An 83,480-nucleotide genomic window follows, 5' to 3' on the forward strand; every position below is an offset into this window, starting at 1 on the left:
GCTGAGCGCCCCCGCCGATGGCGGGGGCGCTCAGCCGTGCCGTGCGTTCTCGCGCTTACTTGCCCGCCGCGGCCGAAGCCGCGGGCTGGTCGTGCCGTCGCGGGTCGTTGAGCGCACGGTCGATGACCGTCTGGCTGATGATCTGGCGCTTGCGCCGCTGCGCGGCTGCCCACCGTGCCGTAGGTGTCATGGCGAAACCCCGTTCCGCGGTGACGCTCTCCCCGTGGTCACCGCAACCCCGTAATGCGTTCATGTTCTCAAACGAGGGGCTCGCGGGGATCCGTCTTGGGGATGAATTCGAGGTCAGACCTCGTGCGGAGACCTCCCGGAGATCTTCCGGAGACCTTCCGCGGTGATCATGTGGAACGAGGGACCGGAACCGGCCGTTGGGGGAACCGTGGTGGAGGCATCGAGGGGGCGACATGGCGCTTCGTGACCGTTTCCGGCGCCTCGTCCAGAAGCCCGGCAGCGTCGACCTCGCGCCCTTCCGCGCCGTCGTCGAGGAGGCCGGGCGGCGCGAGGACCGGATCCGGAAGCTGACCGACGCGGAGCTCACCGCCGCGTCCACCCCGGACCTGATCGCCGATCTCGCGGAGTTCTGCGCGGTCGGCCGCGAGGCCGCCCGCCGGGCCCTCGGGGAGCGGCCCTTCGACGTCCAGCTCACCGGCACCCTGGCGCTGCTGTCCGGGCACGTCGCCGAGATGGCCACCGGCGAGGGCAAGACCCTGGCCGGCGCCCTGGCCGCCGCCGGGTACGCGCTGCGCGGCGAATCCGTGCACGTCATGTCGGTCAACGACTACCTCGCCCGCCGCGACGCCGAATGGATGGGACCGCTGTACGCCCTGCTCGGGGTGTCGGCCGCCTGGGTGGGGCAGGCGTCCACGCCGGACGAGCGGCGCGCGGCGTACCGGGCCGGCGTCCTGTACGCGCCCGTCAGCGAGATCGGCTTCGACCTGCTGCGCGACCGGCTCGTCACCGACCCCGCCGACGCCGTCCAGCGGGAGGCGCGCGTCGCGCTGATCGACGAGGCCGACTCGGTGCTGGTGGACGAGGCGATGGTGCCGCTGGTGCTGGCCGGCGCCGCCGACCTCGACCCCGCCGACCCCCGGTACGCCGACCTCGTCCGGCGGCTGCGGCCCGGCCTGCACTACGCCACCGACGAGGAGGGCCGCAACGTCCAGCTGACCGCGGCCGGCGCGCGCGAGGTCGAACGCGTCCTCGGCCTCGACCTGTACGCCCCCGAGAACCTCGCGACGCTGACCGCCGTGAACGTGGCGCTGCACGCGGAGGTGCTGCTGCACCGCGACGTCGACTACATCGTCCGCGACGGCGCGGTGAAGCTGATCAGCGAGTCGCGGGGCCGGGTCGCGCTGCTGCAGCGCTGGCCGGACGGTCTGCAGGCGGCCGTCGAGGCGAAGGAGGAGCTGGAGGCGTCCCCGTCCGGGGAGATCCTCGACTCCATCACCGTGCAGGAGCTGATCGGCGGCTACCCGGTCCGCTGCGGGATGACCGGCACGGCGATGGCGGTCGCCGGGCAGCTCACCGAGTTCTACTCCCTGCAGATCGCCGTCGTCCCGCCGAACCGGCCGTGCGTCCGGGAGGACGAGCCCGACCGCCTCTACGCCACCACCGCCGACAAGGAGGTGGCGGTCGTCGAGGAGATCGTCGCGGCGCACGCCACCGGACGTCCCGTCCTGGTCGGCACCGGCGACGTCGCCGAGTCCGAGCGGCTCGCCCGCCGGCTCGTCCGCGCGGGCGTCGAGCCCGTCGTGCTCAACGCCAAGAACGACGCCGAGGAGGCCGCGATCATCGCCGAGGCGGGCGCGCCCGGCGCGGTCACCGTCTCCACCCAGATGGCCGGGCGCGGCACCGACATCCGGCTGGGCGGCGGTCCGGCCGCGTCCGCCCCCGCGTCCGCCCCCGGCACCGCGCCCGCGGGGCGCGACGGCTCGGGCCACGACGAGGTCACCGCCGCGGGTGGCCTGCTGGTGATCGGCACCGGCCGCTACCACAGCAGCCGGCTGGACGACCAGCTGCGCGGGCGCGCCGGCCGGCAGGGCGACCCGGGCGGATCGGTGTTCTTCACCAGTCTCCAGGACGACCTGGTCACCCGTTTCGCGCCCGACGAGACCTACAAGGGGCCCCTAGGGGACGATGGCCGCGTCGAAGACAAGGGCGCGCACTGGATCGTCGGCCACGCCCAGCGGGTCGCCGAGGGCGTCGATCTCGAGCTGCACCGCAACACCTGGCGGTACAACCAGCTGATCGGCCTGCAGCGCCGCGAGGTCCTCGCCGAGCGGGAAGCGGTCCTGACCGGCGACGCCGCCGACCGGGCCATGGCCGCCGACGCCTCCGCCAGGCACGCCGAGCTCACCGAGATCGCCGGTGCGGACGCCGTCGCGGCGGCGGCCCGGCAGATCGTCCTCTACCAGCTCGACCGGTGCTGGGCCGAGCACCTGGCCTTCCTCGCGGACCTGCGGGAGGGCATCCACCTGCGCTCCCTCGGCCGCGGCCTCGACCCGCTGGTCGAGTTCAACCGGGAGGCCGTCCCGGCGGGCAAGCGCCTCCTCGGCGACGCCCGCCGCCGGTCGGTGGCCGCGTTCGAGGCCCTCACCGCGACCGGGGAAGGCATCGACCTCGACGCGGCCGGCCTCAAGCGGCCGTCCGCGACCTGGACCTACCTCGTCCACGACAACCCGTTCGGCTCCCTGGACGAGCGCGCCCTGCGCGGCCTGATCTCCATGTTCAAGGGCCGCCGCCGCTGACCTGTCAGGGAAGGAGCGCGTCGGCGACGGCGCGGGCCTTGGCGGCGGCGTCGCGGACGCCGCCGACGCTGAAGGCGACGACCGCGCCCTCGTGCAGGATGAGGAGCTGGTCGGCCAGCGTGCCGTCGGCGACCAGGCCGGCGTACAGGTCCCTGACCCAGGCCTTCTGCTCCGCGGCCGCCCCGTGGACGGGGTGCCGGGGGTCGGGCAGCTCGGCGCAGGCGTTCACCATCGAGCAGCCGCGCCCGCCTTCGGTGGACATCCATTCGTCGAGGGCGTCGAACGTCGCGAGGACGCGGTCGCGGGGGTCGGGGACCGCGTCGATCCACCGGGTCACGAAGTCCCGCCAGCGCGCGTCGCGGGCGCGCAGGTAGGCCAGGACGAGCGCCTCCTTGGAGCCGAACCGGTCGTAGACGGTCTTCTTGGTGACCCCGGCCTCGGCCGCGACGAGCTCCATGCCGACCGAGCCGATGCCGCGCTCGTAGAACAGCTCGCCCGCGACCTGGAGCACCCGGCGCGCGGCGGGGGTGAGCGGGCGCCCTCCGGTGGCGGCCGGCATCGGCGGCTCCTTCGACCTGGCTCTTCGTGCTGACGCGGCCAAGTTTACATACCGGTATGGATAGGGGGTAACTATACCGGTATGTATACCTCAGGCACCGCCACTCCGCGCCGCGACGCCCTGCTCGGCGCCGCGATCGGCACCGTGTTCGTCGTGACCTGGAGTTCCGGCTTCATCGGCGCGCAGCTCGGTGCCGGCGCCGCCCCCGCGAGCACGCTGCTGGCCTGGCGATTCATCGTCGGCGGAGGACTGCTCCTCGCCTGGGCCTGCCGGCGCCGCCCCCGCATCCCGCCCCGCGACCTCGCCCTGCACCTCCTCATCGGGGCACTGGGCCAGGGCGGTTACCTCTACGGCGTGTTCGCGGCCGCCGAGCACGGTGTCAGCGCCGGCGTCGACAACCTGATCACCGCGTTGCAGCCGCTGCTCGCCGCCGTCCTCGCCGTGCCCGTGCTCGGCGAGCCCGTCACCCGGCGGCAGCTGGCCGGATTCGCCGCGGGACTCGGCGGCGTCGCGCTCGTGGTCGGCGGCGACCTGCACGGCGGAGCCCCGGCATGGGCCTACGCGCTTCCGCTCGCCGCGACGCTCTGCCTCGTCGGCGCCACCCTCATCGAACGCCGCACCCGGCCGTCCATCGGCCTCGTGGACGCCCTCACCGTGCAGGCCGGGATCAGCGCCCTGCTCTTCACCGCCCTCGCCGGCGCCGGAGGCGACCTGGCCCCGCCGGCGGACCCCGCCTTCTGGACCGCCGTCGCCGTCCTCGTGGGGCTGGCGATGTTCGGCGGCTACGGCCTGTACTGGGTGAACGTCCGGCGCAGCGGCGTCGGCCGCGCCTCCGCCCTGCTCTACCTCACCCCGCCCGCCACCATGCTCGGGGCGTGGGCGATCTTCGGCAGCACGCTCACGCCGCTCTCGCTGGCGGGCGTCCTGGCCTGCGCCGCCGCCGTGGCCGTCGTCCTGCGCGCGCCCGCCGCGCGCGGGCGCGACCGCCGATCTCCCGCGCAGCCCCCGGTCAGGCGCGCAGCCGCAGGCCGCGAGGCGTCGGATGGAAGCCCGCGGACTCCAGCGCGGCGGCGAGCGGCGAGTCGTTGATCGCGGTGCCGTCGGCCCGCTCGACGGTCAGCTTGCCGAGCGCCCCCTCCCGGACCGCCAGGGCGAGCGCGTCGACCGCCGGCCGCAGCACCTCCGGGTCGTCGTCCCAGGTCAGCAGCGTCTTGCCGCCGCGCTCCACGTAGAGCGCGAGGCGCCCGTCGACCAGTACGACCAGCGCGCCCGCCTTGCGTCCCGGCTTGTGGCCGCCGGCCACCTCATCGTCGCGGCCGGGCCAGGGCAGGGCGGCACCGTACGGGTTGGCGGGATCGGCGGAGGCCAGGACCAGCGCGCGGACGTCGGGTTTGCGGGGCGTCTCCCACAGGGCGGCGATGTCGTCCGGCGCGGCGGCGGCCGGGCGCAGCGCGCGGAGCCGGTCGACCGCGCCGGGCAGCGCGAACTGCGCGGCGCCCAGGCCCTCGACGAAGTACCCGCGCCGGCACCGGCCGCTCTCCTCGAACGCGCGCAGCACCGGATACACCGCGGAGAACCCGCCGGGCGTCCGCTCGGCCGCCACCGCGCCGCGGATGACGATGCCGTACCGCTCCAGCAGCGCCTCCGCCAGCGCGTGCGAGCGCAGCGTCGCGGTCGTCTCGCGCGCCGGAAGCGGCCACCAGCGGCCCGCGACCGTGGGCGGGCCCGTCCTGGACGGCAGGACGGGACGGCCGCGCCGGCCCGTCCGCGACCGGTGCGTGGGACGTCCCGAGCCGAGCGCCGCGCGCAGCGGGGCGAGGGTGTCGTTGGTGAGGTGCCCCGCCCAGACCAGGTCCCACACGGCGCTGACGAGGTCGGCGTCGGCGGTGGTGACCTGCGCGTTCACCCGGTCGGAGAGAGTGCGGAAGAACAGCGCGCCACCGCCGTCGAGGGCGTCCAGGACGGCCTGGTGCGCGGGCGTCAGGGTGATCTCGGCGGGCTGCGGCATGAGCAGCGGCGCGGTGTCGGCCAGGTACAGCGCGACCCAGCCGTCGCCGCCGGGCAGCCCGCCCTGGCCCGCCCACACGACCTCGCCGGCGGACGTCAGCTCGTCCAGCATGGCGGGGGAGTAGCCCGCGACCCGCGACGGCAGCACCAGCGACTCCAGCGCCGACGCGGGCACCGCCGCGCCCTGCAACTGCTCGATCGCCTGGACGAGCGCGTCGACGCCGCGCAGCCGCGACCCGCCCGCGATGCCGTGCCAGACCGGCAGGAACCGGCCGAGCGACTCCGGCGGGGACGGCTCCACCTCGGCGCGCAGCCGGGCCAGCGACCGGCGGCGCAGCGTCCGCAGCACCCCGGCGTCGCACCACTCGCCGGTCAGCGGGCCCGCCACGGCCTCGACGGGCAGGAACTCGCCCTCCACGACCCGTCCCGCGCCCGCCAGCCGCCGCAGCGTCTCGGCGACCACGGCGGTGCCGAGCCCGAACCGTGCCGCGGTCTCCCCGGTCCGGAAGGGGCCGTGCGTGCGCGCGTAGCGCGACACCAGGTCGCCGAGCGGGTCGTCCACCGGTTCGAGGAACGCCTCGGGGACGCCCACGGGCAGCGGCGCGCCGAGCGCGTCGCGGAGCCGTCCCGCGTCCTCGATCGCGGCCCACCGCTCCTCGCCGGCGATCCGGACGCGGATCGCCCGCCGCGTCGCCTCCAGCTCCTCCAGCCACCGCGACGCCCACACCAGCACGTCCCGCTCCGGGTGCGGGGCGGCGTCCGGCTCGCCGCCTTGTTCCGCGTCCGTCGTAGCGGCGGTCATCGGGTCGTCGTCGTGGACGGGGCGGTGTGCAAGAGCTCCGGGTTCGCGATCCGGGCCGGTATCGGGCCGCGCGGCGGCGCCGTCGGCGAGACCCGGTTCGACGGCCGCGGCGGCGTCGGGCGCCAAGGTCGTTCTCAGCGCGACCTCGGTGGTCGTCAGCGGGCCGAGCGTGCGCAGCAGGTCGGCGACGCCCTCCAGGTCGCGGGCACGGCGGTCGGGGGCGAGGCGCTGGAGCTCCCGCTCGATGTCGGCGACGGCGTCCGGATCGAGCAGCTCCCGCAGGTCGGCCTGGCCGAGCAGTTCGGCGAGCAGGGCGGAGTCGAGGGCCAGCGCCTGTGCGCGGCGCTCCGCCAGCGGCGAGTCGCCCTCGTACATGAACGCGCCGACGTAGCGGAACAGCAGCGAGCGCGCGTAGGGCGACGGCTCGGGCGTCTCCACCTCGACCATGCGGACCTTGCGGCCCGACAAGTCGCGCATGAGCTGGACGAGGCCCGGCACGTCGAAGACGTCCTGGAGGCACTCGCGCATCGTCTCCAGGGTGATCGGGAACGACGGGTACCTGCTCGCGACCGCGAGCAGCTGCGCGGCGCGCTGGCGCTGCTGCCACAGCGGCATCCGCTTGTCGGGACGACGGCGGGGCAGCAGCAGGGATCGCGCCGCGCATTCGCGGAACCGCGCCGCGAACAGGGCGGAGCCGCCCAGCTCGTCCACCACGACGCGCTCGACGTCGTCGGCGTCGAACACCGCCAGGTCGAGGCTCGGCGGATCGTCCATGTCGGGGATGCGGATCACGATGCCGTCGTCGGCGTGCATGGCCTGCGCGTCGACGCCGTACCGCTCGCGCAGCCGGCCCGCCATCGCGAGCGCCCACGGCGCGTGCACGCGGGCGCCCAGCGGCGAGTGGACGACCATCCGCCAGTCGCCGAGCTCGTCGCGGAACCGCTCGACGACCATCGTCCGGTCGTCGGGGACGTGCCCGGTGGCCTCCCGCTGCTCGCTCAGGTACGAGACGAGGTTGTCGGCGGCCCAGGCGTCGAGGCCGGCGGAGGCGACGCGCTCGCGGGCCTCCTCGGCGGGCAGCGCGGCCAGCTCGCGGGTGAAGGCGCCGAGCGCGCGCCCCAGCTCGGCCGGGCGCCCGAGCGTGTCGCCGTGCCAGAAGGGGAGCTTGCCGGGCTGCCCCGGCGCGGGCGAGACCAGCACGCGGTCGGGGGTGATGTCCTCGATCCGCCACGAGCTGGCGCCCAGCACGAACACGTCGCCCACCCGCGACTCGTAGACCATCTCCTCGTCGAGCTCGCCCACCCGGGAGGACTTCTCGCCGACGAGGAACACCCCGAACAGGCCCCGGTCGGGGATGGTCCCGCCGCTGGTCACGGCGAGGCGCTGCGCGCCGGGGCGGTCGTGCAGGACACCGGTGACGCGGTCCCAGACCAGCCGCGGCCGCAGCTCGCCGAACTCGTCGCTCGGATAGCGCCCGGCGAGCATGTCGAGGGTCGCCTCCAGGGCCGACCGCGGCAGCGTCGCGTAGGGGGCCGCGCGCTTGACGAGGGTCTCCAGATCGTCGACCGTCCACTCGTCCATGGAGACCATCGCGACGATCTGCTGCGCCAGCACGTCCAGCGGGTTGCGGGGGTAGCGCAGCTCCTCGATCGCGCCGCCGCGCATCCGCTCGGCCACCACCGCCGTCTGGACGAGGTCGCCGCGGTACTTGGGGAAGATGACGCCCTTGGACACCGCCCCCACCTGGTGCCCGGCCCGGCCGACCCGCTGCAGGCCGCTCGCGACCGACGGCGGCGACTCCACCTGGACGACCAGGTCGACCGCGCCCATGTCGATGCCCAGCTCCAGGCTGGACGTCGCGACGACCGCGGGGAGGCGGCCCTCCTTGAGGGCGTTCTCGATCCCGGCCCGCTCCTCCTTGGAGACGGACCCGTGGTGCGCGCGGGCGATCTCGGTTACGGCGCCCTTGGCCGCGCCCGCCTGCGCCATCGTCGCCGCGGGGGAGTGGTCCTCCGGCAGCGGCTCCCCGGTGGCGCGCTCGTAGGCGAGTTCGTTCAGGCGCCCGCACAGCCGCTCGGCCAGCCGGCGGGAGTTGGCGAACACCAGCGTCGAGCGGTGCGCCTGGATGAGGTCGAGGAGCCGGTCCTCCACGTGGGGCCAGATGCTGCGCTGGCGCGGATCGGCGGTGCCGGACTCGCCGACGAACTGCCCCACCTCGCCCATGTCCTCGACGGGGACGACGACGTCGAGGTCGAACACCTTGTCCGAGCCCGGCTGCACGACCGACGCGGGCCGCGTCCCGCCGAGGAACGCCGCCACCTCCTCCGCCGGCCGGACGGTCGCCGACAGGCCGATCCGCTGCGCGGGCCGCTCCAGCAGGGCGTCGAGGCGCTCCAGCGACAGCGCCAGGTGCGCGCCGCGCTTGGTGCCCGCCACCGCGTGCACCTCGTCCACGATCACCGTCTCGACGCCGCGCAGCGACTCGCGCGCGCGTGAGGTGAGGATCAGGAACAGCGACTCGGGCGTGGTGATCAGGATGTCGGGCGGTCTGACGGCCAGCCGGCGGCGCTCGTCGGCGGGGGTGTCGCCCGACCGCATCCCGACCCGGACGTCCGGTTCGGGCAGGCCGAGCCGCCGGGCGGCGTGCCGGATGCCGGTGAGCGGTGCGCGCAGGTTGCGCTCGACGTCCACGGCCAGGGCCTTCAGCGGCGAGACGTACAGCACGCGGCAGCGGCGCAGGGGGTCGGCGTCCGGCGCGGGGCCGGCGGCGAGCCGGTCGAGCGACCACAGGAACGCGGCGAGGGTCTTGCCGGACCCGGTCGGCGCCACGACCAGGGTGTCGTCGCCGCCGGCGATCGACTCCCACGCCCCCGCCTGCGCGGGGGTGGGCGCGGCGAACGCCCCCGCGAACCACTCGCGGGTCGCCGGGGAGAAGCGTTCGAGCACGTCACCGCCCATGGCGCCCATACTGCCTCGCGGGTCGGACAGAATGCGACGGCGTGGCGCGCGTCACGTTGTAAGCAAGCGCTTGTATGGGCATGGTCTACCGGTAGGACACTTGCCGTCGAGGAGTCGCGATGCCCTACCTACTGCTCGCCTTCGGGATCCTGTTCGCCCTTCTCGCGGCGAACGCGCAAGCGCCGCCGCGCAACGCCGTCCTGCTGGTGCCGGGCTTCTTCTCCGGCTGGCTCACCATCGAGCTCGCCCCGCACCTGCTCGTCACCGAGGTCGTGGCGCTCACCCTCACCGCCCTCTACGGAGGGCTGGACGGCTGGGCCGGCTGGGTAGGGCTCGTCCTCGGCGCCATGGGCGCGGCCGGCACCGTCGCCATCATCCTCGCGTCCCGCCGCACCGTCGTCACCCTGCGGGAGAGCGGCGCCCCCCTCGACCTCGACCCGGACGGCGCGCCCCGCTTCCCGCTGGCGCCGCTGTTCGTCCCGCCGCTGTGCCTGATCCCGCGCAGGGGCGTGAAGGTGCGGCGCAACATCGTCTACCGCGAGGAAGGCCGGCTCCGCCTGAAACTGGACGTCTACAGCCCGGCGGGGGAGCGCCACGACGACGACGGGCTGAGGCCGGGGCTCATGCAGATCCACGGCGGCGCGTGGGTCATCGGCGACAAGCGCGAACAAGGGCTGTCCCTGCTCAACCACATGGCCGTCCAGGGATGGGTCGGATTCAACGTCAACTACCGCCTCAGCCCGCGCGCCACCTGGCCGGAGCACCTGATCGACCTCAAGCACTTCCTGGGCTGGTACCGCGAGCACGCGCGTGAGTACGGCGCCGATCCCGACTTCCTCTGCGTGACGGGCGGCTCCGCGGGCGGCCACCTCGCCGCGCTGGTGGCGCTCACCGCGAACGTGCCCGAGTTCCAGCCCGGCTTCGAGGACATGGACACCTCCGTACAGGGCGCGGTCCCCTTCTACGGCGTGTACAACCTCATTGACGCCGGGCCGTGGCCGGTTCCCATGGGAGCGACCCGGATCATGGAGAAGATGGTCGTCAAACTGCCGTTCGAGGAGAACCGCGAGGTGTACGCCAAGGCATCGCCCGTCACCTACATCCGCAAGGACGCGCCGCCCTTCTTCGTCATCCACGGGAGCCACGACTCGCTCATCCCCGTGCTGGAGGCGCGCCGCTTCGTCGAACGGCTGCGCGACGTCTCCGAGGCGCCGGTCATCTACGCGGAGATGAAGGGCGGCCAGCACGCCTTCGACGTCTTCCCCTCCTACCGGACGGCCCGCGTCGTCGAAGGCGTCGAACGCTATCTGACCGGCCTGCACCGCCAGTACCGCCAGGGAACCGGCCCCGCCGTCCCGGGCGAGGTCGAGGAGTCCTTGGACGGCCCGCCCGTCGGATAGCGTGGGCGGGTGCGTCTAACAGTCTTCTGGGACCGGATGAACCAGCAGTTCGGCGAGGCCTACGCCCAGAGTGTGGCCAAGGACTACGTCATCGCCGAGCTGGGCGGACGCACCATCGAGCAGGCGTTCGCGGACGGGGAGCCGGTCAAGAAGGTCTGGCAGGCCGTCGTCGCCACCTTCGACGTCCCCTACAGGCTCCAGTAGCGCCCGCCCTACAGAGCGGTAGCGCGCGCCCTACAGAGCGATGCGGTGCGGGACGAAGGACGACGTGTCATCGGTGATGAGCCCCGACGTCTCGCGGATCCCCACTCCCGCCGACTCGTCCTCGACCACCCACGCGCCGAGCACCGGATGCTCCCCGTCGAACTCCGGCAGCGCGCAGAACTCCTGGAAGACGAAGCCCTCCGCGCCGTAGTCGCCCTGGGTGCGCTGCTCGCTGCCGTCCGGCGCGACGATCCGCATGCTGGCGCCCTCACGGCCGAGAAGCGGCTTCTGGACGTAGGAGGTGAGGCCGGAAGGCGTGTTCAGGTACGTCGGCAGCAGGTTGGGGTGCCCGGGGAACAGCTCCCACAGCAGCACCAGCAGCGCCTTGTTCGACAGGACCATCTTCCAGATCGGCTCTATCCACGACGTCGGCGCGCCCGGGATCTCCCGCCCGAACTGTTCCGCGACGATCCACTCCCACGGGTAGAGCTTGCAGAGGGTGCGGATCTCCTGCTCGTCCATGTCGACGAACCGCCGCCGCGCCGGATCCCAGCCGATGTCCTCCATGGCGATCGCCACGCCGGGCAGGCCCGCCTCTTCGGCGGTCTCCTGCATGTAGGCGATCGTCATGACCTCCTCGCCGGTCTCGTCGGCCGTCGTCCAGGCGAAATGCACGGGCCCGCCGTCGAGCCGCGGTACGAGGTCCTTCCAGCGGGCCACCATCTTCTCGTGGATGGAGTTCCACTGGTCGTCGCTCGGATGCACGTCCTGCAGCCAGTACCACTGCACCACGGAACTCTCGACGAGCGCGGTGGGCGTATCGGCGTTGTACTCCAGCAGCTTCGCGGGCCCGTGGCCGTCGTAGCGGAGGTCGAACCGTCCGTACAGGTGCGGGTCGCGCCGCCGCCACGAGTCCTCGATGAGGGGCGCCACCCAGTCGGGTATGCCGAGCACGTGGTAGCGGCCCGTGCTGACGACGTGCTCCACGACCTGTAGGCACATGCCGTGCAGTTCCTCGACGGTGGCCTCGAGTGCCAGCACCTCGTCCATGTCGAACACGTAGTGCACGGACTCGTCCCAGTAGGGGCGGGTCAGGTGCTCGGGATGCGCGGTCCGGTGGAACGCCAGCCCGTGCGCCTCCACCCTCTCCGCCCAGCCGTCCCTCGGCGTCGAACGCATGCGGCGCACGGATCAGCTCCCGCTCTTGCCGCTGCCGCCGAAACCGCCGCGGCTCAGCGTCTTCCCGCTACCGGACTTGATCTTCCCGTCGCTCGGCCGGGACCGGCTGCCGCCCGACACATAGCCATTGGAGCCGCGCTTGCCGCCGTAGTACCAGAAGTACCGGTTGTAGGAGCCGGTGCTTCCGTTGTCGATGTCGTCGACGTCGCAGTACCTGTCGGAGACCACCTTGTAGCCGCCCTTGCCGGACGGCGCGTTGCGGTCGACGCACCGCGCGGTGGTGGAACTGGAGCCGCAGGCGACCAGGGTCAGCGACAGCGCGCTCACCATTCCGACTTTGACGGTGCGGGAACTGAGCCGGCGACCGGCCTCCTGTGGGGGCAAGGGAGAACACGTCCTTCGCAAGCGAGCTGAACAGCGGCCACAGCCTAAGGGGGGCTCAACTTGGGACGGAAGAGGGCATATCCCGGTTCCGTCACAGGCCGGACACGCGCCGTGCCGCGTCAGTCGGGGACGGGCAGGTGCGCGTACAGGTCCATCGCGTCCACCGACGCGGGGAGATCGCTGACCTGGCCGTCGCCGACCTCCACCACGCGCCACTCGCCGTCCGTGCGGCGCGCCAGGTCGGTCGTGATGAAACGGCAGCCGAGCGCGCGCACCGCGTGCGCGACCGCGTCCAGCTCCGGCTCGGGCTCCAGGCCCGGCGTGTCCGGATGCGGCCCCACCAGGGCGGGCTCCCCGTCCACCCACCACACGCGCGCCTCCCCCTCGCCGTCGTAGGACTCGAACTCGCGCACCACCAGGCCGCCGGACAGGTACTCGTCCTGGAGAGCGACCATCTTGGCGGCGACGTCGTGCAACCGCGCCGGATTCTTCACGTCCGGGACGAAGCACGCCTCGTCCCACTCGTGCTTGCACGACTTCACGTAGTCCTTGACCACGCCGGGGCCTCCGCGCAGCGGCCGGACGAGTTCGGCGAGCGTGTTCAGGTCGCCCGGGTCCTGCCCGGGGGAGAGCGGGCGCCACACGCTGTGCGGTGTCAGCCCGGCGAACGTGTCGTGCCAGCCGGGGAGCTCGTGCGCGCGCGTGTAGTCGTCCGGATGCGTCAACAGCACCGTCCCGCGCCGCTTCAGCGCATTGGCCATCGCGGCGTACTCCGCGCCGGTGACCATCCAGCCGCGGTACCAGACGGGGCCCAGGTCCGCGGGCACCGCGCGCACGGCCGCCTCGACGTCCCCGCGCCGCAGCGCGTCATGGTCCAGCAGGACCGTCTCGCCGTAGTGGTCCCGCACGGCCGCGGCCTCGCGGGCGTAATGCGGGTCAACGCGCCGGGGGTGGATCGGATCGACGCAGAAGAGGACGGTGAGCGTCATGATGGGACCCTCCGTGGACGGCTCGCCGGCGCCAGCGTACGGGGTCAGGACCGCGGCGCGCACGGTGATTCCCGCCCGAATCGGCATACCGGGCGATGATCGAACGAGTGTTCGGTAAGCTGGCCCCGGCACGCGTCGTCGTCCACAATCGCGCCCGCGTCTCGAAAAGTGTCGGTGGCCCGCCGTAACGTCGCCTTCGACATCGCAAACAGCGGCCGAGAGCCGACAAGTCACAACGAGAAGGACATCTCACATGGCAGCGAACGACCGGGAGAAGGCTCTCGAGACCGCACTCGCCCAGATCGAGCGGCAGTTCGGCAAGGGCTCCGTCATGCGGATGGGCGAGGAGGCGCGCACACCGGTCGAGGTGATCCCGACCGGCGCCATCGCCCTCGACATCGCGCTCGGCATCGGCGGCCTGCCCCGCGGCCGGGTCGTCGAGGTCTACGGCCCCGAGGGCTCCGGCAAGACCACCGTCGCCCTGCACGCGGTCGCCAGCGTGCAGAAGAAGGGCGGCATCGCCGCGTTCGTCGACGCCGAGCACGCCCTCGACCCCGAGTACGCCAGCAAGCTCGGCGTCGACATCGACGCCCTGCTGGTCTCCCAGCCCGACACCGGCGAGCAGGCGCTGGAGATCACCGACATGCTGATCCGCTCCGGCGCGATCGACGTCGTCGTCATCGACTCCGTCGCCGCGCTCGTCCCCCGCGCCGAGATCGAGGGCGAGATGGGCGACAGCCACGTCGGCCTCCAGGCCCGGCTGATGTCGCAGGCGCTGCGCAAGCTCACCGGCGCGATCAACCAGACCAAGACCACCGCCATCTTCATCAACCAGCTGCGCGAGAAGGTCGGCGTCATGTTCGGCTCGCCGGAGACCACCACCGGCGGCCGCGCGCTGAAGTTCTACGCCTCCGTCCGGCTGGACGTGCGCCGCATCGAGACCCTCAAGGACGGCACCGAGGCCGTCGGCAACCGGGTCCGCGTCAAGGTCGTCAAGAACAAGATGGCCCCGCCGTTCCGGGTCGCCGACTTCGACCTGCTCTACGGCCATGGCATCAGCCGCGAGGGCGGCCTCATCGACCTCGGCGTGGAGCACGGCTTCGTCCGCAAGTCCGGCGCCTGGTACACCTACGACGGCGACCAGCTCGGCCAGGGCAAGGAGAACGCCCGCAACTTCCTCAAGGCCAACCCGGACATGGCCGACGGGATCGAGAAGAAGATCAAGGAGAAGCTCGGCATCGGGGCGAAGGTCGACAAGGAGGCCGAGCCGGCCGCCCCGGCCCCCGCGGCCCCCGTGGACGGCCCCGCCGCCCCGCCGGCCCTGGCCGCCGTCCCCAGCGCCACCGCCCCTGCCCCCGCCGCCGGCCGCGCCGCCGCCGGGAAGAAGACCGCCAAGACGGCCAAGACCACGGGTGATTCCTGACGGCGAATCCCCCGTTCCGGGTGACTCTTGACGAAGAGTGAGCGATGATCTCGTATGCAGGGCGGCGGCGCCCACCCCGCACCAGCAACGCCGGTGCGCGGACCTTCCCCACGGCGCCGCCGTCTTGAATTGCATTGCCCTTGGCGGTCGGGCCCTGGAGGCCCTCCCTTCAACGGGCACTGCGTGCGATCGCTGTGTTGATTGCACCGCCCTTGGCGGTCGGGCCCCGGGGGCCCTCCCTTCAACGGGCACTGCGTGCGATCGCTGCATCGCTCCGACTCGGCCCTGGGGGCCTCGCTGCGCGATCGGATTCTCGCAAGCTCGAATCCGGCTTCGCTCGCGATCGCAACGGTCCAGGTCACCGCGTGGTTGGGCACAAGCCCTGGTGTTGGTGGAGTAACGGGTTCTCGCTTCGGTCGGAGTCGGAGTGGTTCGGGTCGTAGTGAGCGGATGGGGTCCGCTGCTGGTGTGGGGGTGAGGGACGTGGACGAGGGTGTGGGGGCTTCGGGGGGTCGGCGCCGGGGTGGTGCCCGGGGGCGTGGTGAGGGGTCGGCGGGGCGGGTGCCGGACGATCCTGAGAAGGCGGCCCGGGAGGCGTGCCTGCGGTTGCTGGCGTCCTCGCCGCGCACCCGGGCGCAGCTGGCGGACGCCCTGCGGCGCAAGAACATTCCCGACGACGTGGCCGAGGGCGTCCTCGGCCGGTTCACCGACGTCGGCCTGATCGACGACGAGGCGTTCGCCCATGCCTGGGTGGAGTCGCGGCACGCCGGCCGCGGGCTGGCCAGGCGCGCGCTCGCCGCCGAACTGCGCCGCCGCGGCGTCGAGAACGAGACCGTCAACGGCGCGGTGGAGTCCCTCGACGCGGGCCGGGAGGAGCGGACCGCGCGGGCCCTGGTCGACCGCAGGCTGCCCGCCACCAGGGGCGTCGACCCCGCCAAGCGCATGCGCCGCCTCGTCGGCATGCTCGCCCGCAAGGGCTACCCGCCCGGCGTTGCCTACCGGGTCGTCAAGGAGGCCCTCGCCGACGAGGGCACCGACCCCGACGACTTCCCCGACGAGCCGGACGAGTTCGACTGACGGTTCCGGTCGGGCGGCGACACGCCGGGGGAGGCGCGCGGGCCGAGGTTCCGCCGGGCGCTCCCAGCTCCGAGGGGTTCGGTCGCGGGGCAGGTGGCGCGGGGTGCGGGCGGTCAGGGCGGCCGGTAAGGAAGGACTCACGCCGACGTTCGGTTAGTCCGGAATGCCCGTCGTTTGCTTGCTCATTACCTCCATGCCGCTTACCGTTACGGCAGTGAGGAGTTACTCCGCGTCTCGCGGATTGCCATACGACCGAGCACGTTCCAGCAGCTGAGAGGCATACAGGACAGGTTCGTCGACCGGAACCGGCCGGAACGCCCGGGGCGCGTGGTGCGGCCCGGCGGTGCCGTGTACCCGGCCGTCCGCCGGCGCGAGTAAATCCTCGCTAGTCAGGGTCCCGATTTCGGGCGGGCCCGTCGGCGAGGAAGGATCTGCCTCATGGAGAGCGTCCTGCTGGGTGCAGCGCTGCTGGTGACCCTGGTCGCTCTCGTCATCGTCATGCTGTGGCGTCCCGGCGTGCCCGGGAAGGCGGCGGCGGAGATGGCCCGCGCGAAGAGCGAGGCCGACGAGATCCGGTCGCGGGTCGAGCGGGAGGCCCGGGAGGCGCGCGAGAAGGCCGAGGCGCAGGCGGAGCGGATCGCCGCGTCGGCGCGCGCGGAGGCCGAGGAGGAGGCCCGGGCCCTCCGCGCGGACCTGCGGACGGCCAGGGAGGACCTGGAGCGCCGGGAGGCCCGGCTGGCGGAGCGGGAGCAGCGCCTGGACGGCGAGATGCGCCGGCTGCAGGAGTGGGCGGACAGGCTCGCCGAGGCCAAGCGGTCGCTGGAGGCGCGCAAGAAGGAGCTCGCCGGGGCCGAGGAGGAGCGCCGCAAGGTCCTGGAGCGGGCGGCCGGGCTCACCGCGGAGCAGGCCAAGGGCGAGCTGGTCGCGGCGATCGAGAACCAGGCCAAGCGGGAGGCCGTCCCGATCACCCGGGAGATCGAGAACGCAGCGCGGGCGGAGGGCGACAAGCGCGCCCGCAAGATCGTGACGCTGGCGATCCAGCGGGTGGCCAGCGAGCAGACCGCCGAGTCGGTCGTGTCGGTCCTGCACCTGCCGAGCGACGAGATGAAGGGCCGGATCATCGGCCGCGAGGGCCGCAACATCCGCGCGTTCGAGACCACCACCGGCGTGAACCTCATCATCGACGACACGCCGGAGGCGGTGCTGCTGAGCTGCTTCGACCCGGTGCGCCGGGAGGTCGGCCGGCTGACCCTGGAGAAGCTCGTGCTGGACGGGCGGATCCACCCGCAGCGGATCGAGGAGATCTACGAGCGCAGCCGGACCGACGTCGAGCAGCTGTGCGTGCGGGCCGGCGAGGACGCGCTCGTCGAGGTCGGCATCGCGGACATGCATCCGGAGCTGATCGCCCTGCTCGGCCAGCTCCGGTACCGGACGTCCTACGGGCAGAACGTGCTGAAGCACCTCATCGAGTCGGCGCACATCGCCGGGATCATGGCGAGCGAGCTGAAGCTGCCGGCGGAGGTCGCCAAGCGGTGCACGCTGCTGCACGACATCGGCAAGGCGCTCACGCACGAGGTGGAGGGCAGCCACGCGCTCATCGGGGCCGAGATCGCGCGCCGGTACGGCGAGCACGAGGACGTGGTGCACGCCATCGAGGCGCACCACAACGAGGTCGAGGTCCGGACGGTGGAGGCGGTGCTCACCCAGGCGGCGGACGCGGTGAGCGGGAGCCGCCCCGGAGCGCGCAGGGAGTCGCTGGAGGCCTACGTCAAGCGGCTGGAGCGGCTGGAGCAGATCGCCCGCGAGAAGCACGAGGGCGTGGAGAAGGTCTTCGCGATGCAGGCCGGCCGCGAGATCCGCGTCATGGTGAAGCCGGACTCCGTGGACGACATCCAGGCGCAGGTCATCGCGCGCGACATCGCCAAGCAGGTCGAGGACGAGCTGACCTATCCCGGGCAGATCCGCGTCACCGTCGTCCGCGAGTCCAGGGCCATCGAGTTCGCGCGCTGACCGGCGTGTGATCGTTCCCGTTGTGCGGGGGCGCCGGGATCGGTACTTTTGCGCGATGCGCAATCGGTGGATGCGGTGGACGGCCGCGGGCGGCGCCTGCGCCGGCATCGTCGCGGCGGGCGCCGGGACGGTCTGGTACACGGCGGGCGACGCGCGGGGACGCACGGTGGTCGACACGTCCGCCAGCGTGCGGATCAGCGCGGCGGACGCGGGCGACGCGTCCCGCTACTGGACGCCCCAGCGGATGGCCGCGGCGACGCCCGTCGGCCCGAAGAGCGCGAGTGCGACCGGGCGGACGTTCTCCTCGCAGTCGATCGTGCAGTCGAAGGCGTTCGCCGGGGTGCCGACGATCGGCGCGCTGTTCTTCAACAACGGCCAGGGCGACCACTTCTGCACCGCGAGCGTCGTGCAGAGCTCGTCGCAGCGGCTGCTGATCACCGCCGCGCACTGCATACACGGCGGCAAGGGCAAGGCGTACGCGACGAAGGTGGCGTTCGTTCCGAAGTACGACCGCGGGAAGCGCCCCTACGGCACCTGGACGGCCAAGATGCTGCTGGTCGACCAGCGGTGGGTGACCAGCACCGACCCCGACCTGGACTTCGGGTTCATCGCGCTGAACGACCGGAGCGGCAAGACGATCCAGAAGGCGGTCGGCTACAACAAGCTGGCGATCAACCAGGGGACCGGCAAGACGGTGAACGTGGCCGGCTACCCGAAGATCGCGTTCGACCCGCGGGACCGTCCCATCTACTGCCGCACCAAGACGGCGAAGCAGGCCCAGTTCCAGATCCGGATGGACTGCACGGGCTTCTACGGCGGCACGAGCGGCAGCCCGTGGCTGCTGAACTACAGCTACACGACGCAGAAGGGCGACATCAACGGCGTCATTGGCGGCTACCAGGGCGGCGGCAACACGGCCGACCGCTCGTACTCGCCGTACTTCGACAAGGACGTCTACAACCTGCGCGCCGCCGCCGACAAGCGCGCCGTCTGACCTGCGCCACGCGGCCGGCGGACGCGCCGTCCGACCGTTCGCGCCGGGCCGGTGCCGTCCGCCGGTGGCCCGGACGCCGCCGGCGGACGAGCGGACGGCTCAGGCGACCGTCAGGTCGATCGGGTCGACCCCGCGCGGTTGGAAGCCGAGCGTCTGGCCGTAGAACGCCAGCTCCGCCTCCAGGCACGCGATGACGGTGTCGGCGCGGCGGAAGCCGTGCGACTCGCCCTCGAAGGTCAGGTACGCGTACGGCATCTTCTTGGCGGCCAGCGCGACCGCGAACCGCTCGGACTGGTCCGGCGGCACCACCGGGTCGTTGAGGCCCTGGAGGAGCAGCACGGGGCAGGCGGTCCGGTCGGCCCGGTTGAGGGGCGAGCGCTCCTCGTAGGCCCGCTCGAAGCCCGGCAGCGGCCCGATCAGCCCGAACAGGTACTGCGACTCGAAGTCGTGCGTGGCGGCGGCGAAGCTCTGCAGGTCGCTGATCCCGTAGTAGGACGTGGCGGCCTTGAACAGGTCGGTCTGGGTGGCGGCGGCGAGCGTCGTCCAGCCGCCCGCGGAACCGCCGCGGATGGCGAGCCGGTCCGGGTCCGCTATGCCGCCGTCGACGAGCGCCTGGGCGGCGGCGACGGCGTCCTCCACGTCCACCACGCCCCATTGGCGGCGCAGGCGTTCGCGGTAGGCGCGCCCGTAGCCGGTCGACCCGCCGTAGTTGACGTCGATGACGCCGATACCGCGGCTGGTGAAGTAGCACCGTTCCAGGTCGAGGTCCTTGGAGACGCGGCCGGTCGGGCCGCCGTGCACGAACACCACGTAGGGCGGCAGCTCCCCCTCCGGGGCGACGGCCTCCGGGTTGGTCGGCGGGAACACGTAGGCGTGGACGGGACGCCCGAACGGGCCCTCCAGGCGCTCGGTGCGCGGCTTCGACAGGTACGCCACGTCGGGCAGTTCGGCGAGCTCGCGGCGGAGCCCCTCGACGCGGCCCGTGGTGGTGTCCACGCGCACCACCGAGGTCGGCAGGTCGGGACCGCCCGCGATGCCGACGATCGTCGTGCCGTCGGCCGACAGCTGCGGGTGCCAGTCCTCGTAGGGCACCTCCACGTCGACCAGGTCGAGCGTCTCGGGGTCGTAGATGCCGAGCCGCATGTCGCCCTCGCCGTGCAGGACGGCGAGGCGCCCGTCGCCCAGCAGCGCGTACGGCATGCCGCCGAGCTGCCACAGCGCCCCGGTGAACTCCTCCTCGGCCGGGAACTGCGCCTGCGGCGACTCGCCGTGCAGGCCGACCTGGTAGATGTTCCACCAGCCGGGCCAGTCGGAGATGACGTAGAGGGACTCGTCGTCGCGCCACAGCGGCGCGACGGCGGACTCGGTGAGGCCGCCCTTGACGGTGCGGGGCGCGACCGTGGTGCCGTCCTCGATCGCCGCCACGCGCAGCTCCGTCCCGTCCCACGGCATGCGCGGGTGGTTCCACTGCACCCAGGCGAGGTGCCCGCCGCTCGGGGACGGCGCGGGGGACGCGTAGAAGTGCGCGCCGGTGACGAGCTCGCGGATGGCCCCGGCGTCGTCGGCGGCGCTGCCGTCCAGCGGGACGGCGACGATGGCGCGGCGGATCCCGGCGGTGCCGGCCCCGCCCTCGGGCGGCTCCGCGATGTGCCCCTCGCACACGCACCAGATCTCGGTGCCGTCGGGGGACAGCACGTAGTCGGCATAGCGCAGCCCCGCCTGGACGGCCGGTTCCGGCGTCAGCGGGTAGGGCTTGGGGTCGCCCGGGTCCAGCCGGTGGAGCCGCTGGTCCTCGTAGTTGGAGAACACGAGGGAGACGCCGTCGGCGGTGCGGACCGGGAGGTACGAGCGCCCGCCGTACTCGTGCACGCGCGTACGGGCGTCCCAGGGCGCCTGGAGCAGCTCGGTACGGTGACCGCCCTTGAGATGGATGACCGTCGTACGCCCGCCCTCCTCGGGACGGGTCTCCTGCCACCACACGTCATCGCCCACGACGGTGGGAAAACTGAGGCGCAGCCGGGCGCGGGCCACGTCGGCAGCGGAGATGGGGGAAGGCCAGGAGCCGTAGGGGAGGGTCGCACGAGCGGTCATACCAGGAATCGTCCCGCATACGGGGATCGGTTGGGGCCATGACGGGTGCTTTGACTTCGGAAAGATATGTGCCGGTCACGGGTGATCGCCGCCGTCCGCGCCACCCGCGGGGAGGCCCGGCAAAGCGGAGGGCGCCGCCGGGAACCGGCGGCGCCCCACAAGTCGGGCGAAAGCGGTCAGGCCGGAGCGACTCCGGACCCGCCCGCGGTCTGCTCCCTGACCGACATCCCGGGCGCCGGCGGGGCGCCGGTCCCGGCGCCGAGCGTCGTTCCGGAGGTCTTGCGGCTGCGGCGGCTGCGGCGCTCCAGCCACGTCGCGAACCGGCTCACCGTCATGTTGATCGCGATGTAGACGACCGCGATGACGATGCCGGCCTGGATCTTGTTGTTGTGGTAGTTCGCCGGGATGAGGTTGAAGCCCGCGTTGAGCAGCTCGCTGTAGGCGATGATGAACCCGAGCGCGGTGTCCTTGAGCAGGACGACGAGCTGGCTCACGATCGCCGGCATCATCACCCGGATGGCCTGCGGCAGCAGCACCAGCCGCATGACGCCGTTCTTGCGCAGGCCGATGGAGTAGGCGGCCTCCGACTGCCCCTTCGGGATGGACAGCACGCCCGCCCGCACGACCTCCGCCAGCACCGAGCCGTTGTACAGCACCAGGCCGAACACGACCGCGGCGAAGGCCGGCACGATGACGGTCCCGGCGTTGATCTCCACGCCGAACAGCGAGAAGAAGTCGTCCACCAGGACCCGCTGGAAGGTGCCGAACGACGAGTCGGCGATCGACGGGCTGATCTTGTTCGGGACGAAGAACATCAGGAAGATCAGGATCAGCAGCGGGATCGCCCGGAAGAACTCGACCACCGCGCCGGCCGGGATCCGGACCCACCAGTGGTCCGACAGCCGGCCGAGGCCGAACACGATCCCGAACAGCATGGCCAGCACGGCCGCGACCGCCGCCGCCTTCAGCGTGCTGCCGAGGCCCGGAAGGATCATCTCCCGCCAGACCGTCCACTTCAGGAACGGGCTCCACAGCTCGCCCGCGAACTGGCCCCTGTCGTTGAACCGCCAGGCGAGCGCGCCGAAGATCGCCAGCAGCACGACCGCCGAGACGACGGTCAGCAGCCGGTTGCGCGCCCGCGCCCGCGGTCCGGGGGCGTCGAACAGGACCGTCGCTTCCTTGGTCACCGCGCCACCGCCATCCGCTTGGCCAGCCAGCCGAAGAAGAACCCGGTCGGCAGAATCAGGATCATGAAGCCGACGGCCACCCCGATGAACAGCGGGATCGCGCCGCCGGTGAAGGTCGGCGCGTCCAGCAGCGTCTTGCTCACCAGCGCCACCTCGGCGTAGCTCGCCGCCGCCGCCACCGTCGTGTTCTTGATCATGGCGATGAGGATGCTGCCCATCGGCGCGATCACCGAGCGGAACGCCTGCGGCAGGATGATCAGCCGCAGCGACTGGGTGAAGGTCAGCCCGATCGACCGCGCCGCCTCGGCCTGCCCGAGCGGCACCGTGTTGATGCCCGAGCGCAGGGTCTCGCAGACGAACGCGCCGGTGTAGCCCGACAGCCCGAGGACCGCCCACCAGTAGTAGGTCGTCGAGGAGTTCTCCGAGAACGTCAGGTGCAGCGTGTCGTTGAGCCCCTGGGCGCACAGCAGCAGCACCAGGGTCAGCGGCGTGTTGCGGACGACGTTGACGTAGCCCGTGCCGAACGACCGCAGCACCGGCACCGGGGAGACCCGGAAGCTCGCGAGGAGCGTGCCGATGACGAGCGACACGACCGCCGACACCGCGGCCAGGCGGATCGTCGCCCAGAACCCGTCGAGGATCTCGTCGAAGTGGTCGAAGAAGGCGCTGAAGTCAAACATTGCTTAGCTGTTCCATAGCGTTCCAGCCGGTCGAGTCCACGCCGGTGCCTCCCCGGGAGCGCGGCTCCGGGGGAGGCACCGGCCGAGGGGGAGCCTCAGCCTGGGATCAGGCGCAGCCTTCCATCTGGGGGGCGGTCGTGGCGAGCTTCAGACCCGTGCCCGTGAAGTTCTTCTCCAGGTAGGTCTTGGCGCTTCCGTCGGTGTACATCGTCTGGATGGCGGAGTTGACCGCCTCGCAGGTCTCCTTGTCGCCCTTCTTGATCCCGACGCCGTACTTCTCGTCGGTGAAGGGGTCGTTGATGACCTTGAACTGGCCGGGCTGCTGCGCGGCGAAGCCGGCGAGGATCAGGTCGTCGGTGCTCACCGCGTCCAGGGCGCCGCTCTTCAGCTTGCTCACGCAGTCGGAGTAGCTGTTGGCGTCGACCAGCGTGACGCCCTTGATGTTCAGCTTGCCGTCCGGCGGGCCCTCGGTGACGCGGCGGAAGGAGTTGGACCCGGCCGCCCGGCACAGCTTCTTGCCCTTGAGGTCCTGGGCCTTCTTGATGCTGCTGTTCTTGGCCTGCACCATCGTGTCCTGGTGCGCGACGTAGTACGGGCCGCCGAAGGTGATCTGCGACTTGCGCGCGTCGGTGATGGAGTAGGTCGCGACCACCAGGTCCACCTGGCCGCCGCCGAGGAACGACTCGCGGTTGGCGGAGGTCGTCTCCTTGAAGGTGATGCCGCTCTCGGGGACGCCGAGCTTCTGGGCGATGTACCGGGCGACGTCGACGTCGAAGCCGGCGAACGTCCCGTCCGGCTTCTTCAGCCCGAGCGAGGGCTGGTCGAACTTGATGCCGATCGTCAGCTTCTTGTCCTCCTTGGCCTTCTGGACGACCGTCTTCGCCTCGGTCTTCTCCTTGTCGCTGCCGCAGGCCGTCGCGGCCAGCGACAGTGCCAGGCCCGCGCCGATGAGTGCGCCCAAACGCCGTACTCGCATTGCTCGCTACACCTCTGCTTCTCTGCCGGAGCCCCGCGGCTCAGTGCGTGAGGATCTTGGAAAGGAAGTCCTTCGCGCGGTCCGTGCGCGCGTTGGTGAAGAACTCTTCGGGCGTGTTCTCCTCGACGATCTGCCCGTCCGCCATGAACACGACCTTCTGCGCGGCCCGGCGGGCGAAACCCATCTCGTGGGTCACGACGATCATCGTCATGCCCTCCCGGGCCAGGCCGGTCATGACGTCGAGCACCTCGTTGACCATCTCGGGGTCGAGTGCCGAGGTGGGCTCGTCGAAGAGCATCACCTTCGGCCGCATCGCCAGGGAGCGGGCGATCGCGGCGCGCTGCTGCTGTCCGCCGGAGAGCTGGGCGGGGTACTTGGCCGCCTGGTTCGCGATGCCGACGCGCTCGAGGAGCTCCATCGCGTGCTTCTCCGACTCCTGCCTGCCCTGCTTGCGGACCTTCACCGGCCCCAGCGTGACGTTCTCCAGGATCGTCTTGTGGGCGAAGAGGTTGAACGACTGGAACACCATGCCCACGTCCGCGCGGAGGCGCGCCAGGTCCTTGCCCTCCTTGGGCAGCTCTTTGCCGTCGACGAGGATCCGGCCGCCGTCGATGGGCTCCAGCCGGTTGATCGACCGGCACAGGGTCGACTTCCCGCCGCCCGAGGGGCCGATGACGACGACGACCTCACCGCGGTCGACGGTGAGGTTGATGTCCTTGAGCACGTGCAGCTCGCCGAAGTGCTTGTGGACGTGCTCGACGACGACGAGCGGTCCCGTGCCGGTTGCGGCGGCCTGCGTGATGGCGTCCTCCGGCCCTTGCCCCTTGGTCAGGTCGGGCCCGCCTTCGCTGTCCGTCATGCGGTCGGACTTTACGTCATCCCGCAGGACGCGTTGGTTCCGCCGCGGTACCGATCCGATCACGACTGCGCAGTTCGGCGGGTGGATCGGGCGCCGCGGCGTGATCGTCCGTGCCCGGCGCGCACCCTCCGGCGCGTACGCTTGGGGACTGTCATGAGTGCGCCTTTGGAGACGAGCCCCCGCACGTACGAGATCCGTACCTACGGGTGCCAGATGAACGTCCACGACTCCGAGCGGCTGTCCGGGCTGCTGGAGGCGGCCGGCTACGTGCGCGCGGCCGAAGCGGAGCCCGACGTGGTGGTGTTCAACACCTGCGCGGTGCGGGAGAACGCCGACAACCGGCTCTACGGCAACCTCGGCCATCTGCGGCCCGTCAAGGACGGCCATCCGGGCATGCAGATCGCCGTGGGCGGCTGCCTGGCGCAGAAGGACCGCGACACCATCGTCAAGCGCGCCCCCTGGGTGGACGTGGTGTTCGGCACCCACAACATCGGGGCGCTGCCCGCGCTGCTGGAGCGGTCGCGGGTGCTGAGCGAGGCGCAGGTCGAGATCGAAGAGTCGCTGGTGACCTTCCCCTCGACGCTGCCGACGCGCCGCGAGTCCCCGTACGCCGCCTGGGTGTCGATCTCCGTCGGCTGCAACAACACGTGCACGTTCTGCATCGTCCCGTCGCTGCGCGGCAAGGAGAAGGACCGCCGCCCCGGGGAGATCCTCGCCGAGATCGAGGCGCTGGTGGGCGAGGGCGTCCTGGAGATCACGCTGCTGGGGCAGAACGTCAACGCCTACGGCTCGGGGTTCGGTGCGCTGTCCGCCGCGCCGGACGAGGTGCGCGCGATGACCGCCGACGGTTCCTCCGCGTTCGCGGGCCTGCTCCGCGCGTGCGGGAACGTGGACGGCCTGGAGCGGGTCCGGTTCACCTCACCGCACCCCAAGGACTTCACCGACGACGTGATCGCGGCGATGGCGGAGACCCCGAACGTCATGCCGTCGCTGCACATGCCGCTGCAGTCCGGGGCGGACGCGGTGCTGCGGGCGATGCGCCGGTCGTACCGGCAGGAGCGCTACCTCGGCATCATCGAGAAGGTGCGCGCCGCCATCCCGGACGCGGCGATCACCACCGACATCATCGTGGGGTTCCCGGGCGAGACCGAGGCGGACTTCGAGCAGACCCTGCACGTGGTGCGCGAGGCGCGGTTCTCCTCGGCGTTCACGTTCCAGTACTCCAAGCGCCCGGGGACGCCCGCCGCCACCATGGACGGGCAGCTGCCCAAGGAGGTCGTGCAGGAGCGGTACGAGCGGCTCGTCGCCCTCCAGGAGGAGATCTCCTGGTCGGAGAACAAGAAGCAGCTCGGCCGCACCCTGGAGGTCCTCGTGGCCGAGGGCGAGGGCCGCAAGGACGAGGAGACCCGCCGCCTGTCGGGCCGCGCGTCCGACAACCGCCTGGTCCACTTCCAGGCGCCGGACGAGCCCGTCCGCCCCGGCGACATGGTCACCGTCGAGGTGACCTATGCGGCGCCCCATCACCTGGTGGCGGACAAGCCCGTCCAGAACGTCCGCCGTACGCGGGCGGGCGACGCGTGGGAGGCGCGCCGGGCCGAGGGGCCGAAGGGCGTCTCGCTGGGCATGCCGACGATCGGCCGCCCGGCACAGGGCCAGGCAGCCGCGCCGGGCTGCGCCGTCCAGGCCACGACGCCGGCATGATCGCTGGGGACGCGGAGCGCCGGGCCGGGGTCGTGGGAGCACAGTGCTGATCGTGGAAGCCCCATGCTGATCGTGGGAGCACAGTGCTGATCTCGGCGGCGGTGTGCCCGCATCCGCCGATCCTGGTGCCCGCCCTGGCGGCGGGGGCCGCGGCGGAGCTGGACGGGCTGCGCGCCGCATGCGACGAAGCCGTCCGCCGGCTCGGCGAGAGCGGCGCCGATGCCCTGATCGTGGTGGGCGGGGCCGCGGAGACGCGCGCCTATGGCGCCGGCGCCTACGCGACCCTGCGCCCGTACGGCCTCGACTGGACGCGCCCCGCCGACCCGGCGGACGGGTACGGCGGCGAGGCGCTGCCGCTGTCCCTCACCATCGGGTACTGGCTGCTCGAACGGCACGGTCTCGCCGCGGACGCGCGCTACCGGTCCATCGCGTTCGACGCGGACCCGGACGACTGCCTGCGGCTGGGCGCCGAGCTTGCCGGTTCGGCGGAGCGCGTCGCGCTGCTGGTGATGGGCGACGGGTCCGCGTGCCGGACGGAGAAGGCGCCCGGCTATCTCGACGAGCGGGCGCAACCTTACGACGAGCGTGTCGCATGCGCGCTCGGCAAAGGCGACGCCGCCGCCCTCGCCGCTCTGGAGCCCGGCGTGTCGCGGGAGCTCCAGGCGGCCGGGCGAGCGGCGTGGCAGGTGCTCGCGGGCGCTGCCACGGCCGCGGCACCGTCCGGTTTCACGGCCTCGCTACTGGCCGACGACGCGCCCTACGGGGTCGGTTACTTCGTTGCGAGCTGGTCGAGGAGTGACCGCACGGCGGTCTAGTGGGGCTTGTTGGCGCCCGGCATACCGCCGCCGGCACCGCCCTCGTTACCGCGCTCGTTGCCGCGGTCGATGTAGTCGCCCGCCTTGTCCTGGACCTTGTCGACCTTGTCGGCGTACTTGCCGCCGGTCTTCTGGTCGAACATGTCCCCGGCCTTCTCCACGCCCGACCTCGCCTGGTCGGGGTGCTGGCCCAGCATCTCCTTGACCTTGTCCATGAAAGACATATCGCGTTCCCTCCGGATCCCTCAAGGTCGTCGGCCCCCGCCGCCTGCGGCCGGAGCCCGTACGTGCGGGGCCATACCCACTCTGTTGCCACAATTGCAGTCGTGACCTCTCCAGATGTGATCGCGGTCGTGGGGGCGACGGCCGCCGGCAAGTCCGACCTCGCCGTCGAACTGGCGCTCCGCCTCGGCGGGGAGGCCGTCAACGCCGACTCGATGCAGCTCTACCGCGGCATGGACATCGGCACGGCGAAGCTGACGCCGGCCGAGATGCGCGGGGTCCCGCACCACCTGCTGGACGTCTGGGACGTCACCGAGACGGCGAGCGTGGCCGAATACCAGCGGCTCAGCGCCGACGCGGTCGCGGCGGTCCGCGCGCGCGGGCACGTCCCCGTGCTGGTCGGGGGATCCGGGCTCTACGTGCGCGCCGCGCTGGACCGGCTGGAGTTCCCCGGGACGGACCCGGCCGTCCGGGCGCGCCTGGAGGACGAACTGGAGCGGGAGGGGCCGGCCGTCCTGCACGCCCGGCTCCGCGACCTGGACCCGGCGGCGGCCGACGCGATCCTGCCGAGCAACGGGCGCCGCATCGTCCGCGCACTGGAGGTCATCGAGATCTCCGGCCGTCCGTTCACCGCCACCCTGCCGGAGCACATCTACCGCTACGACGCGGTGGTGCAGATCGGGTTGAGCGTGCCGCGCGAGAAGCTGGACGAACGGATCGCGCTGCGCGTGCAACGCATGTGGGACGCCGGGCTGGTGGACGAGGTCCGCGCGCTGGAGAAGCGGGGGCTGCGGGACGGCCTGACGGCCGGCCGCGCCCTCGGCTATGCCCAGGTGCTCCGATACCTGGCCGGGGAGTGGACGGAGGAGCGCGCCAAGGAGGAGACGATCCGGACGACGCGGCGTTTCGCGCGCCGCCAGGAGTCGTGGTTCCGCCGGGACCCCCGCGTCCACTGGCTTCCCCACGACGCCCCCGACCTGGTGGAGCAGGCACTCGCCCTGGTCGGATGAGGTGTCGGCCCCAGGCCATACGATCGAGGGATGCGGTTTGTTAAGGGGCATGGCACCGAGAACGACTTCGTGATCCTGCCCGACCCGGACGGCGCGCTGGATCTCACGGCGGAGGCGGTGGTGCGGCTGTGCGACCGCCGCGCCGGCATAGGCGCGGACGGGATTCTCCGGGTCGTCCGTACGAAGGCGATGGACCTCAGCGATGCCGATGGGCCCGGCGGCGCCGAAGGGCTCGAAGGCGCGGAGTGGTACATGGACTACCGCAACGCCGACGGCAGCATCGCCGAGATGTGCGGCAACGGCGTCCGAGTGTTCGCCCGCTACCTCGTCGACTCCGGTCTCGCCGCCCCGGGGGAGTGGGACATCGCCACGCGCGGCGGTCTCAAGCGCGTGACGCTCGGGCCGTCCGGTGACGTGAGCGTCGACATGGGCACGCCCGTACCGCTCGGTCCCGGCGAGGCGTCGCTCGCGGGCGCCGTGTTCCGCGGCGAACGCGTCTCCATGGGGAACCCGCACCTCGCGTGCCGTGTGGACCGTCCCGTCGCCGCCCTGGACCTGTCGCGCGCCCCGGAGTTCGATCCCCAGGCGTTCCCGGACGGGGTGAACGTCGAGTTCTACCGGCCCGTGGGGGACCGTCACCTGGAGATGCGCGTGTACGAGCGCGGATCCGGCGAGACGCGCTCCTGCGGCACCGGGACCGTGGCCGCGGCCGTGGCGGCGGCCGCCGGCACGACCGGGCCCGGCGAGTGGACCGTGGACGTCCTCGGCGGGCGGCTGACCGTCACGCTCGACGGCGGGACCAGCCACCTGAGGGGCCCGGCGGTCCTGGTCGCCGAGGGCGAGACCCGGCCGGGCTGGATCTAGCCGAGTCCGCCCCGACCAGGGCAGACGGCGCGTCCGGCGCGGTCCCGGATCGATCGGGACAAGTGTCCCTCTGCAACGGGACCGCGCGCCGCATAACTTCTCTCTTGCACACCCTCTGGTGAATGGCCCGTATGGACCGGGATGGGAGCCCCGGCGCCGTACGGAGCCCGAGGGCCGGTGGCGACCTTCTTGGCGGGGGGCGGTCACCGGCCCTCCCACCCGGGAGGCCCGCGGAGCCGCAGTCGGCCGCCGGATCCTGGAAGATCCCCTCAGTTCCGGGCGCCGTTGACGGGCAGCCGGGCGCGGACGAGCGTGCCGCCCTTGGGCCCCGGCCCCACCGTGCAGGAACCGCCGAGTTCGGCCGCGCGCTCGCGCATGGACGACATGCCGATGCCGGAACGCAGCCGCGGGGGAAGCCCCACGCCGTCGTCGTCGACGGTCACGTGCAGATCGCCGTTCAGGTACAGCCGCACCACCGCCGACTCCGCCCTGGCATGCCGGTGCACGTTCGTCAGGGCCTCCTGGACGATCCGGTACGCGGCCACCTCGGCGGCGGCGGGGAGCCGCTCCAGGTCGCCTTCGACGTGGACGTCCACGCGGGGCCCGTCGCCGGTCGCCACGACGCCGCCGAGCGCCTGGATCGCGCCGGCGAGCCCCAGGTCGTCCAGGGCGGGGGGACGCAGCCCGTACACCAGTTCGCGGATGTCGCCGATGGTGCGGCCCATCATCGTCCGCAGGTTCTCCAGCAGCGCGTCGGCGGCCTCGGGGTCGGTCTTCATGGTGATGCGCGCGGCGTCCACCGTCATGGCGAGGCTGGCGAGCGTCGGCCCGAGCCCGTCGTGCAGGTCGCGGCGGAGCCGGCGCCGCTCCTCCTCGCGGGTCCGCAGGATGCGCTCGCGGGAGCGCTGCACGTCCGCGGTCAGCCGGGCGGCGTTCGCCAGCTCGGCCAGGTTGCGGGCCAGGATGCCCGACATCCGGGCGTCCGGCGGCCGGGCGACGCCGAACAGCAGCCGGCCCACCGGCTCGCCGTGCCACACCAGCGGGATGAGCTGCGGGCGGTTCCCGAGCACGCCGTCCTCCGCCGAGACCGTCCGGCCCTCGCGGTCCAGGACCTCGATCACGACGCCGGTGGCGTGCAGCGCGGAGCGGGCCACCTCCGCGGCGGTCGCGAGCGCGGCGGCCGGGTCGGCGGCGGTCTGCAGCCGCCGGTTCAGCCGGTCGGCGATCCGGTAGGGGTCGCGCTCGCCGTGGATCAGGCCGTCCACGGCGCGCTGCAGCCGCCGCCGGACGGGCTCGAACACCGCGCCGGCCGCGACGGCGCCGGCGAGGCCCGCGAGCATGCCGTAGCCGTGCGCGAGCAGGCTGGCCGCGCCGACCAGCGCGAAGTACACGCCGGTGATCACCACGACCAGCCCGGCGTAGACCAGCGTCCGGCTCACCACGAGGTCGATGTCGTACAGCCGGTAGCGGCGGATGGCGATCGCGATGCAGATCGGCACGGCGGCGATGCTGAGATCGCGCAGCGGGTCGCCGATCGCGCTGTTCTCCCCGACGTAGATGACGGCCTGGGCGAGGACGCCGGGGTAGACGACCCAGGCGATCTGCCGCCGTACGTCCGGCGGCGACCGGACGAACCGGACCACCAGCGACAGCAGCCCCCCGGCCAGCGTCCCGAGGATCAGCACGCTGATCGGGACCGGGATGTCCTCGAACGGGTACACCGAGACGCCGTTGTGGAACCGCCGGACGCCCGGATCGACCGTCAGGTGCACGCACACGACCACGGGCACGAGGCAGGCCAGCCACAGCACGGGCCGGAACCAGCGCGACACGACCCGCCCGTCCGGGAAGATGAGCGGCAGGACGAGCGTGAGCGCGTAGGTGTCGACGGCCCACAGCCACGTGCTGAGCCACTTGAGGAAGCCGGCCCCGGCCCAGCCGTGCTGCGCGAACCACGGCGCGAGATTGAGCACCAGGACGTACACCGCCGCGGTGAACCCGGAGCCGAGCATCAGCCAGCCGACCCGCAGCCCGGCCCGCTGCCGCAGCAGCAGGGCGGCCACCGGGGTCCAGAACAGGGCGATGACGATCTCCGGATGCCACCAGACCAGCCGCACCCCGGCGGGGAGGAAGGCGCCGAGGATCAGCGACGCGGTGACGGCGAGCACGGCCGCCAGGGCGAGCGGGACCGCCGCGCGTGCCGCGGGCCCGCGGCCGTGCTCGACGGTCTCCATGTGAGCTCCCCCGATTCAAAAGTAATGGAATGGTAAAACGTCCAGCTTCTTGTCCTGCACACATAGGGCGTCCGCCTCAGGACAGGCGCGTCCGGGGGAGCCGGCGCCGCGCTCGCCGCGGCGCGTGCCGTGATGGTAGCCGCGGAACCGGGCGTTGAGTACGGATGTCCCAGTTCAGGGCATTCCGGAGCGGGACCATGACCGGCGGCGCGGGAAGTTCCGGCGCGCACCGGCTTCCGGCGCGCACCGGCTTCCGGCGCGCACCGGCATCCGGTGGCGGTCCGGTAACGGAAACGGGAACCATCGGCGTTTCTCCCGCGCGCTACGTGATCGATCCATAGCATTCTGTGATCGATTCATGCGGCGGGAGGAGGGACATGGCGGCGTTCCTGCTGCGCCGGCTCGCGAACTACGCGGTGCTGGTCGTGGCGGCCACGAGCCTGGCCTACCTGCTCGCCGCGGCCGCCCTCGACCCGCGGTCCAACTTCGACGGCCGCGCGCCCCGCCCGCCCGAGTCCGTCATCGACGCGCGGCTCAGTGAGCTCAACCTGAACGACCGGACGCCGGTGGCGGACCGGTACGGCAGATGGGCGGCGGGCATCCTGCACGGCGACTTCGGGCGCACGTGGGAGGGCCGTCCCGTCGGCACGGAGCTGTGGCGGCGGCTGGGGGTGAGCCTGCGGCTGCTGTTCGCGGGCGCTTGCCTGGGCTCGGTGCTGGGCATCCTGCTCGGCGCCTGTGCGGCGATACGGCACGGGCGTGCGGCCGACCGGTTCATCACGTTCGGGTCCTACCTGCTCCTGGCCGTCCCAGTGTTCGTGTTGGCGGTGCTGTTGCAGATCGTCGCCGCCAAGGCCAACGACGCGACGGGGATGCACGTGTTCGCGTGGGTGGGCGAGAGCACCCCGGGAGCGGCGTCCGGGCCGTTCGGCGCGCTCGGCGGCTTCGCCGACCGGATACGGCATCTGATGCTTCCGACCGTCACCATCGCGCTCACACAGTTCGCGCTGTACAGCCGATACCAGCGCAGCCTGATGATGGACGTCCTGCACGCCGATTACGTGCGCACGGCGCGGGCGAAAGGGCTGCGGCACCGCAGCGCTCTCCTGCGGCACGGGCTGCGCACCGCGCTGATCCCGATGACGACGTACTTCGCCTACTCGTTCGGGTTCCTGCTGCTGGGCGGCATGTTCTGCGAGCAGGTCTTCGGCTGGCACGGTATGGGCGAATGGCTGGTCGAGGCGATCTCGCGCGGCGACGTCAACGTGGTCGCGGCGATCTGCTGCCTGGCGGCGTGCGGGGTCCTGTCCGCCGGGCTGATCTCGGACGTCGTGCAAGGGATGCTCGACCCCCGCGTCCGTACCGGGGCGGTGGCGTGACCGCTGGACTGGCGGCGCGCACGGCGCCCGAGCGCCCCGTCCCCGTGCCGCCTCCCGTCGAACCGGCGCGGTTGCCGCGGCGCCTGGTCCGCAACAAGCGGGCGGTCGCGGGGCTGGTCCTGCTCGCCGTGCTGTGCGCGGTCGCCTTCGCGGGACCGCTGCTGTCGCCGTGGGGATGGAACGACACCGACTTCACCGCGTTCCGGCAGGGCCCGTCGGCGCGGCACTGGCTCGGCACCACGCAGAGCGGCCGGGACGTCCTCGCCCTCACCCTGCGCGGTACGCGGCGGTCGCTGGTCATCGGCATGGCCGTGGCGGTCCTGTCGACGGGGCTCGCCGCGCTGGTCGGCATGGTCGCCGGGTTCGCGGGCGGCTGGCTCGACCGGATCCTGATGTGGGGGACCGACCTGCTCTTGGTGCTGCCGTCGTTCCTGGTCATCGCCGTGCTGGCGCCGGCGCTCGGCGGCGGCGCGGCGGCGCTGGTGCCGCTGCTGGCGGGGTTCCTCTGGATGATCACCGCGCGGGCGGTGCGGGGCATGACGGCCTCGCTGCGCGAGCGCGAGTACGTGCTGGCCGCCCGGTTCCTCGGCGCGGGCCCGGCCCGCGTGATCGGCCGGCATGTCCTGCCGCAGCTGGCGTCGCTGCTGGTCGTGGACGCGGGCGTGAACGTCAGCGTCGCCGTCGTCGCCGAGAGCGGGCTGTCGCTGCTCGGCTTCGGCGTGCGGCCGCCGGACGTCTCGCTGGGCATGCTGATCGCCGCCGGGCAGGGCACCGCGACCGCCCGGCCGTGGCCGTTCGCGGCGGCCGCGGCGATGCTCGTCCTGATCGTCCTGGCAATCAACCTGCTGGGGGACGGGCTCCGCGACGTCCTGGACCCGGCGCCCCGGCAACGGCGGAGCGGGCGGTGACGGTGCTCGCGGTACGGGACCTGACGGTCCGGTACGCGCCGGATGTGCACGCGGTCCGCGGGCTGGGCTTCGAGGTCGGCGCGGGAGAAGTGCTCGGCGTCGTCGGGGAGTCGGGGTCGGGCAAGACCGCCCTGGCACTGGCGATCATGGGTCTGCTGCCGCCGTCCGCGCGGGCCACCGGGTCGGTCCGGTTGCGCGGCGACGAGCTGCTGGGACGGTCCGACGCCGAACTGTCGCGCGTGCGCGGCAAGGACCTGGCGATGGTGTTCCAGGACCCGCTGTCCGCGCTGACGCCCGTCCACCCGGTCGGCGACCAGATCGCGGAGGCCATCCGGGTCCACGCGGGCGCCACCCGCGCCGCGGCGCGGGCCCGGGCCGTCGAGCTGCTCGACCTCGTCGGCATCCCCGGTGCGGCGCGGAGGGCGCGCGCCTACCCGCACGAGTTCTCCGGCGGGATGCGGCAGCGCGTCATGATCGCCATGGCGATCGCCAACGACCCGGTCGCGATCGTCGCGGACGAGCCGACGACGGCGCTGGACGTCACCGTGCAGGCGCAGGTCCTGGACGTGCTGAGGACCGCGCAGCAGGCCACCGGGGCCGCGATCGTGCTGATCACCCACGACCTCGGCGTCGTCGCCGGGTTCGCCGACCGGATCATGGTGATGTACGCGGGCCGGGCGGTGGAGTCCGGGCCGGTGGAGGAGGTCTACCGGCGCCCGCGGATGCCGTACACGATCGGGCTGCTGCAGTCGCTGCCGCGGTTGGGGACCGCGGCGGGCGCCCGTCCGGTGGCGATCGAGGGCGGGCCGCACGGCGCGTCCGCAGGGGACGGCGGGTGCGCGTTCCTGCCCCGCTGCCCCGTCGCGGCGGACGCGTGCGGCGAGCGGGAACCCGACCCGGTGCCGGTCGGGCCGGCCGGGCACACCGCCGCCTGCGTCAACACCGCGGCGACGGCCGGGCCCGGCGAGGTCTTCCCGCTGCCCGACGCCGTGCCGCCGCCCGCGCGCCCGCCCCGGTGCGAGCGTCCCGTCGTCCTGGAGGTCGACGCCCTGGTCCGCCACCACCCGCTGTACCGGGGCACGCTGTTCAGGCGGCGGGTGGGGGCGGTGCACGCCGTGGACGGCATCGGGTTCGACGTCCGCGAAGCCGAAACGCTCGCGCTCGTGGGCGAGTCGGGGTGCGGCAAGACGACGGCCCTGATGGAGATCCTGCGGCTGGCCCGCCCGCAGGGCGGACGCGTCGCCGTGCTGGGGGAGGACACCGCCGCCCTGCGCGCGGCCCGCCGCAAGGCGCTGCGGCGCGACGTCCAGGTGGTCTTCCAGGACCCTTTCACCTCCCTCGACCCCCGGATGCGCGTCGCGGACATCATCGCCGAGCCGCTCGCCGCGCACGGCGTGCGCGCGCCCGCCGGCCGCGTCCGGGAACTGCTCGACCTGGTCGGGCTGGACCCGGCCCATGCCGCGCGGTACCCGCACGGCCTGTCGGGCGGCCAGCGGCAGCGCGTCGGCATCGCCAGGGCGCTCGCGCTGGAGCCGCGGCTCCTGTTGCTGGACGAGCCCGTCGCCGCGTTGGACGTGTCCGTGCAGGCCGGCGTCATCGACCTGCTCGAAGGGCTGCGCGACCGGCTCGGCATCGCCTACCTGTTCGTGGCGCACGACCTGGCGGTCGTCCACCGCATCGCCGACCGCGTCGCCGTCATGTACATGGGGCGCATCGTGGAGATCGGTTCCGTCGGCGACGTCTACGGACGGCCCGCCCACCCGTACACACGCGCGCTGCTGGACGCGGTGCCGCTGCCGGATCCGCGTCTGGAACGGCGCCGCCGCCGCGTCCCGCTGCACGGGGACCCGCCCGACCCCGCGGCACCGCCCGCGGGCTGCCGCTTCCGTTCGCGCTGCCCCCGCTACGCGGCGCTGGCGGAACCGGACGCCCGCCGCTGCGAAGAGCAAGACCCCATGCCCCGTCCCATGGGCGCCGACCGGGACGGTGACCGGTGGGCCGCCTGCCACCACCCCCTCATCGAACCCCTCGTCGAAACCGGAGCCGGCTTGTGAACCGCCTGCTGGGCGCACTTCTCCTCCTCGTCGTCACCGCGGCCCTCGGCGGTTGCGGCGGTCCGGGGCCGGGGGAGGCGACGACCCGCGCGTCCGGGCGGCTGCCCGCCTCGGACGTGAACCCGACGCCCCGCGACCACGTCCGCAACGGCGGCACGCTGCGCTGGCCCCTGCCGGAGTTCCCCGCGCAGTGGAACTTCAACGACGTCAACGGGACCAAGGGATCGGTCGAGCAGGTGATCCAGGGCCTGCTGCCCCACCTGATGCGCGCCGACGACAAGGCCGTGCCGCATCCGGTGCCGGAATACCTCCGCTCGGCCGAGTTGCGGCGGCGCGGAAACGGCCAGGTCGTCACCTACCGGCTCAACCCCGGCGCGCGCTGGTCCGACGGCCGGCCCATCGGATATCGCGACTTCGCCGCGCAGGCGCACGCGCTGTCCGGCCGCGATCCGCGCTACGAGGTCTCCACCGTCACCGGTTACCGGCAGATTCAGAGCGTCGAGCAGGGAACCGACCCCCACACCGTCAAGGTGACCTTCGGGTGGACGTACGCGGACTGGCGGAGCCTGTTCAGCCCGCTCTATCCGGCCGCGGCCTACTCGACGCCCGCCGCGTTCAACACCGGATGGGTCGACCGTATGCCGGTCACCGCAGGCCCGTTCGAGCTGCAGAAGATCGACCAGACGGCCAAGACGGTCACGGTGGTGCGCGATCCGGCCTGGTGGGGACCGCCCGCCAAGCTCGACCGGATCGTCTACCGGGCGATGGACACCAGCGCGATGCCCGGCGCGTTCGCCAGCAACGAGATCGACCTCATGGACATCGGCCTGGACGCGGGCGCGCTGCACCGCGCGCAGGCCGTTCCCGGCGCCGTCGTGCGCAGGGCGGGCGGCCCCGACTGGCGGCACTTCACCTTCAACGCGGCGGCCCCGCCCCTGTCCGACCCACGCGTCCGGCGCGCCGTCATGCTGGGCATCGACCGGCGCGCCATAGCCCGATCCGACCTGTCCGGCCTGGACGTGCCGATCCAGACGCTCGGCAACCACTTCTACGTCAACACCCAGGACGGCTACCAGGACAACTCCGCGGAGCTGGGCGGCTACGACCCGGCCGCCGCGCGGCGGCTCCTGGACCAGGCCGGCTGGGCCCGGCACGGGAACCACCGCGAAAAGGACGGCCGGACGCTCGCGCTACGGTTCGTCATCCCCGCAGGAGTGCCGAGCAGCGAGCAGGAAGGCGAACTGACGCGCGCGCTGCTGGAACGCATCGGCGTCCGGGTGGACATCGACGCCGTCCCCGCCGACGACGTGTTCGACCACTACGTCACCCCCGGGAACTTCGACATCGTCCCCTTCTCATGGCTCGGCACCTCGTTCCCCGTGTCGCCCATGAAGGCGGTGTTCGCGCGTCCGCGCGGAGACGGCGTCCAGCAGAACTACGCGCGCACGGGAACGTCCGCCATCGACGCGGCGATGGACCGCGCGATCGCGGAGATCGACCCTGCGAGGATTCACGTCCTTGTGAACGAGGCGGACCGGCTCATCTGGCGGCAGGCGACCGTCCTGCCCCTGTACCAGCGCCCCCAGCTCGTCGCGGTCCGCGGGGATCTGGCCAACATGGGCGCCCGCGGCTTCTACGAGCCCGCCTACCAGGACATCGGCTTCACGAGCCCCGGCTGACTACGGGAAGGCGATCTCGACGCCCTTGCGGTCGCTGGTGTACCGGGCGTTCCACACGTACATCTTCAGCTCGCCGGCGGACAGGCCGTCGGCGACCGGCAGATCGGTCGCGATGCGCACCAGGTAGGAGGCGCCCGCAGGGATCATCTGGTCGCCGCCGTCGTCGACCGGCGCCTTCGATCCGCCGAGCCTGGCGGTGACCTCGCTGTGGTTGGGGAGGGTGCACAGGTCGTCGGGGATGCCCGGCTGCGGCATGCAGCGGCCCTGCGCGTCCGCGGGGACCTGCGACTTGGGCATGAACAGGTCGGCGGGGAAGTCCAGCAGGACCGGCCTGCGCTGGCTGTTGGTGAGGACGTAGTCGGCGTAGGCGTACGTCGTCCCGGACGGCGGCGCCTGCGTGGCGCCGAGCGGCTGCCGGTCCGTCCCGGCCTTCACCGCGGCCAGGCTGTAGCCGTACCCCTCCGGGGTGGTGAAGTTGACGGGCGGCCCCGTCTTCGGCGCCGGCGCGGCGCTGTGCGCGCCCGTCTCGCCCTGGCTGGCGAGCGACGGGCGGCCGGTGTTCCCGCCGCCGTCGCCGTCCGGCCGGAAATAGACGATCCCGGCGGCCACGGCGGCGATCCCGACGACGCCCGTGAGGGCGCCGGCGAGGCCGAGCCGGCCCGCGCCGCTCTTCCTTCTTCGGCGATGTGAGTGGTAGCTGTTCGACACTTCTCCCGTGCTCCCTCTGGCCGCACCGGGCCCAGTAAGCGCGTCCTGCCTGCAGGGGCCAGACACGATACAGGACGGCCGGATCAGCGGCGGCCGGCCCGCCCTTGACAGGGAAGCGGCGGAACCACCTGGTCAGGGCGTTACGAAGTGCGTCCGACAAGGGCGTCGCGGCCGAGCCCCCGCAGCGAGGCGTCCAGTACCTGCGCGGTGTGCGCGACCGCGATGTCCGCGCCGCGGCGCCGCAGCGCGGTGGCGATCTGCATGGAGCAGCCGGGGTTGGCGGCGACCAGTAGTTCGGCCCCGGTGGCGCCGACGTTCACCGCCTTCCGGTCGCCCAATTCGGAGGCCGCCTCCGGCTGGAGCAGGTTGTAGGTGCCGGCGGACCCGCAGCACAGGTCGGGCTCGGCGACCTCCAGGACCGTCAGCTCCGGGATCCCGCTCAGCAGCGCGCGCGGCTGGGCGCGGACGCCCTGCGCGTGGGACAGGTGGCAGGCGTCGTGGTAGGCGAGGGTGACCGGAAGTGGCCTGCGTTCCGCGCGGGGCCCGAGTTCCACCAGGAACTCGGCGAGATCGCGGGTCCGGGCCGACAGCGCCTCCGCGCGCGCCGCCCACGCCGGGTCGTCCGCGAGCAGCGCCCGGTACTCCTTCATCGCCGAGCCGCAGCCGGCCGAGTTCACCACGATGACGTCGGCGGACTCGAAGGTCTCGACCGTCCGCCGGGCGAAGGCGCGCGCCTCGTCCTCGCGGCCGGAGTGCAGGGACAGGGCCCCGCAGCACCCCTGCTGCTGGGGGATCACCACGTCGCAGCCCTCCATCGCCAGGACGCGCGCGGTGGCGGTGTTGACGCCGGGGAAGAACTCGCCCTGCACGCAGCCCGTCAGCATGCCGACCGTGGCGCGACGCTCCCCGCGCGCGGCGACGAACTCCGGCAGCCGCGGCGCCTTGCCCAGCGGCGGCGCGAGGCGTTCCATGGCCGCGACGGACGGCGAGATGCGCTCCAGCAGCCCGCTGCGCCGGACGAGGCGGTCGAGACCCGACTTCTGGTAGGCGAGCAGCGGCCCGCGCAGGGCGCGCAGCCGACGCCGGTACGGGAACAGCCGGAAGATCGCCTCCCGGATGGCCCGCTCCTTCAGCGAACGGGGATGCTCCCGCTCCACCTCGGCACGGGTCACCTCGATGAGACGGTCGTACTGCACGCCGGACGGGCAGGCCGTCACGCACGCCATGCACCCGAGGCACTGGTCGAAGTGCTGCACCATCGGGGCGTTCAGGGGCGCGCCCTCCAGGTGCTGCTGCATGAGGTGGATGCGGCCGCGCGGGGAGTCCATCTCCTCGCCCCACAGCACGTAGGTGGGACACGTCGGCAGGCAGAACCCGCAGTGCACGCAGTCGCCGAGGAGTTTCGGGAGGTCGTCCTGGGCGCTCATCAGATACCTCCCACGAAGCGGCCGGGGGACAGCCGGTGATCAGGGTCGAACTGGTCCTTGACGCGGCGCATCAGCGCCAGGGCCGGAACAGGCCCCCACAGATCGATCTCGCTGCGCACGTCCTGTGGCGCGTAGCGGACGACGGCGCCGCCCTTGTGGCGGCCCAGAACGTCGCGTAGCGCGCTGAGGGCTCCGGCCACCTCTTCGGAGCCCATGCCGGACGGCAGGCCGATATGTCCATGTCCGCTGCCGCTCCAGGTCATCGCGACGCCGTTCCGCATGCCGTTGACGACACCGATCAGGTCGCTGAGCGAAGGCGGTGGAGCGGTGACGTCGATGAGGGTCGTGCCGTCGGGATAGGCGCCCCACCCGTCCGGTGCGTTCTCCGTGACGTCGGTCTTGCCGCCGAGAAGTCCTACGAGTTGCCCCGCGCGCGCGGTGACACCTTCCGGTACGCCTTCCAGCAGCGCCGCGATCGTCCCTGGGGAGATGTACTCAAGGGCGCTGGGCGCCACGGGCGAGTGCAGGACGGCCTGGACGGCGTCGTGCGCCTCTTGCGGGCCGTCCACCCGGCATGTCACCCAGGCGGTCGCGGTGGGCACCGGGTGGAGGCGGAACGTCGCGTCCACGATGAGGCCGAGCGTGCCGTACGAGCCGGAGAACAGCCGGCCCAGGTCGTACCCGGCGACGTTCTTGACGACCTTCCCGCCGGAACGCGCGACCTTCCCGTCCGCCCGGACGACCGTGAGGCCGATGACGAGGTTGCGCGGCGTCCCGTACAGCGTGCGGAGCGGGCCGGCGGCCCCGGCGGCGATCGTCCCGCCGACCGTCGAACCGGGCAGCGGAACGTCCAGCGAGAGCCGCTGCCCCTTCTCCGCGAGCCTCTCCGCCAGCGTTTCGAGGGGCAGCCCTGCCTCCGCCTTGGCGACCAGGTCCCCTGAGGCGTGCTCGACCAGCTTGTCCAGGCGGTGGGTGTCGACCAGCAGGTCGCAGCGTTCGGGGGGCGTTCCCCAGTCCAGCCGTGTCTCGGCGCCGCGAGGGACGACGGACAGGCCCTTCTCGGCGGCGACGCGCATCACCTCGGCGGCCTCCGCAACGGACGCGGGGGCGGCCACCATGGCGGGCTGTACGCCCAGCACGCCTTCCTCGGGCTCGCCCGTACGGACGTCGTCGCAGACCTTGGCCAGGGCGTCCAACGGCTGCATCAGAAGATGTCCGCCTTTCCCTCGTACGGGTGCGGGCCCTTGCGCACGCCCGGGACCTCCCCGCACAGCCGCGGCGTGGGGAAGACCTTGCCCGGATTGCACAACCCAGCGGGATCGAACCCGCAGCGGACCATCTGCATCGTGTCCAGATCGGTGTCGGTGAACATGCGCGGCATGTAGCGGGACTTGTCGACGCCCACGCCGTGCTCGCCCGTGATGGACCCGCCGTGCTCGATGCACAGGTCCAGGATCGCGCCCGACACCTCCTCGGCGCGCTCGGCGGCGCCCGGCTCGGAGTCGTCGAACAGCACCAGCGGATGCAGGTTGCCGTCACCGGCGTGGAACACGTTCGCGACCCGCACGCCCGACTCGGCCGACAGCGCGTCGATCCGCGCCAGCACCTGGGGCAGCGCCGTGCGCGGGATGACGCCGTCCTGCACCAGGTAGGCGGGGCTGATCCGGCCGACCGCGGCGAACGCCGACTTGCGGCCCTTCCAGATCAGCGCACGCTCCGCGTCGTCGGCGGCGATCCGGATCTCGAACGCGCCCGCGTCCCGGCACAGCCGCTCCACCTCGGCGAACTGCGCCGCGACCTCCGCGTCCGGGCCGTCCAGCTCCACGATCAGCACCGCGCCCGCGCCCGGCGGGTACTCGCAGCGCACCGCCGCCTCCGCCGCCTCGATGGACAGCGCGTCCATCATCTCGATCGCCGCCGGCACCACCCCGGCGCCGATGATCGCCGACACCGCGGTGCCGCCCGCCTCGATCGAGCCGAACGCCGCCAGCAGCGTCTGCACGGTCTCCGGCACCCGCGTCAGCCGCACGGTGATCTTCGTGGTGATGCCGAGCGTGCCCTCCGCGCCGACGAACACGCCCAGCAGGTCGTAGCCGGGGCCGTCCGCCGCCAGCTCCACCAGGTCGCCGTCCGGCGTCACGACCTCGCAGCCCAGCACGTGGTGCGCGGTGAACCCGTACTTCAGGCAGTGCGCGCCGCCGGAGTTCTCCGCCACGTTCCCGCCGACCGAGCAGATCTGCTGGCTGGACGGGTCGGGCGCGAAGTAGTACCCGTACGGGCGGACCGCGCGGGTCACGTCCAGGTTGATCACGCCCGGCTCCACCACCGCCCGCTGGCCGGGGATGTCGATCTCCAGGATCCGCTGCATCCGGGACGTGACGATCAGCACCCCGTCCGCGCGGGGCAGCGCGCCGCCCGACAGGCCCGTCCCGGAGCCCCGCGCCACGTAGGGGACGCCCGCCTCGGCGCACGCGCGCACGATCGCCGCGACCTGCCCGGCGGTGTCGGGCAGCACGACGATCGCGGGCGTCGAACGGTGGTTGGTCAGGCCGTCGCATTCATAGGTGCGCAGCCGTACCGGGTCGGTGATGACCCGATCGGGCCCGAGCATCGCGTCCAGCCGCAGGGCAAGCGCTTTCAGTACCGGTTCCATCCCCTCCACCATCCTCCCGGGGCCCCGCGGACGGCAAGATCGGGCCGCCCGCCGCGGGCGGCCCGATCGTCGCGTCAGGTCACGGGAACTGCTGGTAGGCGGGGGTGGTGAGGAACTCGGAGTACTCGTCGGCCAGCGTGACCTCCTTGAAGAGGGTCACCGCCTGGTCGAAGCGGGGCTCGTTGTAGGCGTCGCCGAGCTCGGCGCGGATCTTGGCCAGCTCCTCGTCCAGGAGCTGCTCGACCCACTCCTTGGTGATCTTCTTGCCCTCGGCGGTGGAGACGCCGTTGTAGATCCACTGCCACACCTGGGAGCGGGAGATCTCCGCGGTGGCGGCGTCCTCCATGAGGTTGTGGATGGCGACGGCGCCGGAGCCGTTCAGCCAGGTGGCGAGGTAGCGCAGGGCGACGTCGACGTTGCCCCGGAGGCCGGCCTCGGTGATGTCGCCGGGCGTGGCCTTGACGTTGAGCAGGTCGGCGGCCGAGACGCTGACGTCCTCGCGCAGCCGGTCGCGCTGGTTGGGCTTGTCGCCGAGGACGCCGTCGAAGACCTCGCGGCAGACCGGGACCAGGTCGGGGTGGGCCACCCAGGAGCCGTCGAAGCCGTCGCCGGACTCGCGGGTCTTGTCGGCCCGGACCTTCTCCAGCGCGACCTTGTTGACCTCCTCGTCCTTGCGGGACGGGATGAACGCGGCCATGCCGCCGATCGCGTGCGCGCCGCGCTTGTGGCAGGTGCGCACCAGCAGCTCGGTGTAGGCGCGCATGAACGGCGCCGTCATGGTGATCGCGTTCCGCTCGGGCAGCAGGAAGTCGGTGCCGCGGTCGCGGAACTTCTTGATCACCGAGAAGAGGTAGTCCCAGCGACCGGCGTTCAGGCCGGCGGAGTGGTCGCGCAGCTCGTAGAGGATCTCCTCCATCTCGAACGCGGCCGGGATCGTCTCGATCAGGACGGTGGCGCGGACGGTGCCGCGCGGGATCTCCAGGGCGTCCTGGGCGAGGTTGAAGGCGTCGTTCCAGAGCCGCGCCTCCAGGTGGCTCTCCATCTTCGGCAGGTAGAAGTAGGGGCCCCTGCCCTTGTCCAGCTGCCGGCGCGCGCAGTGGAAGAGGTACAGGCCGAAGTCGAACAGCGAACCCGACATCGGCTCGCCGTCGACGAGGAGGTGCTTCTCCTCCATGTGCCAGCCGCGCGGCCGGACCACGATGGTGGCCAGCTCGGCGTCGTCCTTGAGCGCGTAGGTCTTGCCCGACTTCGGGTCGGTGAAGTCGATCGCGCGGTCGAGGGCGTCGCGCAGGTTCAGCTGCCCCTCGATCATGTTGTTCCACAGCGGGGTGTTGGCGTCCTCGAAGTCGGCCAGCCACACCTTCGCGCCGGAGTTGAGCGCGTTGATGGTCATCTTCCGGTCCGTGGGGCCGGTGATCTCGACGCGGCGGTCCTCCAGGCCCGGCGCCGGTTCGGCGACCCGCCACGTGTCGTCCGCGCGGACGGACGCGGTCTCGGGCAGGAAGTCCAGCGTCCCGCCCGCCGACAGCGCGCGCTGCCGCTCCGCGCGGGCCGCCAGCAGCTCCTTGCGGCGGCCGCCCAGCTCGCGCTGCAGGGCGGCGAGCAGGCCGAGCGCCTCGGGCGTCAGGATCTCCTCGTACCGCTCCCCGAGAGGTCCGGCGACCTCGACACCTTCCAGATCGGCCATCTGCTCGCCCTTTCGTATCGTGAAATTCCACTTCTGTCTTACGGAGTAACGCTACTCGGCGGTACGGAGCCCGGTCAAAGCGGGGCCGCCCGCCGGCCGTGCCGTTGACCTCCCCGCGCGCGATCGCGCCAACCCACGCCCGCGCGCCCCCGGGCGTGCGATAACCGCGTGACCCGGGACGACGCCCCGTGAGACGATCGCGGGGAAGATACGGCCGCACCGCGGCGTTCTACCGAGGACATATGACTCTTCCTTTCTCTGCAGACCAGACCCACGAAGACCGGACCTTCGACGAGTTCGACGCCGAGCCCATGACCGGCGAGCTGGATCTCGAGGACCGGCGGGCACTGCGCCGCGTCGCGGGACTGTCCACCGAGCTCACCGACGTCACCGAGGTCGAGTACCGCGCCCTGCGGCTGGAGCGGGTCGTCCTCGTCGGCGTGTGGACCGAGGGCACCGCGACCGACGCCGAGAACTCCCTGCGCGAGCTGGCGCTGCTCGCCGAGACCGCGGGCTCCGAGGTGCTCGAGGGGCTCGTCCAGCGCCGGACCCGGCCCGACCCCGCCACCTACATCGGCTCCGGCAAGGCCGCCGAGCTGCGCGACGTCGTCATCTCCACCGGCGCCGACACCGTCATCTGCGACGGCGAGCTGGCCCCGAGCCAGCTGCGGCACCTGGAGGAGACCGTCCAGGTCAAGGTGATCGACCGGACCGCGCTGATCCTCGACATCTTCGCCCAGCACGCCAAGAGCCGCGAGGGCAAGGCGCAGGTCGAGCTGGCCCAGCTGAACTACCTGCTGCCGCGGCTGCGCGGCTGGGGCGGCAACCTGTCCCGGCAGGTCGGCGGGCGCGCCGCCGGCGGCGTCGGCATCGGCGGCCGCGGCCCCGGCGAGACCAAGATCGAACTGGACCGGCGCCGGATCCGCACCCGGATGGCCAAGCTGCGCCGGCAGATCGCCGAGATGTCCAAGGCGCGCGACACCAAGCGCGGCGAGCGGCGCCGGCACGAGGTGCCCGCCGTCGCCATCGCCGGATACACCAACGCGGGCAAGTCGTCCCTGCTCAACCGGCTCACCGGCGCCGGGGTGCTGGTGGAGAACGCGCTGTTCGCCACCCTCGACCCCACCGTCCGGCGCGCCGAGACGCCGGGCGGCCGCGCCTACACCCTCGCCGACACCGTCGGGTTCGTCCGGCACCTGCCGCACCAGCTCGTCGAGGCGTTCCGCTCGACGCTGGAGGAGGTCACCGACGCCGGGCTGGTCCTGCACGTCGTGGACGGCTCCGACGCCGACCCCGAGGCGCAGATCGACGCCGTCCGGGAGGTGCTGCGCGAGATCGGCGCCGACGCGATCCCCGAGATCATCGTCATCAACAAGGCGGACGCGGCCGACGACCTGGCGATCGCGCGCCTGCAGCGCCGCGAGCCGCACAACGTCGTCGTCTCCGCCCGCACCGGGTTCGGGATGGACGACCTGCGCGCGGCGATCGAGGCCGACCTGCCCGGGCTGGAGAGCGAGCTGCGCGCCCTGGTGCCCTACGAGCGCGGCGGCCTGGTCGCGCGGGTGCACGAGCGCGGCGAGGTCCTCAAGCAGGACCATGTCGCCGAGGGCACGCTGCTGCACGCGCGCGTCCCGGAGGACCTGGCGGCCGAGCTGTCCAGGTACGAGGTGGCCGCGCAGACCGTCTGACCCGTCCGCGAGCGGGCCGTACGGGCTCAGGGCGTCCGCAAAGGACGGTCTGGGCCCGTCCGAATCTCGCGGGAGGCGCGTTCCTGGTCGCCGAACGGTGACAGCTTCCCCAATCGGCTTGACGGAACCGTTGAAATCCGTACGGTCGAAGGGCTAGGGGGCGGGTGATGGCTGTCAATGCGCTGCGACCGGACACCGTGGGGTGCGCGGATCGGCGTGCGGGTCGCGTCCGGTCGGCTGACCAGCGCCGACCAGAGCTTGTCGGACGGGCCTTCAGTGCACTACCGTGACGAAACCGATATCTCCGGTCTCGTTGCCAGTGGTGGTCGCCCGATCACCCGGTCCTCCAACGGTGAATCGCCGGCACCCAGTCGGCGTTTCGGATCGAGAGCAGGTGGCCCCATCGATGGCAGGTGCGAACACCGGACGGCGACCAGCCGGTCCGCCGCGTCCCGCGGCGCCGCGCTCCCGGGTTCCGCACCCCGCACCGCCGGGTCCCTCCGCAGCGTCCGGTGCCGTGCCGCGCGGCGCCTCGTCTCGAGCAGGTCGGTGACCCTATGACGGTTCGGCTGTTGACGAACATCGGCAGGCTCTGGACGGGCACCGACGTCTGCAGCAACGCCGCCGTGCTGATCCACGACGACCGCATCGTCTGGGCCGGGCCCGCGTCGGACCTGCCGCAGAGCGTCCCGGGGATCATCGACGACATCGTCGACGTCGACCACGTCGAGAACCTCGGCGGCGGCCTGGTCACCCCCGGCCTCATCGACGCCCACTCGCATCCCGTCTACGCGGGCAACCGCTGGGCGGAGCTCGCCATGCGCACCAGCGGGTCGTCGCACTCGGCCATCGCGGCGGCCGGCGGCGGCGTCAACTCCACCGTCACCGTGACCCGCGGCACCGACCCCTGGACGCTGTGCAACGGCGTCCGGGAGCGGCTGCGCCAGTGGATCCTCGCCGGGACCACCACCGTCGAGGCCAAGACCGGCTACCACCTCACCCGCGACGGGGAGCTCGCCGACATCCGGATGCTGCGCTCGCTGGAGGGCGAGCCGTCCATGCCGCGCATCCACGCGACGTTCCTGGCCGCCCACATCCTCCCGCCGGAGTTCTTCGGCCGCCGCCGCGACTACATCGAGGCCGTCCGCCTGTGGGCCGGCGACGCCGCCGTCGCGGGCGCCGACTCGATCGACGTCTACTGCGACGAGGGCCACTTCACCGCCGAGGAGGCCCGCGCCCTGCTGCTCACCGGCAAGCGCGCCGGGCTGAAGGCGCGCATGCACGCCTGCGCCAACGAGCGCATCGGCGCCGCGCAGGTCGCCGCCGAGGTCGGCTGCGCGTCCGCCGACCTGCTCACCCAGGCCAACGACGACGACATCAAGGCCCTCGCGCACGCCGGCGTCACCGCCACCGTCTGCCCCGGCAGCGCCCTCAACAGCAGCCGCGCGCCGGCGCCCGTCCGGCAGATGCTCGACCGCGGCGTCACCGTCGCGCTCGGCACCGACCACAACCCCGGCCAGTGCGGCATCACCTCGATGCCCCTCGTCATCGGGCTCTCGGTCGCCATGTTCGGGCTCAGCGTCACCGAGGCGCTGCGCGCCGCCACCCTCGGCGGGGCCGCCGCCCTGCGCGTCGGCGACCGCGGCTCCCTGGCGCCGGGCATGCTCGCCGACATCGTGCTGTGGGACGCCGACCACGAGGGCGCGTTCGCCTGGGCGTTCGGCCTGCGCGCGCTGCGGGTCTGGCGCGGCGGCGTCCCCGTCCAGCCCTGACGCCTCTTCCGTGCCGGCGCCCGGCCGCCGGATTCGCCGCACTTCGCGGGCATTCACCGGTGGGCACCGGGGAGTAATGTCGCGTTCATGGGCAGCGCCGTCGCGATCGTCACGGACTCGACCGCCTACCTCCCGCCGGGGCTCGCCGAACGCCACGGGCTGACCGTCGTCCCCCTGCAGATCTCCCTGGGCGGCGCCATGCGGGACGAGGGCGACATCAGCGGCGCCGAGGCCGTCCGGGCGCTGCGGGACCGGCGCCCGGTCACCACGTCCCGCCCCTCGCCCGGACGGTTCGCCCAGGCCTACGCGGCCGCCGCGGAGGCCGGCGCGGAGGCGGTGGTGTCCGTGCACCTCTCGGCGGCCATGTCCGGGACGTCGGCGGCGGCCCGGCTCGCGGCCGAGAACGCGCCCGTCCCCGTCCGCGTGGTCGACAGCGGGACCATCGGCATGGGACTCGGGCTGGCCGCCCTGTCCGCGGCCGCCGCGGCGATGGCGGGCGGGGACGCCGACGCCGCCGCCGACGCGGCGCAGCGCCGCGCCGGAATGTCCCGGTCGCTCATCTACGTCGACACGCTGGAGCATCTGCGCCGCGGCGGCCGGATCGGCGCCGCCGGGGCACTGTTCGGCTCCGCCCTCATGGTCAAACCGCTGCTGGACATCGCGGGCGGGCGGATCATGCCGCTGGAGAAGGTGCGCACGGCCGCGCGGGCGCTCGCCCGGCTGGAGGAGCTCGCCGTCGAGCAGGCCGGCGCCCGCCGCGTCGACCTCGGCGTCCAGCACCTCGCCGCCGCGGGGCGCGCGGACGTCCTCGCCGCCCGGCTGCGCGAGCGCATCCCGCACGTCGAGGACGTCTACGTCGGCGAGGTCGGACCGGTCATCGGCGCCCACGTGGGCCCGGGCATGCTCGGCGTGGTGATCGCTCCGCACCTGTGACCTTGCCGTGAAAGCCCTGCTCAGGCAGGGCCGGGCGAGAGTTATCCACATTTCCCGGCGGGCCTGCCGGCGGGTGGGCGGCGCGCCTAGCGTCGGCCTCATGACCGCCAACGACCGCCTCCAGACCCTCGTCGACCGGCTGAGGCCGCCCTCCGCCCAGCCGCCGCCCGCGCAGTCGACGCCGGGGCAGTCGACGGCGGGGCAACCGCCCCTCGTTCAGCCGCCCTCCGCCCGGCTGCGGTCCGGGCCGGAGAAGGCGAACGTGCGCGTCCTGGCCGTCATCGCGGTGGTCGCCGCCCTGGTCGCGGCGGGGTATCTCTGGCTGGCCCGCCCCCGCCCGGATCCGGCGCCCGGTGGCGCGGACGCCGCCCCGGTCGAGGCGTCCGCCGACGCCCCGGCGCCGTCCGGGCCGTCCGGCCCGTCGCCCGCGGCCGTCCCCGCCGGCGCCGCGAGCCCGGCGGGCACCGTCGTCGTGCACGTCCTGGGCAAGGTCGGGCACCCCGGGGTGGTCACGCTCCCGTCCGGCTCCCGCGTGGCGGAGGCCATCAAGGCCGCGGGCGGGGTGCGTCCCGGCGCCCGCACCGGCACCCTCAACCTCGCCCGCAAGCTCGTGGACGGCGAGCAGATCCCGGTGGGCGTCCGGCTGCCCTCGCCCGCCCCCGGCGTGCCACCGCCGGCCGGCGAGGCGCCTCCCGCCGCCGGCGCCGCGTCCGCCCCCGGTACCCCCATCGACCTGAACACCGCCACCGCCGGCCAGCTCGACCAGCTCCCGGGGGTGGGCCCGGTCCTCGCCCAGCGCATCATCGACTACCGCACCCAGCACGGCGGCTTCCGCTCGGTCGACCAGCTCCAGGACGTCACCGGCATCGGGGCCCGCCGCCTCGCCGACCTGAAGCCGATGGTGCGGGTATGACCCACGACCTCCGCCTCGCCGCGCCGGCCCTCGCCGCCTGGATCACCGCGGCCCTGACGATCGGCGTACCCACCGCCCTCACCTGGACCGTCGCCGCCACCACGACCGCCACCGCCGTCTACCTCCTCACTAAGTCCCGCCGCCCCCGGAACACCGCACCTCCCGCCCCGGAGCCGCGGCGGGCCGACGAGCCCGTCGGCTCACCGATCGAGACCGGACCGGGGCCGGGCGGTCGCGAGCGGCGGATGCCTGCGGGTGGGGCGCGGGCGTCAGCGGGATCGATGCTCGCAGGTGAGCGACCGGCGACCGCTGTGCTGAGCGCGCTCCCGAACAGGGCCGGCGTGCTCGGGACCGCACGGATGCTCGACCGGCGCCTGCTGGGGATGGTGCTGGTCTGCGTGGCCGCGTCCGCGACCGCGGTCGCGTTCCGGGCGACCGCCGTAGGCACCGGGCCCGTCCGCGCGCTCGCCCGGACGGGCGGGACGGCGACGGCAGAAGTGGTCCTCACCGGCGATCCGCGGGCCGGGAAGGGCGGCGGGCCGCCGATGGTGATCGTCCGGGCGCGGGTGGAGGCGGTCGCGGGGGCCGAGGTGCGCGTGCCGGTGCTCCTGATCGCCCATGACCGGCGCTGGCTCGGGCTGCTGCCGAGCCAGCGGGTGCGGCTGCGCGGCCGGTTCGACGAGCCGCGCGGCGCCGAGCTGCTCGCCGCGGTGGTGATCGTGCGCGGCCCGCCGGCGGTGCTGGGCGGTCCGTCCACGGTCCAGCGGGCTGCGGAGAGGATCCGCGAGCGGCTGCGCGCGGCGACCGACCGGCTCCCGCCCGACCAGCGGGGCGTCCTGCCCGGCATGGTCGACGGCGACACGTCCCGGCTGGCCCCGGCCCTCGCCGACGACTTTCGCGCCGCGGGGCTGAGCCACCTCCTCGTCGTGTCCGGCGCCAACCTGGCGATCGTGATCGGCGCGGTCCTGTGGCTGTGCCGCGTCACCGGCCTCGGCCGCCGGCGCGCCCCGCCGGTCGCGGCCGTGGCGGTGGCCGCGTTCGTGGTGGTCGCCCGGCCGGACCCGAGCGTCCTGCGGGCCACGGTCATGGGACTGGTGGCGCTGCTCGCGCTGTTCACCGGACGTCCCCGGCAGGGCGTGCCCGCGCTGTGCGCCGCCGTGCTGCTGCTCGTCCTGATCGACCCGGAGCTGGCGCGCTCGTACGGCTTCGCCCTCTCGGTGCTCGCGACGGCGGGCCTGCTGGTCCTCGCGCCGCCCTGGCGGGAGCGCTTCGCGCGCCGCCTGCCCGGCCCGCTCGCGGACGCCCTCGCCGTCGCGGCGGCCGCCGAGGTGGCCGTGGCACCGGTCCTGGTGATGCTCTCGGGCGAGGTCGGGGTGGTGTCCCTGCCGGCGAACATACTGGCCGCCCCCGCCGTCGCGCCCGCGACGCTGCTGGGCGCCCTCGGCGCCGCCGTCGCGCCGGTGTCGCTGCCGGTCGCCCGCCTGGTGGTGTGGCCCGCGGGCCTCGCCGCCGGATGGATCATCCGGGTCGCCCGCACCGCCGCCGCGCTGCCCTACGCGACCGTACCGTGGACCGGCGGCGGGCTGGGCGCGGTCACCCTGCTGCTGGCGGGCGGCGTCGCCGTGCTGATCCTCCGCAGTCCCCGCCTGCGCCTGGTCGCGGTCGCCGCGACGGCGGGCGTGCTGGTCGCCGTCGTCGTCCTGCGGGTGACGGCCCCCGGCTGGCCGCCACCGGGCTGGCAGATGGTCGCCTGCGACGTCGGCCAGGGCGACGCGCTGGCGCTCGCCGCCGGGCCCGGCCGCGCCGTCGTCGTGGACGCCGGCCCCGACCCCGCCCCGGTCGACCGCTGCCTCTCCCGCCTCCGGGTGACGGACGTGCCGCTGCTGGTCCTCACCCATCCGCACGCCGACCACATCGGCGGGACGTCCGGCGTCCGGCACGGCCGCACCGTCCGCGAGGTCCTCAGGACACCCCTCACCGACGGTGCCGAGAACCGCTTCATCGCGGGCCTGCCGGCCCGTCCGGCACTCGCCGGCCGGCAATGGCGCGTCGGCGACCTCACCCTCGCGGTCCTCGCGCCGAGCACCGGCCCGGCCCTGTCACCGCAGGACGACGGCACCACGATCAACAACGCCAGCATCGTCCTCGTGGCCCGGCGCCCCGGCTTCAGCGCCCTGCTCGCCGGCGACGTCGAGACCGACGCACAGCGCGCCCTGGAAACGAGCGTCCCCCGCGTCCAGGTGCTCAAGGTCCCGCACCACGGATCCCGCACCCAGGACCCCCGCTTCCTGGCCGCCGCCCACGCGTCCATCTCCCTCGTGTCCGTCGGCCGGGACAACGACTACGGCCACCCGTCCCCGTCCACCCTCGCCCTCCTCGGCCGCCTCCACACCCAAGTCCACCGCACCGACCAGGACGGAGACATCGCCATCGTCCGCACCAGGGCGGGCCCCGCCGCCGTCCCCCGCCACTGATCCACCACCCGCCCGCCACTGAGCCATCCCCCCCGCCACTGATCCACCCCCCGGGCTACTGAATTCGGCGGCCGTGTCGTCAGGGGAGCGGGGGCGAGGTGGCGCGGGGAGGGGGCGGGGCGTGGCATGCTGCTGGGGTGTCGGTCGAGGCCATCATCCTGATCGTGGGAGACGAAGAGCTGCTCGTGGAGCGGGCGATCGGCGAGGTCGCGGCGTCCGTGCGGGCGGGGGACCCGGAGGCCGAGGTGATCGACCTCGCGCCCGGCGGGCTGGAGCCCGGCCGGATCTCGGAGCTGACGTCGCCGTCGCTCTTCGGCGGCGGGAAGGTGCTCGTGATCCGGTCCGCGCAGGACCTGGGCAAGGACCTGACCGCCGAGGTGCTCACCTACGCCCGCGACCCCGCCGAGGACGTGGTGCTCGTGGCCGTCCACCACGGCGGCGCCAAGGGCAAGGTGCTGGTCGACGGGCTGACGAAGCTGAAGGCGCGCAAGATCTCCTGCCCGAAGGTGACCAAGATGGGGGAGCGGGTCGACTTCGTCCGGGCGGAGATCCGCCGGGCGGGCGGGAAGATCTCGGTGGACGCGGCGCGCGGGCTGCTGGAGGCCGTGGGCAACGACCTGCGCGAGCTGGCCGCCGCGTGCAGCCAGCTCGTCTCCGACACCGGCGGGAAGGTCGACGACGCCGCCGTCGCCCGCTACTACCGCGGCCGCGCCGAGGTCAGCGGGTTCACGGTCGCGGACAAGGCGATCGAGGGGCAGCTGGCGGAGGCGCTGGAGCAGCTGCGGTGGGCGCTCGCCACGGGAGTGGCGCCGGTGCTGATCGTCAGTGCGCTGGCGCAGGGCGTCCGCGGCCTCGCCAAGGTCGGCGGCGCGCCGCGGGGAGCCCGCGGCGCCGCGCTCGCCAAGGACCTCGGGATGCCGCCGTGGAAGATCGAGCGCGTGCAGAGGCAGCTGCGCGGCTGGTCGGGCGACGGCGTGGCGCGTGCCCTGACCGCCGTGGCCGAGGCCGACGCGCAGGTCAAGGGCGGCGCCGCCGACCCCGCCTACGCGCTGGAGAAGACCGTCGCCGACATCGTCGCCGCCCGCGGCTGACCGCCGTCCCCCTCCCGGTCGGTGACCGTCCGGGGCGCCGGGTTGGTGTGACCGTCTGGGGCGTCGTGTTGGTGGTACTTGCGGTGCGGTGGGCTGGGTCGGCGGTCAGGAGGACTCGGCGGCGGCTTTGAGGCCGTTGGCCTCCATGGTGACGTAGCGGCGGGTCCGGGAGCCCAGGAGAAGGGCGATCAGCGGGGCCAGGGGGCCGGTCTGGTCGAGGGTGAGGCGGACGGTGGTGCCGCCGGACGGGCCGGGGCGGACCTCGTGGCCGCCGGTGGTGGTGACGCCGGGGGAGCGCGACCGCCAGGTGAAGTTCTCGTTCTCGGTGAACGCGGTGACCGTCCAGACGGCGGCGGGCATGCCGGGCTGGCGGACGCGGGCGCGCGAGCCTTCGGCGAGCGGGGTGTCGAGCAGTTCGACGGCGCTCATCGAGGCGGTCATGTCAGGCCAGCGTTCGACGTCCTTCAGCAGGTTCCAGACGGTCTCGGGGGCGGCGTCGATGTCGACGGTGACCTCGAAGTGCATGGTGGGCTCCCGGTGCTCAGCGCGGTGCGGATCCTGGTCAGCGGGCCGGCGACGAGCGGGTCGTCGCCGCGGCCCGGCAGGTGGACGGCGTAGTAGGGGACGGCCGGCAGGTCGATGATCTCGCGGAGGACGATCCCCGGGGGAGGAACGACGCAGCCGTTCACGACGGCGAGCCCGGCGCGCAGCGACACGAAGTGCAGCAGCAGCGGCCAGCCCTCGGCCTCGACGGCGGCCGTCCACGGGACCCCGGCGGCGCGCAGGGCGCGTTCCAGGGCGACGCGGTGCGGGCCGGACGGCGGCGGGACGACCAGGGACGCGCCGGCGAGGTCGGCGAGGGCCAACGAGCGGCGGCCGGCGAGCGGGTGGTCGTCCGGGACGGCGAGGGCCTGCGGGTACGCGGCCAGCGGGACGGCCTCGAGGTCGGACGGCAGGACGTCCAGGACGGCGACGCCGAGGTCGGCGCGGCCGGTGCGGACGGCGGTGAGGGTGCGGGCCCGGTCGCCGTTGACCAGCCGGACGCCGTGCCGGACGGCGTCGCCGAGCAGGTAGAGGTAGGCGCCCTCGCCGGCGGCGAGGACCGGGAGGCGGGACGGGGCGGTGCCGTCGAGGTCGGCGAGGAAGGCGGTCACCCGGGCGTCGAGGTCGCGGGCGAGGCGGGCGACGGCCTCGCCCGCCGGGGTCAGCGCGATGCGGCGGCCGTGCCGGGTGTAGAGGGGGCGGCCGAGGGTCTCGCCGAGCTTGCGGATCTTGACATGCAGGGCCGGCTGGGAGATGCGCAGGTCCTCGGCGGCGCGGGTGAAGTTGAGGCGGTCGGCGAACGCGGCGAAGGAGGCGAGCGCGTCGGTCGACAGACGGCTCAGTTCCATAGCGCAGAACTATAGACGGCCGAGTGATCGATAGTTCCGTTCTAGCCGCGACGAGGCCAGGGTCGAGGCATGGAACCTCGTCTCGGCATCGACTTCGGCCGCGTCATCCAGGGAGTCTCGGCCCGGGGGACCGACGACACGGCCTTCCTCGGCGGGTCCTTCGCGGCGGCGATGGCGTCCCCGGCGGCGGACGGCGTGTACGACGTCCTGCCGGGGCTCGTGGACGCGTTCGGCGGACGCGCGTGGATCATCTCCAAGTGCGGCGACCGGATCCGCGAGCGGACGCTGGCATGGCTCGACCACCATGACTTCTACGGCCGGACCGGGCTGCCCAAAGGGAACGTGCGGTTCTGCCGGAAGCGGCCGGAGAAGGCGCTGCACTGCGCGGAACTCGGGATCACCCACATGATCGACGACCGGCTGGACGTGCACCGGGCGATCCGCGAGGTCGTCCCGCACCGGTACCTGTTCGGGGCGCAGAAGGGCGACGTGCCGGACTGGGTGCGGCACGTCCCGTCGTGGGCGGACGCCCGGCTGATCAGCGAAGATATTCCGGCGGCACCGCGGCCGCGAGCCAGACGCCGTTCGCGCTGACGCGGAACTCGTGGCCGCCCGCGGCCATCCGCCCGGCCTCGACGACCAGGACGACGGGCGCCCCGCGGCGCGCGCCGACGCGCCGGGCCGTCTCGGGGTCGGCGGACAGGTGGACGGCGTGCCGGCCCATCGGCCGCAGCCCCTCGCGCCGGATCGACTCGACATGGCGCTCCGGCGTGCCGTGGTAAAGCAGGGCGGGCGGCGGGACCACCGGAAGGCCGAGGTCGACCTCGACGCTGTGGCCCTGGACGGCCCGGATCCGGTCGCCGTCGAGGGCGTAGCGCCGCTTGTCGTTGACGGCGACCACGTGTTCCAGCTCGGCGCGCGTGATCGGGAAGCCGTGCCGAGCGGCGGCGTCGAGCAGGTCGGGGACGCGGGCCCAGCCCCCGGCGTCGAGGGCGAGGCCGATGCGCTCGGGGCGGTGCCGCAGGTGCTTGGCGAGATACTTGGAGATCTTCACCGTGCGCCGCGCGTCCATGGGTCCGCGACCGCCTCCCCGCCGCCTTCGCCGAACTCGCCCGCCGCCGCTGAACTCGCCCGCCCGCGCGCACCGCCGGTTTCCGGGCATGCGTCAGGGCCGGTCGCGATGGACCGGCCCCGGGCGTGCGCGGTGAACCTCGGGTCGCGCCGTGCTTACTTGGCCTGCAGGGCCGCGGCCTGCTTGGCGATGGCCGACTTGCGGTTGGCCGCCTGGTTCTTGTGGATGACGCCCTTGCTGACGGCCTTGTCCAGCTTCCGGGCGGCGGTGCGCTGCGCGGCGACGGCCGTCTCGACCTCACCGGCCTCGGCGGCCTCGCGGAACTTGCGGATCGCGGTCTTCAGCTCGGACTTGACGGCCTTGTTGCGCAGCCGCGCCTTCTCGTTCTGCTTGTTCCGCTTGATCTGGGACTTGATGTTAGCCACGTCGTAGTGCCTCAGCCTTGGTTGCGATCATGGCCTGCCGTCTCGGCAGGCGCGAACAGGGATGTCTGACGGGGGGCGGACGGTGCCCCCGGGGCACGACGCTACGCCACACGCAGTCGCACAGCCTACCAACCGTGCTCGCGCACCGCGAACCGGCAGGTCGCGGGCGTGCGTCAGCCGCTCCGGAGGGCGTGCACTGAGCATCGCGCCCGGCATGGGACTATGGGACGTACAGAATCATTGTCCACCAGTGAGTTTGCGAACGGACCCCGGTGCCAGCGCCTGAGCCTGACAAGACCGATCCCGCGATCATCCGCAACTTCTGCATCATCGCGCACATCGACCATGGCAAGTCGACGCTCGCGGACCGCATGCTGCAGTTGACCGGCGTGGTCGAGGAGCGCCAGATGCGCGCCCAGTACCTCGACCGGATGGACATCGAGCGCGAGCGCGGCATCACGATCAAGAGTCAGGCCGTCCGGCTGCCCTGGAGCGCGGCCGGCACCGACTACGTGCTGAACCTGATCGACACGCCCGGCCACGTCGACTTCTCCTACGAGGTGTCGCGGTCGCTGGCGGCGTGCGAGGGCGCCGTGCTGCTGGTGGACGCGGCGCAGGGCATCGAGGCGCAGACGCTCGCCAACCTGTACCTGGCCCTGGAGGCCGACCTGCACCTGATCCCGGTGCTGAACAAGATCGACCTGCCCGCGGCGCAGCCGGAGAAGTACGCCGAGGAGCTGGCCGGGATCATCGGCTGCGACCCGTCCGAGGTGCTGCGGGTGTCGGGCAAGACCGGCGAGGGCGTGCGCGAGCTGCTCGACAAGATCGTCCAGGACGTGCCGGCGCCGGTCGGCGACCCGGACGGCCCGGCCCGCGCGCTGATCTTCGACTCGGTGTACGACACCTACCGCGGCGTGGTCTCCTACGTCCGGATCATGGACGGGCGGCTGTCGCGCCGCGAGAAGAGCCTGATGATGTCGACGGGGACCGCGCACGAGACCCTGGAGGTCGGCGTCATCTCCCCGGAGCCGAAGCCCGTGCAGGGGCTCGGCGTCGGCGAGGTCGGCTACCTGATCAGCGGGGTGAAGGACGTCCGGCAGGCGCGGGTCGGCGACACGGTGACGGTCGCGGGCCGTCCGGCGCCGGACGCGCTCGGCGGCTACCGGGACCCGAAGCCGATGGTGTTCTCCGGCCTGTACCCGGTGGACGGCGACGAGTATCCGGAACTGCGCGACGCCCTCGACAAGCTGCAGCTGAACGACGCGGCGCTGGTCTACGAGCCGGAGACGTCGGCGGCGCTCGGCTTCGGCTTCCGCTGCGGCTTCCTCGGCCTGCTGCACATGGAGATCGTGCGGGAGCGGCTGGAGCGCGAGTTCGGCCTGTCGCTGATCTCCACCGCGCCGAACGTGGTGTACCGGGTGGTGATGGAGGACGGCTCCGAGCACACCGTCACCAACCCCAGCGAGTTCCCCGAAGGCAAGATCGGCGAGGTGTACGAGCCGGTCGTGAGGGCGACGCTGCTGTCCCCGAGCGACCACATCGGCGCGATCATGGAGCTGTGCCAGGGGCGGCGCGGGGTGCTGCTCGGCATGGACTACCTGTCGGAGGACCGGGTCGAGATCCGCTACACGCTGCCCCTCGCCGAGATCATCTTCGACTTCTTCGACCAGCTGAAGTCGCGGACCCGCGGGTACGCCTCGCTGGACTACGAGCCGAGCGGTGAGCAGGAGTCCGACCTGGTGAAGGTCGACATCCTGCTGCAGGGCGAGTCGGTGGACGCCTTCAGCCAGATCGTGCACAAGGACAAGTCGCGCGAGTACGGGCTGATGATGACCGCGAAGCTCAAGGAGCTCATCCCGCGGCAGCAGTACGAGGTGCCCATCCAGGCCGCGATCGGCGCGCGCATCATCGCGCGCGAGAACATCCGCGCCATCCGCAAGGACGTCCTCGCCAAGTGCTACGGCGGCGACATCTCCCGCAAGCGCAAGCTGCTGGAGAAGCAGAAGGAGGGCAAGAAGCGGATGAAGACGATCGGCCGGGTGGACGTCCCGCAGGAGGCGTTCGTCGCCGCGCTGTCCACCGGCGGCGAGTCCGCCGACAAGGGCCGCAAGTAGCCCTCCGCCCGCCCGGCGGGCCGGGCGGGCGGGCCGCTATTTGATCAGAGGCCAGGCGACGACGGCGGGCACCGCGCGGAACTCGCCGCGGTTGGCCGCCCGCGCGGCGTACACCAGGAAGAACAGCACGACCGCGGTGAACAGCAGCGGCACCCAGATCAGGACCTCGACGGCGAGCGAGAGCAGGCCGCCGACGATCCAGACCGCGATCGCCGCGATGCCGATGTTGAGGCCCTGCGCGGCGTGCCGCCGGACGAACGGCGAGCGCGCCTTGCCGAGGTACACGATGCCGGGGGCGATGGCGCCGACGAGGAACTGGCCGAGGTAGGCCATCAGCGACCAGGTCCTGTCGTCGTCGCTGACGGGGCCGTAATGGCCCGGCAGCGGCGTCGTGCCGCGCCCCTGCGGCGCCTGCTGCCACGCCTGACCGGGTGGCTGCGGCTGCTGCCACGCCGCGCCCGGCTGGGGAGGCTGCTGCGGCTGCTGCCACGCCGATCCGGGCTGCTGCCAGGGGCTCTGCTGCTGGGACGGCGGCTGCTGCGGTTGCTGGGGCTGCTGCCATCCGGGCTGCGGGCCCGGGCCGGGCGGCGGGGGAGGCCCGTAGGCCATGGCGGGTGTCCTCTCCGGGGTCGCTGAGCGAGGTGTCGGCGAAGTGTACGACTCCTTCGACGCGCCCGGAGTTCGTCCGGTTTCCCGCCTTTCCTGTCCCCGCCGCCGGCGCGGGGCCGTCAGGGCCGCCAGAGGACTCCCGACGGGCTCTGCGGGGTGAGCGTCACGGAGCCCGTCCAGTCCAGGAACGACTTCTGCGGCAGGTACGAGGAGTCGAGGAAGAACCCCCGCTTGATCGCGGTGACGGTGGCGGGCGCGCCGTTGTCGCCGAGCCCGATGGGCCGCCGGATCGCCTCGACGCTCGCGATGTCGGACGCCGCCGTGCCCTCCGGCAGCTCGACCGTCGTCGCGACCGGCCCGTCCCGGTCGATCGACCACGTCGGCTGGTCGTGGTCGGACCGGTAGAGCCGCGACGGGTCGGACTTCAACCGCACGCCGAGCGCCACGCCCGGCACCGAGCCGGTCCCGGTGGCGGCGCCGGTCGTCTTGGCGAACTCGACGAACAGGTAGGTGCGCTGGTCGCCGACCGCCGTCGTCGCGGGGTCGGACGGGCTCTCGATCTTGCCCTCGCGGAGCATCTCCTGCGCCATGACCCGGTACGTCCACGGCTGCTGGTCCATGACGTACTCGCGGGTGCGGTCGTCCGGCCGCGTCGCCGTCACGTCCGGCGTGAAGCGCAGCGGCGCGTCCGGCGTGACGGCGTCGCACATGTTGTTGTTCACCGTGCACGTCTGCAGTAGCGGATGGTCGGCCTCGTACTTGCCGGTGAACTGCAGCGTCGCGTGCTCGGGCGCCTGGTAGACGCCGGTGCCGTCCACCCGGTTGCCCTTGGCGTCGACCTCGACGCGGTAGATCCACTCGATGTCGGTGGTGCGGCCCCAGCGGGCCATGAGCGCGGGCGTGTCCGTCCCGCCGTCCTCGTTGCTCCAGACGACCGAGTATTCGAGGATCTTGTGGCCGGGGGTCGCGGCGGGCTTGGTCTCGTGCCAGGCGATGAGGGGGGTGTCGGTGGTGGCGTTCTGGTACGCGTCGCCGGTCGCCGCCAGGGTCCGTCCGACCACGACGGGCGCGTAGCGCAGGACGAGCTGGTCGGCGGAAGGCATCCGGACGCTCGGACGCGCCAGCCGCACGCTGCGGGCGGCCGGCGCGCTTCCCTTGGCGAACCGGAGCGTGACCTTGTGCCTGCCTCGGTCGACGTGGCCGAGGGCGAGGCTGCGGGGCGTCGGGTCGGATGAGGGGACGACGAGGTCGGTGACGTGGCGGCCGTCCACCGCGATGGACACCACGGCGGACTCGGCGCCCTTCGTCGCCCACGAGACGCCGGGCGCGGACGCGGTGAAGCCGATCAGGGCCTCTCCGCCGCGCCCGGCGGAGAAGGCGAACGAGCGGGCGGGCCCGCCCCGGTGGACGTCGAGGGTCCGCGGGGCGGCGGCCTCGGCCGGGGCCGCGACGGCGGCGAGGGGAGCGGCGGCGAGGGCGGCGGTGGTCAGGGCGAGGGCTGTGTGACGTGCACGGCTTCTCATGATCGGCGAACCTAGGGCGGCCGGATTGCGCGCCGGTGACGGGCAGGTCCCCGGTGCGTGTCGGGATCGTTGCGGCGAACTCGGCCACCCCCCGCGGCCCGTCCCGGTCGCCGGACCGCGACGGGTCAGGCGGTGCTCCAGAGCGGGACCAGGGAGGCCGGCAGCTGCATCGACACGCCCGCGAACCGCTCGCGCCCCTCATGGCGCAGCGGGGACGGGCCCGCGGCGCGGTCGTCCGGCCCGTGGAGCGTGAGCCCCAGCGCGGGCAGCCGCACCGCCCGCCCCCGCCGCACGACCTCGCGTCCCAGCTCGGACAGCAGCGCGGTCACATCGCCGGCCGGCTCGTCCAGCAGGTCGATGCCGTCCAGCCGGAACCGCATCTCCGGGTTGCCGCTCCAGCCGGGCCGCCGCGTGCCGCAGATCTCCGCGACCCGCTCTTCGCCGGTCGCGGACCGCTCCGTCGACAGCGACAGCACCCCGCGCCCCACCCGGACGCTGCGGTGATCGGCCCATCCGCACAGGAACTGCGCCCTCGGCGGCGGCGTGCCGCACCGCTCGGCGACGGCGGCGAGGGTCGTCCAGGCGTCCGTCGCCGGCGTGCTGAACAGCAGGTGGGCGCCGGGGAGCAGGGCCCCGCGCCCCGGCTCCAGGTCGATCACGAACGGCGCGACGCGCCCCGGGAACCGCGCCGGGTCGGCCTCCCGCAGCGTGACCAGGCCCTCCCACTCGACCGGGTCGTCCACCGCGAACCAGGTGATCGCCGCCTCCGCGCCCAGGTCCGCGAAGGTGGCGTCGGTCAGCCGCTCGGCGATCGCGGCGCGTAGCCCCTCGGCCGTCTCGGCGAGCCGGCGCGGCCACCACGGCGGCTCGGGGTCGCGGCGACCGCCGGTCTGCCAGCGGGTGCCGGGGCCCTCGACCGCGGTGCGCCGCTCCGCGCCCTTGTCGTCCACGACGACGTAGTGCCATCCCTCGGGGCCGCCGCGCAGCAGTACCCGCGCGGGCACGCGCCCCCAGTCCACCGGCCCCTCGTTCCGCATTCGGACGACCCTATCCGGCCAGGAGGGGCGGCACGCGCCGGCGCGGCCCGTGCCGCCGCCGTCCCCGCGCCGGCGCCCGGCTCGACCAAGATCGTCCCGGCTGGGCGCGGAACGCGGCCGGCGGTTTCGCCGCGACACGGCCGGCGCTGCTCGATCCTCGCGCGGATGTCGGTACGGTCGGGGGCAGTGCGTCCCGGCGGGACGGCCCGGCGCCCCGGTCCGGCCGCCGTCGGAACGAGCGGCCACGACGGTACCGGAGGTTCGAGCGTGACCCACTCCGAGCAGGTCCTGCGCTCCCCGCAGGAGCGCGAGACCGTGAACGGCGCCGTGCGCGCGCTGCGGTCGGCCGCGCCCCAGGGCTGGGAGCGGCTCGGCTTCGAGTTCCGCGCCACCGTCGGCATCGACAGCGCGTCCTTCGAGGTCGAGGACGCCGACGGCGAGCGCCGCCAGGCCATGCCGCCGGGCCAGGCCGTCGGGAAGATGGACGAGCTGCGCCGCGTCATGTACCGGCGGGGCAAGGGCGCCTGGTTCACCGCCCGGCTGGAGATCGAGCGCTCCGGCCGGTTCAGCGCCGAGTTCGACTACGACGGCGAACCCGACTTCACCCCGCCGCTCACCCCGTCCGCCTACGCGCTGGACCTCGACCGCTTCCCCCGCACCGACGCGCACATCCCCGGCTGGCTCCGCCGCAAGCTCGACCAGGCCTGACCCGGACGGACCATCCGGCCGGGGGCGGCAGACTGTAGAGGTGCCCTCTACGCTGCCCGACGGAGCCCCCGTACCCGCCGACGGAGCGCTGCCCGGCAGCGCCCTGCACGGCCTGGGCACACGGCCGTTCGCGTTCTACGTCCACGTGCCGTTCTGCGTGACGCGCTGCGGATACTGCGACTTCAACACCTACACGGCCACCGAACTCGGTCCGGGCGCGAGCCGCGACTCCTACGCCGACACCGCCATCGCCGAGGTCCGCATGGCGCGCAAGGTGCTCGGCGACGCGGACCTCCCCGTCCAGACGGTCTTCGTAGGCGGCGGTACGCCCACCCTGCTCTCGCCGGACGACCTGGGGCGCGTCCTCGCGGCCATCGACACCGAGTTCGGTCTCGCGCCCGGCGCCGAGGTCACCACCGAGGCCAACCCCGAATCGGTGGACGAGGCGTACGTGGCGAGGTTGCGCGAGGTCGGGTTCACCCGCGTCTCGTACGGCATGCAGAGCGCGCGCGAGCACGTCCTCGCCGTCCTGGAGCGCACCCACACGCCCGGCCGCGTCCCGCAGGTCGTCGAATGGACGCGCAAGGCGGGCTTCGAGCACATCAACCTCGACCTCATCTACGGGACGCCCGGGGAGACCGACGACGACTGGCGCGCGTCCCTGGAGGCCGCCCTCGCATGCGACCCCGACCACGTGTCCGCCTACGCGCTCATAGTCGAAGAGGGCACCCGCCTGGCGGCGCAGGTCCGGCGCGGTGAACTCGCCGCCCCGGACGACGACGCCATGGCCGACCGCTACCTGATCGCCGACGAGCTCCTGAGTGCGCACGGCCTGCACTGGTACGAGATCTCGAACTGGGCCTCGTCCCCCGAGGCCGCCTGCCGCCACAACGTCCTGTACTGGACGGCCGCGGACTGGTGGGGCGTCGGCCCGGGCGCGCACAGCCACGTCGGCGGCACCCGCTGGTGGAACGTCAAGCACCCCGCCGCCTACGCCGCGCGCCTCGCCGAGGGCACCACCCCCGCGCACGCGCGCGAGATCCTCGGCGCCGACGACCGCCGCATCGAGCGGATCATGCTCGAACTCCGCCTCGCCGACGGCTGCCCCGCCGACCTGCTGGACGACGGCGCCGTCCGGCGCGCCATCGCCGACGGCCTCATCGACCCGGCGCCCTACGAGCGGGGCCGCGCCGTCCTCACCCGCCGCGGCCGCCTCCTGGCCGACGCCGTGACCCGCGACCTGACCTGACCTGATCAGGACTGCGCCGGCGCCGTCACGAAGTCGATGAGCTCCTCCACGCGGCCGAGGAGGGCGGGTTCGAGGTCGGTGTAGGCGCCGACGGAGCCGAGGATGCGCTTCCAGGCCGCGCCCGTCTCGCAGTCCCAGCCGAGAGCCTCGACGACGCCCTCCTTCCACGGGACGCCGCGGGGGACGCGGGGCCAGGCGGGGATGCCGACGGCCGCGGGCTTGACGGCCTCCCAGATGTCGATGAACGGGTGGCCGGTCACCAGGACGTGCGGGGACGACACCCGGGCGGCGATCCGGCTCTCCTTGGACCCCGCCACGAGATGGTCGACCAGGACGCCGAGGCGGCGGCCCTCCTCGGGGCCGAACTCCTCGACGATGGCGGGCAGGTCGTCCACGCCCTCCAGGTACTCGACCACGACGCCCTCGACGCGCAGGTCGTGCCCCCAGATCTTCTCGACCAGCTCGGCGTCGTGGACGCCCTCCACGTAGATCCGGCTCTCCTTGGCGACCTGCGCGCGCAGCCCCTGGACCGCGATGGACCCGGACGCCGAGCGGGCCGGGGCGGCCGGCCCCGCGGCCGGCCGGACGAGGGTGACCGGCTTGCCGTCGATCAGGAACCCGGCCTTGGTCAGCGGGAACACCCGGCGCTTGCCGAACCGGTCCTCCAGCGTGACGCCGAACTTGTCGCAGCCGACCACGGCGCCGCAGAAGCCGCTGTCCGGGTCCTCGGCGACCAGCCCCGGCTCCGCCGGGATCTCGGGAATCCGCCCCTTGCGAGGCCTGCGCCAGTCCCCGCCGAGCACGTCGTTTCCGTACTTCTCGCTCCGCACGGCTCCGCACCCTAACGGGAAGGATAAGATCACGCAGCCGCGCGCCCTCGCGAGGGCGTCCGCGGACCCCCGGAACGTCCCCGCCGGGCCGTACACTTGGCACTCGGGAGTACGGAGTGCCAGCAACGCCCAGTCGGCGGTATATCTGGACGTGAGGACCTGTGGAAGGTGCAGAAGGAGGTGACCGGGTGCTTGACGACCGGAAGCTCGCGGTGCTGCGCGCCATAGTCGAGGACTACGTTTCGACGAACGAACCGGTGGGCTCCAAGGCCCTCGTGGACCGGCACAACCTCGGCGTGTCCTCGGCCACCATCCGCAACGACATGGCCGTGCTGGAGGAGCAGGGGTACATCGCCCAGCCGCACACCAGCGCGGGACGCGTCCCCACCGACAAGGGATACCGGCTGTTCGTCGACCGGCTGTCCACGATCAAGCCGCTGTCGATCGCGGAGCGCCGCGCGATCGAGACGTTCCTGTCCGGCGCCTACGACCTCGACGACGTCGTCGGCCGCACCGTCCGGCTGCTGGCGCAGCTGACGCGGCAGGTCGCGGTCGTGCAGTACCCGTCGCTGACCCGCTCGTCGGTGCGGCACGTGGAGCTGGTCCCGGTCGCCGAGGGCCGGCTGCTGCTCGTGCTGATCACCAACACCGGCCGGGTGGAGCAGCGCGTCATCGAGACGGGGGCGATCTCCGAGGAATCGGTGGGGCACCTGCGGGCGTTGCTCAATACGTGCCTGGACGGGCTGGGCTTCGGCGAGGTGCCCTCGGCCGTCGCGGACCTGCCGGACAAGGTGGGCCCGGACGAGCGGCCGGTCGCCGCCGCGGTCCTGTCGGTCCTGCTGGAGACGCTCGTCGAGAACCACGAGGAGAAGATCGTCTTCGCCGGGGCGGCGAACCTGGCCGCGGTCGACTTCTCGCAGAGCCTGCGGGAGGTGCTGGTGGCGCTGGAGGAACAGGTCGTGCTCATGCGGCTGCTCGGCGAGACCGGCGACTCCTCTACTCTTACGGTGCGGATCGGCACCGAGAACCCCGACGAGGGGCTCCGATCGACCTCGGTCGTCGCGGCCGACTACGGCGTCGGCGACCTCACCTTGGCCCGGCTCGGCGTACTCGGGCCGACACGCATGGATTACCCCGGCACGATGGGAGCGGTACGGGCAGTGGCACGCTACGTGGGACAGATCCTGGCGGGGTCGTAAGTGGCCAACGACTACTACGCGACCCTCGGCGTCCGCCGGGACGCCAGCGCCGACGAGGTCAAGAAGGCGTACCGGCGGCTCGCCCGCGAGCTGCACCCGGACGTCAACCCCGACCCGGAGACGCAGGAGAAGTTCAAAGAGATCACCCAGGCCTACGAGGTGCTCTCCGACCCCAAGAAGCGCGAGATGTACGACCTCGGCGCGGACCCGTTCGCGCCGGGCGGCGCGGGCGCGGGGGCCGGCGGCTTCGGCGGCGCCGGGTTCCCGTTCAGCGACATCATGGACGCCTTCTTCGGCACCTCGGCGTCCCGCGGCCCCCGGTCCCGGGCGCGCCGCGGCCGCAACGCGACGCTGCGCGTCGAGCTGGACCTGGCGGAGACCGCGTTCGGCACGACCCGCGAGCTGTCCATCGACACCGCGGTCGCCTGCGCCACCTGCGAGGGGTCGGGCTGCGCTCCCGGCACGCACCCGGAGACCTGCGACACCTGCCACGGCCGCGGCGAGGTCCAGCAGGTGCAGCGCTCCTTCCTCGGCCAGGTCATGACGGCCCGGCCGTGCCCCGCGTGCGGCGGGTTCGGCTCGGTGATCCGGCACCCGTGCACCGAGTGCTCCGGCGACGGCCGGGTCCGCACCCGGCGCACCGTCAAGGTCAAGATCCCGGCGGGCGTGGAGAACGGCATCCACATCCAGCTGGCCGGCGAGGGCGAGGTCGGCCCGGGCGGCGGCCCGCCCGGCGACCTGTTCCTGGAGATCGCCGAGAAGCCGCACCCGATCTTCGAGCGGGAGGGCGACGACCTGCACTGCACGGTCGAGATCCCGATGACCGCCGCCGCGCTCGGCACCAGCGTCACGGTCGAGACCCTGGACGCCGCCGAGGAGATCGACATCAAGCCCGGCACCCAGTCCGGCCAGGTCATCACGCTCTACAACCGGGGCGTGCGGCACCTCAACGAGAGCGGCCGCGGCGACCTGATGATCCACGTGAACGTGGAGACGCCGCACCGGCTCGACGAGGAGCAGGAGGAACTGCTGCGCCGGCTCGCCGCGCTGCGCGGCGAGGAGCGCCCGCCCGGCAAGTTCGCGCCGGGGCAGCGCGGCATGTTCTCGCGTCTGCGGGACGTTTTCAACCAGCACTGAAGAGCCACCGCGACGGCCTACCGCGAGGGCCGCGACGGCGTGCCGCCGGCCCCCGGCGGGCGCGCGGGCGGCGGCCCGGGGGGAGTGGGATGAGTCCGCCGGTGTTCCTCGCCGACCCGGGCCGGCTGCGCGCCGACCGGGTCGTGCTGGACGGCCCCGAGGGCCGGCACGCCGCCGCCGTGCGCCGGCTGCGGCCGGGCGAGCGCGTCGACCTGACCGACGGGGCCGGGCTGCTCGCCGAGTGCGTCGTCGCCGCCGCCGACCGCGCGTCCCTCACCCTGGACGTGCTGGCCCGCCGCGTCGAGCCGGCGCCCGCGCCGCGGCTCGTGGTCGTCCAGGCGCTGCCGAAGGGCGACCGGGGCGAGCTGGCGGTGGAGACCATGACCGAGGCCGGCGTCGACGAGATCGTCCCGTGGGCGGCGGCCCGGTGCGTCACCCGGTGGCGCCCGGAACGGCGGGAAAAGGCGCTCGGACGGTGGCGTGTGACCGCCCGCGAGGCCGCCAAGCAGGCCCGCCGCAGCCGGCTGCCGGAGGTGCCGGACCTCGCGTCCACCGCCGGCGTCGCCGACCTGATCGCCGCCGCGCCGCTCGCGCTCGTCCTGCACGAGGACGCCGAGGAGCGGCTGAGCGCCGTGCGGCCCCCCGCGGACGGCGACATCGTCCTGGTGGTCGGCCCGGAGGGCGGGATCGCCGAGGAGGAGCTCGATCGTTTCGCCGCCGCGGGCGGACGTCCCGTCCGGCTCGGCCCGACCGTCCTGCGCACCTCGACCGCCGGGGTCGCCGCCGCGTCCGTGCTGATGGCCGCCGCCGGCCGCTGGTGACCCGCGGCCGGCCTACCCACTGACCGCCCGGGCCGGACGGTCGGGCGCGCCCGGGCCGGACGGTCGGGCGGTCAGGGCGCGGAGGCGCCGGAACCCTCGTCGGCGGTGGTGGCCGGGGCGGTGCTGGCGGGCGGCGTCGGCTGCTCGGTCGGCTGCTCCGGCGTGGACGGCGGAGGCGTCGTCGGCGTCTGCGTCGGCGTCGGGCTCGTGGTCGGGCTGCCGCTCGGGCACGGCGACGCGGACGCCTTCGCGCCCTGTTTCGAGGAGCCGGACGACGGGGACGCCGTCGCGCCGGTGACCGCCGGCCCGGAGCCGCACGGCGTGGGCCCGGACGAGGTCGACGGGGACGACGACGCCGACGGGCTCGGCGACCCGGACGCGTCCGGCTGCGACGGCTTGGCGGAGCCGGGCACGATCGGGTTGCCCCGGGAGTCGAGGCGGTCGCCGGCGTGGGCGTCGCGGTCGTCGCCCGACGGCCCGTTGCTGCCGACCGAGTGCTGGATCAGGTCGATCGTGTGCGGCGCGGTCACGCCGAGGCCGGCTATCGCCACGGCGGCGGCCACGGCGAGCGCGGGCCGCGCCCAGGTCACGGCGAACCGGTCCAGCCCGTACCAGGCCGTGCCGAACCGCTCCATGCCGAACCAGCGCCGGCGGCGCGGGTCGGCGACGCGGGCCCGGATGCGCTCCAGGCCGTCGTCGGCGGGGGTGACCGAGTCCGCCTCCGCGTGCAGGGCGCGGCGGAGGATCTCGCCGTGCTCGTCGTGGGGGTCGGTGGTCATGAGAACTGCTCCAGGACGTTGCGTAGCGCGGTCATGCCGCGCGCCGTATGACTCTTCACGGCGCCTCGGGAGATCCCCATGGCGTTGGCGATCTCCGCTTCGGACAGATCGGCGTAGTAGCGCAGGACGAGCGCCTCCCGCTGGCGGGCGGGGAGCCGGGAGAGCGCGTCGATCACCGCCGAGCGCTCCAGCTCGCCGATCGCCCCGGCCTCCGCGCTCGGCGCGTCCGGCAGCCCCTTCGGGGCGTACTTCTCGACGACGGCGCGGTGCCGCAGCACCGATCGCGACCGGTTGACCACGGACTGGCGCAGGTACGACAGGGCCTTGTCGGGGTCGCGCAGGCGGCGCCAGCCGCCGTGCATCGCCACGAACGCGTCCTGGACGACCTCTTCGGCCGTCCCGGAGTCGCGCACGAGCATGGCGGCGAGACGCACGAGCGAGCGGTAGTTGGCGCTGTAGAGCGCGGTCACCGCCTGATCGGCGTCCCAGGCGACGGCCACGGCCCCCGCCGTTCCCCTGGCCACGAGGGTCTCGGTCACGTCAGTGGGACGCGCACCCTCGCCGTTGGGTTTACGAAAGGGCATGTTCTTGAGGACCTCGGTCACCTATCCGCCGCCTTCACCGTGCCCCGGCCGCCCATTCGGACGCCCCTCCGGGCCGGCATCGAATCGGGTTTCCCCCACCCGCGCGAGCGCGCGGCAACGCCCTCGGACCGGGGGGTACGCCCTGAGTTGACAACCTTAACCAGTGGCCGGTCGGAATCGGCTCGACAACCGGAGATCGACGCCGAAACCTTAGCGATCTTGGGGCGTCGCGGGCCATCCCCGCGACGGTCTCGATAGGATCTCGGACGCGGCCGGGGCCGCGCGGAGAGGGGAAAGATGACCGACTGCCTGTTCTGCAAGATCGTTTCCGGGGACGTGCCCGCCAAGGTCGTCCGGGACTCCGCGCGCGTGCTGGCGTTCCGCGACATCAACCCGCAGGCGCCCACGCACGTGCTGGTCATCCCCAAGGACCACCACCCGACGGCCGCCGAGCTGGCCGCCGCCGACCCCGCGCTGCTGGCCGAGGTGCTGGGCGAGGCGCACCGGGTCGCGGTGGACGAGGGGATCGACGGCACCGGCTACCGGATCGTCTTCAACACCGGTGCCCAGGCCGGCCAGACCGTGTTCCACGTGCACGCGCACGTGCTCGGCGGGCGTGGCCTGAACTGGCCGCCCGGCTGACCGCCCGGGGCCGGCCGCCGGCCGTCCCGCGGCCGCCGGGGCGCCGCGCGCCCGGCGGGCGCGCCCGAAAAGCGGCGGCGTTCCGTCGGGGGCTCCCAGTACCATGGAAACGCAACCCTGGACACCCGGAGCGAACAGAAGGCAGGTCGGAGAGGCCGCAAGGCCCGGCTGATGGTCGAATCAACTCACACGAGGTCAACTCGTACCGGGCGCGACGACCGCGCGGGCGCGCCCTCCCAGATCAAGATCGTGGTGCCGGACGACCATTCGATGGTGAGCCTGCTGGGCTCCCGGGACGAGCTGCTGCACGCGGTCGAGGACGCGTTCGGCAGCGGCGTCGACGTGCACGTCCGCGGCAACGAGATCACCGTGACCGGCCCGCGGGAGCAGACCGACCTGGCGTCCCGGCTGTTCACCGAGATGCTGGAGCTGGTCAAGAACGGCGCGCAGCTCACCCCCGACGCGGTCGGGCGCAGCCTGGCGATGCTGCGCGGCGAGAGCGGCGAGCGCCCGGCGGAGGTCCTCACCCTGGACGTGCTGTCCAGCCGGGGCCGCACCATCCGCCCGAAGACGCTGAACCAGCGCCGCTACGTCGACGCGATCGACAAGCACACGATCGTGTTCGGCATCGGGCCGGCGGGCACCGGCAAGACCTACCTGGCGATGGCCAAGGCGGTCCGCGCGCTGCAGGACAAGAAGGTCAACCGGATCATCCTGACGCGCCCGGCGGTCGAGGCGGGCGAGCGGCTCGGCTTCCTGCCCGGCACGCTCTACGAGAAGATCGACCCGTACCTGCGGCCGCTGTACGACGCGCTGCACGACATGGTCGACCCCGACTCGATCCCGCGCCTGATGGCCGCCGGCACCATCGAGGTCGCCCCCCTCGCATACATGCGCGGCCGCACCCTTAATGACTCGTTCATCATCCTGGACGAGGCGCAGAACACCTCGCCCGAGCAGATGAAGATGTTCCTCACCCGGCTCGGGTTCGGGTCGAAGGTCGTGGTGACCGGCGACGTCACGCAGGTCGACCTGCCGAACGGGCAGCTGAGCGGGCTGCGCGTCGTCCAGGACATCCTCGACGGCGTCGAGGACATCCACTTCTCCCGGCTGAACAGCCACGACGTCGTCCGGCACAAGCTGGTGACCGACATCGTCGACGCCTACAACCGCTACGACGAGGCGCGGGTGCCGGAGCTGAAGCAGGGCGCCGGCGGCCGCGGCGCGCCGCGCAAGCGGGGGCGGCAGTGAGCATCGAGGTGCTGAACGAGTCGGGCGTCCCGGTCGACGAGAAGAAGATCGCCGACCTCGCCCGGCACGTCCTGGACGGGATGCGCGTGCACCCCCTCGCGGAGCTGTCGATCGTGCTGGTCGACGAGGACGCGATGACCGAGCTGCACGAGAAGTGGATGGACGAGCCCGGCCCGACGGACGTGCTGTCGTTCCCGATGGACGAGCTGCGCCCCGGCCACATGTCCGGCGGCGCCGACGAGGACGGCGAGACCGACCCGGGCCTGCTCGGCGACGTCGTGCTGTGCCCGCCGGTCGCCGCGCGGCAGGCCAAGGAGGCCGGGCACGGCACCGCGGACGAGCTGGAGCTGCTGACCGCGCACGGCATCCTGCACCTGCTCGGCTACGACCACGCGGAGCCGGAGGAGCACAAGGAGATGTTCGGCCTGCAGGCCGGCCTGCTCGCCTCCTGGCGGGGGGAACGCGGCCGCTGATGAGCACCGCGCAGGGGTGGCTGTCCGCCCTGGCGGTGGGCCTGGTCCTGATGGCGGGCCTGCTGGCCGGCGCCGAGACCGCGCTCGCCCGGGTCTCCCGGGTCACCGTCGAGGAACTCGTCCGGGAGAACCGGCGCGGCGCCGGCAAGCTCGCCGAGGTCGTCGCCGACCCGGCCCGCTACGTCAACATGGTCCTGCTGCTGCGGATCGGCTGCGAGCTGGTCGCCACGGTGATCGTCGCGGACCTGTGCATCTCCTGGCTGGACGAGACGTGGCGCGCCTACGTGGTCGCCGCCGCGATCATGATCGTGGTCAGCTACGTCGTGATCGGGGTGGGGCCGCGCACGCTCGGCATCCAGCACGCCGGCCGGATCGCGCTGGCCGGCGCCGCGGTGATCCATCCGGTCACGCGGGTGCTGGGGCCGCTGCCGCGGCTGCTGATCGCGCTCGGCAACGCCCTGACCCCCGGCCGCGGGTTCCGGGAGGGGCCGTTCGCGTCCGAGGCGGAGCTGCGCGACCTGGTCGACCTCGCCGAGCAGCGCAGCCTGATCGAGCCGGACGAGCGGCAGATGATCCACTCGGTGTTCGAGCTGGGCGACACCCTCGTCCGCGAGGTGATGGTGCCGCGCACCGACATCGTGTTCGTCGAGCGCGGCAAGACGCTGCGGCAGGCGATGTCGCTGGCGCTGCGCAGCGGCTTCTCCCGCATCCCCGTCGTCGGCGAGAACGAGGACGACGTCGTCGGCATCGCCTACCTCAAGGACATCGTCCGCCGCAGCCAGGAGGACCCCGGCCGGGAGACCGCCGAGACCGTCGGCTCGGTCATGCGGGACGCGACCTACGTCCCCGACAGCAAGCCGATCGACGAGCTGCTGCGCGAGATGCAGGCCCGCCGGATCCACCTCGCGGTGGTGATCGACGAGTACGGCGGCACCGCCGGCCTCGTCACCATCGAGGACATCCTGGAGGAGATCGTCGGCGAGATCACCGACGAGTACGACGTGGAGATCCCGCCGGTGACCTGGCTCGACGACGGCGCCGCCCGGGTCACCGCCCGGCTCCCCGTGGAGGACCTCGCCGAGCTGTTCGACGTCGAACTGGACGCTGAGGAGGTCGAGACGGTCGGCGGCCTGCTCGCCCACGCCCTCGGCCGCGTCCCGATCGAGGGCTCCACCGCCGAGGTCGGCCCCGCCGACGGCGAGGGTCCCGCCCTGTCCCTGAAGGCCGAGACCATCGCCGGCCGCCGCAACCGCATCGGCACCGTCCTCGTCCGCAAGCTGGGTTAGCCCAGGGGGCTGTGTTTTCCCAGGGGGGCGACCCCCTGGAACCCCCGTCGCGGCCGACAGGCCCGCTGCGCTCGCTGCACTCGCTGCACTCGCTCCGCGTGCCTGCCCGTGCTTGTGGCTGAGCTTGAGCCTGCCGGGATTTGGACCCGGAACCCCTGCGCGTGCTGGGCCGCCACGACTCCTCTTGGAGGGCCTCGCCCTCAGCGGCAACGGCCGCGTCGTCGCCTCGCTCGACCGCAAGGGCGTCGTCCGCGGGTGGGAACTGGACTGGGCCGGGGCGGGCGTTCAGAGGGTGGTGCGGAGGTCGCCGTTGGGGGCGGCCACCAGGACGGGGGCCTTCGGGCCGAGGTCGCGGACGGCGGCGACGTCGGCGGGGTCGGCGGTGCCGGCGGCGGTGACGACGGCGGCGGCCTCGAGGTCCTCGGCGCCGCTGGAGACGGCCATCGCGACGGCGACCTTGAGGGCCGACAGCTTCAGCGACGGCAAGTCCACGCTGGTGGCGGCGTAGGTGCGGCCCGTCTCGTCGCGGACGGCGGCGCCCTCGGCGGCGCCCGTGCGCGCCCGGGACGACCGGGCCAGGGTGATGATCTTCGCGTCCTCGGCGTTCAGCTCGCTCACGGTCACAGCGTACGGCGTGCGCGGGGGCCGCAAGTCACCGGCAAGCGGGCGGCAAGCGGCGCCGAGCAGTGTGTGCGGGGTCGGATCGTCTCGTTGTTGGGAGAGGCCATGTCCCGCCTGCTCTACCGCCTCGGCAAGGCCGCGGCCCTGCGGCCGTGGCGGTTCGTCGTCGTGTGGCTGGTGCTCGTCGGCGCGCTGGCCGGCCTGGCGGGGGTCGCCGGGGGCGCGCTGCACGACGACTACACGCAGTCCGGAAGCGGCTCGCAGAAGGCGAGGGACCTGCTGGAGGAGCGGTTCCCCGCGCTGTCGGGCGCGGACGCGCGGGTCGTGGTGCACGCGGAGTCCGGCCGGGTCGACGCGGGCGCGCTGGCCGCCGCGGGGGCGCGGCTGCGCACGCTCCCGCACGTCAGCGCGGTGGACCCGGCGCAGCCGAGCCCGGACGGGCGGACCGCGCTGCTCACCGTCCGGTACTCGGTGCAGGTCACCGAGCTGGCGCCGAAGGAGACCGTGGACCGGCTGAAGTCGGCGACGCGGAACCTGGACGAGGCCGGCTACCGGGTCGAGTTCGGCGGCCAGGTGCCGGAGAACGTGACCGCGCCCGGCGGCGTCGCCGAGGGGGTCGGGATCGTGTCCGCGCTGGTGGTCCTGTTCCTGGCGTTCGGGTCGGTGGTGGCGGCCGGGCTGCCGCTCGCGGTGGCGCTGGCCGGGCTCGGGGCCGGCGTGTCGGGGGTCACGCTGCTCGCCGCGTTCACCGACGTGTCGACGACCGCGCCCACGCTCGCGGTCATGGTGGGGCTGGGCGTCGGCATCGACTACGCGCTGTTCATCCTCACCCGGCACCGGGAGGGGCTGGCCGAGGGCCTGGACGTGCCCGAGTCGGCGGGACGCGCGATCGCGACCGCCGGGCAGTCGGTGATCTTCGCCGGGTTCACGGTGCTGCTGGCGCTGTGCGGGCTGGTGCTGTCCCGGAACCCGGTCTACATGACGATGGGGTTCGCGACCGGGCTCGTCGTGGCGGCGACGGTGGCGAGCGCCGTCACGCTGCTGCCCGCGGTGCTGGGCCTGGCCGGACGGCGGGTGCTGCGACGCCGCGACCGGGCCCCGGGCGCGACGGTCCACGCGGACTCGCCGCGGGTGCGGCGCTGGGCGGAGCACGTCGGGCGCCGCCCGTGGCCGTGGCTGCTCGCCGGGCTGGTCCTGATGATCACGCTGGCGGCGCCCGCGCTCGGGATGCGCACGTGGCCGAGCGACGCCAGCAGCGAACCGGAGTCCAACACCGTCCGGCGGGCGTACGACCTGGTCGCCGAGGGATTCGGCCCCGGCGCCAACGGCCCGCTGATCGTCGCCGTCGACCTGCGGAAGGCCGACGCGAGCACGCTGCCCGCGCTCCGCGACCGGCTCGCCCGCACCGGCGGGGTGGTGAGCGTGGCGCAGCCGCTGGTGTCCCCGGGCCGTGACGCCGCCGTCCTCGTCGTCACGCCCCGGTACGGGCCGCAGGACGGGCGGGCGCCCGCCGTCGTCGACCGGATCCGCGCGCGCGAACTGCCGCCCGGCGCGGAGGTCACCGGGCTCACCGCCGCGTACGTGGACCTGTCGCGCTCGCTGTCGGACCGGCTCTGGCCGATGATCGGGGCGGTCGTCGCCACCTCGTTCGTGATGCTGATGATCGTCTTCCGGTCGCTGGTCGCGCCGCTGAAGGCCGCCGCGATGAACCTGTTGTCGATCGGCGCCGCCTACGGCGTGCTGACGGCGGTGTTCCAGTGGGGCTGGGGAGCGGGCGTGCTCGGGCTCCCGCACGGCGTGCCGGTGTCGTCGCTGATCCTGCTGCCGATGTTCGCGGTCCTGTTCGGGGTGTCGATGGACTACGAGGTGTTCCTGCTGTCGCGGGTCCGCGAGGAGTGGCTGCGGCACGGCGACGCGCGGGGCTCGGTGTCGTCCGGGCTGGCCGCCACGGGCCGGGTGATCAGCAGCGCCGCGCTGATCATGGTCGCGGTCTTCCTCGGCTTCGCCGCCGACCCCGGCCTGGTCATCAAGCAGATGGGGGTGGGGCTCGCGGTCGCCGTGGCGCTGGACGCGACGGTCGTCCGGCTGGTCCTGGTGCCCGCCGCGATGGCGCTGCTCGGACGGGCGAACTGGTGGCTGCCGAAGCCGCTCGCCCGCGTCCTGCCGGCCATCGACCTGCACGGCGCCGCCGCCCCGGCCGCGGCGGCCGAACGGGAACCGGAGACCAGCCGCGCATGAGGGGGGAGTGACCGCGAAGGTCCGGCATGTCCCGGTTACGCTGATCGGGACATGTCGCCCGTCGTACGCGTTCTCGGGGCCTTCGGCGCCGAGGTGGCCGGTTCCGCCGCCGACCTCGGCGGTCCCCGGCAGCGCTCGGTGCTCGCCCGCCTCGTCGCCGCGCGGGGCGCGATGGTGCCCGCCGACCGGCTCGTCGACGACCTGTGGGCCGGGACGGCCCCGCCGCGCGCCGCCGCCGGCCTCCAGTCGTTCGTGTCCCACCTGCGGCGCGCGCTGGAACCGGACCGTCCGCCCCGCACGCCCGCGCGGGTCCTCGTCACCGAGCCGCCGGGGTACGCGCTGCGGCTGCCGGACGGGAGCGTCGACGCCTGGCGCTTCGACGCGCTGGTCGACGAGGCCGCCGCCCTGCGGCCGGGCGACCCGGCGGAGGCCCGCCGCCGCGCGGACGCGGCGCTCGCCGAATGGCGCGGACCCGCCTACGCCGAGTTCGCCGGCCTGCCGTGGGCCGCGGCCGAGGCCGCCCGGCTGGACGAGCGGCGCCGCCTCGCCGTCGAGCGCCGCGCCGAGGCGATGCTCGCGCTCGGGGCCGCCGCCGAGGCCGTCCCCGACCTGGAGGCGCACGCCGCCGCCAACCCGCTGCGCGAGGAGGCGTGGCGGCTGCTGGCCCTCGCCCTCTACCGGGCGAGCCGGCAGGGCGACGCGCTGGCCGCGCTGCGCCGCGCCCGCGCGACCCTGACCGAGGAGCTCGGCGTCGACCCCGGCCCGGCGCTGCGCGACCTCGAAGCGGGCATCCTCGCCCACGCCCCGGACCTGGCCGGCGGCGCGGAGCGGCCCGCCCGGGCCGCCGTGCGCCCATCGCCTCCGGAACCGCCCGGCGCCGTGTTCGTCGGGCGGGCGCGGGAACTGGCCCGGCTGGACGAGGCGGCCCGCGCGGCGGAGGCCGGGCGCGGCGGCACCGTCCTCGTCAGCGGCGACGCCGGGATGGGCAAGACCGCCCTCACCGAGCGGTTCGCCCGCCGTCTCGCCGGACGGGGCTGGACGTCCGCGTGGGGGCGCGCGCCGGAGACCGGCGGCGCGCCCGCCGCCTGGCCGTGGGCCGAACTGCTGAGCGACCTCGCCGCCACCGCCCCGCCCGCCCCCGGCCTGGCCGCACGCCTCGCCCCCCTGCTGGACGACACCGCCACCGGACGCGGCGACACCGATGCCAGCGCCGGCCGGTTCCGCCTGCACCTCGCCGCCGGCGACTACCTCGCCGGCCTCGCGGAGGACGCGCCGCTCCTGCTCGTCCTCGAGGACCTGCACTGGGCGGACGAGGAGACGCTCGCGCTGCTCACCCGGCTCGCCGGACGGCTCCGCGACCGGCGCGTCCTGCTCGCCGCGACGTTCCGGCACACCGAGGTCCCCGACCCGCTCGCCGCGGCGCTCGCGGTGCTGGCGCGGCAGGAGCCGGCCAGGATCGAGCTGCCCGGCCTGTCGGCCGCCGAGGTCGCCGCGCTGGTCCGCGGCGTCTGCGACACCCGGCTCGGCGACGCGGAGCTGTCCGCCATCGCCGAGCGGACCGGCGGGAACCCGTTCTTCACCCGGGAGACCGCCCGGCTGCTGGAGGCCGAGGGCCTGCCTGCCGCGACCCGCCGGGTGCCCGCCGGCGTCGGCGACGTGCTGCGCCGCCGCATCGCCCGGCTCCCCGGACCGGCCCAGGCCGTCCTGCGGGACGCCGCCGTCGCCGGCCGCGACGCCGGCCTCGACGTGCTGGCCGACCTGTCCGGCGACGAGGACGCCGTGATCGACGCCGTCGAGTCCGCCCTCGCCGCCGGCCTGGTCACCGAGCCCGCGCCCGGGCGGATGCGGTTCGCGCACGCCCTCGTCCGCGACACCCTCTACACCGGCCTGTCGCACGCCCGCCGCACCCGCCTGCACGGCCGCGTCGCCGCCTCGCTCGAACGGCACCGCCCCGACGAGGTCGCCGCCATCGCGCACCACTACCTGGAGTCCGGGACGGCGCCCGACCGGGCCGTCCGGTACGCGCGGCTCGCGGCGGAGGCGGCCGAGGCCCGCTACGCCCACCGGCTCGCCGCCGACCTGTGGGTCCGCGCCGCCGAGACGCTGCGCGCCCGGGGCGGCGGCGCCGCCCGCGAACGGCTGGAGATCGAGGCCGCCGCGATCCGCGCGACCGCGCTGGCCGGGCAGGTCGTCGACGCCCGGGACCGGCGCCGCCGCGCCATCGCCGACGCGCGCGCGTTCGGCGACGTCCGCCTCCTCGCCCGGATCATCGCCGCCTTCGACGTGCCGACCCTGTGGACCAGCCGCGCGTACGGCGTCCTGGACCGCGAGGTCATCGAGGCCGCCGAGCACGCCCTGGCCGGCCCGCCCGGCGACGATCCCGCGCTGCGCGCCCGGCTCCTGACGACCCTGGCGATCGAACTCGAGGGGGAGCAGGACGACCGGGGCGCCGCGGCGGCCCGCGAGGCCGTCGGGATCGCCCGCGGGCTCGGCGACCCCGCCCTGCTGGCCGCCGCGCTCAACGGCGGCTTCCTCAACGGCTACCGCTCCGCCGACGGCCTGCGGGACCGCCGCCGCATCGCCGCCGAGCTGCTCGCCCTCGCCGCCGAGCACGAGCTCCCCGGCTACCTCGTCCTCGCCCACCTGCAGTCCCAGCAGGCCGAGGTCGCCTCCCTCGACCTCGCCGCCGCCCGCCGCCATCTGGACGAGGGCCGCCGGCTCGCCGAGCAGTACGGCCTCCCGCTGCTGGCGATGATCGCCGACTGGTACGGCGGCCTCGCGCACGCGTTCGGCGCCCGCTTCGAGGAGGCCGAACGGCTCTACACGGCGGTCGGCGGCGCCATCGGCAGGACCGGCATCTGGAACAGCGAGCGCGGCATGATGCTCGTCGGCGCGTTCTGCCTGCGCTACGTCCAGGGGCGCGCGGGCGAGCTGGCCGGCGAGACCGCCTGGCTGAGCGCGCAGTGGCCGCACGTCGCCGCGACCGCCGACATCCACGTCCTGGCGCTGGTGGCGGCCGGCCGCATCGACGAGGCCCGCCGCGCCGCCCCGGCCGACCCCGCACCGGTCCGCCGCGACTACTTCTACGACCTGGTCATGGCGATCCGCGCCCGCCGCGCCATCGCGCTCGGCGACCGCGCCCTCGCCGCCACGGCCTACGACGCGCTGCTCCCGTACGAGGGGCACGTCACCGGCGGCGCCACCGCGGTCGCCACCATCGGCCCCGTGGCGCAGATCCTCGGCGACCTCGCCCGCTTCCTCGGCCGTCCGGCCGCGTCCGCCGCCGCCCACTACCGCAAGGCCGCCGAGGTGGCGGACCGCCTCGGCGCCCCGTTCTGGGCCGACCAGGCGCGGGACGCGCAGGCCCTGGCGGACGCTCCCGCCGTGTGACCCCGGCCGCGCGCCCCGGGCGATGGCCCGGCGACTCGGGCCGGTGGGCGACAATTGGGAGGTGGACACGCTGGGAGAGACGCAGGGCGGGGCCGCGCCCGAGGGGTACCGAGCCGGGTTCGCCTGCTTCATCGGCCGGCCGAACGTGGGGAAGTCGACCCTGATGAACGCGCTGGTCGGCACCAAGGTGGCGATCACCAGCAGCCGGCCGCAGACGACCCGGCGGGCGATCCGCGGGATCGTGCACCGGCCGGACGCGCAGCTCGTCGTGGTCGACACCCCCGGCCTGCACAAGCCCCGCACGCTGCTGGGGGAGCGGCTGGACAGCCTCGTCCGCTCCACCCTCACCGAGGTGGACGTGATCGGGTTCTGCGTGCCCGCCGACCAGCCCGTCGGGCCCGGCGACAAGTACATCGCGCGGGAGCTGGCGGGGGTGAAGAAGACGCCGGTCGTGGCGATCGTCACCAAGACCGACCTGGCCGCGCCCGAGCAGGTCGCCGAGCAGCTGATGGCGGTGGGGCGGCTCGGCGAGTTCGCCGACATCGTGCCGTGCTCCGCCGCGAACGGCTTCCAGGTGGACCTCGTCGGCGACCTGCTGATCTCCCGGCTGCCCGAGGGCATGCCGCTGTACCCGGAGGGCGACCTCACCGACGAGCCGGAGCAGGTGCTCGTCGGCGAGCTGATCCGCGAGGCCGCGCTGGAGGGCGTCCGCGACGAGCTGCCGCACTCGATCGCGGTGGTGGTGGACGAGATGAACCCGCGCGAGGGCCGCGACGATCTGATCGACGTCTACGCGCACCTGTTCGTCGAGCGGTCCAGCCAGAAGGGCATCATCATCGGGCACAAGGGCGCCCGGCTTCGCGAGGTCGGCGCGGCGGCGCGCCGGCAGATCGAGGCGCTGCTCGGCACCAAGGTGTTCCTGGACCTGCGGGTCAGCGTGCTCAAGGACTGGCAGCGCGACCCGAAGCAGCTCCGCAGGCTGGGGTTCTACGACTGACCGGGGCGGGCGCTCACTCCTGCTCGGGCTGCGGCGCGGGCGGCGCCCCGCCGGAGGGCCGGTGGTCGGGGCGGGCCTCCTCCGGGTGCCGGCCCCAGGCCTGCGCCTCCTCGGGCCACGCGGCGCCGGTCTCGGCCCATTGCGGCTGCTCCGCGTACTGCTGCTCCGCGTACTGCTGTTCGGCGTACTGCTGTTCCGCGTACGGGTAGCCCGCGTACTGCTGCTCGGCGTACTGCTGATGCGGACGCGGCGCGCCCGCCTCCCTGGACGCGAGGCGTCCGGCGATGGGGCGGACGAGGCTGAACGCGGTCAGCAGCAGGCTCGCCGCGACCGCGAGGAACCAGCCGTACCGCAGGCTGACCTGGTAGGTGAGGTCGAGGCCGGTGTCCGGGACGCGGTCGGGCACGTCGCCGAGCCGCAGCACGAAGATCCCGCAGGTCAGCAGCGACAGCACGGCGGGGATCGCGGCGAGCGCGCCGATCCGCTGGTCGCGCGCGACCAGGTTCCAGAACGCCATCACGATCGCGACGACGGCCAGCACCGGGACGGCGAGGACGATGTTGTCGGCGTCGATGCCCGCCACGCTGCCCCGGTCGCGGACCAGCGAGCGCCCGAACAGGTCCAGCACGATCTGGGCGTGCGCCCACGGCAGGAACGCCGACACCACCAGCACGGCGGCGGCCCCGATCATGGCGAAGTCCCAGGCCGCGCGGCCCGGCCCGGACGGCGCGGGCGGCGCCGGCGGCGGGCCGTCCTCGGCGGGCGCCGCCTCCGGCGGGTCCCCCTCGGGCGGCAGGAAGGACGGGCGCGGCCGCGCGCGGCCGGCCTCGGAACCCAGGTCACCGGTCATGGACCCAGCGTAAACGGCGCGGCCGGGTTCGCCGGGACGGCCACGTCGGCGGCGCCGGGTCGGTACTTTGGAACGGAGTCCGTTTTGGGAGGGAGAGCCCCGGTGTTGCTCGTTTTCGGGCTGACGGTCGTGTTCCGCACGGTCGGCGAGGGCACGTTCCACTGCCCGCAGTGCGGTGGCGACCGTGCCTACCGGAGGCGGGCCGCGCGGCGCTGGTTCAGCCCGTTCTTCGTGCCGCTGGTCCCGCTGTGGCGGCTCGGGCACGCGGTGGAGTGCCGCACGTGCCGCGGCCGCTTCCCGGTGTCGGCGCTGCGCGCGCCGACCGCCCAGCAGATGGCGGCCGCGCTGCCGGCGGGCATGCGCGCCGCCGCGGCCCTGGTGCTGCGCGCGGGCGCCGCGGAGGACGAGGCGGCCCGCGCCCGCGCCGTCGAGACGGTCACCCGCTACGGGGAGCCGGACTACGACGACGACGCCATCGACGCCGACCTCGTCGTGGCGCCGGTGTTCCTCGGCCAGGAGGTCGAGCGGGCGGGCGCCCACCTCGCCGTGGAGGCCAAGGAGTGGTTCCTGGCCGACGCCGTCCGCATCGCGCTGGCGGACGGCCCGCTGGACGAGGGCGAGCGGCAGGCGCTGCACGCCGTCGCCGAACTGCTCGGCATGTCCCGCGCGTACGCGCTGGGCGTGATCGTCACCACCGAGGGGGCGTCCCGCTGACATGGACCCCGCCGATCCGTCCGCCGGCACCGGAACCGCCCTGGTGCGGCCGCCGGGGCCGCGCCTCGCCGAGGGCATCGTGACCCACATCGGCCGCCGCCCGGTCGACACCGCGCTCGCCGCCCGCCAGCACGAGGCCTACGTCGCGGCGCTGCGGGCGTCCGGCCGGCGGGTCCGGGCGGTGCCGCCGGCCGACGACCACCCGGACGCGGTGTTCGTCGAGGACACCGTGGTGGTCTGCGGCGACCTGGCGGTGATCGGCAGGTCCGGGGAGACGCGGCGGCGGGGCGAGGCGTCCGGTGCCGAGCAGGCCGTGCGCGAGCTGGGGCTGCGGATCGAGCGGATCAAGGCGCCGGGCACCCTGGACGGCGGCGACGTGCTGTGCGTCGGCGACACCGTGTACGCGGGGCGCGGCGCGCGCACCAACGAGGAGGGCATCTGCCAGCTCGCGCACCTGCTGGGCGGGCGGCGCGTGGTGCCGGTCGACACCCGCGGCTGCCTGCACCTGAAGTCGGCGATGACGGCGCTCCCGGACGGCGGCCTGATCGGGGTGCCGGAGCTGGTGGACACCTCGGTGCTGCCGTTCATCCGGGTCGTCCCGGAGCCGGCGGGCGCGCACGTGGTGCTGCTCGGCCCCGACCACGTGCTGATGTCGGCGTCCGCGCCGCGCACCGCGGCGCAGTTCGCCGCCGACGGGCTGCGGGTGACGAGCGTCGACATCAGCGAGTTCGAGGCCCTGGAGGGCTGCGTGACCTGCCTGTCCGTCCTCGTCCCCTGAGACGGCGGGAACGGGAATGCGCGGTGTGCCGCGGGCCGTTGGAAGAGACGGCGGAGGCCCCCTGTTGTCTCAGCATCCGGACGTTGGTTTCCGTAACCGAGACGTCGTCTGTTACGTTGGCGGACGTGTTGCGTGAGCTGCTCCTCCTTAGCGGCCGCAGCGGGGGCCTGTAAAAGGTCGGCTCCCTCGCTGCGGGACTTCGTTATGGACGTCGGCCGTGAGGTTCGAGCAGAGAGAGCACATCGGATGTATCCGCAACAGCAGCCTTCCGGAATGCCGTTCCAGCGCTACCAGGCGTTCGCCCCGGTCAAGCTGGCCGACCGCACCTGGCCCGGCAAGGTCATCACCGAGGCGCCCCGCTGGTGCGCGGTCGACCTGCGGGACGGCAACCAGGCCCTGATCGACCCGATGGACGCCCACCGCAAGCTCAAGATGTTCGAGCTGCTGGTACGGATGGGCTACAAGGAGATCGAGGTCGGCTTCCCGGCGGCGAGCCAGACCGACTACGACTTCGTCCGGCAGATCATCGAAGAGGACCGGATCCCCGGCGACGTGGTGATCCAGGTGCTGACGCAGGCGCGGCCGGAGCTGATCGAGCGGACGTTCGAGGCGGTGCGCGGCGCCAAGCAGGCGATCGTCCACCTGTACAACTCGACCAGCACGCTGCAGCGCCGCGTCGTGTTCGGGCAGGACAAGGACGGCATCACCGCGATCGCGGTCGAGGGCGCGAAGCTGTGCGCCAAGCTCGCCGAGGACATGGGCGACACCCGGATCTACTTCGAGTACTCGCCGGAGTCGTTCACCGGCACCGAGCTGGAGTACGCCGTCGAGGTCTGCAACGCCGTCAACGACGTGTGGAAGCCCACCCCCGACAGGAAGGTCATCGTCAACCTGCCGGCGACCGTCGAGATGGCCACGCCGAACGTCTACGCCGACCAGATCGAGTGGATGAACCGGAACCTGGCCTACCGCGACTCGGTCGTGCTGTCGCTGCACCCGCACAACGACCGCGGCACCGCCGTCGCCGCCGCCGAGCTCGGCTACATGGCGGGCGCCGACCGGATCGAGGGCTGCCTGTTCGGCAACGGCGAGCGCACCGGCAACGTGTGCCTGGTCACCCTCGGCCTGAACCTGTTCACCCAGGGCGTCGACCCGCAGATCGACTTCTCCGACATCGACGAGATCCGCCGCACGGTCGAGTACTGCAACCAGCTGCCCGTCCACGAGCGGCACCCCTACGGCGGCGACCTGGTCTACACCGCCTTCTCCGGCTCCCACCAGGACGCCATCAACAAGGGCTTCGACCACCTGAAGCGGGACGCCGAGGCCGCCGGGAAGCCGGTGGAGGAGTACACCTGGGCGGTCCCGTACCTGCCGATCGACCCGCACGACGTCGGCCGCACCTACGAGGCCGTCATCCGGGTCAACAGCCAGTCCGGCAAGGGCGGCGTCGCCTACATCATGAAGACCGAGCACTCCCTCGAACTGCCGCGCCGGCTGCAGATCGAGTTCTCCCGCGTGGTGCAGGAGCACACCGACGACCAGGGCGGCGAGGTCACCCCGGAGCGGATGTGGGAGATCTTCGAGGCGGAGTTCCTCGGCAACGGGCCGCGCGTCGGGCTGCTGGCGCACCGTGCGACGTCCCGGGTGGACGAGAAGGACGTGCTCAGCTGCGACGTCCGGGTGGACGGCGAGATCCGCGAGATCGAGGGCGTCGGCAACGGCCCGGTGTCGGCGTTCGAGGACGCGCTCGCCGCCGTCGGCATCCGCGTGCGGGTGCTGGACTACGCCGAGCACGCGATGAGCGCGGGCGGCGACGCGCGCGCCGCCGCCTACGTGGAGTGCGACGTCAACGGCACGACGGTGTGGGGCGTCGGCATCGACGGCAACATCGTCACCGCCTCCCTGAAGGCCATGCTCTCCGCCGTCAACCGCGTAGCGCGCGGTTGACCCAGGGGGAGCGCCCCCCTGGAACCCCCCGTTGCGACCGACAGGCCGTTTTCCGC

The 83,480-nt window shown here is 73.5% G+C and carries 68 protein-coding genes; 39 read left to right on the forward strand and 29 right to left on the reverse strand.

The genetic code is table 11. The features are described 5' to 3' along the window. The first annotated feature begins 422 nt into the window (after positions 1 to 422). A complete protein-coding gene (secA2, locus tag ACA514_RS42730; protein ID WP_375047188.1) occupies positions 423 to 2,765 on the forward strand; it encodes an accessory Sec system translocase SecA2 in 2,343 nt (780 codons plus the stop codon). A gap of 4 nt (positions 2,766 to 2,769) precedes the next feature. Here secA2 and ACA514_RS42735 read toward each other — a convergent pair whose 3' ends face one another. Further along, the gene (locus tag ACA514_RS42735) at positions 2,770 to 3,324 is read right to left on the reverse strand and encodes a TetR/AcrR family transcriptional regulator (protein ID WP_375047189.1); all 555 of its coding nucleotides are present in this window, start codon (positions 3,322 to 3,324) and stop codon (positions 2,770 to 2,772) included. An 81-nt stretch (positions 3,325 to 3,405) separates the two neighbouring features. Here ACA514_RS42735 and ACA514_RS42740 point away from each other — a divergent pair, with 81 nt between their 5' ends. Then, positions 3,406 to 4,413 (forward strand): DMT family transporter, encoded by a 1,008-nt coding sequence (locus tag ACA514_RS42740; RefSeq protein WP_375047190.1) that lies wholly within the window; start codon positions 3,406 to 3,408, stop codon positions 4,411 to 4,413. Here the strand turns inward: ACA514_RS42740 and ACA514_RS42745 are convergent. Beyond that, complete coding sequence (locus tag ACA514_RS42745; protein ID WP_375047191.1) at positions 4,334 to 9,091, reverse strand: DEAD/DEAH box helicase; 4,758 nt, start codon at positions 9,089 to 9,091, stop codon at positions 4,334 to 4,336. The two genes, ACA514_RS42740 and ACA514_RS42745, sit on opposite strands and share 80 nt — an antisense overlap. A gap of 119 nt (positions 9,092 to 9,210) precedes the next feature. Between ACA514_RS42745 and ACA514_RS42750 the strand changes: the two genes are divergently transcribed. Together ACA514_RS42750 and ACA514_RS42755 are read left to right on the forward strand one after the other, a co-directional pair. Next, positions 9,211 to 10,491, forward strand: a complete 1,281-nt coding sequence (locus tag ACA514_RS42750; protein ID WP_375047192.1) for an alpha/beta hydrolase fold domain-containing protein — start codon at positions 9,211 to 9,213, stop codon at positions 10,489 to 10,491. A 9-nt stretch (positions 10,492 to 10,500) separates the two neighbouring features. Further along, positions 10,501 to 10,695, forward strand: a complete 195-nt coding sequence (locus ACA514_RS42755) for a DUF3046 domain-containing protein (RefSeq protein WP_375047193.1) — start codon at positions 10,501 to 10,503, stop codon at positions 10,693 to 10,695. 30 nt (positions 10,696 to 10,725) lie between these two features. Here ACA514_RS42755 and ACA514_RS42760 read toward each other — a convergent pair whose 3' ends face one another. The 3 genes from ACA514_RS42760 to ACA514_RS42770 form a co-directional block, all read right to left on the reverse strand. Next, complete coding sequence (locus ACA514_RS42760) at positions 10,726 to 11,883, reverse strand: glutathionylspermidine synthase family protein (RefSeq protein WP_375047194.1); 1,158 nt, start codon at positions 11,881 to 11,883, stop codon at positions 10,726 to 10,728. A 3-nt stretch (positions 11,884 to 11,886) separates the two neighbouring features. Further along, positions 11,887 to 12,204, reverse strand: a complete 318-nt coding sequence (locus tag ACA514_RS42765) for a hypothetical protein (protein ID WP_375047195.1) — start codon at positions 12,202 to 12,204, stop codon at positions 11,887 to 11,889. 173 nt (positions 12,205 to 12,377) lie between these two features. Beyond that, positions 12,378 to 13,247 carry an ATP-grasp domain-containing protein gene (locus ACA514_RS42770; protein ID WP_375047196.1) on the reverse strand — a complete coding sequence of 290 codons (870 nt, stop codon included), beginning with the start codon at positions 13,245 to 13,247 and terminating at the stop codon, positions 12,378 to 12,380. A 253-nt stretch (positions 13,248 to 13,500) separates the two neighbouring features. Between ACA514_RS42770 and recA the strand changes: the two genes are divergently transcribed. The 4 genes from recA (at position 13,501) to ACA514_RS42790 (ending at position 18,751) form a co-directional block, all read left to right on the forward strand. After that, complete coding sequence (recA, locus tag ACA514_RS42775) at positions 13,501 to 14,670, forward strand: recombinase RecA (RefSeq protein WP_375047197.1); 1,170 nt, start codon at positions 13,501 to 13,503, stop codon at positions 14,668 to 14,670. Positions 14,671 to 15,144: 474 nt separating this feature from the next. After that, positions 15,145 to 15,747, forward strand: coding sequence for a regulatory protein RecX (locus ACA514_RS42780; RefSeq protein WP_375047198.1), 603 nt, complete (start codon positions 15,145 to 15,147; stop codon positions 15,745 to 15,747). 438 nt (positions 15,748 to 16,185) lie between these two features. Beyond that, positions 16,186 to 17,757 (forward strand): ribonuclease Y, encoded by a 1,572-nt coding sequence (rny, locus tag ACA514_RS42785; RefSeq protein ID WP_375047199.1) that lies wholly within the window; start codon positions 16,186 to 16,188, stop codon positions 17,755 to 17,757. A 55-nt stretch (positions 17,758 to 17,812) separates the two neighbouring features. Further along, positions 17,813 to 18,751, forward strand: a complete 939-nt coding sequence (locus tag ACA514_RS42790) for a trypsin-like serine peptidase (protein ID WP_375047200.1) — start codon at positions 17,813 to 17,815, stop codon at positions 18,749 to 18,751. A gap of 99 nt (positions 18,752 to 18,850) precedes the next feature. Here the strand turns inward: ACA514_RS42790 and ACA514_RS42795 are convergent, their stop codons facing one another. From ACA514_RS42795 to ACA514_RS42815, 5 genes are all read right to left on the reverse strand, one after another. After that, a complete protein-coding gene (locus ACA514_RS42795) occupies positions 18,851 to 20,842 on the reverse strand; it encodes a S9 family peptidase (RefSeq protein WP_375047201.1) in 1,992 nt (663 codons plus the stop codon). 176 nt (positions 20,843 to 21,018) lie between these two features. Beyond that, positions 21,019 to 22,029, reverse strand: coding sequence for an amino acid ABC transporter permease (locus tag ACA514_RS42800; protein WP_375047202.1), 1,011 nt, complete (start codon positions 22,027 to 22,029; stop codon positions 21,019 to 21,021). Further along, positions 22,026 to 22,709, reverse strand: a complete 684-nt coding sequence (locus tag ACA514_RS42805) for an amino acid ABC transporter permease (RefSeq protein WP_375047203.1) — start codon at positions 22,707 to 22,709, stop codon at positions 22,026 to 22,028. Before ACA514_RS42805 ends, ACA514_RS42800 begins: the two co-directional genes overlap by 4 nt. A gap of 106 nt (positions 22,710 to 22,815) precedes the next feature. Further along, positions 22,816 to 23,685 carry a glutamate ABC transporter substrate-binding protein gene (locus ACA514_RS42810; protein ID WP_375047204.1) on the reverse strand — a complete coding sequence of 290 codons (870 nt, stop codon included), beginning with the start codon at positions 23,683 to 23,685 and terminating at the stop codon, positions 22,816 to 22,818. Between the two features lie 40 nt (positions 23,686 to 23,725). Beyond that, positions 23,726 to 24,544, reverse strand: coding sequence for an amino acid ABC transporter ATP-binding protein (locus ACA514_RS42815; RefSeq protein WP_375047205.1), 819 nt, complete (start codon positions 24,542 to 24,544; stop codon positions 23,726 to 23,728). A gap of 153 nt (positions 24,545 to 24,697) precedes the next feature. Between ACA514_RS42815 and miaB the strand changes: the two genes are divergently transcribed. Both miaB and ACA514_RS42825 read left to right on the forward strand, forming a co-directional pair. Then, positions 24,698 to 26,245, forward strand: a complete 1,548-nt coding sequence (miaB, locus tag ACA514_RS42820) for a tRNA (N6-isopentenyl adenosine(37)-C2)-methylthiotransferase MiaB (protein ID WP_375047206.1) — start codon at positions 24,698 to 24,700, stop codon at positions 26,243 to 26,245. Between the two features lie 83 nt (positions 26,246 to 26,328). Further along, positions 26,329 to 27,060: a class III extradiol dioxygenase subunit B-like domain-containing protein gene (locus ACA514_RS42825; protein ID WP_375047207.1), complete on the forward strand. Its 732-nt coding sequence runs from the start codon at positions 26,329 to 26,331 to the stop codon at positions 27,058 to 27,060. Here the strand turns inward: ACA514_RS42825 and ACA514_RS42830 are convergent. Then, the gene (locus ACA514_RS42830) at positions 27,057 to 27,284 is read right to left on the reverse strand and encodes an antitoxin (RefSeq protein ID WP_375047208.1); all 228 of its coding nucleotides are present in this window, start codon (positions 27,282 to 27,284) and stop codon (positions 27,057 to 27,059) included. The two genes, ACA514_RS42825 and ACA514_RS42830, sit on opposite strands and share 4 nt — an antisense overlap. A 117-nt stretch (positions 27,285 to 27,401) precedes the next feature. Between ACA514_RS42830 and miaA the strand changes: the two genes are divergently transcribed. After that, positions 27,402 to 28,292: a tRNA (adenosine(37)-N6)-dimethylallyltransferase MiaA gene (gene miaA, locus ACA514_RS42835; RefSeq protein ID WP_375047251.1), complete on the forward strand. Its 891-nt coding sequence runs from the start codon at positions 27,402 to 27,404 to the stop codon at positions 28,290 to 28,292. Between the two features lie 30 nt (positions 28,293 to 28,322). Beyond that, positions 28,323 to 29,156 carry a diaminopimelate epimerase gene (gene dapF / locus ACA514_RS42840; RefSeq protein ID WP_375047209.1) on the forward strand — a complete coding sequence of 278 codons (834 nt, stop codon included), beginning with the start codon at positions 28,323 to 28,325 and terminating at the stop codon, positions 29,154 to 29,156. A 269-nt stretch (positions 29,157 to 29,425) separates the two neighbouring features. Here the strand turns inward: dapF and ACA514_RS42845 are convergent, their stop codons facing one another. Continuing rightward, positions 29,426 to 31,390 carry a histidine kinase gene (locus tag ACA514_RS42845; RefSeq protein ID WP_375047210.1) on the reverse strand — a complete coding sequence of 655 codons (1,965 nt, stop codon included), beginning with the start codon at positions 31,388 to 31,390 and terminating at the stop codon, positions 29,426 to 29,428. A 377-nt stretch (positions 31,391 to 31,767) separates the two neighbouring features. Here ACA514_RS42845 and ACA514_RS42850 point away from each other — a divergent pair, with 377 nt between their 5' ends. The 4 genes from ACA514_RS42850 to ACA514_RS42865 are packed head-to-tail and all read left to right on the forward strand — an operon-like array spanning position 31,768 to position 37,410. Next, positions 31,768 to 32,769: an ABC transporter permease gene (locus tag ACA514_RS42850; RefSeq protein ID WP_375047211.1), complete on the forward strand. Its 1,002-nt coding sequence runs from the start codon at positions 31,768 to 31,770 to the stop codon at positions 32,767 to 32,769. Next, on the forward strand, positions 32,766 to 33,677 hold the full coding sequence (locus ACA514_RS42855; protein ID WP_375047212.1) for an ABC transporter permease: 912 nt from the start codon (positions 32,766 to 32,768) through the stop codon (positions 33,675 to 33,677). The genes ACA514_RS42850 and ACA514_RS42855 overlap by 4 nt, the downstream gene beginning before the upstream one ends. After that, the gene (locus ACA514_RS42860) at positions 33,674 to 35,731 is read left to right on the forward strand and encodes a dipeptide ABC transporter ATP-binding protein (protein WP_375047213.1); all 2,058 of its coding nucleotides are present in this window, start codon (positions 33,674 to 33,676) and stop codon (positions 35,729 to 35,731) included. The genes ACA514_RS42855 and ACA514_RS42860 overlap by 4 nt, the downstream gene beginning before the upstream one ends. Continuing rightward, positions 35,728 to 37,410 (forward strand): ABC transporter family substrate-binding protein, encoded by a 1,683-nt coding sequence (locus ACA514_RS42865; RefSeq protein ID WP_375047214.1) that lies wholly within the window; start codon positions 35,728 to 35,730, stop codon positions 37,408 to 37,410. The genes ACA514_RS42860 and ACA514_RS42865 overlap by 4 nt, the downstream gene beginning before the upstream one ends. Here ACA514_RS42865 and ACA514_RS42870 read toward each other — a convergent pair whose 3' ends face one another. The 5 genes from ACA514_RS42870 to aceB all read right to left on the reverse strand — a co-directional run bounded on the left by ACA514_RS42870 (position 37,411) and on the right by aceB (position 43,885). After that, positions 37,411 to 38,118: a hypothetical protein gene (locus tag ACA514_RS42870; RefSeq protein WP_375047215.1), complete on the reverse strand. Its 708-nt coding sequence runs from the start codon at positions 38,116 to 38,118 to the stop codon at positions 37,411 to 37,413. Between the two features lie 140 nt (positions 38,119 to 38,258). Further along, a complete protein-coding gene (locus ACA514_RS42875; RefSeq protein ID WP_375047216.1) occupies positions 38,259 to 39,545 on the reverse strand; it encodes a heterodisulfide reductase-related iron-sulfur binding cluster in 1,287 nt (428 codons plus the stop codon). Further along, complete coding sequence (locus tag ACA514_RS42880) at positions 39,545 to 40,750, reverse strand: FAD-binding oxidoreductase (protein ID WP_375047217.1); 1,206 nt, start codon at positions 40,748 to 40,750, stop codon at positions 39,545 to 39,547. Before ACA514_RS42880 ends, ACA514_RS42875 begins: the two co-directional genes overlap by 1 nt. Beyond that, the gene (locus ACA514_RS42885) at positions 40,750 to 42,198 is read right to left on the reverse strand and encodes an FAD-linked oxidase C-terminal domain-containing protein (RefSeq protein WP_375047218.1); all 1,449 of its coding nucleotides are present in this window, start codon (positions 42,196 to 42,198) and stop codon (positions 40,750 to 40,752) included. Before ACA514_RS42885 ends, ACA514_RS42880 begins: the two co-directional genes overlap by 1 nt. A gap of 79 nt (positions 42,199 to 42,277) precedes the next feature. After that, the gene (gene aceB / locus ACA514_RS42890; RefSeq protein WP_375047219.1) at positions 42,278 to 43,885 is read right to left on the reverse strand and encodes a malate synthase A; all 1,608 of its coding nucleotides are present in this window, start codon (positions 43,883 to 43,885) and stop codon (positions 42,278 to 42,280) included. Positions 43,886 to 44,127: 242 nt separating this feature from the next. Here aceB and hflX point away from each other — a divergent pair, with 242 nt between their 5' ends. The 6 genes from hflX to holA all read left to right on the forward strand — a co-directional run bounded on the left by hflX (position 44,128) and on the right by holA (position 52,756). Beyond that, positions 44,128 to 45,573, forward strand: coding sequence for a GTPase HflX (gene hflX / locus ACA514_RS42895; protein ID WP_375047220.1), 1,446 nt, complete (start codon positions 44,128 to 44,130; stop codon positions 45,571 to 45,573). A 557-nt stretch (positions 45,574 to 46,130) separates the two neighbouring features. Next, positions 46,131 to 47,345, forward strand: coding sequence for an imidazolonepropionase (hutI, locus tag ACA514_RS42900; protein ID WP_173099701.1), 1,215 nt, complete (start codon positions 46,131 to 46,133; stop codon positions 47,343 to 47,345). A gap of 87 nt (positions 47,346 to 47,432) precedes the next feature. Continuing rightward, positions 47,433 to 48,278 (forward strand): DegV family protein, encoded by an 846-nt coding sequence (locus ACA514_RS42905; RefSeq protein WP_375047221.1) that lies wholly within the window; start codon positions 47,433 to 47,435, stop codon positions 48,276 to 48,278. Between the two features lie 100 nt (positions 48,279 to 48,378). Then, positions 48,379 to 49,191, forward strand: coding sequence for a helix-hairpin-helix domain-containing protein (locus ACA514_RS42910; protein ID WP_375047222.1), 813 nt, complete (start codon positions 48,379 to 48,381; stop codon positions 49,189 to 49,191). Further along, positions 49,188 to 51,665 carry a ComEC/Rec2 family competence protein gene (locus ACA514_RS42915; RefSeq protein WP_375047223.1) on the forward strand — a complete coding sequence of 826 codons (2,478 nt, stop codon included), beginning with the start codon at positions 49,188 to 49,190 and terminating at the stop codon, positions 51,663 to 51,665. The genes ACA514_RS42910 and ACA514_RS42915 overlap by 4 nt, the downstream gene beginning before the upstream one ends. Positions 51,666 to 51,829: 164 nt before the next feature. After that, positions 51,830 to 52,756 carry a DNA polymerase III subunit delta gene (gene holA, locus ACA514_RS42920; protein WP_375047224.1) on the forward strand — a complete coding sequence of 309 codons (927 nt, stop codon included), beginning with the start codon at positions 51,830 to 51,832 and terminating at the stop codon, positions 52,754 to 52,756. 105 nt (positions 52,757 to 52,861) lie between these two features. Here the strand turns inward: holA and ACA514_RS42925 are convergent, their stop codons facing one another. Together ACA514_RS42925 and ACA514_RS42930 are read right to left on the reverse strand one after the other, a co-directional pair. Further along, on the reverse strand, positions 52,862 to 53,281 hold the full coding sequence (locus ACA514_RS42925; RefSeq protein ID WP_375047225.1) for an SRPBCC family protein: 420 nt from the start codon (positions 53,279 to 53,281) through the stop codon (positions 52,862 to 52,864). Then, the gene (locus ACA514_RS42930; RefSeq protein ID WP_375047226.1) at positions 53,221 to 54,147 is read right to left on the reverse strand and encodes a LysR substrate-binding domain-containing protein; all 927 of its coding nucleotides are present in this window, start codon (positions 54,145 to 54,147) and stop codon (positions 53,221 to 53,223) included. Before ACA514_RS42930 ends, ACA514_RS42925 begins: the two co-directional genes overlap by 61 nt. 69 nt (positions 54,148 to 54,216) lie before the next feature. Between ACA514_RS42930 and ACA514_RS42935 the strand changes: the two genes are divergently transcribed. After that, positions 54,217 to 54,741: a hypothetical protein gene (locus tag ACA514_RS42935; RefSeq protein ID WP_375047227.1), complete on the forward strand. Its 525-nt coding sequence runs from the start codon at positions 54,217 to 54,219 to the stop codon at positions 54,739 to 54,741. Here ACA514_RS42935 and ACA514_RS42940 read toward each other — a convergent pair. Together ACA514_RS42940 and rpsT are read right to left on the reverse strand one after the other, a co-directional pair. Next, entirely contained in the window at positions 54,686 to 55,219 is a 534-nt protein-coding gene (locus ACA514_RS42940) for an RNA 2'-phosphotransferase (RefSeq protein ID WP_375047228.1), read from the reverse strand. The two genes, ACA514_RS42935 and ACA514_RS42940, sit on opposite strands and share 56 nt — an antisense overlap. A gap of 155 nt (positions 55,220 to 55,374) precedes the next feature. Continuing rightward, positions 55,375 to 55,644 (reverse strand): 30S ribosomal protein S20, encoded by a 270-nt coding sequence (rpsT, locus tag ACA514_RS42945; RefSeq protein WP_375047229.1) that lies wholly within the window; start codon positions 55,642 to 55,644, stop codon positions 55,375 to 55,377. 272 nt (positions 55,645 to 55,916) lie between these two features. On the opposite strand from rpsT, the gene lepA reads away from it, so the two are divergent. Continuing rightward, positions 55,917 to 57,758: a translation elongation factor 4 gene (gene lepA / locus ACA514_RS42950; RefSeq protein ID WP_375047230.1), complete on the forward strand. Its 1,842-nt coding sequence runs from the start codon at positions 55,917 to 55,919 to the stop codon at positions 57,756 to 57,758. 36 nt (positions 57,759 to 57,794) lie between these two features. Here lepA and ACA514_RS42955 read toward each other — a convergent pair whose 3' ends face one another. The 3 genes from ACA514_RS42955 to ACA514_RS42965 form a co-directional block, all read right to left on the reverse strand. Further along, positions 57,795 to 58,367, reverse strand: a complete 573-nt coding sequence (locus tag ACA514_RS42955) for a DUF4870 domain-containing protein (protein ID WP_375047231.1) — start codon at positions 58,365 to 58,367, stop codon at positions 57,795 to 57,797. A gap of 119 nt (positions 58,368 to 58,486) precedes the next feature. Then, positions 58,487 to 59,890 (reverse strand): hypothetical protein, encoded by a 1,404-nt coding sequence (locus ACA514_RS42960; protein ID WP_375047232.1) that lies wholly within the window; start codon positions 59,888 to 59,890, stop codon positions 58,487 to 58,489. A gap of 125 nt (positions 59,891 to 60,015) precedes the next feature. Continuing rightward, positions 60,016 to 60,927: a hypothetical protein gene (locus tag ACA514_RS42965; RefSeq protein ID WP_375047233.1), complete on the reverse strand. Its 912-nt coding sequence runs from the start codon at positions 60,925 to 60,927 to the stop codon at positions 60,016 to 60,018. A gap of 267 nt (positions 60,928 to 61,194) precedes the next feature. On the opposite strand from ACA514_RS42965, the gene ACA514_RS42970 reads away from it, so the two are divergent. Together ACA514_RS42970 and hemW are read left to right on the forward strand one after the other, a co-directional pair. Further along, entirely contained in the window at positions 61,195 to 61,635 is a 441-nt protein-coding gene (locus tag ACA514_RS42970) for a hypothetical protein (protein ID WP_375047234.1), read from the forward strand. A 40-nt stretch (positions 61,636 to 61,675) separates the two neighbouring features. After that, positions 61,676 to 62,884: a radical SAM family heme chaperone HemW gene (gene hemW / locus ACA514_RS42975; RefSeq protein WP_375047235.1), complete on the forward strand. Its 1,209-nt coding sequence runs from the start codon at positions 61,676 to 61,678 to the stop codon at positions 62,882 to 62,884. A 5-nt stretch (positions 62,885 to 62,889) separates the two neighbouring features. On the opposite strand, the gene ACA514_RS42980 is transcribed toward hemW, so the two are convergent. Next, positions 62,890 to 63,714 (reverse strand): DUF3097 domain-containing protein, encoded by an 825-nt coding sequence (locus ACA514_RS42980; RefSeq protein ID WP_375047236.1) that lies wholly within the window; start codon positions 63,712 to 63,714, stop codon positions 62,890 to 62,892. A gap of 188 nt (positions 63,715 to 63,902) precedes the next feature. Here ACA514_RS42980 and hrcA point away from each other — a divergent pair, with 188 nt between their 5' ends. From hrcA to ACA514_RS42995, 3 genes are all read left to right on the forward strand, one after another. Then, positions 63,903 to 64,913, forward strand: coding sequence for a heat-inducible transcriptional repressor HrcA (gene hrcA, locus ACA514_RS42985; protein WP_375047237.1), 1,011 nt, complete (start codon positions 63,903 to 63,905; stop codon positions 64,911 to 64,913). After that, a complete protein-coding gene (dnaJ, locus tag ACA514_RS42990) occupies positions 64,914 to 66,050 on the forward strand; it encodes a molecular chaperone DnaJ (protein WP_375047238.1) in 1,137 nt (378 codons plus the stop codon). Positions 66,051 to 66,139: 89 nt separating this feature from the next. After that, complete coding sequence (locus ACA514_RS42995) at positions 66,140 to 66,871, forward strand: 16S rRNA (uracil(1498)-N(3))-methyltransferase (protein WP_375047239.1); 732 nt, start codon at positions 66,140 to 66,142, stop codon at positions 66,869 to 66,871. Between the two features lie 71 nt (positions 66,872 to 66,942). Here the strand turns inward: ACA514_RS42995 and ACA514_RS43000 are convergent, their stop codons facing one another. Together ACA514_RS43000 and ACA514_RS43005 are read right to left on the reverse strand one after the other, a co-directional pair. Further along, entirely contained in the window at positions 66,943 to 67,650 is a 708-nt protein-coding gene (locus ACA514_RS43000) for a hypothetical protein (protein ID WP_375047240.1), read from the reverse strand. Beyond that, complete coding sequence (locus ACA514_RS43005; RefSeq protein ID WP_151538426.1) at positions 67,647 to 68,234, reverse strand: SigE family RNA polymerase sigma factor; 588 nt, start codon at positions 68,232 to 68,234, stop codon at positions 67,647 to 67,649. The genes ACA514_RS43000 and ACA514_RS43005 overlap by 4 nt, the downstream gene beginning before the upstream one ends. 297 nt (positions 68,235 to 68,531) lie before the next feature. On the opposite strand from ACA514_RS43005, the gene ACA514_RS43010 reads away from it, so the two are divergent. The 4 genes from ACA514_RS43010 (at position 68,532) to ACA514_RS43025 (ending at position 71,886) form a co-directional block, all read left to right on the forward strand. Beyond that, positions 68,532 to 68,876, forward strand: coding sequence for a histidine triad nucleotide-binding protein (locus tag ACA514_RS43010; protein ID WP_285915277.1), 345 nt, complete (start codon positions 68,532 to 68,534; stop codon positions 68,874 to 68,876). Between the two features lie 171 nt (positions 68,877 to 69,047). Next, entirely contained in the window at positions 69,048 to 70,127 is a 1,080-nt protein-coding gene (locus ACA514_RS43015; RefSeq protein WP_375047241.1) for a PhoH family protein, read from the forward strand. After that, positions 70,124 to 70,600 (forward strand): rRNA maturation RNase YbeY, encoded by a 477-nt coding sequence (gene ybeY / locus ACA514_RS43020; protein ID WP_375047242.1) that lies wholly within the window; start codon positions 70,124 to 70,126, stop codon positions 70,598 to 70,600. Before ACA514_RS43015 ends, ybeY begins: the two co-directional genes overlap by 4 nt. Further along, the gene (locus ACA514_RS43025; protein WP_375047243.1) at positions 70,600 to 71,886 is read left to right on the forward strand and encodes a hemolysin family protein; all 1,287 of its coding nucleotides are present in this window, start codon (positions 70,600 to 70,602) and stop codon (positions 71,884 to 71,886) included. The genes ybeY and ACA514_RS43025 overlap by 1 nt, the downstream gene beginning before the upstream one ends. A gap of 285 nt (positions 71,887 to 72,171) precedes the next feature. Here ACA514_RS43025 and ACA514_RS43030 read toward each other — a convergent pair whose 3' ends face one another. Beyond that, positions 72,172 to 72,504 (reverse strand): cytidine deaminase, encoded by a 333-nt coding sequence (locus ACA514_RS43030; RefSeq protein WP_344266540.1) that lies wholly within the window; start codon positions 72,502 to 72,504, stop codon positions 72,172 to 72,174. Between the two features lie 108 nt (positions 72,505 to 72,612). On the opposite strand from ACA514_RS43030, the gene ACA514_RS43035 reads away from it, so the two are divergent. From ACA514_RS43035 to era, 3 genes are all read left to right on the forward strand, one after another. Next, a complete protein-coding gene (locus ACA514_RS43035; protein ID WP_375047244.1) occupies positions 72,613 to 74,745 on the forward strand; it encodes an MMPL family transporter in 2,133 nt (710 codons plus the stop codon). Between the two features lie 51 nt (positions 74,746 to 74,796). After that, on the forward strand, positions 74,797 to 78,135 hold the full coding sequence (locus ACA514_RS43040; protein ID WP_375047245.1) for a BTAD domain-containing putative transcriptional regulator: 3,339 nt from the start codon (positions 74,797 to 74,799) through the stop codon (positions 78,133 to 78,135). A 61-nt stretch (positions 78,136 to 78,196) separates the two neighbouring features. Continuing rightward, positions 78,197 to 79,132: a GTPase Era gene (gene era, locus ACA514_RS43045; RefSeq protein ID WP_375047246.1), complete on the forward strand. Its 936-nt coding sequence runs from the start codon at positions 78,197 to 78,199 to the stop codon at positions 79,130 to 79,132. Between the two features lie 13 nt (positions 79,133 to 79,145). Here the strand turns inward: era and ACA514_RS43050 are convergent, their stop codons facing one another. Then, positions 79,146 to 79,982 (reverse strand): hypothetical protein, encoded by an 837-nt coding sequence (locus ACA514_RS43050; protein ID WP_375047247.1) that lies wholly within the window; start codon positions 79,980 to 79,982, stop codon positions 79,146 to 79,148. Positions 79,983 to 80,084: 102 nt separating this feature from the next. Between ACA514_RS43050 and ACA514_RS43055 the strand changes: the two genes are divergently transcribed. The 3 genes from ACA514_RS43055 (at position 80,085) to leuA (ending at position 83,424) form a co-directional block, all read left to right on the forward strand. Then, a complete protein-coding gene (locus tag ACA514_RS43055) occupies positions 80,085 to 80,696 on the forward strand; it encodes a hypothetical protein (protein WP_375047248.1) in 612 nt (203 codons plus the stop codon). A gap of 1 nt (position 80,697) precedes the next feature. Further along, positions 80,698 to 81,474 carry a dimethylargininase gene (gene ddaH / locus ACA514_RS43060; protein WP_375047249.1) on the forward strand — a complete coding sequence of 259 codons (777 nt, stop codon included), beginning with the start codon at positions 80,698 to 80,700 and terminating at the stop codon, positions 81,472 to 81,474. Between the two features lie 246 nt (positions 81,475 to 81,720). Further along, positions 81,721 to 83,424: a 2-isopropylmalate synthase gene (gene leuA, locus ACA514_RS43065; RefSeq protein WP_375047250.1), complete on the forward strand. Its 1,704-nt coding sequence runs from the start codon at positions 81,721 to 81,723 to the stop codon at positions 83,422 to 83,424. Positions 83,425 to 83,480 lie beyond the last annotated feature (56 nt).

The sequence above is a fragment of the Actinomadura sp. NTSP31 genome (assembly GCF_041951385.1).
Classification (GTDB): domain Bacteria; phylum Actinomycetota; class Actinomycetes; order Streptosporangiales; family Streptosporangiaceae; genus Spirillospora; species Spirillospora napierensis.

What these genes read in the sequence shown, in the direction of transcription:
- ACA514_RS42750 (WP_375047192.1), top strand. Translation starts at nt 9,211, where the DNA reads ATGCCCTACCTACTGCTCGCCTTCGGGATCCTGTTCGCCCTTCTCGCG.
- ACA514_RS42815 (WP_375047205.1), bottom strand. Translation starts at nt 24,544, where the DNA reads ATGACGGACAGCGAAGGCGGGCCCGACCTGACCAAGGGGCAAGGGCCG.
- ACA514_RS42745 (WP_375047191.1), bottom strand. Translation starts at nt 9,091, where the DNA reads ATGGGCGGTGACGTGCTCGAACGCTTCTCCCCGGCGACCCGCGAGTGG.
- ACA514_RS42925 (WP_375047225.1), bottom strand. Translation starts at nt 53,281, where the DNA reads ATGCACTTCGAGGTCACCGTCGACATCGACGCCGCCCCCGAGACCGTC.
- ACA514_RS42805 (WP_375047203.1), bottom strand. Translation starts at nt 22,709, where the DNA reads ATGTTTGACTTCAGCGCCTTCTTCGACCACTTCGACGAGATCCTCGAC.
- ACA514_RS42795 (WP_375047201.1), bottom strand. Translation starts at nt 20,842, where the DNA reads ATGACCGCTCGTGCGACCCTCCCCTACGGCTCCTGGCCTTCCCCCATC.
- ACA514_RS43050 (WP_375047247.1), bottom strand. Translation starts at nt 79,982, where the DNA reads ATGACCGGTGACCTGGGTTCCGAGGCCGGCCGCGCGCGGCCGCGCCCG.
- ACA514_RS43010 (WP_285915277.1), top strand. Translation starts at nt 68,532, where the DNA reads ATGACCGACTGCCTGTTCTGCAAGATCGTTTCCGGGGACGTGCCCGCC.
- secA2 (WP_375047188.1), top strand. Translation starts at nt 423, where the DNA reads ATGGCGCTTCGTGACCGTTTCCGGCGCCTCGTCCAGAAGCCCGGCAGC.
- ACA514_RS43025 (WP_375047243.1), top strand. Translation starts at nt 70,600, where the DNA reads ATGAGCACCGCGCAGGGGTGGCTGTCCGCCCTGGCGGTGGGCCTGGTC.
- ACA514_RS42940 (WP_375047228.1), bottom strand. Translation starts at nt 55,219, where the DNA reads ATGGACGCGCGGCGCACGGTGAAGATCTCCAAGTATCTCGCCAAGCAC.
- recA (WP_375047197.1), top strand. Translation starts at nt 13,501, where the DNA reads ATGGCAGCGAACGACCGGGAGAAGGCTCTCGAGACCGCACTCGCCCAG.
- ACA514_RS42880 (WP_375047217.1), bottom strand. Translation starts at nt 40,750, where the DNA reads ATGCAGCCGTTGGACGCCCTGGCCAAGGTCTGCGACGACGTCCGTACG.
- ACA514_RS42740 (WP_375047190.1), top strand. Translation starts at nt 3,406, where the DNA reads ATGTATACCTCAGGCACCGCCACTCCGCGCCGCGACGCCCTGCTCGGC.
- ACA514_RS42910 (WP_375047222.1), top strand. Translation starts at nt 48,379, where the DNA reads ATGACCGCCAACGACCGCCTCCAGACCCTCGTCGACCGGCTGAGGCCG.
- ACA514_RS42875 (WP_375047216.1), bottom strand. Translation starts at nt 39,545, where the DNA reads ATGAGCGCCCAGGACGACCTCCCGAAACTCCTCGGCGACTGCGTGCAC.
- ACA514_RS43015 (WP_375047241.1), top strand. Translation starts at nt 69,048, where the DNA reads ATGGTCGAATCAACTCACACGAGGTCAACTCGTACCGGGCGCGACGAC.
- ACA514_RS42955 (WP_375047231.1), bottom strand. Translation starts at nt 58,367, where the DNA reads ATGGCCTACGGGCCTCCCCCGCCGCCCGGCCCGGGCCCGCAGCCCGGA.
- ACA514_RS42735 (WP_375047189.1), bottom strand. Translation starts at nt 3,324, where the DNA reads ATGCCGGCCGCCACCGGAGGGCGCCCGCTCACCCCCGCCGCGCGCCGG.
- aceB (WP_375047219.1), bottom strand. Translation starts at nt 43,885, where the DNA reads ATGGCCGATCTGGAAGGTGTCGAGGTCGCCGGACCTCTCGGGGAGCGG.
- ACA514_RS42810 (WP_375047204.1), bottom strand. Translation starts at nt 23,685, where the DNA reads ATGCGAGTACGGCGTTTGGGCGCACTCATCGGCGCGGGCCTGGCACTG.
- ACA514_RS42885 (WP_375047218.1), bottom strand. Translation starts at nt 42,198, where the DNA reads ATGGAACCGGTACTGAAAGCGCTTGCCCTGCGGCTGGACGCGATGCTC.
- ACA514_RS42935 (WP_375047227.1), top strand. Translation starts at nt 54,217, where the DNA reads ATGGAACCTCGTCTCGGCATCGACTTCGGCCGCGTCATCCAGGGAGTC.
- ACA514_RS42765 (WP_375047195.1), bottom strand. Translation starts at nt 12,204, where the DNA reads ATGGTGAGCGCGCTGTCGCTGACCCTGGTCGCCTGCGGCTCCAGTTCC.
- ACA514_RS42965 (WP_375047233.1), bottom strand. Translation starts at nt 60,927, where the DNA reads ATGCGGAACGAGGGGCCGGTGGACTGGGGGCGCGTGCCCGCGCGGGTA.
- ACA514_RS43000 (WP_375047240.1), bottom strand. Translation starts at nt 67,650, where the DNA reads ATGACCACCGACCCCCACGACGAGCACGGCGAGATCCTCCGCCGCGCC.
- ACA514_RS42915 (WP_375047223.1), top strand. Translation starts at nt 49,188, where the DNA reads ATGACCCACGACCTCCGCCTCGCCGCGCCGGCCCTCGCCGCCTGGATC.
- hutI (WP_173099701.1), top strand. Translation starts at nt 46,131, where the DNA reads ATGACGGTTCGGCTGTTGACGAACATCGGCAGGCTCTGGACGGGCACC.
- leuA (WP_375047250.1), top strand. Translation starts at nt 81,721, where the DNA reads ATGTATCCGCAACAGCAGCCTTCCGGAATGCCGTTCCAGCGCTACCAG.
- ACA514_RS42905 (WP_375047221.1), top strand. Translation starts at nt 47,433, where the DNA reads ATGGGCAGCGCCGTCGCGATCGTCACGGACTCGACCGCCTACCTCCCG.
- rny (WP_375047199.1), top strand. Translation starts at nt 16,186, where the DNA reads ATGGAGAGCGTCCTGCTGGGTGCAGCGCTGCTGGTGACCCTGGTCGCT.
- ddaH (WP_375047249.1), top strand. Translation starts at nt 80,698, where the DNA reads ATGGACCCCGCCGATCCGTCCGCCGGCACCGGAACCGCCCTGGTGCGG.
- ACA514_RS42930 (WP_375047226.1), bottom strand. Translation starts at nt 54,147, where the DNA reads ATGGAACTGAGCCGTCTGTCGACCGACGCGCTCGCCTCCTTCGCCGCG.
- ACA514_RS43035 (WP_375047244.1), top strand. Translation starts at nt 72,613, where the DNA reads ATGTCCCGCCTGCTCTACCGCCTCGGCAAGGCCGCGGCCCTGCGGCCG.
- hflX (WP_375047220.1), top strand. Translation starts at nt 44,128, where the DNA reads ATGACTCTTCCTTTCTCTGCAGACCAGACCCACGAAGACCGGACCTTC.
- ACA514_RS42790 (WP_375047200.1), top strand. Translation starts at nt 17,813, where the DNA reads ATGCGCAATCGGTGGATGCGGTGGACGGCCGCGGGCGGCGCCTGCGCC.
- ACA514_RS42830 (WP_375047208.1), bottom strand. Translation starts at nt 27,284, where the DNA reads ATGTCTTTCATGGACAAGGTCAAGGAGATGCTGGGCCAGCACCCCGAC.
- ACA514_RS42960 (WP_375047232.1), bottom strand. Translation starts at nt 59,890, where the DNA reads ATGAGAAGCCGTGCACGTCACACAGCCCTCGCCCTGACCACCGCCGCC.
- ACA514_RS43040 (WP_375047245.1), top strand. Translation starts at nt 74,797, where the DNA reads ATGTCGCCCGTCGTACGCGTTCTCGGGGCCTTCGGCGCCGAGGTGGCC.
- ACA514_RS43005 (WP_151538426.1), bottom strand. Translation starts at nt 68,234, where the DNA reads ATGCCCTTTCGTAAACCCAACGGCGAGGGTGCGCGTCCCACTGACGTG.
- ACA514_RS42995 (WP_375047239.1), top strand. Translation starts at nt 66,140, where the DNA reads ATGAGTCCGCCGGTGTTCCTCGCCGACCCGGGCCGGCTGCGCGCCGAC.
- ACA514_RS42770 (WP_375047196.1), bottom strand. Translation starts at nt 13,247, where the DNA reads ATGACGCTCACCGTCCTCTTCTGCGTCGATCCGATCCACCCCCGGCGC.
- ACA514_RS42850 (WP_375047211.1), top strand. Translation starts at nt 31,768, where the DNA reads ATGGCGGCGTTCCTGCTGCGCCGGCTCGCGAACTACGCGGTGCTGGTC.
- ACA514_RS42845 (WP_375047210.1), bottom strand. Translation starts at nt 31,390, where the DNA reads ATGGAGACCGTCGAGCACGGCCGCGGGCCCGCGGCACGCGCGGCGGTC.
- dapF (WP_375047209.1), top strand. Translation starts at nt 28,323, where the DNA reads ATGCGGTTTGTTAAGGGGCATGGCACCGAGAACGACTTCGTGATCCTG.
- miaB (WP_375047206.1), top strand. Translation starts at nt 24,698, where the DNA reads ATGAGTGCGCCTTTGGAGACGAGCCCCCGCACGTACGAGATCCGTACC.